112 protein-coding genes, 1 pseudogene and 1 riboswitch (1 of these 114 only partly in view) are annotated in these 113493 nt (G+C 66.8%); of the genes and pseudogenes, 50 read left to right on the top strand and 63 right to left on the bottom strand.

The features are described 5' to 3' along the window. Positions 1-16: 16 nt before the first annotated feature. From IC40_RS0107400 to IC40_RS0107445, 10 genes are all read right to left on the bottom strand, one after another. Positions 17-1288 (bottom strand): IS481 family transposase, encoded by a 1272-nt coding sequence (locus tag IC40_RS0107400; protein ID WP_030134102.1) that lies wholly within the window; start codon positions 1286-1288, stop codon positions 17-19. Between the two features lie 146 nt (positions 1289-1434). Then, entirely contained in the window at positions 1435-2556 is a 1122-nt protein-coding gene (locus tag IC40_RS0107405) for an aminotransferase class V-fold PLP-dependent enzyme (RefSeq protein WP_030134103.1), read from the bottom strand. After that, positions 2553-2957 carry a RidA family protein gene (locus IC40_RS0107410; RefSeq protein WP_030134104.1) on the bottom strand — a complete coding sequence of 135 codons (405 nt, stop codon included), beginning with the start codon at positions 2955-2957 and terminating at the stop codon, positions 2553-2555. Before IC40_RS0107410 ends, IC40_RS0107405 begins: the two co-directional genes overlap by 4 nt. Continuing rightward, the gene (locus IC40_RS0107415; RefSeq protein ID WP_234411516.1) at positions 2954-3991 is read right to left on the bottom strand and encodes a quinone oxidoreductase family protein; all 1038 of its coding nucleotides are present in this window, start codon (positions 3989-3991) and stop codon (positions 2954-2956) included. Before IC40_RS0107415 ends, IC40_RS0107410 begins: the two co-directional genes overlap by 4 nt. A gap of 59 nt (positions 3992-4050) precedes the next feature. Next, positions 4051-5370: an aspartate aminotransferase family protein gene (locus tag IC40_RS0107420; protein ID WP_030134106.1), complete on the bottom strand. Its 1320-nt coding sequence runs from the start codon at positions 5368-5370 to the stop codon at positions 4051-4053. A gap of 24 nt (positions 5371-5394) precedes the next feature. Further along, entirely contained in the window at positions 5395-6246 is an 852-nt protein-coding gene (locus tag IC40_RS0107425) for a hypothetical protein (protein ID WP_030134107.1), read from the bottom strand. Continuing rightward, entirely contained in the window at positions 6243-7256 is a 1014-nt protein-coding gene (locus IC40_RS0107430) for an alpha-ketoacid dehydrogenase subunit beta (RefSeq protein WP_030134108.1), read from the bottom strand. Before IC40_RS0107430 ends, IC40_RS0107425 begins: the two co-directional genes overlap by 4 nt. Further along, on the bottom strand, positions 7249-8232 hold the full coding sequence (locus IC40_RS0107435; RefSeq protein WP_042509524.1) for a thiamine pyrophosphate-dependent dehydrogenase E1 component subunit alpha: 984 nt from the start codon (positions 8230-8232) through the stop codon (positions 7249-7251). The genes IC40_RS0107430 and IC40_RS0107435 overlap by 8 nt, the downstream gene beginning before the upstream one ends. 44 nt (positions 8233-8276) lie before the next feature. Next, positions 8277-9137 carry an IclR family transcriptional regulator gene (locus IC40_RS0107440; protein ID WP_042509525.1) on the bottom strand — a complete coding sequence of 287 codons (861 nt, stop codon included), beginning with the start codon at positions 9135-9137 and terminating at the stop codon, positions 8277-8279. Then, complete coding sequence (locus IC40_RS0107445; RefSeq protein ID WP_030134111.1) at positions 9134-10423, bottom strand: M20 family metallopeptidase; 1290 nt, start codon at positions 10421-10423, stop codon at positions 9134-9136. Before IC40_RS0107445 ends, IC40_RS0107440 begins: the two co-directional genes overlap by 4 nt. A 369-nt stretch (positions 10424-10792) precedes the next feature. Here IC40_RS0107445 and IC40_RS0107450 point away from each other — a divergent pair, with 369 nt between their 5' ends. The 8 genes from IC40_RS0107450 (at position 10793) to IC40_RS0107485 (ending at position 19159) form a co-directional block, all read left to right on the top strand. Continuing rightward, on the top strand, positions 10793-11572 hold the full coding sequence (locus IC40_RS0107450; RefSeq protein ID WP_030134112.1) for an acetoacetate decarboxylase family protein: 780 nt from the start codon (positions 10793-10795) through the stop codon (positions 11570-11572). Then, positions 11569-12939: an MFS transporter gene (locus IC40_RS0107455; RefSeq protein ID WP_234411518.1), complete on the top strand. Its 1371-nt coding sequence runs from the start codon at positions 11569-11571 to the stop codon at positions 12937-12939. The genes IC40_RS0107450 and IC40_RS0107455 overlap by 4 nt, the downstream gene beginning before the upstream one ends. A 64-nt stretch (positions 12940-13003) precedes the next feature. Continuing rightward, the gene (locus tag IC40_RS26825) at positions 13004-13531 is read left to right on the top strand and encodes a nuclear transport factor 2 family protein (RefSeq protein ID WP_051644289.1); all 528 of its coding nucleotides are present in this window, start codon (positions 13004-13006) and stop codon (positions 13529-13531) included. Next, positions 13528-14646, top strand: a complete 1119-nt coding sequence (locus IC40_RS0107465; protein ID WP_030134115.1) for a sugar ABC transporter substrate-binding protein — start codon at positions 13528-13530, stop codon at positions 14644-14646. Before IC40_RS26825 ends, IC40_RS0107465 begins: the two co-directional genes overlap by 4 nt. After that, the gene (locus tag IC40_RS27785; RefSeq protein ID WP_036469597.1) at positions 14643-16154 is read left to right on the top strand and encodes a sugar ABC transporter ATP-binding protein; all 1512 of its coding nucleotides are present in this window, start codon (positions 14643-14645) and stop codon (positions 16152-16154) included. Before IC40_RS0107465 ends, IC40_RS27785 begins: the two co-directional genes overlap by 4 nt. Before the next feature lie 103 nt (positions 16155-16257). Further along, entirely contained in the window at positions 16258-17202 is a 945-nt protein-coding gene (locus IC40_RS0107475) for an ABC transporter permease (RefSeq protein ID WP_042509527.1), read from the top strand. Then, positions 17199-17696 (top strand): nuclear transport factor 2 family protein, encoded by a 498-nt coding sequence (locus IC40_RS0107480; protein ID WP_030134118.1) that lies wholly within the window; start codon positions 17199-17201, stop codon positions 17694-17696. Before IC40_RS0107475 ends, IC40_RS0107480 begins: the two co-directional genes overlap by 4 nt. Positions 17697-17707: 11 nt before the next feature. Next, on the top strand, positions 17708-19159 hold the full coding sequence (locus IC40_RS0107485) for an amidase family protein (protein ID WP_030134119.1): 1452 nt from the start codon (positions 17708-17710) through the stop codon (positions 19157-19159). Between the two features lie 18 nt (positions 19160-19177). Here the strand turns inward: IC40_RS0107485 and IC40_RS28545 are convergent, their stop codons facing one another. The 6 genes and pseudogenes from IC40_RS28545 to IC40_RS0107510 form a co-directional block, all read right to left on the bottom strand. Then, a complete protein-coding gene (locus IC40_RS28545; protein ID WP_411431653.1) occupies positions 19178-19516 on the bottom strand; it encodes a DUF3887 domain-containing protein in 339 nt (112 codons plus the stop codon). A 30-nt stretch (positions 19517-19546) separates the two neighbouring features. Further along, positions 19547-19666, bottom strand: a pseudogene (locus IC40_RS28550) (DUF3887 domain-containing protein); the annotation flags it as partial. 178 nt (positions 19667-19844) lie between these two features. Next, the gene (locus tag IC40_RS0107495) at positions 19845-20036 is read right to left on the bottom strand and encodes a ferredoxin (RefSeq protein ID WP_030134121.1); all 192 of its coding nucleotides are present in this window, start codon (positions 20034-20036) and stop codon (positions 19845-19847) included. Positions 20037-20041: 5 nt separating this feature from the next. Further along, complete coding sequence (locus IC40_RS0107500) at positions 20042-21247, bottom strand: cytochrome P450 (RefSeq protein WP_030134122.1); 1206 nt, start codon at positions 21245-21247, stop codon at positions 20042-20044. A 9-nt stretch (positions 21248-21256) separates the two neighbouring features. Further along, complete coding sequence (locus IC40_RS0107505) at positions 21257-22063, bottom strand: alpha/beta fold hydrolase (protein ID WP_030134123.1); 807 nt, start codon at positions 22061-22063, stop codon at positions 21257-21259. 10 nt (positions 22064-22073) lie between these two features. Further along, positions 22074-24050 (bottom strand): MMPL family transporter, encoded by a 1977-nt coding sequence (locus tag IC40_RS0107510; RefSeq protein ID WP_030134124.1) that lies wholly within the window; start codon positions 24048-24050, stop codon positions 22074-22076. A 58-nt stretch (positions 24051-24108) separates the two neighbouring features. On the opposite strand from IC40_RS0107510, the gene IC40_RS0107515 reads away from it, so the two are divergent. Continuing rightward, the gene (locus IC40_RS0107515; RefSeq protein ID WP_030134125.1) at positions 24109-24573 is read left to right on the top strand and encodes a MarR family winged helix-turn-helix transcriptional regulator; all 465 of its coding nucleotides are present in this window, start codon (positions 24109-24111) and stop codon (positions 24571-24573) included. On the opposite strand, the gene IC40_RS0107520 is transcribed toward IC40_RS0107515, so the two are convergent. Continuing rightward, positions 24560-26128 (bottom strand): Na+/H+ antiporter, encoded by a 1569-nt coding sequence (locus tag IC40_RS0107520; protein WP_030134126.1) that lies wholly within the window; start codon positions 26126-26128, stop codon positions 24560-24562. The genes IC40_RS0107515 and IC40_RS0107520 overlap by 14 nt on opposite strands. Positions 26129-26152: 24 nt before the next feature. Here IC40_RS0107520 and IC40_RS27190 point away from each other — a divergent pair, with 24 nt between their 5' ends. From IC40_RS27190 to IC40_RS0107560, 9 genes are all read left to right on the top strand, one after another. Next, entirely contained in the window at positions 26153-26452 is a 300-nt protein-coding gene (locus tag IC40_RS27190; RefSeq protein ID WP_081843359.1) for a UBP-type zinc finger domain-containing protein, read from the top strand. Between the two features lie 24 nt (positions 26453-26476). Then, positions 26477-27505 carry an ATP-grasp domain-containing protein gene (locus IC40_RS0107525; RefSeq protein ID WP_030134127.1) on the top strand — a complete coding sequence of 343 codons (1029 nt, stop codon included), beginning with the start codon at positions 26477-26479 and terminating at the stop codon, positions 27503-27505. After that, on the top strand, positions 27502-27945 hold the full coding sequence (locus IC40_RS0107530; protein ID WP_030134128.1) for an Rv0361 family membrane protein: 444 nt from the start codon (positions 27502-27504) through the stop codon (positions 27943-27945). Before IC40_RS0107525 ends, IC40_RS0107530 begins: the two co-directional genes overlap by 4 nt. Before the next feature lie 16 nt (positions 27946-27961). Further along, on the top strand, positions 27962-28393 hold the full coding sequence (locus IC40_RS0107535) for a rhodanese-like domain-containing protein (protein ID WP_030134129.1): 432 nt from the start codon (positions 27962-27964) through the stop codon (positions 28391-28393). Between the two features lie 8 nt (positions 28394-28401). Further along, the gene (locus IC40_RS0107540) at positions 28402-29610 is read left to right on the top strand and encodes an O-succinylhomoserine sulfhydrylase (RefSeq protein WP_030134130.1); all 1209 of its coding nucleotides are present in this window, start codon (positions 28402-28404) and stop codon (positions 29608-29610) included. 3 nt (positions 29611-29613) lie between these two features. Continuing rightward, positions 29614-30018 carry a hypothetical protein gene (locus IC40_RS0107545; RefSeq protein ID WP_030134131.1) on the top strand — a complete coding sequence of 135 codons (405 nt, stop codon included), beginning with the start codon at positions 29614-29616 and terminating at the stop codon, positions 30016-30018. Further along, positions 30015-30932 (top strand): LysR family transcriptional regulator, encoded by a 918-nt coding sequence (locus IC40_RS0107550; protein WP_030134132.1) that lies wholly within the window; start codon positions 30015-30017, stop codon positions 30930-30932. The genes IC40_RS0107545 and IC40_RS0107550 overlap by 4 nt, the downstream gene beginning before the upstream one ends. Positions 30933-31038: 106 nt before the next feature. Next, positions 31039-32571 (top strand): APC family permease, encoded by a 1533-nt coding sequence (locus tag IC40_RS0107555; protein WP_030134133.1) that lies wholly within the window; start codon positions 31039-31041, stop codon positions 32569-32571. 16 nt (positions 32572-32587) lie between these two features. Further along, positions 32588-33595 (top strand): aminotransferase class IV, encoded by a 1008-nt coding sequence (locus tag IC40_RS0107560; RefSeq protein WP_030134134.1) that lies wholly within the window; start codon positions 32588-32590, stop codon positions 33593-33595. Between the two features lie 24 nt (positions 33596-33619). On the opposite strand, the gene IC40_RS0107565 is transcribed toward IC40_RS0107560, so the two are convergent. Beyond that, the gene (locus IC40_RS0107565) at positions 33620-34480 is read right to left on the bottom strand and encodes an SDR family oxidoreductase (protein WP_030134135.1); all 861 of its coding nucleotides are present in this window, start codon (positions 34478-34480) and stop codon (positions 33620-33622) included. 138 nt (positions 34481-34618) lie between these two features. Between IC40_RS0107565 and IC40_RS0107570 the strand changes: the two genes are divergently transcribed. Genes IC40_RS0107570 through IC40_RS0107580 form a run of 3 tightly spaced genes read left to right on the top strand, consistent with a single transcriptional unit; the run spans position 34619 to position 36434 of the window. Next, on the top strand, positions 34619-35101 hold the full coding sequence (locus IC40_RS0107570; RefSeq protein ID WP_036459328.1) for a GNAT family N-acetyltransferase: 483 nt from the start codon (positions 34619-34621) through the stop codon (positions 35099-35101). Then, positions 35098-36207, top strand: coding sequence for an LLM class flavin-dependent oxidoreductase (locus IC40_RS0107575; RefSeq protein WP_030134137.1), 1110 nt, complete (start codon positions 35098-35100; stop codon positions 36205-36207). The genes IC40_RS0107570 and IC40_RS0107575 overlap by 4 nt, the downstream gene beginning before the upstream one ends. A 17-nt stretch (positions 36208-36224) precedes the next feature. Beyond that, the gene (locus IC40_RS0107580) at positions 36225-36434 is read left to right on the top strand and encodes a hypothetical protein (RefSeq protein WP_042509529.1); all 210 of its coding nucleotides are present in this window, start codon (positions 36225-36227) and stop codon (positions 36432-36434) included. 19 nt (positions 36435-36453) lie between these two features. On the opposite strand, the gene IC40_RS0107585 is transcribed toward IC40_RS0107580, so the two are convergent. Both IC40_RS0107585 and IC40_RS0107590 read right to left on the bottom strand, forming a co-directional pair. Further along, entirely contained in the window at positions 36454-37194 is a 741-nt protein-coding gene (locus IC40_RS0107585) for a class I SAM-dependent methyltransferase (protein WP_030134139.1), read from the bottom strand. Positions 37195-37205: 11 nt separating this feature from the next. After that, entirely contained in the window at positions 37206-37937 is a 732-nt protein-coding gene (locus tag IC40_RS0107590) for an MBL fold metallo-hydrolase (protein WP_030134140.1), read from the bottom strand. A gap of 23 nt (positions 37938-37960) precedes the next feature. Here IC40_RS0107590 and fgd point away from each other — a divergent pair, with 23 nt between their 5' ends. Beyond that, positions 37961-38971 (top strand): glucose-6-phosphate dehydrogenase (coenzyme-F420), encoded by a 1011-nt coding sequence (gene fgd, locus IC40_RS0107595; protein ID WP_030134141.1) that lies wholly within the window; start codon positions 37961-37963, stop codon positions 38969-38971. On the opposite strand, the gene IC40_RS0107600 is transcribed toward fgd, so the two are convergent. Genes IC40_RS0107600 through IC40_RS0107610 form a run of 3 tightly spaced genes read right to left on the bottom strand, consistent with a single transcriptional unit; the run spans position 38931 to position 41475 of the window. Beyond that, entirely contained in the window at positions 38931-39698 is a 768-nt protein-coding gene (locus IC40_RS0107600) for a GntR family transcriptional regulator (RefSeq protein WP_030134142.1), read from the bottom strand. The two genes, fgd and IC40_RS0107600, sit on opposite strands and share 41 nt — an antisense overlap. Positions 39699-39700: 2 nt before the next feature. Then, entirely contained in the window at positions 39701-40477 is a 777-nt protein-coding gene (gene fabG, locus IC40_RS0107605; protein WP_030134143.1) for a 3-oxoacyl-ACP reductase FabG, read from the bottom strand. A gap of 8 nt (positions 40478-40485) precedes the next feature. Then, on the bottom strand, positions 40486-41475 hold the full coding sequence (locus tag IC40_RS0107610; RefSeq protein WP_030134144.1) for a phosphotransferase enzyme family protein: 990 nt from the start codon (positions 41473-41475) through the stop codon (positions 40486-40488). A 218-nt stretch (positions 41476-41693) separates the two neighbouring features. Here IC40_RS0107610 and IC40_RS0107615 point away from each other — a divergent pair, with 218 nt between their 5' ends. Genes IC40_RS0107615 through IC40_RS0107630 form a run of 4 tightly spaced genes read left to right on the top strand, consistent with a single transcriptional unit; the run spans position 41694 to position 47696 of the window. Beyond that, on the top strand, positions 41694-43253 hold the full coding sequence (locus tag IC40_RS0107615; RefSeq protein ID WP_042509530.1) for an APC family permease: 1560 nt from the start codon (positions 41694-41696) through the stop codon (positions 43251-43253). Positions 43254-43261: 8 nt separating this feature from the next. Then, a complete protein-coding gene (locus IC40_RS0107620; RefSeq protein WP_030134146.1) occupies positions 43262-44518 on the top strand; it encodes an aspartate aminotransferase family protein in 1257 nt (418 codons plus the stop codon). Continuing rightward, positions 44515-46584: a phosphate acetyltransferase gene (gene pta, locus IC40_RS0107625; RefSeq protein ID WP_030134147.1), complete on the top strand. Its 2070-nt coding sequence runs from the start codon at positions 44515-44517 to the stop codon at positions 46582-46584. The genes IC40_RS0107620 and pta overlap by 4 nt, the downstream gene beginning before the upstream one ends. After that, positions 46581-47696: an acetate kinase gene (locus IC40_RS0107630; protein ID WP_030134148.1), complete on the top strand. Its 1116-nt coding sequence runs from the start codon at positions 46581-46583 to the stop codon at positions 47694-47696. Before pta ends, IC40_RS0107630 begins: the two co-directional genes overlap by 4 nt. Here the strand turns inward: IC40_RS0107630 and IC40_RS27195 are convergent. The 4 genes from IC40_RS27195 to glnX are packed head-to-tail and all read right to left on the bottom strand — an operon-like array spanning position 47632 to position 52458. Further along, positions 47632-47913, bottom strand: a complete 282-nt coding sequence (locus IC40_RS27195) for a hypothetical protein (protein ID WP_234411519.1) — start codon at positions 47911-47913, stop codon at positions 47632-47634. The genes IC40_RS0107630 and IC40_RS27195 overlap by 65 nt on opposite strands. A 12-nt stretch (positions 47914-47925) precedes the next feature. Then, positions 47926-50166, bottom strand: coding sequence for a serine/threonine-protein kinase PknG (locus tag IC40_RS0107635; protein ID WP_030134149.1), 2241 nt, complete (start codon positions 50164-50166; stop codon positions 47926-47928). A 16-nt stretch (positions 50167-50182) separates the two neighbouring features. Beyond that, positions 50183-51142, bottom strand: a complete 960-nt coding sequence (locus tag IC40_RS0107640; RefSeq protein WP_372493984.1) for a glutamate ABC transporter substrate-binding protein — start codon at positions 51140-51142, stop codon at positions 50183-50185. After that, positions 51139-52458, bottom strand: coding sequence for a protein kinase G-activating protein GlnX (gene glnX, locus IC40_RS0107645; protein WP_030134151.1), 1320 nt, complete (start codon positions 52456-52458; stop codon positions 51139-51141). Before glnX ends, IC40_RS0107640 begins: the two co-directional genes overlap by 4 nt. An 87-nt stretch (positions 52459-52545) precedes the next feature. Here glnX and IC40_RS0107650 point away from each other — a divergent pair, with 87 nt between their 5' ends. After that, positions 52546-53025 carry an NUDIX domain-containing protein gene (locus IC40_RS0107650; protein ID WP_030134152.1) on the top strand — a complete coding sequence of 160 codons (480 nt, stop codon included), beginning with the start codon at positions 52546-52548 and terminating at the stop codon, positions 53023-53025. Here IC40_RS0107650 and thiE read toward each other — a convergent pair. Next, the gene (gene thiE / locus IC40_RS0107655) at positions 53015-53650 is read right to left on the bottom strand and encodes a thiamine phosphate synthase (RefSeq protein ID WP_030134153.1); all 636 of its coding nucleotides are present in this window, start codon (positions 53648-53650) and stop codon (positions 53015-53017) included. The genes IC40_RS0107650 and thiE overlap by 11 nt on opposite strands. A gap of 114 nt (positions 53651-53764) precedes the next feature. Here thiE and thiO point away from each other — a divergent pair, with 114 nt between their 5' ends. The 8 genes from thiO to IC40_RS0107695 are packed head-to-tail and all read left to right on the top strand — an operon-like array spanning position 53765 to position 62379. Then, positions 53765-54784: a glycine oxidase ThiO gene (gene thiO / locus IC40_RS0107660; RefSeq protein ID WP_030134154.1), complete on the top strand. Its 1020-nt coding sequence runs from the start codon at positions 53765-53767 to the stop codon at positions 54782-54784. After that, complete coding sequence (gene thiS, locus IC40_RS0107665; RefSeq protein ID WP_030134155.1) at positions 54781-54978, top strand: sulfur carrier protein ThiS; 198 nt, start codon at positions 54781-54783, stop codon at positions 54976-54978. Before thiO ends, thiS begins: the two co-directional genes overlap by 4 nt. Next, positions 54971-55729, top strand: coding sequence for a thiazole synthase (thiG, locus tag IC40_RS0107670; protein WP_030134156.1), 759 nt, complete (start codon positions 54971-54973; stop codon positions 55727-55729). Before thiS ends, thiG begins: the two co-directional genes overlap by 8 nt. Further along, positions 55726-56613 carry an ATP-binding cassette domain-containing protein gene (locus IC40_RS0107675; RefSeq protein ID WP_030134157.1) on the top strand — a complete coding sequence of 296 codons (888 nt, stop codon included), beginning with the start codon at positions 55726-55728 and terminating at the stop codon, positions 56611-56613. Before thiG ends, IC40_RS0107675 begins: the two co-directional genes overlap by 4 nt. Beyond that, complete coding sequence (locus IC40_RS0107680; protein ID WP_030134158.1) at positions 56610-57287, top strand: ABC transporter permease; 678 nt, start codon at positions 56610-56612, stop codon at positions 57285-57287. The genes IC40_RS0107675 and IC40_RS0107680 overlap by 4 nt, the downstream gene beginning before the upstream one ends. Before the next feature lie 15 nt (positions 57288-57302). Further along, on the top strand, positions 57303-58802 hold the full coding sequence (locus IC40_RS0107685; RefSeq protein WP_030134159.1) for a M28 family metallopeptidase: 1500 nt from the start codon (positions 57303-57305) through the stop codon (positions 58800-58802). Beyond that, positions 58799-60220, top strand: a complete 1422-nt coding sequence (locus IC40_RS0107690) for a M28 family peptidase (RefSeq protein WP_030134160.1) — start codon at positions 58799-58801, stop codon at positions 60218-60220. Before IC40_RS0107685 ends, IC40_RS0107690 begins: the two co-directional genes overlap by 4 nt. 35 nt (positions 60221-60255) lie before the next feature. Continuing rightward, positions 60256-62379, top strand: coding sequence for an MMPL family transporter (locus IC40_RS0107695; protein ID WP_030134161.1), 2124 nt, complete (start codon positions 60256-60258; stop codon positions 62377-62379). A gap of 21 nt (positions 62380-62400) precedes the next feature. Here the strand turns inward: IC40_RS0107695 and IC40_RS0107700 are convergent, their stop codons facing one another. The 11 genes from IC40_RS0107700 to thiC all read right to left on the bottom strand — a co-directional run bounded on the left by IC40_RS0107700 (position 62401) and on the right by thiC (position 74370). Beyond that, positions 62401-63657 (bottom strand): uracil-xanthine permease family protein, encoded by a 1257-nt coding sequence (locus tag IC40_RS0107700; protein ID WP_030134162.1) that lies wholly within the window; start codon positions 63655-63657, stop codon positions 62401-62403. A gap of 26 nt (positions 63658-63683) precedes the next feature. Further along, entirely contained in the window at positions 63684-65039 is a 1356-nt protein-coding gene (locus IC40_RS0107705; RefSeq protein ID WP_030134163.1) for an aldehyde dehydrogenase family protein, read from the bottom strand. 9 nt (positions 65040-65048) lie between these two features. Next, positions 65049-65843, bottom strand: coding sequence for a coniferyl-alcohol dehydrogenase (locus IC40_RS0107710; RefSeq protein WP_030134164.1), 795 nt, complete (start codon positions 65841-65843; stop codon positions 65049-65051). After that, positions 65840-67387: an acyl-CoA synthetase gene (locus IC40_RS0107715; RefSeq protein WP_030134165.1), complete on the bottom strand. Its 1548-nt coding sequence runs from the start codon at positions 67385-67387 to the stop codon at positions 65840-65842. Before IC40_RS0107715 ends, IC40_RS0107710 begins: the two co-directional genes overlap by 4 nt. Before the next feature lie 138 nt (positions 67388-67525). Then, complete coding sequence (locus IC40_RS0107720) at positions 67526-68731, bottom strand: APC family permease (protein WP_030134166.1); 1206 nt, start codon at positions 68729-68731, stop codon at positions 67526-67528. 24 nt (positions 68732-68755) lie between these two features. Next, positions 68756-69025, bottom strand: a complete 270-nt coding sequence (locus IC40_RS0107725) for a DoxX-related protein (protein ID WP_030134167.1) — start codon at positions 69023-69025, stop codon at positions 68756-68758. 50 nt (positions 69026-69075) lie between these two features. Then, entirely contained in the window at positions 69076-70563 is a 1488-nt protein-coding gene (locus IC40_RS0107730; protein WP_030134168.1) for a flavin-containing monooxygenase, read from the bottom strand. An 18-nt stretch (positions 70564-70581) separates the two neighbouring features. Continuing rightward, positions 70582-71331 (bottom strand): DUF4190 domain-containing protein, encoded by a 750-nt coding sequence (locus IC40_RS0107735; protein ID WP_030134169.1) that lies wholly within the window; start codon positions 71329-71331, stop codon positions 70582-70584. After that, entirely contained in the window at positions 71328-71972 is a 645-nt protein-coding gene (locus IC40_RS0107740) for an alpha/beta hydrolase family protein (protein ID WP_030134170.1), read from the bottom strand. Before IC40_RS0107740 ends, IC40_RS0107735 begins: the two co-directional genes overlap by 4 nt. Next, positions 71969-72805 (bottom strand): bifunctional hydroxymethylpyrimidine kinase/phosphomethylpyrimidine kinase, encoded by an 837-nt coding sequence (thiD, locus tag IC40_RS0107745; RefSeq protein ID WP_030134171.1) that lies wholly within the window; start codon positions 72803-72805, stop codon positions 71969-71971. The genes IC40_RS0107740 and thiD overlap by 4 nt, the downstream gene beginning before the upstream one ends. Continuing rightward, complete coding sequence (gene thiC, locus IC40_RS0107750) at positions 72802-74370, bottom strand: phosphomethylpyrimidine synthase ThiC (protein ID WP_030134172.1); 1569 nt, start codon at positions 74368-74370, stop codon at positions 72802-72804. Before thiC ends, thiD begins: the two co-directional genes overlap by 4 nt. After that, a riboswitch (TPP riboswitch) is annotated at positions 74362-74470 on the bottom strand. (Overlaps the previous gene by 9 nt.) Positions 74471-74557: 87 nt before the next feature. On the opposite strand from thiC, the gene IC40_RS0107755 reads away from it, so the two are divergent. Further along, positions 74558-76267, top strand: coding sequence for an MFS transporter (locus IC40_RS0107755; protein ID WP_030134173.1), 1710 nt, complete (start codon positions 74558-74560; stop codon positions 76265-76267). Here IC40_RS0107755 and IC40_RS0107760 read toward each other — a convergent pair. From IC40_RS0107760 to IC40_RS0107770, 3 genes are read right to left on the bottom strand one after another with little or no spacing between them, the layout of a single operon-like run. After that, entirely contained in the window at positions 76253-77293 is a 1041-nt protein-coding gene (locus IC40_RS0107760) for a phosphotransferase family protein (protein WP_030134174.1), read from the bottom strand. The two genes, IC40_RS0107755 and IC40_RS0107760, sit on opposite strands and share 15 nt — an antisense overlap. Beyond that, entirely contained in the window at positions 77290-77952 is a 663-nt protein-coding gene (locus tag IC40_RS0107765; RefSeq protein WP_030134175.1) for a TetR family transcriptional regulator, read from the bottom strand. The genes IC40_RS0107760 and IC40_RS0107765 overlap by 4 nt, the downstream gene beginning before the upstream one ends. Further along, complete coding sequence (locus IC40_RS0107770; RefSeq protein WP_030134176.1) at positions 77949-78695, bottom strand: SDR family NAD(P)-dependent oxidoreductase; 747 nt, start codon at positions 78693-78695, stop codon at positions 77949-77951. Before IC40_RS0107770 ends, IC40_RS0107765 begins: the two co-directional genes overlap by 4 nt. 70 nt (positions 78696-78765) lie before the next feature. Between IC40_RS0107770 and IC40_RS0107775 the strand changes: the two genes are divergently transcribed. The 3 genes from IC40_RS0107775 (at position 78766) to IC40_RS0107785 (ending at position 81803) form a co-directional block, all read left to right on the top strand. Continuing rightward, complete coding sequence (locus tag IC40_RS0107775) at positions 78766-80061, top strand: acyl-CoA dehydrogenase family protein (protein WP_030134177.1); 1296 nt, start codon at positions 78766-78768, stop codon at positions 80059-80061. Further along, entirely contained in the window at positions 80061-81098 is a 1038-nt protein-coding gene (locus IC40_RS0107780) for a zinc-dependent alcohol dehydrogenase (protein WP_030134178.1), read from the top strand. Before IC40_RS0107775 ends, IC40_RS0107780 begins: the two co-directional genes overlap by 1 nt. A gap of 63 nt (positions 81099-81161) precedes the next feature. Then, positions 81162-81803 (top strand): class I SAM-dependent methyltransferase, encoded by a 642-nt coding sequence (locus IC40_RS0107785; protein WP_030134179.1) that lies wholly within the window; start codon positions 81162-81164, stop codon positions 81801-81803. On the opposite strand, the gene IC40_RS0107790 is transcribed toward IC40_RS0107785, so the two are convergent. Genes IC40_RS0107790 through IC40_RS0107820 form a run of 7 tightly spaced genes read right to left on the bottom strand, consistent with a single transcriptional unit; the run spans position 81778 to position 90128 of the window. Further along, a complete protein-coding gene (locus IC40_RS0107790; protein WP_030134180.1) occupies positions 81778-82437 on the bottom strand; it encodes a hypothetical protein in 660 nt (219 codons plus the stop codon). The two genes, IC40_RS0107785 and IC40_RS0107790, sit on opposite strands and share 26 nt — an antisense overlap. Then, entirely contained in the window at positions 82437-83204 is a 768-nt protein-coding gene (locus IC40_RS0107795; RefSeq protein ID WP_030134181.1) for an exodeoxyribonuclease III, read from the bottom strand. The genes IC40_RS0107790 and IC40_RS0107795 overlap by 1 nt, the downstream gene beginning before the upstream one ends. Continuing rightward, on the bottom strand, positions 83204-86575 hold the full coding sequence (locus IC40_RS0107800) for an ATP-binding protein (RefSeq protein WP_030134182.1): 3372 nt from the start codon (positions 86573-86575) through the stop codon (positions 83204-83206). The genes IC40_RS0107795 and IC40_RS0107800 overlap by 1 nt, the downstream gene beginning before the upstream one ends. Then, positions 86572-87243, bottom strand: a complete 672-nt coding sequence (locus tag IC40_RS0107805) for a DUF4194 domain-containing protein (RefSeq protein ID WP_030134183.1) — start codon at positions 87241-87243, stop codon at positions 86572-86574. Before IC40_RS0107805 ends, IC40_RS0107800 begins: the two co-directional genes overlap by 4 nt. Continuing rightward, positions 87240-88652, bottom strand: a complete 1413-nt coding sequence (locus tag IC40_RS0107810; protein WP_030134184.1) for a DUF3375 domain-containing protein — start codon at positions 88650-88652, stop codon at positions 87240-87242. The genes IC40_RS0107805 and IC40_RS0107810 overlap by 4 nt, the downstream gene beginning before the upstream one ends. Next, positions 88645-89532, bottom strand: a complete 888-nt coding sequence (locus IC40_RS0107815) for an N-acetylglutamate synthase, CG3035 family (RefSeq protein ID WP_030134185.1) — start codon at positions 89530-89532, stop codon at positions 88645-88647. The genes IC40_RS0107810 and IC40_RS0107815 overlap by 8 nt, the downstream gene beginning before the upstream one ends. Before the next feature lie 2 nt (positions 89533-89534). After that, on the bottom strand, positions 89535-90128 hold the full coding sequence (locus tag IC40_RS0107820) for a peptide deformylase (RefSeq protein WP_030134186.1): 594 nt from the start codon (positions 90126-90128) through the stop codon (positions 89535-89537). A 127-nt stretch (positions 90129-90255) separates the two neighbouring features. Between IC40_RS0107820 and IC40_RS0107825 the strand changes: the two genes are divergently transcribed. Genes IC40_RS0107825 through IC40_RS0107845 form a run of 5 tightly spaced genes read left to right on the top strand, consistent with a single transcriptional unit; the run spans position 90256 to position 93490 of the window. Then, positions 90256-90564, top strand: a complete 309-nt coding sequence (locus IC40_RS0107825; protein ID WP_019513723.1) for a nucleoid-associated protein NapA — start codon at positions 90256-90258, stop codon at positions 90562-90564. 18 nt (positions 90565-90582) lie between these two features. Continuing rightward, positions 90583-91050 (top strand): LytR C-terminal domain-containing protein, encoded by a 468-nt coding sequence (locus tag IC40_RS0107830; protein WP_030134187.1) that lies wholly within the window; start codon positions 90583-90585, stop codon positions 91048-91050. A 10-nt stretch (positions 91051-91060) separates the two neighbouring features. After that, positions 91061-91741, top strand: a complete 681-nt coding sequence (gene sodC, locus IC40_RS0107835; RefSeq protein ID WP_030134188.1) for a superoxide dismutase[Cu-Zn] — start codon at positions 91061-91063, stop codon at positions 91739-91741. Next, a complete protein-coding gene (locus IC40_RS0107840) occupies positions 91722-92852 on the top strand; it encodes a glutamate--cysteine ligase (protein ID WP_030134189.1) in 1131 nt (376 codons plus the stop codon). Before sodC ends, IC40_RS0107840 begins: the two co-directional genes overlap by 20 nt. A gap of 20 nt (positions 92853-92872) precedes the next feature. Continuing rightward, positions 92873-93490: an LON peptidase substrate-binding domain-containing protein gene (locus IC40_RS0107845; protein WP_030134190.1), complete on the top strand. Its 618-nt coding sequence runs from the start codon at positions 92873-92875 to the stop codon at positions 93488-93490. Here IC40_RS0107845 and mnhG read toward each other — a convergent pair whose 3' ends face one another. The 11 genes from mnhG to IC40_RS0107900 form a co-directional block, all read right to left on the bottom strand. Next, complete coding sequence (gene mnhG, locus IC40_RS0107850; RefSeq protein ID WP_019513729.1) at positions 93491-93832, bottom strand: monovalent cation/H(+) antiporter subunit G; 342 nt, start codon at positions 93830-93832, stop codon at positions 93491-93493. Then, positions 93829-94110 (bottom strand): monovalent cation/H+ antiporter complex subunit F, encoded by a 282-nt coding sequence (locus tag IC40_RS0107855; protein WP_030134191.1) that lies wholly within the window; start codon positions 94108-94110, stop codon positions 93829-93831. The genes mnhG and IC40_RS0107855 overlap by 4 nt, the downstream gene beginning before the upstream one ends. Next, positions 94110-94643 carry a Na+/H+ antiporter subunit E gene (locus IC40_RS0107860; RefSeq protein ID WP_030134192.1) on the bottom strand — a complete coding sequence of 178 codons (534 nt, stop codon included), beginning with the start codon at positions 94641-94643 and terminating at the stop codon, positions 94110-94112. Before IC40_RS0107860 ends, IC40_RS0107855 begins: the two co-directional genes overlap by 1 nt. Beyond that, positions 94640-96229 (bottom strand): Na+/H+ antiporter subunit D, encoded by a 1590-nt coding sequence (locus IC40_RS0107865; RefSeq protein WP_030134193.1) that lies wholly within the window; start codon positions 96227-96229, stop codon positions 94640-94642. Before IC40_RS0107865 ends, IC40_RS0107860 begins: the two co-directional genes overlap by 4 nt. Then, positions 96229-96693, bottom strand: coding sequence for a Na(+)/H(+) antiporter subunit C (locus IC40_RS0107870; protein WP_030134194.1), 465 nt, complete (start codon positions 96691-96693; stop codon positions 96229-96231). Before IC40_RS0107870 ends, IC40_RS0107865 begins: the two co-directional genes overlap by 1 nt. Beyond that, entirely contained in the window at positions 96690-99557 is a 2868-nt protein-coding gene (locus IC40_RS0107875; protein ID WP_030134195.1) for a Na+/H+ antiporter subunit A, read from the bottom strand. Before IC40_RS0107875 ends, IC40_RS0107870 begins: the two co-directional genes overlap by 4 nt. Positions 99558-99691: 134 nt before the next feature. Continuing rightward, positions 99692-101833: an AAA family ATPase gene (locus IC40_RS0107880; RefSeq protein WP_030134196.1), complete on the bottom strand. Its 2142-nt coding sequence runs from the start codon at positions 101831-101833 to the stop codon at positions 99692-99694. Then, positions 101830-102681, bottom strand: a complete 852-nt coding sequence (locus IC40_RS0107885) for a CDP-alcohol phosphatidyltransferase family protein (protein WP_030134197.1) — start codon at positions 102679-102681, stop codon at positions 101830-101832. The genes IC40_RS0107880 and IC40_RS0107885 overlap by 4 nt, the downstream gene beginning before the upstream one ends. Further along, the gene (locus tag IC40_RS0107890; protein WP_030134198.1) at positions 102681-103391 is read right to left on the bottom strand and encodes a phosphatidylserine decarboxylase; all 711 of its coding nucleotides are present in this window, start codon (positions 103389-103391) and stop codon (positions 102681-102683) included. Before IC40_RS0107890 ends, IC40_RS0107885 begins: the two co-directional genes overlap by 1 nt. Before the next feature lie 35 nt (positions 103392-103426). Continuing rightward, positions 103427-104629, bottom strand: coding sequence for a molybdopterin molybdotransferase MoeA (moeA, locus tag IC40_RS0107895; protein ID WP_030134199.1), 1203 nt, complete (start codon positions 104627-104629; stop codon positions 103427-103429). Next, the gene (locus IC40_RS0107900; RefSeq protein ID WP_030134200.1) at positions 104629-105552 is read right to left on the bottom strand and encodes an SDR family NAD(P)-dependent oxidoreductase; all 924 of its coding nucleotides are present in this window, start codon (positions 105550-105552) and stop codon (positions 104629-104631) included. Before IC40_RS0107900 ends, moeA begins: the two co-directional genes overlap by 1 nt. A 39-nt stretch (positions 105553-105591) precedes the next feature. Between IC40_RS0107900 and IC40_RS0107905 the strand changes: the two genes are divergently transcribed. The 3 genes from IC40_RS0107905 to IC40_RS0107915 are packed head-to-tail and all read left to right on the top strand — an operon-like array spanning position 105592 to position 108257. Then, a complete protein-coding gene (locus IC40_RS0107905) occupies positions 105592-106086 on the top strand; it encodes a PH domain-containing protein (protein ID WP_030134201.1) in 495 nt (164 codons plus the stop codon). Continuing rightward, positions 106083-107432, top strand: a complete 1350-nt coding sequence (locus IC40_RS0107910; RefSeq protein WP_030134202.1) for a PH domain-containing protein — start codon at positions 106083-106085, stop codon at positions 107430-107432. Before IC40_RS0107905 ends, IC40_RS0107910 begins: the two co-directional genes overlap by 4 nt. Before the next feature lie 9 nt (positions 107433-107441). Next, positions 107442-108257: an HAD-IIA family hydrolase gene (locus IC40_RS0107915; RefSeq protein ID WP_030134203.1), complete on the top strand. Its 816-nt coding sequence runs from the start codon at positions 107442-107444 to the stop codon at positions 108255-108257. Here the strand turns inward: IC40_RS0107915 and IC40_RS0107920 are convergent. The 3 genes from IC40_RS0107920 to IC40_RS0107930 form a co-directional block, all read right to left on the bottom strand. Further along, on the bottom strand, positions 108254-109972 hold the full coding sequence (locus tag IC40_RS0107920; RefSeq protein ID WP_030134204.1) for a DEAD/DEAH box helicase: 1719 nt from the start codon (positions 109970-109972) through the stop codon (positions 108254-108256). The genes IC40_RS0107915 and IC40_RS0107920 overlap by 4 nt on opposite strands. Positions 109973-110061: 89 nt before the next feature. Beyond that, complete coding sequence (locus IC40_RS0107925; RefSeq protein WP_030134205.1) at positions 110062-110556, bottom strand: cupin domain-containing protein; 495 nt, start codon at positions 110554-110556, stop codon at positions 110062-110064. A 10-nt stretch (positions 110557-110566) separates the two neighbouring features. Further along, entirely contained in the window at positions 110567-111463 is an 897-nt protein-coding gene (locus IC40_RS0107930) for an SDR family NAD(P)-dependent oxidoreductase (RefSeq protein ID WP_030134206.1), read from the bottom strand. 85 nt (positions 111464-111548) lie between these two features. Here IC40_RS0107930 and IC40_RS0107935 point away from each other — a divergent pair, with 85 nt between their 5' ends. The 3 genes in view from IC40_RS0107935 to IC40_RS0107945 are tightly spaced (at most 34 nt apart) and all read left to right on the top strand, a layout consistent with a single transcriptional unit that may run on beyond the window. Then, on the top strand, positions 111549-112112 hold the full coding sequence (locus tag IC40_RS0107935; protein WP_030134207.1) for a TetR/AcrR family transcriptional regulator: 564 nt from the start codon (positions 111549-111551) through the stop codon (positions 112110-112112). Between the two features lie 34 nt (positions 112113-112146). After that, the gene (locus tag IC40_RS0107940) at positions 112147-112956 is read left to right on the top strand and encodes an ABC transporter permease (RefSeq protein WP_030134208.1); all 810 of its coding nucleotides are present in this window, start codon (positions 112147-112149) and stop codon (positions 112954-112956) included. Then, a protein-coding gene (locus IC40_RS0107945; RefSeq protein ID WP_030134209.1) for an ABC transporter ATP-binding protein crosses the window boundary here: on the top strand, positions 112953-113493 show its 5' portion. 176 nt of this gene lie beyond the right edge of the window; 541 of the gene's 717 nt are visible here — the first part of the coding sequence; it begins with the start codon at positions 112953-112955; the stop codon falls past the right edge of the window. Before IC40_RS0107940 ends, IC40_RS0107945 begins: the two co-directional genes overlap by 4 nt.

Here is a 113493-nt window from a genome sequence, read left to right on the forward strand (position 1 = left end):
GGTGACAGTTGGTGTATCAGGACATCGGTGACGGTTTCCCGGTTTTGGGGCGTGGTCCTCTGGGGCGTCCGTTGCCGACGTACTTCACGCCAGGTGCGGGTCTGGTGTGTTCGATGAGGACTTCGCCATCGAGGTCGGCCACGGTGAGCTTCTCACCGTCGATGACGACTAGGACCTGCTCGAAACCGAGCCCGCCGTCGACTTGATAGCGAACTCCGCCGAGGACGTACGCGCCGGCGCTGGTCAGGGTGGCGACGGTGACGCCGGCAGGCAGGTCGGTGGGTGTAGATCGGCGCGGCGTGGTGACCGCGGGAAGGACCGGAGTCTCGGGTCGGGGTCGCGGAGGGTCAGCTTTGGGGATTGCCTCCCACGCCGTCAGGGGTGTGACGCGTCCGGGCAGCCCTTGGTCGGGGCGTTCGGTGTTGAAGATGACGTCAAACGCGTCGACCTGGGCCTGCAACTCGGCCAGCGTGCTGGCCAGCGGTTGCTTGTCGAGGTAGCGGAACAAGGTCTGATGGAAGCGTTCATTCTTGCCCTGGGTGGTGGGTTTGTGAGGTTTGCCGGTGATCGCCTGCACCCCTAGTCGTGTGAGGTGTTTGACGAGTCGGCCGAGGTAGCCACGCCGCGTTGGGTTGAGCGCAATTCCGTTGTCTGACAACAGCCGTTGAGGAACGCCGCAAGCGGCCACGCCCTTGTCAAAGACTGCGATGGCCGCCTCGGCGGTCTCGCTGAAGGCCACGTGGGAGGCGACCGCGTAACGAGAGTGGTCGTCGATGAGTTGGAAGATCACACACGTGCGTCCCCCGGTGAGCACGTATCCGGTGGCATCGAGTTGCCAGCACGCATTCGGGGCCGGGTAGACGAACCGTCGCCATGCCGAGCGGGGCTTCTTCTTTGGCTCAAGACGGGCCACACCGGCCTCGCGGAAGATCCGCGCCAACACTGCGATGGAAGGGACCTGGGGCAAGCCCATCGCGCGCATCTTGTCGTACACACTGATCGGGCCGTGGTCGATACCGGAGGCCTCCAGGGCCGCGCGCACGGCCATAGCCTGCTGCCTCACCTCCTCAGTTAACTTCGACGGGCTCGACTTCGGCCGCCGAGATTTGGGTTCGAGCACTGCGGCCTGCCCATCGGCCTTCGCGCGCTGGCGCAACGCGTAGAACGACTTTCTGGAGATGCCGTGCTCGGCGCAGAACGTAGTGACTGCTCCGCGCGGCGCGTCGTCAGGCCACCGGGAGATCTCCAGGCGGACTCGAGGATCGATGGGTTCATTGGCAGCCACCACCCGAGCTTCGAGGCAGAAGTGTCACCACCAAGAACGCTCAAAGTGTCACCGATGTCCTGATGCAGAACTGTCACCGATGTCCTGAGACATAACACCCCGACAAGTGAAATCGAGTAATGAAACCGCAGTTCAAGGCATATTTCGGCCTACCCACACGGGATGATTCCGGCGCATGCCGCGGCGGTCGCGGCGTCGACGTCGGAGAACACGTTGAAGTAGTGGAATCCCACCCGAAGCGCACCGCCCTCGGTGGTGGTGGCCCGGATGCGGTTGCGCCGCAGGGTGGCCGCATCGACGCGATGACGTGGTGGTGGGGAAGCGACCACAACATGTGACGGACGCCCGAGGTTGAGGATGCGGAACCCCGCCTCGACCAAGACTTCCGAATAGGCGTTCGCAAGATCCAGAACATGCTCTCGGCAACGCTTCTCATCCAACCGGCCGAGAAGATCCAGGGCGGCGCGAGCGCCGATCCAGGACAACCAGGCAGGCGAGGCATTGCACCGACTCATCGTTGCCGATTCGCTATACGGACCTCCGAAGTAATGCGGCGGTGAAGAGGCGGTCTTCCAGCTGGGCGTATGGGCGCGCATGAGTTTCAGATCGGGATCGGCGACCAGCCATGTCGTGCCACGTGGACACAGCATCCACTTGTAGCCATGTGTGGCGATGATATCGGCGGGATGGCCCGAGAGATCTGAGACCAGTACGCCCAGCGTCTGGGTGAGGTTGGCGAACACCAGCGCGCCATGCCGATGGGCGGTAGCGCAGATGGCATCGAGGTCGACGAGTTCGCCGTCGTTAGTCAATACTTCGCTCACGAGGACGAGCCCGGTGGTCTTGTCGATCGCGTCTAGGAGTTCGGTGCTGCGGCTATGTCCTGGTTTGCGTTTCACCACTCTCACTGACGTGCCGGTGGACGCGGCGTAAGCAAGGGCCGGGAACAACACACTTCGGAACTCGTCGCCCGAGACCAGGATGGACTTTCCGGGTGGTGTGCAACGGACGGCGGTCGCCGCTGCCTCGGCGAGTGACCCCTGGGAGGCGACATGGCTCGGGGCAATTCCGGTGTAACGGGCAAACTCGCCGCGCGCGTGGTCGGCCGCTGAGTCCCATTCGGTCCACTCGAATGATCCCGAAAGCCAATCGTCCAAACTGCTTGTGAGGCTGTCCACGACGCGGCGGGCTCCCGGTGGAGCCCCTGGGGTATCCAGCCATATCCAGTCTGTCAGGGACGGAAACTGGGCCCGAAACTCTTCAGGTGTCATCGTGGCAGCGCGACGACCGCTTCGATCTCGACCTTGAGGCCAGGGGCCGCCAACTCCGAGACGGTCGCCGCGGAATGCGCGGGGTACCGGCCAGTCGGATACCACCGTCGGAAGACCTCGTCACGCGCTCGGGCGAACTCGGTGAATCCGTCGGTACCGACCACGAGTGTGAGGAGTTTGACGATGGCACTGGGATCCACGTCGAGGTGTGAAACAATCGCTTCGATGTTCGCGAACGCTTGTAGCGTTTGCTCGTAACAGTTTTCGCTCACGAGCTCACCCGTCACGTCCGCGCCGATCTGTCCGGAAATGTACGCGGCAGTGGATGTGTGGGGCAGGATGGCGACGTGGCTGAAGGCGCCCATCGGGGGTGCGATTGCGGCGGGATTGACGGTGGTCATCGGGCCTCCGCCACAGGTGATTCCCACGTTGTGATGCCGCCAAGCGTGAAGACGGTCTTGCCGAACGCGACTCCCGACGCCATCTCGCGCAGTGCGTCCGCGGCCTCGGAGAGAGGGCGCACGGTGTGCACGGTCGGTCTGATCTGGTTCTCGGTGACGAAGCGGAGCATCTGGTCGAACTCGGGCGCACTTCCCATGGATGTGCCTTCCAGTGTTACCTGTCGAAAGAACAATTCCCGCAGCGAAAGACTGATGTCGGGTGCGGTCGTCGCTCCGAAGGAGATGACGCGACCTCCGGGGCGCAGTGCCTTCAAGGCGGCGGGGAAGGCCGATGCGCCTACGCTGTCGATGACCAAGTCTGCTGGAGTGTGGAGCTTTTCATCGAAGCCGTCGATTCCGACGACGACGTGTGATGCTCCCAGCGCGATGGCCTGTGCAACTTTGCTCGAATGCCGCGTCACCACGGTGACATGCGCCCCAGCGGCCGCGGCCATCGAGACGGCCAGGGTGCCTGCTCCGCCAGTCGCGCCGGTGATCACGACATGCTGGCCTGCCTCGAGTCGGCCCTTGGTGAAAAGTGCTCGGTAGGCGGTCAATCCAGCCAGCCCGAGTGCAGCCGCTTCGATTTCGGAGAGGTGCGGCGGAACGGGGTGAACGTTGACGCTGGGGACCGTGATGAACTCGGCGAACGTGCCCGGGATCGGTCCTCCGATGATGGTCGGCACTTCAGGCACATCTTCGGTACGCGTCCATCCGATACACGGATTGATCAGCACGATATCGCCGATCCGTTGTTCCGCGGTGTCACCGGTGGCGACGATCGTTCCGACGGCGTCGGCGCCGACGATCTTCGGCTCGTTGTCGGTGTGTGCGTCGATGACGAAGAGCTCGTGTCGATTGAGGCCGGCCGCGGCGATCCTGACGAGAACGTCGTTGTCCCGGGCTTCGGGACGAGGCACCTGTGCCAACCGCAGTCCAGCGGGTCCTGCACAGCCTGCGTGCACCAATGCCTGCATGGTGAGATTTTCTGACATCTAGTTCTCCGTCGAAATATCTTGGTGATCAGTGGGGTCGACCTGCGCGCAAGTAGGTGTCAATGGCCGACCGCTGCGGTGGCGTAGACCTTGGACAACACGTCTCGCAGGATCTCCAGAGCGGTCTGTGCCTCGGATTCGGTCACCGTCATCGGTGGTGTCACTCGCAGAACATTGCCGGCAAGCCCACCCTTGCCGATCAGCAGCCCGGCGGCCCTCGCCTCGGCGAGTGCGGCATTGGTGTGCCCGACCGCGGGTGTGCGGGTGTTCGGTTCGACGAGCTCGACGCCGATCATCAAACCTGATCCGCGAACCTCCCCGATGAGTGGGCACGTCGAAGCGATCTCCTCGAGCCCGGCACGCAGGATCGCTCCGACCCGGTCGGCATTGTCCTGGAGGTCGTGCGACTCGATGTAGTCCAGTACGGCATTGGCAGCCGACATCGCGATGGGGTTGCCGCCCGCGGTGGAAATGGAATTCGCTGTGAGACAGTTCATCAGGTCGGCCTCGGCCACCACTCCGCCGATGCTGATGCCGTTGGCCAGCCCTTTCGCGAAGGTGATTGCCTGCGGACGTATCCCGTAGTGCTCGATACCGAAGTAGGACCGCCCGGTGCGGCCCCAGCCTGACTGTACTTCGTCGGAGACGAAGGGGATGTCGTAGCGGTCGAGCACCGACTTCATCGCGGTGAAGAAATCGTCTGGCGGCGTGGCGAATCCACCGGCGCCCTGGATGGGTTCGGCGATGTAGCAGGCGATGTCACCGGAGGTCGATGTGTCGATCATGGTTTGTAGCTCGTCACGACAGGCGGCGGTGAACGCTGCATCGTCGAGATGGGCGAACGGACTTCGGTATTTGTAGCCGGAGTGGCTGTAGGTGACCTGGAGTGGGCTGAGGGCGGTGGCCGACCAGCCTCGGATGCCGGTGGCGGCGACGGTTCCGAAGGAGCGACCGTGGTAGCTGCCCCGCAAGGCGATGACCTGATTGGAGCGGCGTGCCGTCGTGGTGAGCAGGAAGGCGGTTTCCACAGCTTCGGAGCCGGAGTTGACGAAGAACACTCTCGGGTTGTCGACCGGGGCGCGGCGGGCGATCTTCTCGGCGAGTTCGATCTGGCTGCGGATCAAATACAGCGTGCTCGAATGGAGTAGCCGTCCGGCCTGACGCCGGATGGCCTCGGTGATCTCCGGGATATCGTGGCCGACCATTGTGGCCAGCAGCCCCCCGAAGAAGTCGAGGTATGTCCGACCGTCACCACCGGTGACGTGTCGGCCTGAACCCTCCACCAATTCCAGTGGATCGTCATAGTAGGTGGTCAGCCAACCCGGCATGACGGAGCGATGCCGCTGGTGCAGGGAGGCTTCGGCGTTGTCGACGGTCATATGAGTGATCCTTGTGGTTGGAGTTCAGTGCGGGCGGCCACTGAGATACGCGGCGACTTCGGCGCCGAACGTGGTGACCTTCTCGGCGGTGGTTGACGATGGTCGGTATGCGACCACGAGCTTTGCGCAGGCGCGCACTGCGACGGTCGGGTTACCGAAGCAGTCTCGTTCGGCGACAACCTCATCGGTGGGTGGGCCGACGGTCAGGCGGGCCACCGCATCGGGGTGCGGAGGCGTGTAGAACATTGCTCGGCTAGCGCAGAGGTGCACCTCGAGCCGAAGTGGGTGGGCAGTAATCTCCGGGCTGTTCGACGGGTCCGTTGCGCCGTCGAGAATCCGGGCGATGCCTGATGCGGAAAGCCGTCGTGCATCCTCGATCACCACACCGGGCCGACCGGTCGAAATGCCGTACACCACCACGTCCACCCGATCCGCGCACCCGAGACCGCACATCCCACCGGCGGCCTCAGCGGCCGCGGCGACGAGCGCTCCGACTCGGGTGTGCTCTCGACTGGCCCACTCCGATCCGGGACCGAGGACCGCCCTCGTCACGAGATAGCCTACTTCGCAGCCGATTACGGATACCTCTGCCTGCTCGTCATTGACCGACTGGCGGAAATCGGATACGGGGCGTGACGTGATCCAGCCGGCCAGTCCGGTCCTGGCATAGGTGGATTCAGGTGGTGCCTGGGTGAGATATCCGTCGGTAGTGGCGACCACATCGGTCTCCGTGCCGAGAGAATCGGACATTTCGGCGACGACGTCGAAGCGGTGCACGCGCTCACCGTCGGCAACGAACCACTTGGTGACCGAAGCGGTGTCCTGGTGTAGGTGTGCAGAGGCGCACAGCTCGTGGTTGTCGATGGAGGCTGTCATCGAATGGATACCGGTGAGCGGAACATCGCACGTATCCGATCGACGATGGTGTCGACGCCGGGTATGACGGCCTTCAGTAGTTCGGGGGCCGCCGGAATCCGGGTGTCCGGCGTCGCGATTCTGACCGGCGACCGGGTCCCGAGCAGACCCCGTTCCGCGACGGCGGTGACGAGTTCGGCTCCGAGACCGGCGAACTGGTGTGCTTCGTGAACTACGACCAGAGCCCCGGTCCGCTCGACGCTGGAGGCAACGGAGTCCACGTCGAGGGGTCGCAGCCAGCGCATGTCGAGCACCTCCGCCGAGATGCCGTGCTCTACCTCCAGGATGTGTGCCGCGTCGAGAACCTTGTGCTGGATAGCACCCCACGTCGCGATGGTCACGTCGCTTCCCTGTCGGCGCGTGGCCGCGCCGTCAGGCCCGAGTATCGGCCCGTCGAGCGCAACGGGCTGTTTCGCTCCGTGGTAGAGGTTGCGGTTCTCGATGACGACGGTGGGATCGTCGCGTTGGATGCTTGTCAGGAGCAGATCGTAGGCATCCTGATGAGTCGTCGGCATACACACCTCGATGCCCGGTATGTGGGCGAAGAGCGCCTCCAGGCTCTGCGAATGCTGGGCACACGCGCCAGGTCCGCTTCCTTGTTGCGTACGGATCGTCAGCGGTGCGGTCAACCTGCCACGGTTGAGATACCGGACGTTGGCGGCTTGGTTGACGATCTGGTCGAAGGCGACCAGCGCGAAATCCGCCCACATGATTTCGACGATGGGTCGTCTGCCCACCAGGGCGGCACCAACCGCACCACCCAGGATCGCCGATTCGGAGATGGGGGTGTCGAACACCCTGTCCCCGAACGATTTCTGGAGTCCCTTGGTCACACCGAACACCCCACCGGGCAGGGCGACGTCCTCACCGAACAGAAGTGTGCTGGGATCTTCGGCCAGTGCTCGACGCAGGGCACGGTTGACGGTTTCGGCGTAGGTGAGGTCTTTGTGCTTGCTGGTTGGGTCAGGCATAGAGATGCTCCAATGCGGTCGCAGGGTCGGCAAGCGGCATTGCCTGCGCCCGTTTGCTCGCGGCCAGGACGTCGGCCGTGGCGCGAGCCACGGTCGAGTCGATGCGCGCCTGGTCGACTCCCTTTTCGGTCAGCTTCGTGATCAGACGGGTGATCGGTTCGGCCGATGTGATCCGATCGAGCTCACCGTCGGCGCGGTATTGCTGCGCATCTCCGATGTAGTGGCCGACGATCCGGTCGGTCATGGCTTCGACAAGGGTCGGACCTCGACCTTCGCGTGCGTGTCGCACCGCGTGTGTCATCACGTGCCGGACCGCCGCGGGGTCGTTGCCGTCCACGCGCACACCCGGCATGCCGTAGGCTGCCGCGCGTTTGAAGAGTCGGTCCGAGGTGGTGGTCGCGGTGATCGGGGTCAGTTCGGACCAATGGTTGTTCTCCACGACAAAGATCACCGGAATGGCCATCACAGCCGCGAAGTTGAAGGCTTCATGGACCGAGCCCTGATTGACCGCACCATCGCCGAAAGCGGCGACGCATACTCGACCGGAGCCGTCGAAGCGGGCGGCCAGAGCGGCACCGGCGGCGATGGGCGCACCGGCTCCCACGATGGAGTTCTCACCCATCATCCCTACTTCGGGAACCGAGAGGTACGCCGATCCCCCTCGGCCACCGTTCACGCCCGACTCGCGGCCCATGAGTTCGGCGAACATCCCGTCCAGCGAAGCGCCGCAGGCCAGCGCCCACCCGTGCCCGCGGTACGTGGGGAACACCAGGTCTCGTTGCGGGTCGAGCGCGGCGGTGGCGCCGGTGTAGATCGCTTCCTGGCCACTGCAGAGGTGCACCGACCCGACAATCGTCCCGTCGCCTCGTAGCCGGGCGACTTCTGTCTCGAACTCTCGGATGCGGACCATGGAGCTCAGGTATGTGAGCAGGGTGCCGGAGTCGACCGATTCAGACGGGGGTGGGTGTGTGGTCATGTTTCCTCGGAATATGGTTGTGGAACAGCGGGTTCGAGCGATGACTACAACGAGCGGGACTCGGGTGAATTCGGTGCTGCGGTTATCACCAGCCGACCGGTCTTCAGCAGATTGGTGGCCAAGGCGCCTGCCTCACGCACTTCGGTGGACAGGGCCGTACGGGTCTGCTGGAAGCGGGACACCGGTACCGAGACGCTGAACGAACCGGCAGGTGTACCCGACGGGTCGAAGAACGGGGCGGACACACAGCAGACGTCCTCGGCGAATGCCTCGATATCCAGTGCGTAGCCGCGGCGCCTGATGGTTTCGAGTTCGTTGGTCAGCTCGTTGAAATCCGAGATCGTGTTGGCGGTCAGCTTCGTCAGCGGCGTTCCGTCGAACATCGTGGCGACCTGGCTCGCCGGAAGGTGCGCCAGCACGGCCAGACAGGATGCGCGGGCATGCATGTTGCCGACGTAGCCGACATCGAGGTTCTTGACGGTGAGGGAATGCAGGCCGTGAAGGACCTGTTGCATCAGGATCGTGCCGTGATACCAGCCGCAGACATACGAGGTTTCCCGCGTCTTGTTGTGCAGTCGGGTGAGTATTGCCGAGATTTCGGGTGCCGGCCCGGTGCGCGCCGAGAGGTGCTTGCCCAGTGTCGACCCGCGTGGACCGATATCGAAGTTCCCGCCGGGCAGCCTCACCACGTAGCCATCCGCGCGCAGCGTCCGCAACAGGTGGTAACAGGTGCTCTGTTTGATGCCTAGCTGACGTGCCAGTGTTTTCGGTGTCGCGGTGCCGTTACCTTCTGCCACCGCTTCGAGTACTCCGAGTCCCCGGGCAAGGGTCTGGAGGACCGTCGCTTCGCCTGAGACCGGTTCGGCGGATGGGTCTTCGGTGCCACCGGGCTTGCTGACGGTCATGAGATCGTCCCGCGCAGATGATGTTCGGCCCACGCCGCCAATGCGTTGGCGAGGATGAGCGCGGCGTCGACGACGTCGCGCTCTGCGATCCTCTCGTCGGGGCTGTGGGCGTAGCGCATCTCTCCTGGGCCGAACACGGCAGTGGAAACTCCTGCAGCCGTGAGGATCCCGGCATCGCAACCAGCCGTCATGCCTTCTATCTTGGGAGCGAGTCCGGTGCGCCGTCGACCCTCGTCCAACGCGCGGACCACAGGGTCGGACTCGGGAGTCTCCCAACTCCGCAAGCCCTCGTTGTCCCATCTGATAACCGGTGGGTTGTTTCGTAGCCATTCGTCACGGGCCACCACACCCTGGACACAGTCGGTGAGTGCGGCTCGGACATCGCTGACATCTTCACCGGGCATCACTCCGATGCGGCCCGACAGGCTGCCCCTGGCGGGCACGGCGGCCCGCCACCCACCGATGTCCACAGTGCCGATGGCGAGTGGGACAGCGCTCGGGAACGGCATGCGCGGATCGGTGAGCCGAGCGGCTCGCTCTGCACCCAGATCCTGCAGTGCACGGTAGATGTCGATCAGCTTGGGTCCCACGTCGATGCCATGCCAGGGAACGGAGGTGTGTGCGGCCCGGCCGGTCACTTCCACCGTGAAGAACAGCAGTCCGGAGGCCACGGTGACCACAGCGCCTGCCGTGGGCTCCAAGACGATGGTGCCGAGTCGTTCGGGCATACGCTCCAACGCCGCGGATGTTCCCACGCCCGTGGTCTCTTCACCCACCACGAGCTCGACGGCCACATTGAACGGCAACTGCACGCCAGCCCGATCCAGTGCATCCAACGCCCACAGCGCTGCGGCGATCCCGCCCTTGGTGTCCACCGACCCGCGACCGTGCACGCAACCTTCCACGCGTGCTCCGGAGAACGGGTCACGCGACCATTGATCGCCGTCGAGGACGGGCACCACGTCGATGTGCCCGTTGATGACAACGGTGGGTATGTCCGCGCGGCATCGTTGGTAGTAGCCCACGACGTTGGCGCGTTCCTGCGTCCTGGCCTCGCTGCTACTGCGTTCGCCGCGGACGACCCGGGACTCGGCGAGCGGGTGCTTCTCGACCGACCACCCGCGGGATGCGAAGAATGCCGCGTAGAGCTCGGCAACGGTGTCTTCGTGGCCGGTCACACTCGGCCTTTGCACTGTTCTCGACAGGAAGTCGAGCATGGCGTCCGTCGATTCGCGGATCGAGTCCGAGATTGCTTGCTCGTTAGTAGATTTCACGAAATCCGTCATTGCCGATCTTCTCCGTGGTCGCACCGCGCGACATCCCTTGCATCTTGGGGAGCGCACGCCAGATTGATCCAGCATATGAGCAGAAGTTTCGACTATTTGAAAGATTGCTACACGCAACCGGTTGAACTGGGTGTTTCCGGTATCGATACCTCGGTGTGAACCAGGTCATAACAAATTTTTCAGATAGTTGACATCGACTTCCATCTGCTGGTGTTCGCCGCGATGTTGATTCATCTTGAAACGGCCGACGCACGGATCCCCTGCACAAGGGTGAAACCGTCGGCGTCTGAACTTGACCTGTGTCGAACACCGAGGAAGAAGGACCCTGTGTCGTCCATCCCGTCGCCACACCGCTCAAACGCTGATTCCATGACCGCGAGTGCGATGCCGGCCTTCGCGCCGCTTTTCGTCCCCGGCGTGGAAACTGTTTCGGTCCGCTGGATCTCGGTCGTGTACCGCACGAGCGCGGCGGTCGTCGACGCGGTGCTCCCGCGTCCGTTGGTCGCCGGAGCCGCGCCCGAGGTCATCATCTGGATCGCCGAGTTCCGCGGTGCGCGTTTCACCGGGGCTGGTGGTGCCGTGGAATGTCGCCCCGACTACATGCAGGGTGGGATCAATCTGCGCTGTCGCCGCGGAGTGGTCGAGGGTGCCTACGCCGTCGAGACGTTCGTGGAAGGAATCAACCACGGGATTCTCGGGCGTGAGATGTTCGGCCTTCCCAAGAAGCAGGTCCGCAGCGTCACCCTCGTGGACACGCCGACCGGAGCCGAGTTCGCGTTTGTCGATGCGCACGGGCAACAGCTACTCCGCGGATCGGCGAGTGCAGGACGAACCGGTGCCGATCGCATCGTCCCCGCGTGGTTCGACACGCAGTACACCGCAAAGTTGATACCCAGCGCCGAAGGACCGCACTACGACATCAGCCGGCTGGTCCAGATTCCCTTCCGGCTCGAGGCAGCTGGTCCGCTCCGCACCGGAGATGCCACCGTCGAGTGGCTCGAATCATCGAGTGACCCTTTGTATCTACTCACACAGTGTGCTGCACCGATCGCCGTGTGGGGGGTGGCGCAGCTCGATATCGACTATGGCACCTATGTGGCTGAACTGGCCCCGTCCGACATCCCTGTCATGGGTTCACCGCGATGGTGAGCAGGCGCAGATCCGATACCGGCACCCACGCGGTGGACGCTGTGCAGCCAGGCCTCACGCCCGGACGGCGCAAGGCGATCATCGCGGCCTGCATCGGCAATTTCCTGGAATGGTACGAGTTCGTCCTCTACGGCTACTTCGCAGGCATCTTCTCGGTGCTGTTCTTCGTCGACGAGGATCCCGCGGTGGCCATGATGCTGACCTTCCTGGTCTTCGGTATCAGCTTTGTCGTTCGCCCGCTGGGGGGAATCCTCTTCGGGTACATCGGCGACAGGTACGGCCGCAAGGTCACGCTCTCGGCGATCATCCTGACAATCTCGCTGGCGACGGCGCTCATGGCAGCGGTACCTCCGTACGCCAGTATCGGGATCGCGGCACCGGCGCTGATCCTGCTGCTGCGGTGCCTGCAGGGCCTCTCGGCCGGCGGCGAGTGGATGGGTGCCGCCGCCTACGTCGTGGAGTCGGCACCTGCGCACCGTCGCGCGTTCTACGGGAGTTGGCAGACGATCACCATCACCCTCGGCATGTTCACCGCCGCACTCACATCCCTGATCCTGTCCGCAATGCTCGACGGTGAACAGCTCCTATCCTGGGGCTGGCGAATCCCATTCCTTGCCGCATTACCGCTGGGCCTGATAGGTCTCTACATGCGGCTACGACTCGAAGAGTCCGCCGAGTTCGGAGAGATGAGCCAGAGTGCGCGGCGCGAGAAATCCCCGTTGCGGCGAGCCGTCACCGAGAACTGGCGTTCGATCCTGTTGGTGTGCGGCCTGGTGTGCTCACCCACGATGTGCACCTATGTGTTGCTGGTGTTCGGTCCCACCTTTCTGTCCGGTGAGATCGGCATGGATGCGACAGCGGCAAGCGGAGCTTGTCTCATCGCGATGCTGGCCCTCGCCGTACTCGTCGTGCTGTTTGCTCGGCTCTGCGATCGCGTCGGTCGCAAACCTTTCGTTCTGTGGGGTGCGGTGCTGGTCGCCGTCACCGCTCCGCTCGGTTTCCTACTGATCCACCAGCGCTCCTTCGTGGCGGTGATCGCCGGCATGATCCTGATACTCATCGGAGATGCGATGATGCTGGCTCCGCAGCCGGCGCTGTTCTCCGAGCTGTTCCCCACATCGCGCAGATACAGCGGTCTGGCCCTGGGATACAACCTCGGCGTCGTGCTCTTCGGTGGCGCTGGCCCGTTGATCGCCACCGCACTCATCGCGGCCACCGACACCACGTATGCACCCGCCATCTATCTGACCGGCGGGGCATTGGTGAGCCTCGTCGCAGCTGTGCTGGTCCCGGAGACGCTCGGCGTATCGCTGCGGACAGGACGGATCGAATCCGCTAGCGCCCCTCAACCGAAAACACCGGTCTAGTGCCGCCGCAGCCACTTTCGATCCCGAAGTTCGGCACCGAGTGACATTCATACCCACCGAAGAAATGGACGACGCATTGGACTCCGAGAAATGCACAGCGGCACTCCGAGAGCTGTTGGCGGAACGTGAGATCGCACGACTACACGCGCGGTACGCGCACCTGTGCGACTCGGGCTATCCTGCCGACGAGATCGCCGACCTCTTCGTCGAACAAGGACTCTGGCAATCAGACCCCGGAGGCCGGGTGTTTCGGGGCCGCGATCAGATCCGCGACCACTTCAGCACCGCTTCCGCCGGCTACCCATGGGCCTTACACGTCAACGCCCTCTTGCACATCGATGTCTCACCTGACGGGTTGAGCGCACGAGGCGCGTGGTACCTGCTGATGCCCTGTGTCGACGCGACAGTCGCGGCACCCACCGCCGCCTGGCTGGCGGGACGCTATGACAACACCTTCGTCAAGACCGACGCCGGATGGCGATATGAACACCTGCACATCAGATTCGGGTTGATGAGCCCCCATTCCGCCGACTGGGCGCAGGAAAGACACGCACTTGCCGGGACCGCTGCAAGAACTGAGGAGATCGGATGAACGTCACGCACATGTTGAGGACTGTCACCGCGGGCATCTTGTGCGCACTGCTGGTGGGTGGGTGTCAGTCACCGCCGCCCACCCAGGCGGGAAATGAGCAGGCCGCGGCGGCTTTGGCCGCGGAGGCTCGGGCCCGGGTGGACGCGGCAAAGGCCTCCGTCGCCGGGGGCGTCCCAGTCAGCAGTCCGCCTGTGCAATCCGGCAAGTTCGTGATCCTCATTCCGTGTTCGCAGGCATCCGAGGGATGTGCGCAACCGGTGAAGGGTGCGGCGGAGGCAGCTCGGGAAATCGGCTGGCGAACCCAGATCATCGATGGAAAGGACACCGCCAGCACCCAGAACGCCGCAATACGCCAGGCAATCGCACTCAAGCCCGATGGCATCATCACCTTTGCCATCAACCCGAGCAGCGTTCAGGGTGCACTCGCCGAAGCCCGAAACCAGGGTATCCCCGTGGTGGCGTCCTCGGCCACCGCGTCGAACATGGTGGCGTTCTCGGACAATCCCACGCCTGAGGCCTGGCGGCAGAGCGGTTCGCTGCTCGCGGACTACGCCATTTCCGAGACCCGAGGACAGGTGAAGGCATTGGTTCTGCACGACACGGGATTCGACGTGTTGGACAACCGCCATGCCGGTTTCGTGGAGCAGCTACAAACGTGTTCGACCTGCCAGATTCTGGAAGATCAGACGTTCACGTTCTCGGATCTGGCCAACTCCGTACCTCGACTGGTGCAGCAGATGGCCCAGCGGCATCCGGATTTCAACACCATCTACATCGACTACGACTACGCGGTGCCGACTCTTCTCCAAGGTCTGCGATCGGTGAATGCGCAGGACAAGATCGTGCTGGGGTCCGACGGTACCTCAGCGGCCATCAAGTTGATCCGCGACAGCGGTGGCCAGACCGCCACAACCGCTTTCGCGCTGGACTGGTTGGGGTGGTCGAGTGTCGATGCACTGAACCGAGTTTTCGCCGGTGGCGACCCGCAGGAGGCGGCCGGTGCGATTTCGGTCAAGCTGATAGACCACGAAGTGGCACAGGGGATTTCGGGGCTGTGGACCGGGGATATGGATTTCCGCGACGGGTATCGGACGATGTGGGGCGCCGAATCGTGAGCTCGTCGGATGCGGTGGTAAGCCTGCGGGGCATCACGAAGACCTTCGCCGCGCAGGTGGCGCTCGAGCACATCGGCGTCGACTTCGCGCCGGGTACGGTGCATGCGTTGGCGGGTATGAACGGATCCGGTAAGTCCACGCTGGTCAAAGTCCTTGCCGGGGTGCACGCCCCCGATGCCGGCACGATCGAGGTGGCTGGCCGGCGGTTCCCAGCACTGACTCCGAAGCTGGCGCACGAGTTGGGTTTCCGTTTCATCCACCAAGACCCGGGATTGTTCTCCGATCGGTCGGTGGCAGACAACATCGCGGCGGGTGCTCGCTTCCGACACAGTTCGCGGCTGCGAGTCCGTGACGGTGCTGAACGCTCGGCGGCTCGTCGGGCCCTGGAAGAACTCGGCGTCACCCATATCGACCCGCGGACGATCATGCGCGACCTCTCGCCGACTGAACGGACGATGGTGGCCGTCGCTCGCGCAGTCCAGGACCTCTGGGACAGAATCGACCTCAGGTTGCTCGTGCTCGACGAGCCGACGGCGTCGCTGCCGGAGAAGGAAGCCACTCGCGTCCAAGAGGTCGTGACCTCGATCGCAGCGAAGGGTGTTGCCGTCGTGTACATCACCCACGATCTGACGACACTGGTCGGTCTTGCCCAGTACGTCACGGTACTGCGTGACGGGTGCAAGGTCGGTACCGTCGAATCTCGGTCAATCGACGACCGACAACTGGCCACGATGATGGCCGGCGCCGAACAGGAACTGCGTCCGGTGGTCCGTGGCCCCCGATCGACCGAGGTGGTGCTCGACTGTGTCGGATTGTCCGGTGGCCGTGTCGGCGGTATCGACATACAACTCCATCGGGGCGAGATTCTGGGCCTGGCGGGGCTGCTCGGTTCGGGCCGCAGCACCACATTGCGGCTGATCGCCGGGGTTCAGGAACGCAGCACCGGCACCGTCGAATTGGAGGGTGCCGCGGTCGTGGCCGGGCGACCGCGGGCCGCTGTCGAGCGGGGTATCGCGTTGGTTCCCGAGGACCGTCGTGCGCACGCGGCATTCAACGGGATGTCGATGGCGGACAACCTGATGATGGCATCGCTGCCGACAGTGGCCTCACCTTTTCGTATCGATCGGCGCGCCGAACGCGACGCTGCAGTGCGCTTGTTGGCCGACTATGACGTGCGGCCCGCAGACCCGGACAAGCGCTTCTCCTTGTTCAGCGGTGGCAATCAACAGAAGGCGATCATCGCTCGCTGGTCTCGCACCGCACCGAAGGTGCTGCTGCTCGACGAACCCACTCAAGGCGTCGATGTGCACGCCAGACACCAGATTCACGATGCGATTCGTGCGTTGTCCGACACCGGCATGAGTGTGATCGTCGTGTCGTCGGATTTCGCGGAACTCGCCGAGCTCAGTGACCGAATCCTGATCCTGCGCCAAGGCCTGGTGAAGTCCCAGATCGTCGGAGAACGGGTCGACGAAGAAACCATCCTGCACCTCGCCGGTACCGCCTGAAAGATTGGAACCAACTCCGATGTCCCTTGATCCCAACCCCACCGATGCACCCCCACAACGTCGTCGGCTCCCCGACGAACCCCCCAAGGCAGCGTCGCGACGAATGCATGCCGCACTGGCACCACGGTGGCTGGGGTTTTACGTTCTGGTCGGGCTCATCATCCTGTTCAGCACGTTGTTGCCCTACACGTTCCCGACGACCGCCAACGCCAGCGCGATTCTCGGCAATGAGTCAGTCGGGATGATGCTCGCCATCGCCCTGCTGATTCCGGTGGTAGCCGGACATTTCGATCTCTCGGTGGCCAGCATCCTGACACTGGCGATGATCGCATCCATCGGGCTGTTCCAGTTCTTCTCGGCTCCGGTCTGGGTGGCGTGTCTCGCGGGGCCTGTCATCGGCGCGGGTATCGGCTTGATCAACGGCTTTTGCGTGGCGTGGCTGAAGATCAACTCGCTGGTCGCCACGTTGGCCACCGGCAGTTGCGCGTTGGGCGCGGCATTGTGGTGGACCAATGGTTCGATCTTTGCGGAGAACGTACCTGCCTCATTCAGGGCATTGGGTGAACGCGTGCTCGGCATTCCCTTGCCGGTCGTCTACACGCTCGTCGTGTGCATGATCGCGTGGTGGACACTGGAGCGAACCCCGGTCGGTCGCTATCTGTACGCCATCGGTGACAATCCTGACGCGGCGCGGCTGGTCGGCCTACCCACAGCGGGACTGACGACCGCGTCCTTCGTGGCATCCGGCACCATCGCCGGAACGGCCGGTGTCATTCAGGCGGCGATACTGGGCTCGGGCAATCCGCAAGTGGGCGCCAGCTTCCTGTTGCCGGCGTTCGCAGCGGTTTTCCTGGGAGCAACCGTCTTCCATATCGGACGCTACAACGTCGTCGGCACCGTGGTGGCCGTTCTGCTGCTGGCGGTGATGGTCGCCGGTTTGCAGCAGTTCGGCTTGCCGTTCTATATCGAACCCTTGCTCAAGGGCGCCATCCTGTTGGCGGCAGTGGCATTCACAACCGGTCGATTCTCGGGAAAGGCGCAACAATGACCGACCCCATGGCCGCCGTGCGTCAACGCCTGGACCTACTGGAGGCCCGTGAAGACATCCGTCGTCTCAAACACCGCTACGCCTACATCTGCGATACCGGTTACGACGGTGAGGCCTTCGCCAATCTGTTCACACCAGAGGGTATTTGGGAATCGAACACGTTTGGTCTCGTCCGCGGACACCGGGAGATCCGCGATTTCATCAACAGGATCGGTGATACCGAATACTCCTGGGCAATCCACTATATGACCTGCCTGGAGGTCGATCTCGACGAGAGTGCGACCGTCGCTACGGGAACCTGGCAGCTGCTTCAACTGTGTACGCGGATCTCCTCACTCGAGCCCGAACCGGTGCTCGCGACAGCGATCTACCACGACGACCTCGTCAAAACCGACGACGGATGGCGATTCCGAAAGGTGTCGGCCACCTTCCAACACGTGACCGACATGCGGAGCGGCTGGGGGCCAAACCTGCTTCCCGGGCTGGTGAAGTGAGACCCTCGGTTATGGCCGACGAGCACTTGGAGTTGACGACGTTCGCGGATGCCATCGCATCCATGCTGGATTCCCTGGCCGACGTCGCGCCGCTTCCGTCCGCGGCCACGACGCACCGAAAGGATCTCGGTCCTGCGCGTCATCACGAAGATCCCTGTAATGCGTTGGTGCGCCGAACGCACGTGGTCGGGACGGCTCCAGGGCCATTGAGCGATATGCGCGTGAGCGTGAAGGACTCCATCGCGATGGCGGGCATACCGTTGACCTGTGGCTCAGCGGTATTGCGGGATTTCACGCCTACCGGCGATGCAACAGTCGTACGCAGATTGCTCGACGGGGGCGCGACAATCACCGCCGTCACCAACATGGACGACCTTGCCTTCGCAGGCTCAGGCGACACCAGCGTCTACGGTCCGACCCTCAACCCCCACGACCGGTCATTGTTGGCAGGCGGTTCCTCGGGAGGGGCCGCCGCCAGTCTGCTCTACGAGGACGATGATCTGGCCGTAGGTACGGATCAAGGAGGATCCGTCAGGGTCCCCGCCTCCTGGTGCGGAACTCTCGGGTTCAAACCGACACACGGCCTGATCCCGTACACGGGTGTCGCTCCGATGGAGCCGACATTGGACCACGTCGGGCTGTTGTCCCGGTCGGTCGAGCCCTTGACCCGGGCGCTGACAGTCGTAGCGGGACCCGACGGACAGGACCTGCGCCAGCATCGGTGTCCCCGCTCAGTGCCGTCGGCGCTGACCGACCGTTCATCTGTCGACCTCGGCAACACCCGGCTACGGATCGTCACCGTGACCCGCAACGCGGCAGATGCGCCCGTCCGCGCTGCCTTCGATGACGTCGTCGAGCGGCTGCGCTCCGCGGGAGCCAAAATCGGGACAACCGAACTCGATCCGGCAGAACTCGGTCCGGTGGGCACCGGGCTCTTTGTCGAAGGTATGCGGCACACCATCGAGGGCGTCCACCCGGCTTACGGGGGATCCGAATACCAGTGGGTCGAGTACACCGAGGCCCTGCGCAAGGGCATCCGCGATCGTCACGATGAGCTGAGCCCCCAGATCAAGGCGACGCTGTTGGCAGCCGGGACCTTGCAAGGTTCCAGTCCGAACCGTGCCTACAGTCGCGCGGTGATGGCGGCTGAGCGTCTGCGGACGAGCTATCGCGCCGCACTCGAGGAGGCCGATTTCCTGATCGAGCCCACGGTGCCCTCGCTGCCGGTGGCAGTTTCGGGCGGACCGACTTCAGTGGCAGGCCTGGCAGACCGAGCGTGGGCACCGCTGGCGAACACCGTTGGCGCCAACATCGCCGGACTACCGTCCATCTCCTTGCCGCTGGGAACGAGTCACGGTCTTCCCGTCGGAATCATGGTCACAGGTAAGCCGTGGCACGACTGGGCCCTGCTTGAGTTTGCCGCGTCCTGTGAGCAACAGCTCGGTTGGGTGAAGCCTGCGTGACACGGAACCGGCGCGGTGTCAGACCGCCGCGACGTCCGGCGTCAGCAGAAACAGCCCGGCGACCGTCTGGTCGTCGCGGAAGGTGATGCGCGCAATGTAATCACCGGCTTCGAACTGGAGAGGCGTGTTCGTCGTGGTGAAGTCGCCGGCGCGCATCATGTCGACATCGCCGTGGCCCTCGTAGGCCCCGGCCAACCCGACGATGTGCACCCATGCTTCGGCGAGCCCGGCGTCGGTGAGCCGATCGCGCATGGTCTCGTCGAAGCGTGCGCTGACATCGGCCCACCGGGCGTTCGCGAGATCATCGATGATGGCCAGTGCCAGCTCCGCGGCCTGTGGAAGTGGCGTCGTGGTCATGGCTTCTCCTGTGCGCGGATCGATCGGCTTACCGAACCGCTGGAACGCGGCCTGACGGGTGATACCGAGTACTTCGCCGATCTGCTGCCAGGTGTGGCCGGCCGCGCGCGCCTGATGCACGGCAGCAGCCAGCAGGCTCTCGGCGTCCTCCTTGACCTCGCGCGCGACACTTACCGTCGCGAGTGGGTCTTGGTCGGCGCTGAGAATCGGCGCAGCGACCAGTTGGCCGAGTCTGCTGTGCAGTACTTGGGCGGCGGCGAACGGCGAATCCGACATGTTGTCAATGAGTAATTGACAAATGCCCACCTGTCAAGAAAATCTTGACGCTCTACTCGACCACCGTGATCGCGCCCGCCGGGCACAACTGCGCGGCACGACGGGCGCGCGTTTCCTCGTCGGCGGGAACATCGGCGGCGAGCACCACGACGATGCCGTCGTCGTCCTGATCGAACAGGGCATCGGCGGTCATCACGCAATTGCCGGCCCCTATGCAGCACTCCCGGTCAGCTTCGATACGCATCGTTGTCACCACCGCACCGATAGCGACCGCAGGCCGTAGATGAAGTGGAACGACCGGTAGTCGATATCGTCGGCAGACTCGGCCACGGCCAGCCCGGGGAAGCGGCGGAACAGCGCGGGGAAGGCGATGCGCATCTCCATCCGCGCCAGCGGGGCGCCCAGGCAGTGGTGGATCCCGTGTCCGAAGGCCAGATGCCCCGCGGCGCCGCGACGGATATCCATATCGTCGGGGGAATCGACGAAGGCGGGATCACGATTGCCGGCGGGCAGCGAGGCGAACACCAGCATGCCCGCCGGTATCGTCACCCCCGCGACCTCCACCTCGGCGGTGGTGAACCGCGGAATCGCATGGTGTACCACCGAAAGCCAGCGCAGCAACTCTTCGATCGCCGGGCCGATCGCATCCGGGTCGTCACGCATTATGGCCAACTGCTCCGGCGCGCGCAGCAGCGCCAATGTGCCCAAGCCCAACATGTTCGACGTCGTCTCGTGCCCGGCCAGCAGCAAAAGCCCTGCGATGCCCACCAATTCGTCGTCGGTGAGTTCCGCGCCGTGCTCGCGGATCAGCATCCCGAGGATGTCCTCACCCGGCGTGCGACGCGCCCGGCTCACCAGGCTGTGCATGTACTCGCGGCTTTGGCGCTGCAGTTCCATCCGCTCGGCTATCGGCAACGCCAGGTCGAGCTGACGCGCCGAGCGTTGCTCGAAGTCGGGCCGGTCCTCGACGGGGACACCGAGTAGCTCGCAGATCACCAAAGACGGTACCGGCAAGGCGAATTGGGATATCAGATCGGCGGGAGGGCCGGCGGCCGCCATCGCGTCGAGGCGATCGTCGACGATTTCGGCGATCCTGGGCTCTAGCCGTTTCATCCGCCGGATGGTGAACTCCGGGGTAAGCATCCGGCGCAACCGCTGATGCTCGGGCGGATCGAGCCCGAGCAGATTCCCGGCGCGGGCGCGGGCCAGCTCCTCGTCGGACATCGGCGGCGCGCCGGGAAGGGCGAACCCCGGCGGGCGGGAATTGGAGAAATGCTCGTGATCGGCGAGCACCGCCTTGACGTCCTCGTAGCGGGTGACCAGATAGACCGGATTACCCAACGCGCTGACCACCGACTGGACGCCGGCACCGTCGCGGATCTCGCCGAGTTCGGGGACCGGATCGAAACCGTTGCGCCGCATGTGGACCGGTGGCAGCATTTGGCTGGCTGTCATGTCCACACGCTACGCGCCGAGCACAAAATCCGAGATCAGGGCGTTGACGAGCGTCGGATTCTCCAATGCGGCCAGATGGGCGACCCCGTCGAGGACCACGCCCGACGCCCCGGGGATCGCCGCGGCCATCGCGAGCGTCTCGGCCACCGGGAACGTCGCATCCTCCGCCCCGGCGACCACCAGCACCGGTGTGCGCACGCGACCCAGCACCTCCCGTTGGTCCGGACGGTCCGGCACCACGCTGGTGACCGCCCACGAACAAGATTCGACGTCCACCGACCGGACCGCCGCGCGCACATACCCGGCCACCTCGGGACGCTCCCGCATGGTCGTCGGACCGAGAAAGGCCTTGAGTACCTCACGGGTCAAGGGTCCGCGGATGCCGCCGAGCGCTCTGGCCACCCGCAACAACGCGCCGTACTCAAGGCGCTGCCGCCATCCGGCGGCCGAGGCGGTGCAGTTCATCAATACCGAGAACCCGGCCCGCTCGGGGTGTAACGCGGCGAACGTGCCGCCGATCATGCCTCCCCACGAGTTCCCCACGAAATGTCCCTGGTTGGCGCCCAGCGCGTCCAACACATCCACCACACACTGTGCGCAGTCCTCGAAAGTGAACGGTGCGGAGAGCTTTTCGCTCGCACCGTGACCCGGCGGGTCGACCAGCACGACCTTGAGGTGATCGCGGAACGCCGCTGCCTGCGCCGACCACATATCACCGGTCATCAACAGGCTCGGCCAGAACACCATTGCGTCGCCGGCCCCGTCCACCTGGATCCGCAGCCGCCCCAACCGCGTCGCGACGGTTCGTGACTCCACGGATCACACGCTAGCGTTCCGGACGCAGCGCGGGCCACCAGATGCGCGGACCGATCAGCGTGAACAGTGCCGGGATGATGACGGTGCGCACCACGAAGGTGTCCAGCACGATCCCCAACCCGACGATGATGCCGATCTGGGTGAGCACGATCAGCGGTAGGACGCCCAGCACACAGAACACCGCGGCCAGCACGATTCCTGCGCTGGTGATCACCGCACCCGTCGCCGACACGGCGCGGACGATGCCCTGTCGGTTGCCGTACTCAGGGGTCTCCTCCTTGGCGCGCGTCACCAGGAAGATCGTGTAGTCCACCCCGAGGGCGACCAGGAAGAGAAACGCGAACAGCGGAGTTCCGTTGTCCAGCGCGGGGAAACCGAACAGGTGCACGCTCGCCCACCCGCCCAGGCCCAGTGCAGCCAGCGCGCTCAGCACGGTGACCGACACCAGGATCAGCGGTGCCAGCAGTGAACGCAGCAGCACGAACAGCACCACCAGCACCACCGCGAGGATCGCGGGGATCACCACCATGCGGTCGTGGCGGGCCGCGGCGGCCGCGTCCCTGGCCTTGGCATCGGAACCGCCGACGAGGGCGTCCGGACTGACCGCGTGCACCGAACTGCGCAGGGCGTCAACGGTATCGAAGGCGGCATCGGAGGCGGGCTCGGCTTGCAGTACCGCCGACCACTGGGTCAGCCCGGTGTCGGATTCGGCGGTCGGCCGAGCCGACACCACCCCGGGTGTCTGGCCGATTGCCTGGGTGACCGCGGCGGCATCCGAACTCGGGGCGATCACCAAGGTCGGGTCGGTCAGGCCACTCGGGAAGTGCTGCGACAGCGTCTCGAACCCCGCCACTGACTCGGCCTGGACGCGGAATTGTTCGGTCTGGGTCAACCCGACCGGAGTTCCGACCAGGCCCAAGCACAGCGCCGCCAGCGCTGCCAGCGCACCGCCGGAGACCCAACCGGGCCGCGCCGCGACCCAGGATGCGATCCGATGCCAGACCCCGTTGTCGGTGAGTGACTTGGCGCCCACCTGTGGGATGAACGGCCAGAACAGCTTTCGGCCGAACAGGCCGAGGAACGGCGGCAACACCAACAGGACGAAGACGGCGGCGACCACCAGGCCTGCAGCGGCTTGCACACCGAGACTGCGATTGCTCGGGGCGGTCGCGAAGGCTAGCGTCAGCAATGCCAACACGACCGTGGCATTGCTGGCCAGGATGGCCGGAGCCGCCGCCCGCACCGCGACTCGCAGTGCCTCGCGGTGATCCACGCGTGCGCCGAGTTCCTCGCGATAGCGCGAGATGAGTAGCAGCGCATAGTTCGTGCCGGCACCGAAGACGAGCACGCTGGTGATACCACCGGTGGAACCGTCCGGACTCAGGCCCAGGCCTGCGGCCACCGCGGTCCCGACCACCGAGCCGACCCGATCGGCGAAGGCGATCACCAGCAGCGGCACCAGCCACAGGATGGGGGAGCGGTAGGTGACGATCAGCAGCACGGCCACCACTGCGGCCGTCACCGCGAGCAGGGTGAAGTTTGCTCCGGCAAAGGAATTCGCGATATCGGCGCCGAAGGCGGGCCCGCCGGTCACCTCGGCCTGCAGGCCGTCGGGCAGGCGTTGCGCCGTCGAGGTCCGCAGCTCCTGCACGGCATCGTCGAGGGCGAACCCGGAGAGGTCGGCGGGAAGCGGGGCCACCGACAACGCCGCCTTGCCGTCCTTGGATACCTGTGCGCCCGGCCCGGCAGCGGCGATATCGGCCGCGCCCAGTGGTGCTCCGTCGGTCCGGCTGAACACGATGATCGCCGGGGCCTGATCGCCCCCGGGGAATTGGGCGCGCAGGGCATCTACGCGTGCCGATTCCGCGCCGGCCGGCACGGACACCGGGGATTGCGATGCGGAATCCCCGCCGCTCAGCAGTGCCATTCCAGCACCCGACGCCAGGATCACGAGCAGGGCCACAAGCCAGGAAAGTCGACCGGACATGATTCCAAATATTTCAGATACTTAACTAATAATCAACCCTGGCCGATATGATCGACGGGTGACACGTGAGGACCTGGAGCGGCTGATCGCCGGCGACGTCCGTGCCTTGACCGCCGAGTCCGACCAGATCGGTCATGAGTTCGCGCGTCGGCATGACGTGAGCGCCAACGACTTCCGGGCGCTGCTGCATGTGATGGTCGCCGACGCGGCGGGGGAGCCGCTGACGGCCGGCGAGCTGAGCAAGCTGATCGGCACCTCCGCCGCCGCGGTCACCTATCTGGTGGAGCGGATGATCGCCTCGGGGCATCTGCGTCGGGAAACCCACCCGAAGGACCGGCGCAAGGTCATCCTGCGGTACGACGATCACGGGCTCGCCGTCGCGACAGACTTTTTCACCCCGCTGGCGAGAATCAACTCCGCTGCGCTGGCGGACCTGCCGGACAGCGATCTGGAGGCGGCGCACCGGGTGTTCACCGCGCTGGTCGGTGCCATGCACCGGTTCCGCACGGTCAACGACGGTTGAGAGTGGCCTCTTCGAGATCGAGGCCGCGCAGCACCTCGCGCAGAACCTCGTCATCGATATTGCCCGCGTCGCGTTCGGCGATGAACACCGCTCGTTCGGCGGCCAGCATCTCCAGCCGAAGGCTGCGGAACGCCGAGGCCGGGCTCTGCCCGATCTCCTCCTCGCTGCGCCCCAACCGCTCCCATGCCGCGTTGCGCCGGGCGGTGTTCCAGCGGCGCAACACATCGGCTGCGCTGTCCTGGATGGCGGTGCCGTCGGCGCGCTGCTGCTCAAGCAGTTCATCGAGCCGGTGGGCCGCCGCGCGGGCCGCCTTGTCCTGTGCTGCGGCCTGCGCCAACGCATCCGAACGCGCGTCATCGCCCTCGACACCGAACCGCCGGATCACCCACGGCAGCGTCAGACCGTGCAGCAACAACGTCCCCACCACCACGACAAAGGTCAGGAACACCAGCTGATCCCGACCGGGGAAGGCGTCCCCCGCCAACGTCGTCATCGGCACACCGAAGGCGGCGGCCAGCGATACCACCCCGCGCATCCCGGCCCACGCCACCACGAACGTCTCTCCGACAGTTGGCCGAGGTGAACGCAGGTAGGCGAAGGCGTACACCCACACCAGACGGACGGCGATCGTGGTGGCGAGCACGGCGAGCGCCGACATCGCGATCCTGGCCGGCGAGAATCCTGCGAGCTGGTCCACCACGCTCGGCAGCTGCAGCCCGATCAGCAGGAAGGCGAACGATTCGAGGATGAATTGCAGCGCCCGCCACACCGCATCGTCCTGCAACCGGGTGGCATACCCGGCGTGGGTGGTGGTGCGCCCACCGATCATCACCGCTGCGGTGACGACGGCCAGCACGCCGGAGGTGTGCGCCTCCTCGGCCAGCAGGTAGACGACGAACGGCGCCAGCAGGCCGATGGCGCTTTCGACGACGGGGTCGTCCAGGCGGGCACGCACGAACGTGATGGCCGAACCCCCGAGCGCCCCGACCACCACACCACCGGCCGCGGCCAGCACGAAGGTGCCCAGTCCGGCGGCCCACCCCGTCGACGCGCCCACCGCGGCCGCCAACGCGACCTTGTATGCCGTCAGCGCAGTCGCGTCGTTGAGCAGGCTCTCGCCGCCGATCAGCGTCATCACCCGGCGTGGCAGTCCCAGTCGACGGCCCACCGCGCTCGCCGACACCGCGTCCGGCGGGGCGACGATGGCGCCCAGCGTCAACGCCGCGGCGATGGTGAGTTCCGGGACCACGCGGAACGCCACCAATCCCACCGCCAGCGTGGTGACCAGCGGGAGTCCGACGGCCAGCGAGCCGATCGAGCCCGCGTTCCTGCGCATGTTGAGATAGCTGCTCTCCAGACCGGCCGACCACAGCAGCGGCGGCAGGATCACGAACAGCACCAGGTCGGGGTCCAGTTCGACACCGTCGAAACCGGGGATGTACGAGGCGGCCAAACCAACCACCACCAGCGCCAATGGCGCCGACACGTCGAGGCGGCGGCTCACCGCGGCCAACAACACGGCGGCTACCGATACCGCCAGCAGTGTCACTCCCACCGCATCCACCTATCCTCGTTCACCATGCTCAAGCGTTCACGACGGCAGTCACCGACTCCGCAGTGTGAGCATCTCCGGGCGATACCCCACAGCGCAGAACCGGCCCCGGTTACTCCCGGCCGGTGTCAGGAATGCGCCGAGCACGGCGAGAACACCTGGGCCCACCTGCGGATGTGCCTGTCCTGTGGTCACGTCGGATGCTGTGATTCCAGTCCGCACCAACATGCCACCGCGCATTTCCGCGAGACCGGCCACCCGGTGATGTGCAGCATCGAACCGGGGGAGTCGTGGCGGTGGTGCTATGTCGACATCCGGCTCGGCTGAAAAATCTGGCAGGCTGGTCTGGCGATGACAAGGCACGCCGAAAACGCTGACACCTACGCCGACCCACGGGCGCCCGTGGTGCTGCTGCGCGAACCCGGGGAGACCGGCCGCGAGCAGGCGCTGGCCTTCGAACGGCTGGGTGCCGTGGTCACCACGAACCCGGCCGACGACGCCGATTTCGTGGTCGCACCCGATCTCGATCTGGATCGCGAGGGTTTGCGCAGGCTGGCGGCCGACGAGCTGGGCCTGCCCACCGCGCCGTTCTGGTTCGCCGGAACGGCCGCGGAGTTGGCCGCGATCGCCGAGCACGCGGGCTACCCGCTGGCCGTCACGCCGGTATCCGATGATGCGGACACCGGGCGGTCGGTCCTGCTGCGGACCGAGGATGTCGGTCCGGCCTGGGATCGTGCAGCGGCCGCGGGACACCAACGGGTGATGGCCGAGACCGTCGTCGAGGTCGACGACGAGGTCACGCTGTTGACCGTCCGCACCGCCAGCGCGGCAGGACCGGTCGTGCACTTCTGCGAACCGATCGGGCACCGAGTCGCAGGCGACGGCACCGTGTCGGCCTGGCAGCCGCACCGGTTGGCCCCTGCCGCGTTGGATGCCGCCAAGTCGATCGGCGCGCGCATCGTGAACTCGCTGGACGGGCGCGGCGCCTACGCGGTGGAACTGTTGGTGCGCGGTGACGAGGTGTACTTCGCCGATGTGCGTCCTCGTCCCGTCGACGCCACCCTGCTGACCTTGCGCACGCATCGGTTGTCGGTGTTCGACCTGCATGCGCGCGCGGTGCTCGGACTTCCGGTCGACACCATCATGGTGTCCCCGGGAGCCGCCGTGGTGGGACGCGCAGGCGACGCCGTGTTCGACGCGACCGCGGACAAGGCCACGGCGCTGGCGGTGCTGGCGCAGGCCCACGAGGTGGCGGAAAGCGATGTCTGGCTTTTAGGTGACGGGCTCGGCGCGGCCTTCGCGACCGCTCAGGACGTCACCATCGCGCGTGACCGTGCGCAACGCACCGCGGTGTCGCTGCGTAGACTCTGGCAGTCGTGAGCGGCGACGAAGCAGACCGGGACAGGCCGACGGCGACGCCGTTCCTGCTGGCCCTCGTCATCATCGTGGTTGTGATCACCGCGATTCTTGTCATCAATCGCGGCGAGGGCGACGGTGATCCCCAGCAGATCGGGCGGGCGGTGGTCGCCCAGAACGACGCCCTGCAGCGGCAGGACTATGAGGCGTTCAAGGCCAACACGTGTGCGGCCAAGCACGGCACCGAAAAAGAGGTTCTTGACCGGCAGCGGGATTCGGTGGCCAAGCACGGCGATCGCTATGTCGACGGAGCGGGAAACATCGCCGTCGTCGGCGATACCGCCACCGCCACCGTCAAGTACCACTTCGGCACTGCCGACGAAACGGACACCCAGGTCAGCGCCGACATGATGTTCACGCGCGAGGACGGTCAGTGGAAGGTTTGTTCGCAGGGTCCGGCCTAGCCGTTACGGTAGTGCTGTGTCCACATCCGATAGTCCGGGTTACGCCGGTGACATCACGCCCGAGCAGGCATGGGAGCTGCTGTCCGACAATCCCGAAGCCGTCCTGGTCGACTGTCGCACCGAGGCGGAGTGGCGGTTCGTCGGTGTTCCCGATCTCGCCCCGCTGCGGCGCGAGGCGGTGTTCGTGGAGTGGAACAGGGCCGACGGCACGCACAACGACGCCTTCATCGACGACCTCGGTAGGTCGGGTATCGCCCCTGGGACGCGTCCGGTGGTGTTCCTGTGCCGCTCGGGTAACCGATCCATCGGCTCGGCGCAGGCCGCGACGGCCGCCGGTATCGGCCCGTCCTACAACGTGCTCGACGGGTTCGAGGGCAACCTCGACGAGAACGGTCATCGCGGCGGCACCGGTTGGAAAGCCGTCGGACTTCCCTGGAAGCAGAGCTGAGAGCAGCCATGAGTGATGTTCCCTCCGTGCGGATTCCCGCACCGCTGCCCGACGGGGTCAGCCAGGCCACCATCGGCGTGCGCGGCGGACTGCTGCGCTCGGGTTTCGAGGAGACCGCCGAGGCCCTGTACCTGACCTCGGGTTACGTATACGAGTCCGCCGCCGATGCCGAGCGCGCGTTCACCGGGGAGATCGACCGGTACGTCTACTCGCGCTATGGCAACCCGACCATCTCGATGTTCGAGGAGCGGTTACGTCTCATCGAGGGCGCGCCGGCGGCGTTCGCCACCGCCACCGGTATGGCGGCGGTGTTCACCGCCCTGGGTGCACTGTTGGGCGCAGGTGACCGACTGGTCGCCGCGCGCAGCCTGTTCGGCTCGTGTTTCGTGGTGTGCAACGAGATCCTGCCACGTTGGGGGGTGGAGACCGTCTTCGTCGACGGTGACGACCTGTCCCAATGGGAGGAAGCGCTCAGCGTGCCGACCCAGGCGGTGTTCTTCGAGACCCCGTCGAATCCGATGCAGTCGCTGGTCGATATCGCCGCGGTCGCCGAGCTGGCGCACGCGGCGGGTGCAAAGGTGGTGCTGGACAACGTATTCGCCACCCCGTTGTTGCAGCAGGGGATCCCGTTGGGTGCCGACGTCGTGGTGTACTCGGGTACCAAGCACATCGACGGTCAGGGCCGCGTCCTCGGCGGAGCCATCCTGGGCGACAAGGAATACATCGACGGCCCGGTGCAGAAGCTGATGCGCCACACCGGCCCGGCGATCAGCGCCTTCAACGCCTGGACGCTGCTCAAAGGCCTCGAAACGCTGGCGGTCCGGGTCGACTACGCGAACCGCTCCGCGCAGCGCGTTGCCGAATTTCTGGAACAGCAGTCCGGCGTGAATTGGGTGAAATATCCGTTCCTGCAGTCACATCCGCAGTACGAGCTGGCGCAGCGCCAGATGCGCGGCGGCGGAACGGTGGTCACCTTCGAGGTGGACGGTGGCAAGGACGCGGCCTTCAAGCTGCTGGACAAGCTGCGCGTCATCGATATCTCCAACAACCTCGGCGATGCGAAATCGTTGATCACGCACCCGGCCACCACCACCCACCGGGCGATGGGACCGGAGGGGCGGGCGGCGATAGGCCTGGGCGACGGCGTGGTGCGCATCTCGGTGGGCCTAGAGGGCACCGAGGATCTGCTCGCCGATCTGGACCAGGCGCTGAGCTGAGCCGTGTCGAAGTCCTCGGATGCGAAGAAGGCGCGTCGCAAGAAGCGCAAGACGGCCGGTGACGCGCGCTGGGTCCCCGACGCGGTGATCGACCAGTTGTCGGCCATCCAGGACGCGGTGGTCGCCGACCTGGCCGAGTTCGACGAGCGGATCACCGAGCGCGGCTGGACCTTCGACGAGGAGGAATCCGATGACGACTACGCGATCTGGTTCTACGAGCCGTCCGGCGCGCAGGTGGACGACGGTATCCCGGTCACCTCGCTGTGGCTGGACGCGGCCGAGGACGGCGCCCTGGTGCACGTGACATTCGTCGGCACCACCGAGAAACACACCTTCACCCATGAGGAACTGTCCGCGCGGCTCGACGCCATCGAGTCCTACCGCAACGGTGACCCGACACCGGAGTGAGTGACGTCACGCTGCGGCAGCTCCGCTACTTCGCCGTGCTGGGTGAAGAGCTGAACTACCGCCGCGCCGCGGAACGGCTGTTCATCACCCAGCCCGCGCTGTCCACCGCGATCAAGCAGCTCGAGCACCAGTTCGGTGTGGTGCTCTTCCACCGCAACACCCGTGAGGTCGCGCTGACCGACCTGGGTGCGGCGTGGCTGCCGCAGGTGCACCAGGCGTTGTCGGGGGTGGAGGCCGTTGTCGACAACCTGCTCCTGCTCTCGGGCACCCGGCGCGGGGTGCTGCGCGTCGGCTATCTGATCGGCACCGGCGCCGATCTGCTGTTCCGCCTGGTCCGCCACTTCGAGTCCGCCTACCCCGAGGTCACCGTCGAACCGATCGAGTTCGATTTCGCCGATCCGACGGCGGGCCTCGCCGACGGCAGCACCGAGGTCGCGATCATCCGCCCGCCGGTCGACCTGCCCGAGCACCGCATGCTCATCCTGGATTCCGAGTCGTGGGTGGCCTGCTTGCCGCGTGATCACCGGCTCGCCGACCGCACCGAGGTGGGTATCGCCGAGCTGCTCGACGATCCCATCGTGTGCGCCCCGCTCACGGCCGGCACGTGGCGGGACTACTGGCTGGCGATGGACGTCCGGGGCAACCGGCCACCGACCATCGCCGCCGTCGCCGCGACCTACGAGGCCGAGACGACGGCGATCGCGCGGGGACTCGGGATCAGCTTCACCACCTCCTCGGTCGCGCGCTTCTACGACCGGCCGGGGATCGTCTACGTGCCGATCTCCGACCGTCCGCTCAGTCATACCGCCCTGGCATGGAACCCCGCGGATCTCACGCCGCAGGCAGATGCCCTGGTGAGGCTGGTGCAGGCGCGCTGGGGAGTCGGCGGCGCCGACGATTCTGTCCAGGACTGATAAACCCTGCTTATAAGCAGATCAAAACAACAAACTTCCGATGTCCGTCGGATGACGGTTGTCTGTCCTGGAGGAGTTCGTCCCCACGTCCTGACCTGGAGTGACCATGACCGACGCAATAGCTCCACCGACTCATTCAGATAAACCTGCCGCCCACAACTCCGGCAACACTGTCGCCGCGCCCGGCTCCGAAGACGCCAAGCTGGCCGAACTCGGCTACACCCAGAAGCTCGATCGCTCGGTCGGCACCCTGGCCTCCTTTGCCATCGGCTTCGCGACCATCAGTGCCACCACTGCGGTGTTCACCGGGTTCGGTGCGGGCTACTTCACCGCAGGCGCGCCGTTCGTGTGGACGCTGCTGCTGGCCGGTGCGGTGTTCGCGCTGTGGACGTTCATCGCCGCCGATCTGACCGCCAAGCTGCCGCTTGCCGGCTACTCCTATCAGTGGATCAGCCGGATCAACGGGCCCAATCTGGCCTGGTTCACCGGCTTCATCGCCCTGATGGGCTGGGTGTGCGGGATGACCGGTGTCGGGTTCATCCTGTCCGGCTATCTCGGCGGACTGCTGGGCTGGAGCATGACGCAGACCACCCAGATCCTGCTGGCCATCGCCGTGGTGTTCCTCTGCGTGCTGATCAACATCTACGGCGTCCGGTTCGCCACCATGGTCAACAACATCGGCGTCAGTCTCGAACTCGTCATCACCGTCGGCGCCACCGCGCTGATCGCCGGCATCGCCTTCTCCGCCCCCGAGAACCACCAGCCCATCTCCACCCTGTTCACCGGCGGCGAATCCGGCGACAAGGACTCCTACATGTTGGCCTGGTTGGCCGCCGCGCTCGGCCCGTTCTTCGGTCTGATCGGCGTCGAGTCCGGCGCCGATGTGGCCGAGGAGACCAAGAATGCGCGCCGGGTGGTCCCCAAGACGATGTTCTATGCCTTGATCACCTCGATCGTCATCGAGTTCCTGATGTACGTCGTGTACGTGCTGGCCATCAAGGATCCCGCTGCGGTGGAGGCGAATTCGGCCGCACCGATCGAGGAGATCATCACCCAGCAGGCCGGACCCGTCGTCACCAAGATCGTCGTCGCCATCGCGCTGACCAACATCCTGGCCTGCCTGCTCGCCAACATCCTGGTGGCCACCCGGCTGACCTACTCGATGGCCCGGGACAACATGCTGCCGTTCTCGCACGTCTGGCGCCACGTGTCGCCGAAGAGCAAGGCACCCACCTACGCAGTCCTCGGATTGGGTTTCCTGTCAACGGTTTTGCTGCTATCGGCGCTGGTCAACGAGAAGGCCTTCAACTACATCATCGGTATCGCCTCGCTGCTGTTCTTCTTCGTCTATATCCTGCAGACCATCGGCCTGCTCGTCGGCTACAAGCGGGGCACGATTCCCGCACCCGAGCCGGGCACCTTCGATCTGGGCCGGTTCCGCCTTCCCCTCTATGTCACCGCGCTGGTGGTGTTCCTCGGTGTCGCCGTCGCGCTGCTCTTCTTGCCCCAGTTCACCACCAACAAGTGGGTCTTCCTTGGCATCGTCGTGATCGCCGCCATCTGGTGGGCCACCGGTCTGAAGTCACGGCTGAGCCGTGGCGATGCCGGTGCCGATTACGCCAAGACCCACAACCTCTAGAAAGGACCGCATCATCATGAGCACAGGAACCTCCAACCTCGTGGCCGTCGAACCGGGAGCCATCCGGGAGGACACCCCGCCGGGTTCGGTGATCCAGTACAGCGATTACGAGCTGGACCACAGCAGTCCGTTCGCCGGCGGCGTCGCCTGGATCGAAGGAGAGTTCCTGCCCGCCGAGGACGCCAAGATCTCCATCTTCGACACCGGCTTCGGGCATTCCGATCTCACCTACACCGTCGCACATGTATGGCACGGCAACATCTTCCGGCTGGGAGATCACCTGGACCGGTTGCTCGACGGGGCCCGCAAGTTGCGTCTGGACGCCGGTTACACCAAGGACGAGCTGGCAGATATCACCAAACAGTGCGTCTCGATGTCGCAACTGCGGGAGTCCTTTGTCAATCTCACCGTCACCCGGGGCTACGGAAAGCGAAGGGGCGAGAAGGATCTGTCGAAGCTGACCCACCAGGTGTACATCTACGCCATCCCGTATCTGTGGGCGTTCCCGCCGGCCGAGCAGATCTTCGGGACCACCGCCATCGTGCCGCGCCATGTGCGCCGGGCCGGTCGCAACACGGTGGATCCGACCATCAAGAACTATCAGTGGGGCGACCTGACCGCGGCCAGCTTCGAGGCAAAGGACCGCGGAGCACGCACCGCGATCCTGCTCGATTCGGACAACTGTGTGGCAGAGGGGCCTGGCTTCAACGTCTGCATCGTCAAGGATGGCAAGCTGGCCTCGCCGTCGCGGAATGCGTTGCCGGGCATCACCCGCAAGACGGTCTTCGAGATCGCCGACCAGATGGGCATCGAGGCCACGCTGCGTGACGTCACCAGCCATGAACTCTACGACGCCGACGAACTGATGGCCGTCACCACCGCCGGCGGTGTCACTCCGATCAATTCCCTTGACGGAGAAGCGATCGGCAACGGTGCGCCCGGTCCGATGACGGTCGCCATCCGAGACCGTTTCTGGGCGTTGATGGACGAGCCCGGCCCGCTGATCGAAGCGATCGAATACTGAGATCGGGCCGGGCCGTCCGCGCTGTTACTTGCCGTCGGATTCGATGACGCCCTGGGCGGCCCTGGCCCGATCTTCGTAAGCCTGTCGCTTGGCCCGGTCGAACTCCAGGAACACGGTGTCCAGTCCGAGCGCCTTGTTCATCGCGCGCCGGCCCTTGGGTGGCAGCATCTGCGCGGCCTGTGCGGTGAAGCGCAGCGGCGGCGGCACCGAGACGTGGGTCTTGGGCTTGTCGAGCGTCTTGACGATCGCGGCCGCGATCTCCTCGGGCTCGACGGGCTTGATGGCGCCGCCGGACTTGGTGCCCGAGATCAGGTCGGTGTTGGTGAACGGTGGCATGATCACCGAGACGTTGACACCGTGCGGCGCCATCTCGTCGGCCAGCGCGGTGGTCAGGCCCACCACGGCGTACTTGGCGCCCACGTAGACCACCTGTCCCGGCAGCGGGATCAGGCCGGACAGCGAGGCGATGTTGATGATGTGACCGCTGCGGCGGCGCACCATGTCCGGCAGCGCGAGCTGGCAGCCGGTGAGCACGCCGTAGACGTTGACCTCCAGCGAGGACCGTACCGACTGCTCGGTCTCCTCGAGGAACGGGCCGACGGGCATGACCCCGGCGTTGTTGATCAGCACGTCGATATGGCCGCCACCGTCGGTGCGGGCCTTGTCGAGGAAGGTCTCGAACGATTCGCGGTCGGTGACGTCGAGCGGGTAGCCGGAGACCTGGCCGAGCTTGGTGAGCTCGACGACGGCAGATTCCTGCAGTGCGACGTCCCGGTCGCCGATGACTACGCGTGCCCCGCGTGCCAGCAAAGCCTTGGCGGTGGCATAACCGATACCGCGAGCGGCACCGGTGATCGCGATGGTCTTGCCCCTGATGTTGTCCATGGCGGCGAACTTTACACCTGTCAAGTTTTTGGTGGAAGAGGGGTTCGCCAGCCGGTATTTACGATCAGGACGAGCTGATGGCGGCTCCGGAATGCGCGGAGCCGCGCCGCGTTGGACATTCGTGTGATGGCAGGAGCAATGGTGAACACTCTGCGTTTCGTCCCGGTGTTGCAGACCGACCCGCTGGCCGAACCGCTACTGGCCGAACTCGCCGTCGAGTACTCCCGCCGCTATGGCGGCACCGAGGCCGGCGTGGCCCGCTGGTTGCGGGCACACCCGGCCGAGGAGTTCGCCGCCCCGCACGGCGCGCTGCTGATCGGGCTCGACGACGGTGTCCCGGTCACCGGCGGGGCGTTCCAGCGCTTCGATGCCGATACCGCCGAGCTGAAGCGGATCTGGACCGCCGGAGAACACCGTCGGCGCGGCCATGCCAAGGCACTGCTGATCGAACTGGAGACGCTGATCGCCCAGCGCGGGTATCGACGGATCTATCTGACCACTGGCGACCGCCAACCCGAGGCCGAGGCGCTCTATGCGGCCAGTGGCTACACGCGACTGAGCGAGCCGCTGCCGAAACAGGGTGACAGTTATCCGATCGCATTCGAGAAGGTGTTGGGGTGACCGCCGCACTCTCGGTGCTCGACCTGGCCCCGGTCTCGGCGGGCGACACCGCGGCGGGTGCGCTGCGCAAGACGGTCGATCTGGCCCGGCACGCCGAGCGATGGGGATATCGGCGGTACTGGGTGGCCGAGCATCACTACTCCGCTGTGGCCAGCGCCTCGCCTGCGGTGCTGATCGGCCAGATCGCCGCCGCCACCACGACCATCCAGGTCGGCGCTGCCGCTGTGCAGCTCGGCCACACCACCGCGATCGCCGTCGTGGAGAGCTTCGCGACGCTGGACGCCTTCCATCCGGGCCGCATCGACCTCGGTGTCGGGCGATCCGGCCAGCGCCGCGCCGAGGCCATTCGGCAGACGCCACGCGCGCCGCGCCCGCCGCGGGTGCGGCACGAGGTGGACGGCGTCGTCGTGCCCGCGCCATTCGACCTCTCGGTCCAGTTGCGCAATCCGCGGCTCCGGGCGACCCTGGGGACGCTGCAGCAGCCGGAGGCCGTCGCCCCGGATTTCGGTGATCAGGTCGAGGACATCCTTGCGCTGCTGAACGGCACCTATCACGTCGATGGTGTTGCCGCGCATGCCAGCCCGGGTGAGGGCACGGCATTGCGGCCGTGGGTCTTCGGCACCAGCAGAGGGCAGAGTGCGCGGGTGGCGGGCAGCCTCGGGCTGCCGTTCGTGGCCGCGTATCACATCGTCCCGGCCACCGCGCTGGAGGCAGTCGAGGCCTACCGCAACGCTTTTCGGCCATCGGATGTGCTCGCCGAACCCTATGTGGTGGTCTCGGCAGACGTGTTGGCCGCCGACGACAGTGCCCGGGCCCACCGACTGGCCAGGGGCTTCGACCACTGGGTGTACTCGATCCGGGCCGGTGGCGGTGCGGTCCCGTATCCCGATCCGGACACCCTCGGCCCGTTGACCGACGAGCAGCTGGCCGTGGTGGCGGACCGTCTGGACACCCGCTTCGTCGGGTCCGCCGACGAGGTCACCGAGCGGCTTGCCGCGCTGGCGCGGGTCACCGGCGCCGACGAGCTCGTGATCACCTCGGTGGCATTCGACCACGCCGACCGATTGCGTTCCCATGAGTTGATCGCCGCGGCGTGGGGGAGCTGATTTCGTAAGCTGATGCGGTGTCACTGCTCATCGTCGGACTGCTGATGGTGGTCGGCGCCGTCGTGGTGCTGCTGCTGGGGCTGGGCGTACGCACCCTGATCGGTCGCCGGGCCGACGCGGCGGACAGTGCCGAACTCGACGAGAAGATCCTGATGCCCACCATCGTGGTGGCCTGTGGTCTGGTGGTCACCGCGGCCTTCGTCGTCGGCTATGACCTGATCGTGTGAGACCTGATCGTGTGAGACCTCACGGTTCGGGTGACGGCGTGCACAGCACAGCCAGCGCGTCATTGGTCGCCTGGACGCCGCCGGTACCGATCAGCGCGGTGAGCCGGGTCCGCAGACGCTCCTGATCGGCCGCGGGCAGCCGCAGCACATTGGAGTAGGTGGTGACCATCTCCACCCACTCGGCGCAGGAGTAGCGCGGATTCTCCACGTAGCGTCGACGATCCTGGCTCAGCCCGGCAGCTGCCAGCAAGGGGTCCAGGTCATCGCCCTCGATATCGGCAGAGGGCCTGCTCGGTTGGTCCACCAGACCGGCATAGGCACCCGCGAGGATCTCGGGGGACGGCGCGACGGCCACGATCCGATTCCAGACCAGCGCCAGCCGGCCGCCGGGGGCCAGCAGGGTCCGCACCTTGTGCAGCGCCGGCAGCGGATCCACCCAGTGGAACGACTGCGCGAACACCACCAGATCGAAGGTGCGGCCGCGGGGTTCCCACTCCTGGAACGTCGCCAACTCGACGGCCAGCCCCTTACGTCCTGCCACCTCGGCCATCTGCGGATCGGGTTCGACAGCCAGCACATCGGCGCCGACCGCGCGTAACTGCGCGCTGGCAATACCGGTGCCGGCGCCCACGTCCAGCACTCGGATCCCCTGGTGGACAACGAGATCGGCGATCAGCGCGGCGGGATAGCCGGGCCGGTGGCGGTCGTAGCGGGCCGCGGCCGAACCAAAGGATTCGGCCCGTTGCCGATCGGCGTGCAGCGGGGTATCCCTCATCGGGCCGCGATCTCGGCGGCCTTGCGGATCGAGCCACGCCACAGCGGGCCGTGCCCCGGCACCAAGACCTCGGTGTCCAGCAGGCCGAGCGCGGCCAGGCTGCGCAGGCACCCGTCCTGGTCGTGGTTGAAGATCGTCGGCAGCAGCTGCGGGCCGTGTCTGCTGCTCAACGGATGCCCGGTGATCAAGGCATCGCCCGCGATCAGGACACCGTCGACGACATAGGAACAGTGCCCGCCGGTGTGCCCGGGGGAGGGGATCGCCGCCGGTGCGCCCGGTAGCGACGCCGCGATGTCCTCGTCGAGGGCCAGCGCGGAGGGAATGCCCTCGTGGGTCAGCCCACCCTTGCGGGCCAGCGCCAGCGTCCAGGCCAGATAACGCGGTTGCCACGCGCGGGTCAGCACGTCGATCGGGGACACCTGCTCCAGGTACTGACGCTGCGCGTGCCCTACCTCGGCGGCATGTGTATACACCGGCGTCCCATGGGTTTTGGCAAACCAGATGGCCGAACCCAGGTGATCGACGTGCGCGTGGGTCAGCAGGATCGCCCGGACATCATCGGGACCGAAACCGAGCTCGCGCAGCGAATAGAGGACCTCCTCACGCTGTCCCGGATAGCCTGCGTCGATCAGCAGCACCCCGGATTCGTCGGTCACCAGGGTCCAGTTCACCAGGTCGGTCTGGGCGAGGTGGACGCGTTCGGTGACGGCCGTCAGAACCGGAGCCATGTTGTGAGTGTAGAAACATAGATATGGCTGAACTGAAACTGGGCTACAAGGCGTCGGCGGAGCAGTTCGCGCCCCGTGAACTCGTCGAACTCGCCGTCGCGGCCGAAGAGCACGGCATGGACAGTGCCACCGTCAGCGACCACTTCCAGCCGTGGCGGCACGAGGGCGGCCACGCCCCGTTCTCGCTGGCCTGGATGACCGCCGTCGGCGAGCGTACCCAGCGCCTGCAGCTGGGCACCTCGGTGTTGACCCCGACCTTCCGCTACAACCCCGCCGTCATCGCCCAGGCGTTCGCGACCATGGGCTGCCTCTACCCGGGGCGCATCTTCCTCGGTGTCGGCACCGGTGAGGCACTCAATGAGATCGCCACCGGGTACGAGGGCGAATGGCCCGAGTTCAAGGAGCGCTACGCCCGGCTGCGTGAATCGGTGCGGCTGATGCGCGAACTCTGGCTCGGCGATCGCGTCGACTTCGAGGGCGAGTACTACAAGACCAAGGGCGCCTCGATCTACGACGTGCCCGAAGGCGGTATCCCGATCTACATCGCCGCGGGCGGCCCGCAGGTCGCCAAGTACGCCGGTCGCGCCGGGGATGGTTTCATCTGCACCTCCGGTAAGGGCGAGGAGCTCTATAAGGAGAAGCTGATCCCGGCCATGCGCGAGGGCGCCGAGGCCGCGGACAAGAACCCGGACGATGTCGACCGGATGATCGAGATCAAGATCTCCTACGACACCGATCCCGAACTCGCGCTGGAGAACACCCGGTTCTGGGCACCGTTGTCGCTGACCGCCGAGCAGAAGCACTCCATCGACGACCCGATCGAGATGGAGAAGGCCGCCGATGCACTGCCGATCGAGCAGGTGGCCAAGCGCTGGATCGTCGCCTCCGATCCGGACGAGGCCGTCGCCAAGGTCAAAGATTATGTCGATTGGGGCCTGAACCATCTGGTGTTCCATGCGCCCGGCCACGACCAGCGGCGCTTCCTGGAGCTGTTCAAGCGGGATCTGGAACCGCGGCTGCGCAAGCTAGCGTGAGCCCGGTGCTGCTGGTCGCGGTCAGTCGGACCCGGTCGGCGCGGAACAGGTCGTAGGCGTACTCGAACGGCACGCCCGAGGTGGCCCTGGTCACCCGGGTGATGGCCAGCAGTGGTTTGCGGCTTCCGATATCGAGGCACTGCGCCTCGCGGGGGCTGGCGCTGACGACCTCGATGGTTTCGGTGGTGCTGGCCGGCGCCAACCCGTAACGGGTCCGGAACAGTTCGTAGAGCGATCCCCCCAATGGCTGTTCCAACAGATCCGCGGCATGCGCCGCGACGAAACAGGACTGGTCCACCGACAGCGGAACTCCGTCGGCGTAGCGCAATCTGCGGATGACGACGACCGGCTCGCCGTCGGGGATCTCCAGCGCGACGGACTCGGCGTCGGTTGCCGGTCTGCTGTCGGTCGCCAGCACCTTGGTGTAGCTGCTGTGCCCGCCGCTGTGCAGCAGCGCGGGCAGACCGGCCTGCTCGGCCGCGTGTCGTTGGACGATATCGGCACGCACGAAGGTTCCGCCGGCCCGGCCGGTGCGTCGTTCCAGCACCCCGGCCTGGCTCAGCGGAAGCAGTGCGCTGCGCAGCGTCGCGCGGGAGACGCCGAATCGCTCGGCCATCTCACGCTCGGTGCCCAGCCGCGAACCGGGGCGCAGCGCGCCGCTGGACAGCATGGACAGAATTCGGCGGCGCACATCCTCGGCGACCGCTCCCCCCACGGTTTCCTCCACGATCAGGTGGCGATCGCGTCCAGCGATTCGGGGAGCACCTGCCCCCCGTCGACGGCGATGGCCTGCCCGGTGATGTAGGCCGCTTCCCTGGTGGCCAGGAACGCGGCGAGATGCCCGATGTCCTCCGGGGTGCCGAGCGCGCCGGCCGGGATGGATCGCGCCATGCTCGCCAGGTACTCCTCACCGTTGTCGAGCAGCCCCTCGGTGAGGATGTTGCCGGGCAGGATCGCGTTGACGGTGATCCCCTTGGGTGCCAATTCGATTGCCGCGGTGCGCATGAAGCCCAGCTGAGCGGCCTTGGTGGCACCGTAGTGCGACCAGCCCGGGTAACCGGTGATGGGTCCGGTGATCGAGGAGGTGAGGATGATCCGGCCCGCGCCCGAGGCGGTCAGCGCATCCAGACAGGCCTGCACGGCGTAGAACGTGCCGTGGACGTTGACGCCCATGATCTCGGTGAGCTGTTCTTCGGTCATGGTGGCCAGTGGGGCGTCCGGGAAGATTCCGGCGTTGGCGCACAACACATCGAGGCCGCCGAACGCATCGACGGCGGCCGCGGCCATCTCGGTGCAGGATTGCCGGTCGCTGACATCGACGCGCACACCGAGCACCTTGCCCGCGCCGAGCCCGTCCAGCGCGGCGACGGCCTCGTCCAGACCGGAGGCTGTGCGCGCTGCGATCGCCACATTGGCTCCGGCCTTGGCGAACACCGACGCAATACCGCGGCCTATGCCCTTACTACCGCCGGTGACCAACACCGAGCGGGACTGCAGGTCGAACATTTCTCTCCTCACCGTAACCAGCTGTGGTCGATCAGGTAGCGCTCGGCGAGCCGGGCGGTACCGAGTGCATAACCGGGGCCGATCGCGATCGCGGCGTCGGCATCGGCGTGCGAGGCGATCCAGGCGGTGAGCTGGATGCGTCGCAGCATCACGAATGTCGGGATGAGTGCCAGGTGTTCGTCGGCGAGCGTGCGCACCTTCGTGTAACCGCGCAGCCATTCGGCGATGATGCGTTCGGCTTCCGGGGTGTCCTCGATCCAGGAGACCACTGCGCCGAGGTCGGCAAGGTTCCAGCCCCAGCCGGCATCGTCGAAATCGATCACGGTGATACCCGCCGATGGCGCCGCCGGATCGACCATCAGATTGGACAACCGCAGATCGGCGTGGATGAGCCCGAATCTGTCTGCGCCGGTGCCGTATTCGGCAAGTCGTTCGGTGATCTGGTGGGCCGCGCGCTGAATGCCGGCTCGGTCCTGTTCGGACAGGCCAGGGGCCGCGCGCCAGTCGCCCCAGCGTGCGCCGGGGCCGAGGATATCGTCGAGGTCCCAGCGGAAACGGGTGAAATCGGGCGGGGCCGCCCAGTTCAGCACATGCTCGTGCATGATGGCCGTCAGTTCACCGAGCTGGGCGAAGCCGACCGCGTGCGGGACCTCCTCGGCGGTGCATCCCGAGATCAGCGATACGGCGTCGACATGCAGTTCGCGTTCGCCGACCGAGGCGGTGACGACATCCTCGCCGCCGGTCGAGCACACCAGCTCCGGGGTCTGTACCGCGGTGTCGCGGCGCAGCGCGGCCATCCAGGCCAGCTCGGAGCGGATGCCCTGCACGGAGTGGTAGCCGGGCCGGTGCACGCGCAGCACGATCGGGTCGTCGTCACACACCAGGTAGGTCGCATTTTCGGACAGGCTCAACAGGCGCAGTGCGGTATCGGGTGCACGGCCGTAGGCGGGTAACGCCGCCCTGGCGAAGAGCTCATGGTCGGCAGGCAGTCCCGGCATGGCGACCAGTGTGGCGCAATGGTCGGGTCCAAGCAGACCAAATCGGTGTTTTTAACGCAGTCGTTGCACCATTCCCAGGTTGGAAACCTGCTCGAAACACGGCTGGTGGATGCCCGAATCCACCAGTTGACCAAGCGATCTGGGGAGGGTAACAATTGCCGGCGTCGTTCTTGTCGAAGACATCGGTGCCTTCGACACTTCAAAGACCAGACCAAATAATGGTCTGGGATATGCCCTCAGATTGGGATCCAATGAGTGAGACTATCCAGCGACTCAAGCCGAATGCGGTCGGCTTGGTCGGTGTGCTGTTCATGGCGGTCGCCACGGCAGCCCCCATCACCGCCATGGTTGGCAACGTTCCGATCGCGGTCGGCTTCGGCAATGGTGCCTACGCGCCCGCCGGCTATTTCGTCGCCACCATCGTCTTGACGCTGTTCGCCATCGGCTACGCCGCGATGAGCAAACACATCACCGCCACCGGTGCGTTCTACGGTTACATCTCACATGGCCTCGGGCGCATCGTCGGCCTCGGTGCGGGATTTCTGACCGCACTGGCCTACATGGTGTTCGAGGCGTCGTTGATCGGCATCTTCAGCTTCTTCGGCACCGACCTGTTCTCCTCGCTGTTCGGGGTGGACGTGCCCTGGCTGGTGTTCGCGCTGGTGATGCTCGCGGTCAACGCGTTGCTCACCTACTTCGACATCAACCTGGCGGCCAAGGTGCTCGGTGTCTTCCTGGTGACCGAGATCGTGATGCTGGCCGCGATGGCGCTGTCGGTGCTGTTCACCGGCGGCGGACCGCAGGGATGGTCGTGGGGATCGCTGAACCCGCTCAACGGTTTTCAGAGTCTGTCCGGCGTCGTCGAGGGTGCTGACGGGTCCACCATGGCCGTCATCGGGTCCGCGGGCGTTGGGCTGTTCTTCGCGTTCTGGTCCTGGGTCGGTTTCGAGTCCAGCGCCATGTACGGCGAGGAGTCGCGGAATCCCAAGAAGATCATCCCGATTGCGGTCGTGAGCTCGGTGATCGGCATCGGTGCGTTCTACGTCATCGTGTCCTGGCTCGCGATCGTGGGTACCGGTCCGGAGAATGCCATTGCGCTGGCGCAGGATTCGGCCACCGCGGGCAACATCTTCTTCAACCCGGTGCATGACAACCTGGGCCAATGGGCGGTCGACCTTTTCAAGATCCTGCTGATGACCGGCTCATTCGCCTGCGGTATGGCATTCCACAACTGTGCCGCCCGCTACCTGTACGCCCTGGGTCGTGAGGATGTCATCCCCGGGATGCGCAAGACGCTCGGCGCCACCCATCGCGTCCACGGCTCACCGCATATCGCCGGTTTCGTGCAAACCGGCTTCGCGTTCCTGGTCGTCCTCTTCTTCGACCTGACCCATCGCGACCCCTACACCGGTCTGTACGGTCTGATGGCCCTGCTGGGAACCACCGCCATCATGATCGTCCAGGCGCTAGCGGCCTTCTCGGTGATCTCGTACTTCCATGTGCACAAGCGGCATCCGGAGACGGCCAACTGGTTCACCACCTTCCTCGCGCCACTGCTCGGCGGCCTCGGGATGGTGTACGTGGTCTACCTGCTCGCCAAGAACGCGTCCTTCGCGGCGGGAGCTGCGGCCACCGACTGGATCTTCGCCGCCATCCCGTGGGTGGTCGGTATCGTGGGTATCGGTGGGGTGCTGCTGGCGCTCTTCCTTAAGTACAAGGATCCACAGCGCTATGCCGAACTGGGCCGTACGGTGCTGGAAGAAGCCCACGAACGCTGACGGGAATCATGTCTTTCTCCAACATCATGGACTCGAACAGCTATCGGGGTGGTCACCTCGGTGACCCCCTGATAGCTGCTCGCGACCGGGTGCTCGGGCCCGCCTACCGGTTGTTCTATGACAACCCGGTGCACCTGGTCCGGGGCCAGGGCACCCGGCTCTATGACGCCGACGGAAACTGCTATCTGGACGCCTACAACAACGTGGCCAGTGTCGGGCATTGCCATCCGCACGTGATCGATGCCGTGACAAGGCAATTGGGTACGCTGAACACCCATACGCGGTATCTCCACGAAGGTATCGTCGACTATTCGCAGCGGTTGTTGGCGACGTTTCCCGGCGCGGGATCGGACGGTAGCTATCAGGTGATGTACGCCTGCACCGGATCCGAGGTCAACGATCTGGCTCTGCGGGTGGCCGCCGCGTACACCGGAGCGCGCGGCGTGATCGTCACGACCGAGGCCTACCACGGCAACACCGAGGCGGTGACCGCCGTCTCGCCGTCACTCGGCGGCATCGCCTCCCTCGGCGCCCATGTGCGTGCCGTCGATCCGCACCTCGACGGCGTGGCCGAGGCGATCGCCGACCTCAAGGCATCCGGATACGGAGTGAGTGCGCTGATCGTGGACACCATCTTCTCCTCCGACGGGATCTACCCCGATCCCACCGTTCTGGGGCCTGCAGTCGAGTTGGTGCACGCGGCCGGTGGCGTGCTGATCGCCGACGAGGTGCAGCCCGGGTTCGGCCGCACCGGTGCCGGTATGTGGGGCTTCGATCGGCACGATGTGGTGCCCGATCTGGTCACCATGGGAAAGCCGATGGCCAACGGCATGCCGGTGGCCGCGATGGCTGCCCGCGGTGAGGTGCTCGCACCGTTCGCCGAGAGCGTGCCGTACTTCAACACATTCGGCGGCAATCCGGTGTCCATGGCGGCCGCATCGGCGGTGCTCGACATCATCGAGGACGAGAAGCTGATCGCCAACGCCGCCACGGTCGGTGAGACCCTGTACTCAGCGGTCGCCGCACTGGCGGATCCGCGGATCACCGAGGTACGCGGTGCCGGGCTGTACGTAGGTGTCGAGTTGGTGGACCGCGAGACCGCACGCCGGGTGGTCAACGGTATGCGCGACCGGCGCGTGCTCATCTCGGTCTGCGGGGCCGGCGGAAACGTCCTCAAGATACGGCCGCCGATGGTGTTCTCGCCGGCCGACGTGGACTGGCTCGTTGCCGAACTCGAGCAGGTACTGGCAAGCTTGGCGGAGTGACCGCGCCCGCTGCTTCGGCCATCTATATCGCCTCTCCGGAGGGTGACACCGGAAAATCGACGATCGCGCTGGGGATTCTGCACCGACTGGCGGCCACGGTGGCGCGGGTGGCGGTGTTCCGCCCGATCACGCGTCAGGGCGACCGCGACTACATCCTCGAGTTGCTGCTGGCGCACACCACGGCCGGGCTGAGCTATGAGGAGTGTGTCGGCGTCGGCTATCAGCAGATCCACGAGGATCCGGATGCGGCGATCGCCGATATCGTCGAGCGGTTCCACGCCGTCGCCGAGCGCGCCGACGCGGTGGTGATCGTCGGCAGCGACTACACCGATGTCGCGACGCCCAGCGAACTGAGCATGAACGCCCGCATCGCGGTGAATCTCGGTGCATCGGTGGTGCTCGCGGTCAAGGCACAGGATCGCACGCCTGCCGAGGTCGCCCAGGTGGTCGAGTTGTGTCTGGGCGAGTTGGCCGCCCAGCATGCCCATACCGCGGCGGTGGTGGCCAATCGTTGCGATCCGGGGCAGCTGGTTGCCGTATCCGAAGCGCTCAACGCACTGGAGCCCAAGAGTTATGTGCTGCCGGAGGAACCGCTGCTGGTCGCACCGTCGGTGGCCGAACTGTGTGCGGCCGTGCACGGCCGGCTCACCGGAGGCGACGAGGAGCTGCTCGGCCGCGAGGCGATGGGTGTCCTGGTCGCCGGGATGACCGCCGAGCACGTGTTGGAACGGTTGCGCGACGGGATGGCGGTGATCACCCCCGGCGATCGCTCGGATGTGGTGATGGCGGTGATGGGGGCACATGCGGCGGCGGGTTTTCCGTCACTGTCCTGTGTGGTGCTCAACGGCGGTCTTGCGTTGCATCCCGAGGTGGCCCGATTGGTGGATGGTCTCGGCTCACGACTGCCCATCATCAGTACCGAGCTGGGCACCTACGACACCGCGCGTGCGGTGGCCTACACCCGAGGTCGCGTCACGGTGAACACGCAGCGAAAGATCGACACCGCGCTGTCGCTGATGGAAGAGCATGTCGACGTCGCCGATCTGATTGCGCGCTTGTCGATCCCGATTCCCAGCGTGGTGACACCGCAGATGTTCACCTACCAGCTGATCGATCAGGCCCGTGCTGATACCAGGCGGATCGTACTGCCCGAAGGTGACGACGACCGGATCCTGCGGGCTGCGGGTCGGTTGCTGGCGCACCGGGTGGCCGAGCTGACCATTCTCGGCGACGAAGCGGCGGTGCGGGCCAGGGCGGCCGAGCTCGGGGTGGACATCTCGGCGGCCACCGTGCTCGACCCCAAGACCAGTGCACTGTGTGACCAGTTCGCCGAACAGTACGCCGAGATGCGCAAGCACAAGGGCGTGACGGTGGACCAGGCCCGTGAAATCATCCACGACGTCTCGTATTTCGGCACCATGCTGGTGCACAACGACATGGTGGACGGGATGGTCTCCGGTGCGCGGCACACCACCGCGCACACCGTGCGACCGGCATTCGAGATCATCAAGACCCTGCCCGGGGTGTCGACGGTGTCCAGCATCTTCCTGATGTGTCTGGAGGATCGGGTGCTCGCCTACGGCGACTGTGCCATCGTGCCGGATCCGACTGCCGAACAGCTGGCGGATATCGCCGTCTCCTCGGCCCGCACGGCGGCCCAGTTCGGTATCGACCCGCGGGTGGCCATGCTGTCCTACTCGACCGGCACCTCAGGTACCGGTGCCGATGTCGACAAGGTCCGGGCGGCAACCGAACTGGTGCGTGGACGCGAGCCAGAGCTGCTGGTCGAGGGACCGATCCAGTACGACGCCGCGGTGGACCCGGCCACCGCGGCCACCAAGATGCCCGATTCGGAGGTGGCAGGCCGGGCCACCGTGCTGATCTTCCCGGATCTCAACACTGGCAACAACACCTACAAGGCCGTGCAACGCAGTGCCGGGGCCATCGCGATAGGTCCGGTCCTGCAGGGGCTCAACAAGCCGGTCAACGACCTGTCCCGGGGTGCGCTGGTCGAAGATATCGTCAACACCGTGGCGATCACCGCGATCCAGGCGGCACACCGGTGACCGCCCGTTCGGTGCTCGTCCTCAACAGTGGGTCGTCATCGGTGAAATACGAACTGGTGGAGCCTGACTCGGGTGTCTCGCTGGCACACGGCATCGTCGAGCGGGTGGTGGATTACGGCCAGGCGCTCACACAGGTGTTCGCTGAGCTGCCGGACCTCGACGGGCTGGTGGCCGTCGGGCATCGGGTGGTGCACGGTGGGGACAGGCTGCACCGGCCGACGCTGCTCGATGACGACACGATCGCCATCATCGAAGAGCTGGCACCGCTTGCCCCGCTGCACAATCCGCCCGCACTGCTCGGTATCACCGAGGCGCGCAAGGCGTTACCCGACCTGCCGCACATCGCGGTGTTCGACACCGCGTTCTTCCACGATCTGCCCGCCGCCGCGGCCGACTATGCCATCGACCGCGATATCGCCGAGCGTTGGCGGATCCGTCGCTACGGATTCCACGGCACATCGCATCGCTATGTCAGCGAGCAGGCGGCCGCATTCCTGGATCGGCCGGTCGACGACCTGAATCAGATTGTCCTGCATCTGGGTAACGGAGCCTCGGCATCGGCTATCCGGGGCGGGCGGGCCGTGGACACCTCCATGGGCCTGACCCCGATGGAGGGCCTGGTGATGGGTACCCGCTCGGGCGATCTCGACCCGGGCATCATGTTCTATCTGTGGCGGACGGCGCAGATGAGCGTGGAGGACATCGAGACGATGCTCAACCGTCGCTCGGGCGTGTACGGACTCGGCGGTGAGACCGACTTCCGCGAACTCCACAAACGCATCGACGGCGGGGACGAGCAGGCGCGGTTGGCATATGAGGTCTATATCCACCGGTTGCGCAAGTACGTCGGCGGCTATCTCGCGGTGTTGGGGAGCACCGATGTCATCACCTTCACCGCCGGAGTCGGGGAGAACGATGCCGCGGTGCGCCGTGACGCCCTGGCCGGGCTGCAGGGCCTGGGGATCCAACTCGACGAGAGCCGCAACACCGCGAAAAGCCATGATGCGCGCCGCATCTCGGCCGACGGTTCACCGGTACAGGTGCTGGTCATCCCGACGAATGAAGAGCTTGCGATCGCCCGATCCTGTCTTGCCGTGCTCGACGATCGGTGATCTCCAGGGCGATCAGCACATCGGCGGTGGTGATCAACAAGCCCCACCAGTACATCCACTTCATATCGTGATTGGGCGTCGCGCCGAAGTAGATCAACAGGAAGATCGGTCCGACGATGCCGTAGACGAAAAGCTGGCCCTGGATCTTCAGATACGTCGTCAGGGTGGACGTCTTACGGGTGGGCGTCTTGAGGGTGGACGTCTCAAGGGTGGGCATTGTCAGGCATCGTCAGAAGGTACTCATCGGACGCACGCTGTTGGCCAGATCGACCAGCGCGTAGCGGTGCTCCTGGGTGGGGGCGACGCGGGCGAGCTGCCGCAGTGCTGCCTCCACCCCCAGCTGCAGGCCGTGCTGGGTGAACGGGAAACCGAGGATGTGGTTGGTGCTCGCGGAGTTGTCGGCCAGCCAGTCCATGGCCGTGCCGAGCACCAGCGCGCGGATCTGCAATACCCGGGGCTCGCTGTCCGGCAGTGCCTCGACTCGCCGTGCGGCACTGCGGATCTGTTGCTCGGTGACCTCGCTGGTGGACCGGCCGGAAAGCAAGGTCACCGAACTGGTCAACCGCGCGGTGGTGAAGTGCCGAGAGGTCGGCGGCACCTGGTCGAGTGTGCGCACCGCATCGTCACGTTCCCCGGCGGCAGACTGGGCGCGGGCCAAGCCGAATCCAGCCGAGATCACCCCGTTGTCGGTGCGCCACACGGTCTGATAGAACCGGCGTTCGTCTGAGGTGCCCGCCAACTCTGCCGTCGCTGCCAGCGCCAGCTTCGGCGCCAGCTCTCCGGGCAGGGTGTCCAGAACCTCGCTGAAATGCTTTGTGGCCGTGTCATAGTCGGCGGTCAACATGGCCGCCACGCCACGGAACCAGGACAGCCGCCACCGCCAGCCCACCCGCTCGGTCAGCTCGTCGAGTTTGCGGGTGGCCTTGGCGACATCGCCGAGATCGAGCAGGGCGCGGGCCTCCATCAGGGGGAGCTCCACCGAGTCCGACAGATCCACCCCCTCGGAGTCCAGCGCACCGTGCCGGGCCGCCCGCAGTGAATCCAGGGTCTGCACAGGCTCACTGAGCACGGTCGCGGACAGGATGGGGGCGCCGACATCGGCCGGATCGACGAGCGGAACCTGCAGTGCCTTGACGATCTCGGCGGCGGTCAACTTCTCCGAGTGCACCTGCCCGTCGAGATAGACGTCGGTGTGTGCGACCAGCAGATCCACCCCGAACGTCGAGCGCGGCGGGCTGAACACCGTGGACAGACCCGGACGGGGCACCCCGGTGTCCTGGGCGACCACTTCGCGCAACACGCCCATCAGCTGACCGGACATCTCCTCGGCGCTGGCGAACCGTCGGCGCGGATCCGGATCGATGGCGCGGCGCAGCAACCGTCCGAACGAGTCGTACTTGGCCAGTACCGGATCATCCTCGGGAAGCCCGTCGACATAGCGTCCCTTGCGGGTGCGCAGGTTCAGGGTGAGTGCGGCCAGCGTGCGACCCACCGTGTAGATGTCGGTCTGCACCGTCGGGCCGGTACGGACGATCTCGGGGGCCTGGTAACCGGGTGTGCCGTAGAGGTATCCGAACGAGTTGATCCGCGACACCGCACCGAGGTCGATCAGCTTGAGCTGCTCCTCGGTGACCATGATGTTCTCCGGCTTGAGGTCGTTGTAGACCAGGCCGAGGGAATGCAGATAGCCGAGCGCGGGCAGGATCTCCAGCATGTACGCGATGGCCTGGGCGACCGGGAGTTTGACGCCCTTGGCCTGTTTGAGCGAGGTACCCCCGACATACTCCATCACGATGTAGCCGACCGGCTCACCGTGCTTGTCGTCATGCTCGACGAAGTTGAAGATCTTGACGATGGCCGGATGGGTCACCTCGGCCAGGAACTGCCGCTCAGCCATCGCAGTGGCCTGAGCCTCGGCATCCCCGGAATGTACGAGGCCCTTGAGCACCACCGGCCGTTCGTTGACGTTGGTATCGAAGGCGAGGTACACCCAACCCAGTCCGCCGTGGGCGATGCAACCCTTGATCTGGTACTGCCCGACCACCATGTCACCGGGACTCAGTTGTGGCAGGAACGAATACGGGCTCCCGCAATGCGGGCAGGTGCCCTCGGAGCGGCCAGGCCCCTCGCGGGTGGCCCGGCCGACCCGTTTACCGCAGTTCCAGCAGAATCGCTTGGATTCGGCGACCACCGGATTGCTCATCAGGGCCGTCAACGGGTCGCGCTCGTAGACCCGCGGCACCTCCACAAGTCCGCCGCCCAACTTGCGGATCGGTGAGCGCGGTCTGGTCAGCACGCCCATCGTGGTCGCCGACGGCTCGGTTGCCGCGGTGGTCGAGCGGTCGGTGTCGTCGAAATCCGGTCGGTAGACGGCCTGGGTGGCCATCGGGCGCACGGTGGCCACCGACTCGTCGTCCAGCTCATCGAGGTCGGCCAGACTGGCCGGCTGGGTGCCAGGGTCTTCGCTCATCGGCCGATGTCGTCCATCAGTTGTAATACCTTGCCACCGGCGGGGCCGGCGTCGGGCCGAGCACCGTCAACCACTTGCGGTAGAGCGTGTTCCAGGTGCCGTCGCGGCGGATCCGTTCCAGGGTCCCGTTGACGAACCGCACCAACCCGTCGTTGTTCTTGTTGATCCCGATGCCGTAGGGCTCGGAGTTCATGCTGGGCCCGACGATGTGCAGATACGGGTCCTGGCTGACCAGGCCCGCCAGGATGGAGTCGTCGGTGCTGACCGCGTCGACCTGACGTTGCTGCAGCGCGACAAGGCAATCGGCCCAGGTGATCACGTCCACCAGGTCCACCGGTGGCTGGATCTGCTGGACGCGCGTACGCGAGGTGGTGCCCTTCACGGCGCACACGCGCTTACCGGACAGATCGGCGGCCTGCCGGATGCGCGAATCGCGGGCGGCCAGGATGCGCTGGTTCGCCGAGAGGTACTCGGTGGAGAACGCCACCCGCTCCCTGCGCTCGCAGGTCATGCTCATCGTCTTCACCACGATGTCGACCTGGTTGTTCTCCAGTGCCTCGATACGGTCGGCCGAGGACAGGATGCGGTACTCCATCTGCGATGGCGTGCCGAAGATGTCGCGCGCCACCTCACCGGCGATGTCGACGTCGAAGCCGGTGATCTCGCCGGTGATCGGATCACGGAACGAGAAGAGGTTGCTGCCGATGTCCAATCCGACGATCAACCTGCCGCGGTTGCGGATGTTCTCGACGGCCGCCTCGGCATCGGCGCGGTCGGCGAACGGCCGCAGGCTCGCGGTGCGATCGCAATCGTCGTTGTCGGGCAATTCGGGCACCGGCTCCGGTGGGGCGGTCTCCATCCCGGCCGGCGTCGGCGGCGCCAACGTCAGCTCGGGGATGGGTTCGACCTGGGTGTTCTGCTGGCAGCCCGCCAGCAGCGTCGCGGTGACCAGCACGCCGGCCAGACGGGCGATCACCGGTACTCACTCAGCCGCGGCCACAACCCGAGGGTCACCGCGAACGCGGCGATGATCGACAGGGCGGCGGCGCCGACGGTGGTGCCCGAGAGCACCCGGCGGGCGTTGACGATATCGGTGCGCAGCTGGCTGCGGCTCTGCTCGATGGAGCGCGAGAGCGCTTCGTCGAGGGTGCTGAAAGCCGGGCTGGAATCATCCTCGCCGGTGCCCAGCGCGACCTGGGTGGCGGCCTGATAGTTGCCCACCGAGATGTAGGCGTTGATCCGGTCGTTGGAGGCCCGCCACTTGCGCAGCAGGTCATCGGCATCGGCGAGGTCGGCCTTGTCGATGTCGTTGTCCGCGGCCAGATACGCCTTCAGCTGTTCCTGGATCGTCTCGATGCGCTGGTAGTACGACTGCTTGCGGACGTCCTCGTCACCGCGGCGGACCAGCGCCAGGGTTTCGTCGGCGCGGGCCTGCTGGGCGGTGATGGCCATCGTGGTGACGGTCTTCAGCGACTGCGCCGCAGTGTTTTTGGCGCTGCGGCTGTCCGCCGTCGAGATGACAAGAGCGGTGCCCACCCAGACCACCATAATCAGTACCGCCAACCCACCGGCGACGAAACCCATGTTGATCCGGCGCCGGGTCCGCTTGCTGAGCCACCGGTTGGCGAACAGCCCGAACAGGATGGTGGCGAGCACCACCAGGATGACCGGGGCGGGAATGCGCGTGGACGCGGTCGTCTCGGTGTCCACCCGGGCCGAGGTCTCCTCGTACAGTCGCTGGGCCTGCGGCAGGATCTCCGACTGCATCAGTGCCGATGCCTCGGACAGGTAGGACGAGCCGACCGGATTGCCCGCGCGGTTGTTGGTCCGGGCCGTCTCGACCAGACCCGTGTAGACCGCCAGTTCGGCGTTGACCCTGCCGAGCAGTTCGACCATCGGCTCGGTGGTCAGCCCCGCCGAGGCGCGGGTCACCGCGACGGAGGCATCGGTGATCGCCTGTTCGTAGCGCTCCCGTACATCCTGAGGCTCGGCACCGGCGATGAAGGCGGTCGCCGCGGCGGCGTCGGCGACCGAGAGCTTGGTGTAGAGCTGCCCGGCCGCGAAGGCCAGCGGCTCGCTGTGGTCGAGGACTGTGGTCAGTGCTTCCTGCCGGTCGGTGATCGTCGTCGAGGTGGCGAAGGCGCACGCCATCACCAACGCCGACAGCACGATGCCGATGGTCAGGATCCGCCCCGGCGTGGTCCACAGGAACCACCAGCGGGGGTGTACGGGGCTCGTCGGCGAACGGGATGCCAGCGGCTCGGTCGACGGGTGCGCCAACTCCACGGTCACGTGTCCGCCAACCTCCTCGGTATTTCTAAGAAGTCTAAGAGACATTGGTGTGACGTGTGGGAATTCGCGAACCCCTATTCTGAACGTGTGCGCGGTGACGGTGACGGTTGGGTGTTGTCGGACGGCGGTGCGCACTTCTGGGGCCGCCACGGCGCCGCGGGACTGCTGCTGCGCGCACCGGACACCGACGGCGGATTCGCCGTCCTGCTCCAGCATCGCGCACCGTGGAGCCATCAGGGCGGGACCTGGGGATTGCCCGGCGGCGCGCGCGACAGCCACGAGACGGTCGAGGAGGCCGCGGTGCGCGAAGCGGCCGAGGAGGCCGGTCTGCAGGCGGGGCAGTTGACCGTTCGGGCCACCGTGGTCACCCACGAGGTTCCTGGCTGGAGCTACACCACCGTGATCGCCGACGCGGCCGAGCAGCTCCCGACGATCGCCAATCGGGAGAGCGCCGAGCTGCGCTGGGTGGCCGAGGCGCAGGTCGCCGCGCTCCCGCTACATCCCGGCTTCGCGGCCAGTTGGCAGCGGTTGCGCGAGGTCACCGCCGAACTGCCGCTCAAGCCCTGAGCGCGGCCTTGAGCGCCGCCTTGAGTGTCAAGGCCGCCGCCTGCGGATCCTCTGCCTCGGTGATCGCCCGCACCACCACGATGCGTGTCGCACCCGCGTCGAGGACCTCCGGCAGCCGTTCGGCGTCGATCCCCCCGATGGCGAACCATGGTTTTGTCGGTGCCAGCGAGGCAGTGTGGCGCACCAGGTCCAGACCGGGCGCGGGACGGCCGGGTTTGGTCGGCGTCGGCCAGCACGGGCCCACGCAGAAGTAGTCGACGTCCTCGTCGAGGGCCCGGGCCACCTGCTCGGCATCGTGGGTGGACCGGCCGATCAGCGCGTCCGGCGCGATCTCGTGCGCGACCGGCAGCGGCAGATCGTCCTGTCCGAGGTGCAGCACATCGCTGGCCGCCGCGCGTGCGATATCGGCGCGATCGTTGACCGCCAGCAGCGCGCCGTGGCGGCGGGCCGCGTCGGCGAGCACCGCAAGGGCATCGAGCTCCTGGCGGGCCTCCAGCCCCTTGTCCCGCAGCTGGATGATGTCCACCCCGCCGGCCAGCGCCGCGTCGGCGAACTCGGCGAGATCACCGCGTTCGGCGCGGGCGTCGGTGCACAGGTACAGCGAGGCGGAATCGAGTCGGGACACCCGAGTATCCTTTCAGCAGACACGGGAGTCCCGGGAGCGGGGACTGAGAGTGGGCGCGCACCGGCCTTGACCGTCGTACCTGATCCGGGTCATGCCGGCGAAGGGAGAGGAAGAATGGGCAGTACGTCGAGGGTCCGCTCGTTGGGCATCGTGGGCGGTGGCGTCATCGGTCTTGCGGTCGCGCGCCGGGCCGCCGCGGACGGCTGGGACGTACGCGTGCACCGCACCGAGCAGCGCGGCGCCTCCTGGGTCGCCGGGGGCATGCTCGCCCCGCACAGCGAGGGCTGGCCCGGTGAAGAGGCCCAGCTCGCCATCGGGCTGGAATCGCTGAAACTGTGGCAGAACGGGTTCCTGGCGGGACTACCCGACGATATCGTCACCGCGCGGCGGTCATTGGTGGTCGCGGTCGACCGTGCCGATGTCGCCGATCTGCGGACGGTCGCGGACTGGCTGTCCGCCCAGGGGCACCCGGTGACTCCGACCACCACCGCGCGGGACGTCGAACCCCTGCTGGCCCAAGGTATCCGGCACGGGTTCGTCGCCGATACCGAACTGGCGGTGGATAATCGGGCGCTGGTGGCGGCGCTCGAGACGGCCTGCGTCGATGCCGGTGTGCGCTGGGCGCCCCCGGTTTCCGACCTCGACGAGGTCGACACCGACGTCCGGGTGATCGCCAACGGTATCGACGCGCCGACACTGTGGCCGGGCCTCGCCGTCCGTCCGGTCAAGGGTGAGGTACTGCGACTGCGCTGGCGCAAGGGCTGTATGCCGCTGCCGCAGAGTGTGATTCGTGCCCGTGTGCACGGCAGGCAGGTCTACCTGGTGCCGCGCGGCGACGGCGTGGTGGTGGGTGCCACCCAGTACGAACACGGTCGCGACACCACCGTGGTGGTGACCGGGGTGCGTGACCTGCTCGACGACGCGTGCGCGGTGCTGCCTGCCCTCGGCGAGTACGAGCTCGCCGAATGCGCGGCAGGTTTGCGTCCCATGACCCCGGACGGTCTCCCGTTGGTGGGTAGGCTCGACGAGCGGACGCTGGTGGCCACCGGCCACGGGCGCAACGGATTTCTGCTGGCACCGTGGACTGCCGAGCAGATCGCCAGGGAACTCGCGGCACTCGGAGGGACACAATGATTTTGCTGGTCAACGGCGAAGACGCCGATGTTCCAGACGGCACCACCATCGAGGAGCTGATGGCGCGGCTGGGTTTCCCGGACAAGGGCATCGCCGTGGCGGTCGACTGGGAGGTGCTGCCGCGCTCGTCATGGCACACCGTGCTGGCCGACGGCGCCAGGGTCGAGGTCGTGACGGCGGTGCAGGGTGGCTGATTCGACACTCAAGATTGCCGGCCGCGAGTTCGGCTCGAGGCTGATCATGGGCACCGGCGGCGCGGCGAATCTGGCGGTGCTCGAGGAAGCGTTGATCGCCTCGGGAACCGAACTGACCACGGTGGCGATGCGCCGCGTGGACGCCGAGACCGGCACCGGTGTGCTGGACCTGCTCAATCGGCTCGGCATCGCGACGCTGCCCAACACCGCGGGATGCCGCGGTGCCGCCGAGGCGGTGCTGACCGCGCAGCTCGCCCGCGAGGCCCTCGGCACCGACTGGGTGAAGCTGGAGGTCATCGCCGACGAACGCACTCTGCTGCCCGATGCCATCGAATTGGTCAGGGCCGCCGAGCAACTGGTCGACGACGGTTTCATCGTGCTGCCCTACACGAACGACGACCCGGTGCTGGCCCGCAGGCTGGAGGACACCGGGTGCGCGGCCGTCATGCCACTGGGCTCACCGATCGGCACCGGGCTGGGCATCTCCAACCCGCACCACATCGAGATGATCGTCGATGCGGCGAATGTTCCGGTGATCCTGGACGCCGGAATCGGCACGGCCAGCGATGCCGCGCTGGCGATGGAACTCGGCTGTGATGCCGTGCTGCTGGCGACCGCGGTGACCAGGGCGGCCGACCCCGCCACCATGGCGTCGGCGATGGCCTCGGCCGTCACCGCCGGGTATCTGGCCAGGCAGGCCGGCCGTATCCCGAAACGGTTCTGGGCCCAGGCGTCCAGTCCGGCACTGTGATCGAACTGGTCGGACTCACCAAGACCTACGGGCGCAGCCGGGCGGTCGACGGGCTGAGTTGCACCATCAAACCGGGTGTGGTGACCGGTTTTCTCGGTCCGAACGGCGCGGGCAAGTCCACGACCATGCGGATGATCGTCGGGCTGGACCGGCCGACGGCGGGGACCGTAACCATCGGCGGACGCCGGTACCGGGATCTGAAGCAGCCGCTGCGCACCGTCGGCGCCCTGCTGGATGCCCGTCAGGTCTACCCGAACCGCACGGCGCGTGCCCACCTCAGCTGGCTCGCGGCGACCAACCGGATCCCGCAGGCGCGGGTCGGCGATGTGCTCGAGCAGGTGGGCCTGACCGCGGCGGCCGGCAAGGCCGCCGGGTCGTTCTCCCTCGGCATGCTGCAACGCCTGGGCATCGCCGGGGCGCTGCTCGGCGATCCGCAGGTGCTGCTGTTCGACGAACCGGTCAACGGTCTGGACCCGGAGGGGATCCGGTGGATCAGGACGTTGATGCGTGACTTGGCCGCCGAGGGGCGCACGGTGCTGGTGTCGAGTCATCTGCTGGCCGAGATGGCCAACACCGCCGACGAGCTGGTGGTGATCGGTCGCGGGCGGTTGATCACCGCGACCACGATGGCCGATTTCCTGCGCAGGGACGCCGCGGTGCGGGTGCGTAGCCCGCAGCTGGACCGGCTGGCCGCGCTGCTACCCGACGCCCGCCGGGAGGGCGATGCGCTGCTGGTGCCCGGTAGCACCGAGCGCATCGGTGAACTGGCGGCCGAACACGGGATCGTGCTGCACGAACTGAGTGCCCGGCAAACCTCCCTCGAGGAGGCCTACCTCGGGTTGACCGATGATGCGGTGCAGTATCGCGGTGGGGGAGCGTCGTGATCGGCGCGCTGGAGGCGGAGGTCCGCAAACTGGCGACCACCCGCTCGGCGCTGTGGTTGACGCTGCCCGTGGCGGTACTGGCCCTGGGGCTCGCCGCGATGTCGAAGGACCCGTTGCTCGGGGTCGCCAACTTCGGGGTTCCGGTGCTGATGATCCTTTCGGCACTGACCGTCACCGGCGAGTACCGCACGGCCATGATCCGCACCACGTTCCTGGCCACCCCGCGCCGCCATCGCGTGCTCGCAGCCAAAGCCCTTGTCACCGCGGCGTTCTCTGCGGTGGTGGCGGCCGCCATGACGGCCGGGTCGATCGTGATCGCAGGGTCGGGGCGGTGGGCCTCGGTGGGCGCGATCGCGTTCTACGCCGCCACCGGTGCCCTCCTCGCGATCGGGGTGGGGGCGTTGTTGCGATACACCGCCGCCGCGGTCGCCATGCTGCTGCTGGTGCCCTTCGTGGTCGAGCCCATGCTCAGTGTCAACACCGACATCGGGGACACCGTGGGTCCGCTACTGCCCTTCGTCAACGCCGCCGCATTCACCGGCGCATCGATTTTCGGCTTTTTACACAGCTTTTCGATGTGGTGGGGTCCGGAGGGTTCGGCGCTGTACTTCGGCGGCGTCGCCCTGGTGGTCTTCGCGGCGGCCGTCGTCGTGGTCGATCGCCGGGACCCCTGAGCTACCGTGGGGTCCATGCAGCGCAGATCACGGTCCCTGGGGGCTCTGTTGGCCCTGACCGCCCTCGTCGCCGGTTGCGGATCGCCGAGTGCGCCCGAGTCGTCGCCGACGGCCGATGCCGACGCCGCCGGCTACGCCGACGAGATCAGCAAGCGGGTTCAGACCGACGCCATGATGGCGCATCTGACCCGGCTGCAGGAGATCGCCGATCAGCATGACGGTAACCGCGCGCTGGGCACACCCGGGTACCAGGCCAGCCTCGACTATGTGGTCGACGCACTGCGCGACAAGGGTTTCCAGGTGCAGACCCCGGAGTTCGAAGTGCGCATCCCGTTCGCCGAGGACCCCACCGTCGAGGTGTCGGGTACCGCGGTGGCGGCCCTGCCGATGAGCTTCACCATCGGCACGCCCGCCGACGGGGTGCGCGGACCGCTGGTCGCCGCACCCGTCGACGACACCCCCGGTTGCGCCGATGCCGACTATCAGGGCCTGCCGGTGCAGGGTGCGGTGGTGCTCGTCGACCGCGGCTCGTGCCCGTTCAGCGACAAGCAGGCCGTCGCCGCGAAACGGGGAGCGCTGGCCCTGTTGGTGGCCGATAACGAGGACCGTCCCGTCGAGGACTTCGGCGGCACGTTGGGCAGCGGAACGGACGTCAAGATCCCGGTGCTCGGCATCACCAAGAGTGAGGGCGCGCGACTGCGGGCGAATCCGGGCCAGACATCGATCCGGCTGGAGGCCGGGGTGAACGTCAAGCGCTCCAACAACATCATCGCCCAGACCAGCACCGGCGCGACGGACAACGTCGTGATGCTCGGCGCGCATCTGGACAGCGTGCCGGAGGGCCCCGGTATCAACGACAACGGATCCGGGGTGGCCGCTGTGCTGGAGACCGCACTACAGATGGGCGATGCCCCCGATATCCGCAACGCCGTGCGCTTCGGATTCTGGGGTGCCGAGGAGGTCGGTCTGGTCGGGTCCGACCGCTATATCTCCTCACTGAATGCCGAAGAGCTGAAAGATATTGCGCTGTACCTGAATTTCGACATGCTCGGGTCCCCGAATCCTGGATACTTCACCTATGACGGTAACCAGTCGGCACCGCCGGCCGCCGACGGTAGCGTGCCCCGGGTCCCGGAGGGGTCGGCGGGTATCGAACGGATGCTGGTCGATTATCTCGACGGTGCGGGTAAGCCGGCGCAGGACACCAACTTCGACGGCCGTTCCGACTACGACGCGTTCACCCGGGCCGGAATCCCCTCGGGTGGGCTGTTTTCCGGAGCGGAAGAGAATATGACAGCCGAGCAGGCAGAGCTCTGGGGCGGGCGGGCCGACGAGCCCTTCGACCCGAACTACCACAAGGACACCGACACCCTGGACAAGATCGACACCACCTCCCTTGAGATCCAGGGTCGCGGCGTCGCATACGCCGCCGCGCTGTACGCCCAGGACATCAGCGGACGCAATGGCGTTCCGGTCCGCGAGGATCGGACGCGTCACGTGCTCGCCGAATCATGAGGCGCCTGTGTGTGGCGGCGGCGGCCACCGCGCTGCTGCTGACATCCGCCTGCAGCACACCCGAGCCGGCTGCACTGCAGGCCGACGAGCTCGCCGCCCGGGTCAGTGCTGATGCAATCTTCGCCCACCTGGAGCGGCTCGCCGCCATCGCCGATGACAATGCCAACAGCCGGGCCGTCGGTACCGCGGGCTACGACGCCACCGTCGAGTACATCTCGGAGGTACTCCGCGATAACGGGTTCGAGATCAGCACACCGGAATTCGAGTGGCTGAAGATGGGCGATCCCGGCAACCCGACCCTGGAGGTGGCCGGGCGCAGCTACCCCGTCACACAAGCCTCCCCGCTGGCGTCCACCCCGCGCGGGGGGCTGAGCGGGCTGTCGCTGCGTCCGCGCACCAGCGACGGGTGTGAGCGCGCCGACTACGGCAACGTCCGGGGCGCACTGGCGATCGTCGACGACACGGGTTGCTCGGTTGTCGTCAAACAGAACGCCGCGGCAGCCAATGGTGCGGTCGGTCTGCTGGTGATCAGCGCCGGCGGCACCAAGGGGCTCTTCGAACCCGGGTACTACCAGAAGCTGACCATGCCCGTCGCCGTGATCGATCGCACCACCGACGCGGCGCTGCGCCGGACCAACGACCCGGTGCGCCTCGTGCTCGACGGTCAGGCCAGTGTGGCCAGATCCAAGAGCGTCATCGCCCAGACCTCCACCGGGGACACCGGCAACGTCGTGCTGGCCGGTGCGCATCTGGACAGCGCGCCGCGCAGTCCGGGCATCAACGACAACGGCAGCGGGGTGGCGGCGTTGCTCGCCATCGCCGATGCGATGGGCTCCGCGCCGCGGATCGACAATGCGGTGCGATTCACCTTCTGGGGGTCCCAGCGGCTGGGGGCCGCGGGCAAGTACCTGGCCGGCCTGGATGACGGCGGTCGCGCGGATATCGCCGCGTACCTGGATGCCACGATGATCGGCTCCCCGAACCCGGGGTACTTCACGCTCGACGGTGATCAGTCGGGGCAGGCCAATCCGGCGATCCCCGCCGATACCGTGCCGGAGGGCTCGGCAGGTATCGAACGCACCTTGGCCGGTTACCTCAACCAGGCCGGTGTGCGCCCTGCCGATATGCCGTTGGACACCGCCGGTGACTACGCGGCGTTCCTCAACGCGGGAGTGCCCGTCGGCGGCCTGACCACCGGTGCCAACCAACAGAAGACGCCGGTGCAGGCCCGGCTGTGGGGTGGTCGCGCCGGGGCGCCGTTCGACCCGAACGCCGGCGGACCGCGAGACGGGATGGACAACGTCGACCACCGGGCGCTGTCGATCACCGGTCCGGCGATGGCCTTCACCATCGCCACCTACGCCCGCTCCATCGAGGGCGTCAACGGCGTACCTCCCAGAGACCGCCGAAATCGGTAGGCATCGGGCACCATGTTCGGGTGGACAACCCCGGCGTGCTCGAACGCCTCGCCCGCTACGCCATGGCGGCACCCAGGCGCATCCTGGCGATCGCCGCGCTGTGTGCGATGGCCGCGGCGATCTTCGGGGTGCCGGTCACCCAGGAGTTGAGGGCGGGCGGATTCACCGATCCTGACGCCGAGTCCTCGCACGCTGCGCGGTTGCTGACCGACAAGTTCGGGCAGGGTGACATGCAGTTGCTGATCATCGTCTCCGATCCCACCGGCGCGATGAGCCCGGCCGCGCGCCGGGTGGGCACCGAGATAGCCACGGCGTTGGGCGAATCCGAGCATGTGGCCCAGGTGAGTTCGGCATGGAGTGCCCCGGCGGCGGCGTCGGCGGCACTGCTCAGCAGGGACGGTACCGCCGGCCTGATCGTCGCCGGTATCACCGGCGGTGAACAGCACGCCCAGGACCACGCCAAGGAGCTCACCGACCGTCTGGTCCACGACCGCGACGGCGTGCGGGTGCAGGCCGGTGGTGTCGCCATGGTCAACACCCAGATCACCGAGCAATCCCAGCGCGACCTGTTGGTCATGGAATCCATCGCCATCCCGTTCAGCTTCCTGGTACTGGTGTGGGTGTTCGGCGGGCTGTTGGTCGCGGCGGTGCCCGTCATGGTCGGCGTGCTGGCCATCCTGGGTTCGCTTGCGGTGCTGCGGCTGATCACGTTCGGCACCGACGTGTCGGTCTTCGCGCTGAATCTGTGCATGGCGATGGGGCTGGCCCTGGCCATCGACTACACGCTGCTGATGGTCAGTCGCTACCGCGACGAACTGACCGAGGGGGCCACCGCCGAGGACGCCCTGGTGCGCACCATGGTGACGGCCGGTCGCACGGTCGTGTTCTCGGCGACGACGGTGGCGCTGCCGATGTCGACGCTGGTGTTGTTCCCGATGTACTTCCTGAAATCGTTCGCCTACGCCGGGGTGGCGACCGTGGTGTTCGCCGCCATCGCCGCACTGGTGCTCACGCCGGCCGCGTTGGTGCTGCTCGGCGATCGTGTCAACGGCCGCCGGTCGGGCCCACCCAAGCCGGTTGAGCGGCAGTTCTGGTATCGGTCAACAAAATTCGTGTTGCGTCGGGCACTGCCGATCGGCCTGGCCGTGGTGGCGCTCCTGGTCCTGCTCGGGCTGCCCTTCACCGGCGTGAGATGGGGCTTTCCCGATGATCGTGTGTTGCCGTCGTCGGCATCGGCGCATCAGGTCGGAGACCGGTTGCGGACGGACTTCGTCGACAACTCGGCCACCGAGGTGAGCATCGTGATCCCGGAGTCCGACGGGCTGACGCGCGAGCAGTGGGACCGCTACCTCACCGATGTGGCCGGCGCACCGGACGTCCTGGCGGTGGCCGCGCCGATCCAACGCGAGGACAGCGCGTTCATCCGGGTGTCCAGTTCGGCCGACCTGTTCTCGGCTGGTTCGGCGGCACAACTTGACCGGCTGCATGCGATTCCCGGCCCCGGCGACCGGCAGGTGCTGCTCGGCGGGGTGGCCCAGACCGATCGCGACAGCGTGGCTGCCATCGGTGCGAAACTGCCGGTCGTGCTCGGCCTGATCGCGGTGATCACCTTCTGTCTGCTGTTCCTGCTGACCGGCAGCGTGGTCTTACCCGCAAAAGCCTTGGTGCTCAACATCCTTTCGCTGTCAGCCGCGTTCGGCGCCATGGTGTGGATCTTCCAGGACGGGCACCTCGGCGCCTTCGGCACGACGGCCACCGGCACGCTGGTGGCCAACATCCCGGTGTTGCTCTTCTGTATCGCGTTCGGTCTCTCGATGGATTACGAGGTCTTCCTGCTCGCGCGGGTCCGCGAGTATTGGTTGGCCTCCGGCCGCACCTCCGCCGATGTCGGTGAGAGCGTGGCGCTAGGCCTGGCACGCACTGGCCGGGTGGTCACCGCCGCGGCGCTGGTGATGTCGATCTCGTTCGCAGCACTCATCGCGGCGAACGTGTCGTTCATGCGGATGTTCGGTCTGGGTCTGACGTTGGCGGTGCTGATGGACGCCACCCTCGTCCGGATGGTCCTGGTGCCTGCCTTCATGCAGGTGATGGGCCGATGGAACTGGTGGGCGCCCGCCCCACTGGCGCGCCTGCACGACCGGATCGGGCTGCACCACTGAGAATGTCGCACCGGCCGGTGCTCAATGAACTCGGCGTCCGGCCCCCAGCAGCGTCATGCCGTGGTAGACGACGAGTGCGGCGATGGACCCCAGTGCGATACCGGTGAACGTCAACGAGCCTGCCTGCCAGGTGAAGTCGGCGATGCCGATGATCAGCGGGATGGCAGCCGTCATCTGGTTGACCGGCTTGGAGAAGTCGACGTGGTTGGTCAGCCAGATCCGGACACCCAGCACCCCGACCAGGCCGTAGAGCACGATCGTCGCACCACCGAGCACGCCGGGCGGGATGGCCGAGATCGTCGCACCGACCTTGGGGCACAGGGCCAGCACGATGGCCACCACGGCGGCCACCCAATAGGCGGCGGTCGAATAGATGCGCGTCGCTGCCATCACGCCGATGTTCTCGGCGTACGTCGTGGTGGCCGAGCCGCCACCCGCGCCGGCCAGCACGGTGGCCACACCATCGGCGGCCAACGCCCGGCCCATCAGCGGATCCAGGTCCCTGCCGGTCATCTGGCTCACCGACTTCACATGCCCGATGTTCTCGGCGACCAGGGCGATCACGGCCGGCAGGAACATCGGCAGGACCGCGAGGCTGACGGTCGGCGTCTGGAACTCCGGTAGGCCGAACCACGCCGCCTGCGCGATCCCGGAGGTGTCGACCTGACCCAGTACCAGTGCCAGCACGTAGCCCAGCACTACGGCCAGGAAGATGGCCAACCTCCCGAGCAGGCCCTTGAAGAAGGCCAGCGCGCCGACCAGCAACACCAGGGTGACCATCCCGACCACGGGACCCTGCTCGAAGTTGTTCTTGGCCGCCGGCGCCAGGTTGAACCCGATGAGCGCCACCACCGCTCCGGTGACCACCGGAGGCAGCACCACATCCAGCCAGTGCGTGCCGACCAGGTGGACCACCGCGCCGATGATGATCAGCAGCAGACCCACCGCGATCAGCCCGCCGAGTGCGCTGCCGGTGCCCTGTGCGGTGACGGCCGCGGTCACCGGAGCGATCACCGCGAAGCTGGACCCCAGATAGCTCGGCAGCCGGTTACCGGTGATGAGCAGGAAGGCGATGGTGCCGACACCCGAGAACAACAGCGTCGTCGCCGGCGGAAAACCGGTCAGCACGGGCACCAGGAAGGTCGCACCGAACATCGCCACCACATGCTGGGCGCCGATGCCGAGGGTGCGCGGCCAGCTCAATCGTTCGTCGGGGGCGACGATATCGGCATCGGGGCCCACGGGCTTCCAACGCGGCGTCACAGACAGCTTTGCCATCAGGACAAGGTAGCCGGGCTCGATTGCTATTGCAGCAGACGGATGATCTTCCGGGACAGCGCGGTGTAGGGCGGATACACCAGCCGCGGATCGGGGCGCGTGGACTTGGCCAGTACCGCGCGCCGATGCGACAGTGCCTCGAAACCCCACCACCCGTGATAGGCGCCCATGCCGCTGGGGCCGATCCCGCCGAACGGCAACTGCGGCACCAGACAATGCATGATCGCGTGATTGACCACCGCACCACCGGATTGGGTCCGATCGATCACGTCCTCGGCCAGCTCCGGCGTCTCGGTGAACACGTAGAGGGCCAGTGGCCGTGGCCGGTGCCGGACGAAGTCGACGGCCTCGGAAACCGAGTCGACCGTGATGATCGGCAGGATGGGACCGAAGATCTCGTCGGACATCACCGCATCACTGGGCCCCGGATCGAGGATCACGGTCGGTTCGATGCGCAGGGACACCTCATCGGAGCCGCCACCGGTGACCACCTGACCACTGGTGTCCGCGATCAGTGCCGTCAACCGATCGAACTGGCGTCGGTTGACGATGGGCAGGTCGGGCGTGCTACTGAACTCGGCGATCGTCGCGCACAGCGCGGTCACCAGCTCCGCGGCGACGGACCGCTCGACGAGGATGTAGTCCGGCGCGATGCAGGTCTGCCCCGAGTTCACCAATTTGGTGTGCGCCAACCGACGGGCCGTGACCGCGATATCGGCGTCGGCTGCCACGATCGCCGGGCTCTTGCCGCCCAGCTCAAGGGTGACCGGTGTCAGGGTGGGTGCGGCACCGGCCATGATCTTCCGCCCGACCTCGGTGCCGCCCGTGAACAGGACATGATCGAAACCCTGTGCCAGCAGGTCCTGGGTAACCCGGGCGTCGCCCTCGACGACGGTGATCGCCTCGGTGTCCAGATAACGCGGCACCAGCCGGGCTATCAGCGCGGAGGTCGCCGGGGCGAGCTCCGATGGTTTGATCACCACGGTGTTGCCGGCCGCCACCGCCGATACCACCGGCGCCATCGCCAGGTAGAACGGGTAGTTCCAGGGACCGATCACCAGGACCGCACCCTTGGGGTCGTACTGCACCCAGGCGCGAGCCGGATGCTGGCTGATCGGAACCGATACCCGCCGCCTGCGCATCCACCTGCGAATTCTCTTGCGCGCGAACGCCGCCTCGGCCTTGGTGGGTTGCACATCACCCATCCACGCCTCCATGGCCGGGCGGCCGAGGTCGGAGAGCAGGGCCGCGGCGATGGCCTGCTCCTGCTCGTCGCACATGCGCTCGATGGCGCGCAATTGCTCGATGCGCCATTCCGCAGGGCGGGTGCGCCCGGTGTCGAAGACCGTGCGCGCGTGCGGGGTTCGAAGCTGTGTGCTCATGGGCATGCCCTAGCGCATTTCCGGTGCGGGGATGACGCCGGCGGCAACCGCCGCCATGCCGCCACCGTCGACGGCCAGTGTCTGACCGTTGACCCAACCGGCGTCGGCGGAGATCAGATAGGCGACCGCCCCGGCGATGTCCTCGGGTGTGGCATGCCTGCCGAGCAGCGCCTTGGCACCGTCGAGGGTGTCCTTGCCCATCGTCTCCTCGAAATCGGCGAGGATCGGCGTTTCCACCGGACCGGGCAGGACCGCGTTGATACGCAACCCCCGTTGCGCGAACTCCAGGGCCTTGGCCATCGTGTAGACGGTGGCGACCTCCTTGGAGAAGTTGTAGGCATTGCCCGTCTGCGGGTTCTCGGCGAACCAACGTGCACCCTCGACGAAGCCGTCGGTGGCCAGCAGCGCCTGGATTGCGGGCATCCTTGCCGGCCAGCCGAATCCGGCGATCGAGGACACCACCACCACGGAACCGCCGTCGCGGAGCCGGTCGATCAGGGATTCGGTGAGGTGGCGCACCGCCAGCACGTTCACCGCGATCACCGTGGCCGCGGGTGCGGTGCCGGGGACGCCTGCGACGTTGATCAGCGCGTCGAACGAACCGTCCAGCTGGGCCACTGCGGCATCGATGCTCTGCGGGTCCGCCAGATCGACCGCGATATGGTGCTTGACCGCCGCCGACGGGGTGTTGCGGTCGAGGCTGATCACCTCTGCGCCGCCGGCGACCAACCGTTCGGCGACGGCCTGCCCGATACCGGATGCGGCGCCGGTGACGATGTAGCGCTTGTGGGATGTGGCGGTCATGCCGGGCTCCTCGTGGTGTCGGTGTAGCGGGCTTTGAGCTTGCCCTTGATCAGTTTTCCGGTGGGTGTACGTGGCAACGAGTCGACGAAGTCGACCGTGCGGGGTGCCTTGTAGTGGGCGACGCGGTCGCGGACGTAGTCGATGAGATCCGCGGCGAGGTCGTCGCCCGCGCTGAATCCGGGCCGGAGTGCGACGACGGCCTTGACCTGTTCCCCCATCTCGGGATCGGGGACACCGATCACTGCGACGTCGAATACCGCCGGGTGCATGGTCAAAACGTTCTCGGTTTCCTGCGGATAGATGTTCACCCCGCCGGAGATGATCATGAACGACTTGCGGTCGGTCAGGAAGAGATAACCGTCCTCGTCGACGTAGCCGAGATCGCCCACGGTGGTCCAGTTCTCGTGCCTCGGGTGCTGGGCCTCGCGGGTCTTGTCCGCGTCGTTGTGGTAGACGAAGGGCATGGCTTCGCGCTCGAAGTAGACGGTGCCGACCTCGCCCGCCGGGAGTTCGGCACCGGCGTCATCGCAGATGTGGATGGTGCCCAGTACCGCACGTCCCACCGACCCGCGCTTGGTGCCCCATTCCGCGGAGTTCATCATCGTCATCCCGTGCGCCTCGGTGGCGCTGTAGTACTCCACCAGGATCGGGCCCCACCAGTCGAGCACGGCGTCCTTGACTTCGGGTGGGCATGGGGCGCCGGCGTGGACGACGGTGCGCAGCGAGGACAGGTCATACCGCGACCGGATCTCGTTCGGCAGTTGCAGCAAGCGGACGAACATCGTGGGCACCATCTGCGTCATGGTCACCCGATGGGTCTCGATGGCCGCCAGGATCTTCTCGGCGTCGAACTTCTCCATCAGGATCACCGTCGCGCCGAGCGCCTGCATGCCTGCGCAGTATTTCAGCGGTGCGGCGTGATAGATCGGGGCGGGGGAAAGGTAGACGGCGTCCGGCCCGATATCGAAGACGTTCTGCAGCACCGCCAGGACCGGGTCGCCCGGCTCGTCGACCTGGATGGGCAGCAGGTGCGGTTTGATGCCCTTCGGGCGGCCGGTGGTCCCCGACGAATACAGCATGTCCGCACCGCGCGGTTGATCGGTCAGCGGGGGAACCGCCGCGTCCAGCAGTTCGCGGTAGGGCCGGTAGCCGTCGATATCACCGCCGAAGGCATAACGCGCCACGTCGCCCGGTATCTCGTCGAGCACCAGTGCACCGAGCTCTGCCAGTGCACCCGAGACGAAGAATGCCTTCGCTCCGCTGTCGGTGACGATGTATCCGGCCTCGGGCGCGGTCAGGTGGTGGTTGACCGCCGTCGCATACAGACCCGAACGCAATGCGGCCCAATAGATGACGAACACCTCGGCGGTGTTGTCGGCCAGGATGGCGATGACATCGCCGCGGCGCAGGCCCGCGGCATGCAATGCGGCGGCGATCTGGGCCGAGCGGGTGTCCAGGTCGCCGTAGGTCAGGGTGTCGCCGCTGCCGGCCATGACGACCGCGGGTCGGTGCGGATCGGCGGCGGCGTGAGTTCCGGGAAACACATATCTCCTTGCGGTGCGGGCGCGAGCGGTGCCCGCTCATCGTGATCGGCGCCACAGCCCGCGACGCTAGGACGGTAAACGCTGGCGAGACAGTATGTCAAGACACACTGTCTAATTTTGGTGCCGGACGGCCGGTGGCTATGCCCTGGAGCGGCGGACCAGGTACAGGGTGACGCCGAGCGCGATCACCGCGGACCCGATGAGGACCGAATCGGTGGGCAGGGTGCATGCCAGCACCGCACATCCGGTCAGCCCGATCGCCGGGATCACCCGCCGGGACGGCTGCAACGTCCAGGCGCTGGCATTGGCGATGGCGTAGTACACCAGCACCGCGAACGACGAGAACCCGATCGCCCCACGAAGATCGACAACCGCCGCCAGGACCGCGACGACGACTCCGACCGCGATCTCGGCGCGATGCGGTCCGCCGAACCGCGGATGCACCGCGGACAGCGCACCGGGCAGGTGCCGGTCACGTGCCATTGCCAGCGTGGTGCGAGAGACGCCGAGGATCAACGCGAGCAGCGATCCGAGGGCGGCCACCGCGGCTCCGACGCGGACGACCGCAGCCAGTTCGGGATGTCCGGCCACCGATACGGCCTGGGCCAATGGCGCTGTCGCCATGGCCAGGCCGGTACCGCCGAGCACCGAGAGCACGGCGACGGCGACCACTGCGTACACCAGCAGCGCGATGCCCAGTGCGATGGGTATGGCGCGGGGAATGGTGCGGGCCGGATCGCGAACCTCCTCACCGAGGGTGGCGATGCGGGCATAACCGGCGAACGCGAAGAACAGCAACCCGGCGGCCTGCAGGACACCCCATGAGCCGGTGTCGGTGTCGAGCGCCAGATTCGCGGGAGCTCCGGCGCCGCTCAGTACGATCGCCACGACGGCCAGCACCGCGAGCACCATGGCGACGATCACCCGGGTCAGCAAAGCCGACTTCTGCACGCCCGCATAGTTCACTGCCGTCAGCGCGACCACCGCGGCGACCGCCACGGCATGCGCATACTGCGGCCACGCGTAGACGCCGACCGTCAGGGCCATCGCGGCACACGAGGCCGTCTTCCCCACGATGAAACACCAGCCCGCGGTGTGACCCCAGAACGCGCCGAGGCGTTCCCGGCCGTAGACATAACTGCCACCGGACTGGGGATAGATCGCGGCGAGCCGTGCCGTGGACGTCGCGTTGCAGTAGGCCACCACCGCGGCGACGGCCAGCCCGATCAGCAGCCCGGAGCCGGCGGCTGCGGCGGCGGGCCCGAGTGCGACGAAGATGCCGGCCCCAACCATCGATCCCAGGCCGATGACGACGGCGTCGAACGTGCCGAGCCGGCGCTGCATGTGCACGCGGAAAGTGTAGAGCCGCTACCTGTTCCGTGCAGCGTTGAAGCCCAGGTACCCGACGTAGCCCACCGCGCCGAGGAGCGCCAGCTTGCGCGTCTTGGGCACCAGCAGGCCCACGCCGAGGGCGGTCTCGATGGTGCCGTTGGTCTTGATGTGGCGCGCGGTGTCGGTCGGGAAAGCAGGCTTGGTGATCGATTCGAACAGTTGCGGTGCGACGAAGTGGGCCAGACCGGCGCCGACCAGTGACACCCCGGCGAACGTGACGCCCGGCGAACTCTTCTTCTCGGTCAACGGATTTCCTCTCGGCAGTTGGTTGGTGGCTCGTTCAGCTGATGGCTTGTTCAGTTGATTGCGTAGTCGCTAAGGGGGAACTCGGAGGCTTCCCGGATGGCGGTGTCGGTGGTGGTGGGCCGCAACAGCGTGGGCTCACCGGCGGGGTTGTAGTAGTAGGACCGCGCGCTGGCGCAGTTGCCCAGGGTGAACAGCGAATTGCCCAGCAGATCGGTCATCCGGTCCAGGTAGCGGCTGTTCGCCTCCTCGGTGACCTCGAAGGTGGTCGCGCCGCGGCGCTGCACCTCGGAGAACAGCCGGTCCATCAACCGCATCTGGTACTCCATGGTGTTGAAGAAGTTCAGCCCGAGGAAGGCGTACGGGCTGGCCAGACTCAGGTAGTTCGGGAAGTACGGCATGGACACGCCCTGGTAGGCCTGGAAACGCGTTTCGCGCCACCACTTCCCGAGGTTGCGGCCCTCGCGACCGATGACCTCGATTGCCGGGAAGTTGGCCTCCCACAGATCGAACCCGGTTGCCAGCACCAGGGTATCGACCTCGTTCTTGGTGCCGTCCTTGGCGACGATGCCGTCGGTTTGGATGTGATCGATCCCGGCATCCTGCAGGTGGACGTTGTCCCTGGTGAATGCGCGGTAGTAACCGTTGCTGAATGTCGGTCGTTTGCAACCGAAGTCGTAGTCCGGGGTGAGCCGCCGCCGCAGATCCTTGTCCCTGATGGTGAGGAAGCGGTGCAGCTTGGACAGGTCGGCGGCCGAGATGTTGCCGCGTCCGCGGAAGGTCTTGTAGTAGACGACGCCGATTGTCACCATCCACTCGTAGATCGAGTCGGTGAGCCAGCGCAGCGCCCGCTGGGTGGCCGGGATACGGGCGAACAGCTTCTTGGTCCGCGGGCCGAAGCGCAGATCGATCTTGGGCACCACCCAGATGGGGGTTCGCTGGTACACCGTGAGGTCGGCCGCGGCTTTCGCCAGCTCCGGGATGAGCTGGACTGCCGTGGCACCCGTGCCGATGATCGCGATACGCCGGCCGGCCGGGTCGAAATCGTCATCCCACTGCGCGGTGTGGATGACGTTGCCCGCGAAGCTGTCGATGCCCGAGATATCGGGCAGCTTGGGCTGGGACAGGAAACCGGTCGCTGTGATGAGATACCGGGTCGTCAGCGTCTCGCTCGTCGACCCATCGGAGACGACGCTCACCTGCCACGCCTTGGCATCCTCATCCCAACGGGCACCGTGGACCACGGTGTTGAACCGGATGTGGCGGCGGACGTCGTACTTGTCGGCCACATCGTCGGCATACTTCTTGATCTCCGGACCGGTCGAGAACAACCGCGACCAGTTCGGGTTCGGCTCGAAGTAATAGGAGTAGGTGGTGGTCGGGACGTCGACGGCCAGACCGGGATAGTGGTTCACATACCAGGTGCCGCCGAGATCGTCTTCTCTGTCGAGCAGGACGATGTTGTCGATCCCCAGCCGTTTGAGCTGGATGGCGGCACCTATACCGGCGAAACCGGCGCCCACGATGACGGCGTCAAACATGGTTGAAACGGTACCTCGCTACTGCTGCAGCGATCCGGTGCGTGGGACGTCGGTGGTGGCGATGCAGGTCACGGCGCGATCGCCGCGCTTCCAGGAGTCCTCGGTCGGGTAGAGCACGAACATGCCCACCTCGGGATCTTCCATCGCGGCCGGAGCGAAGTCCTGCAGTGCGGGCGCGCAACGATCCTGGTAGTCGATGATCGCGGACTGGCCGGGGAAGCTGCCGCCCGGCACATCGATGACGAAGTAGACCTCACCCTTGTGCGGTTCGGCACAGCTGACCGTCTTGACCGAGGCCACCAGGCTGGCGTCCGACGGGATCTCCGAGAGGCAGTCGCCCAGCCCGATATCGGCGGCGTTCACCGAGTTCGGATCGAAGAGATCGGCGAACTCACTGTCGGCGATCTTGTCCTTGTTGGCCGCCACCAGCGCGAACACGGCGATCAATCCGACAATCCACAGCGCCGAGAGGACCAGGCCCGCAATGGCCATCCCGCGGCCGCCCTGGCCCTTCTTGGCCTTGTTCAAGCCGACGATGCCGGCGACGACGCTGATCAGCACGCCACCGATCACGCCGAAGATCAGCGAGACGACGGCCCACCAGTTCGTCCCTGGCGCCTGCTGCGGCGGGTAGGGCTGGCCGTACTGATCGGTGTAGGGCAGCGGCGGTGGGGGCGGCGGGTACTGGCCACCGGGTGGGGGCGGCGGATACTGGCCACCGGGCGGGGGTGGGGGGTATCCCTGGGGCTGCTCCGGCGGCTGCGTCATGAGAGAAAGATAGCCGCGGCGGCGACCGCAAGCGCGGGCACGTCCAAAGTCTTGGAACCGAGATCATGGCGGGCGCCGGTGACCTCGACGATTCGGGTAGGTCCGGCAATCAGCTCCGCGGCCGCGCGCAACTCCTCGATGGTGCCGAACGGATCGGCGGTGCCGTGGGTGAACACGGTCGGCACGGTGATATCGGGCAGGTGTTCGGTGCGGGACCGCTCCGGCTTGCCCGGCGGGTGCAGCGGGTAGGAGGACAGCGCCAGCACATCGGGCCGCTCGCTGCGGTTCGCGGTGACCATCGATGTCATCCGGCCACCGTAGGAGTGCCCGCCGGCGATGACCGGTCCATCGGTCTGGGTGCGCGCCCAGGCGATGGCCTCGGCGATACCGGCCTGGTCACTGGCGGCGGAGTTCGACGGCGGGCCCTTGGGCCTACGACGCCGGTAGGGCAGGTTGTAGCGGATGGCCAGATAGCCCCGTCGTGCCCACTCGTCGCACAGGTCGACCAGCAGCGCAGCGTCCCGGTTGCCGCCGGCGCCGTGGGTCAGCAGCACTATGCCCGCCGGGATGGTTGCCGGTTCGTGGGCTATCCCCCCGATGTCTTCGACGCACTTGATGCCTTCCGGCCCCTGCAGCGTCATGCCTGCAGCCGGAACAGCGGGTTCACCGGGCCGTGGCCGTGCCCCAAGGGGTACGCCGCGCGGATGCATTCGGTGATCCACGACTTGCCGAAGGCGACCGCGTCGGGCACCGAGAAGCCATGTGCCAGAGCGGATGCGGTGGCCGCGGCCAGCGTGTCACCGGCGCCGTGGTCGTGTCCGGTGTCGACGCGGGGTTCGCTGAACTCGTGGAACTCGGTGCCGTCGAACAGCAGGTCGGGACTGAGTTCGGAGGATCGTAGGTGCCCACCCTTGACCAGGGCCCACTGTGGGCCGAGGTCGTGCAGCGCCCGCGCGGCATCCCGCTGGGTGTCGGTGTCCACCACGTCGATACCGGTAATCAGGCGGACCTCATCGAGGTTCGGGGTGACCAGGGTGGCCAGCGGGAACAGTTCGGTACGCACCGAATTCAGCGCCGACGGATGCAACAGCGGGTCGCCGTGCATGGAGGCGCACACCGGGTCGACGACCAGGGGCACGGTGCCGGCCAGGCCCTCGGCCCGCCAGGTCTCGGCGACCACACCGATGATCTCCGCGGAGGCCAACATGCCGGTCTTGGCGGCCTGGATCCCGATATCGGAGGCCACCGCGCTGATCTGACCGGCGATGATGTCCAGCGGGATCTCGTGAAAGCCCTTGACGCCTACCGAGTTCTGCACGGTCACCGCGGTCATGGCCACCGTGCCGTGGATGCCGAGCATCGCGAAGGTGCGCATATCGGCCTGGATGCCCGCGCCGCCGCCGGAATCGGACCCGGCGATCGTCATCACCCGCAGCGGGGTTGCCCCTGGCCGGGGCAGCGGTAGAAAGTTCATGGCACCAAGGGTAGATAGACGCGATTTCCGTGTTCGGCGAACTCCACCGATTTGTCCGCCATGGCGTCGCGAATGTCCTGTGTGATCCGCATGGAGCAGAACTTCGGGCCGCACATCGAGCAGAAATGCGCGGTCTTGGCCGGCTCGGCGGGCAATGTCTCGTCGTGGAACTCGCGTGCGGTATCGGGGTCCAGCGATAACGCGAACTGATCGGCCCAGCGGAACTCGAACCGGGCGGTGCTCAGGGCGTCATCGCGTTGCTGGGCGCGCGGATGGCCCTTGGCCAGGTCTGCGGCGTGCGCGGCGATACGGTAGGCGATGACCCCGTCCTTGACGTCCTTGCGGTTGGGCAGGCCCAGGTGCTCCTTTGGGGTGACGTAGCAGAGCATGGCGGTGCCGGCCTGGGCGATGATGGCCGCGCCGATGGCGCTGGTGATGTGGTCGTAGGCCGGGGCGATATCGGTGGCCAGCGGGCCGAGGGTGTAGAACGGCGCCTCTTCGCAGAGTTCCTCCTCCAGGCGGACGTTCTCCACGATCTTGTGCATCGGCACGTGCCCGGGTCCTTCGATCATCACCTGTACACCATGAGATTTCGCGATCTTGGTGAGCTCGCCGAGGGTTTCCAGTTCGGCGAACTGGGCGGCGTCGTTGGCATCGGCGATGGAGCCGGGGCGCAGGCCGTCGCCGAGGGAGAAGGTGACGTCATAGCGGGCGAGGATCTCGCAGAGCTCCTCGAAGTGGGTGTACAGGAACGATTCCTGGTGGTGGGCGAGCATCCAGGCGGCCATGATGGAACCGCCGCGGCTGACGATGCCGGTGACACGGTCGGCGGTCAGCGGGATGTAGCGCAGCAGGACCCCGGCATGCACCGTCATGTAATCGACGCCCTGCTCGCACTGTTCGATGACGGTGTCGCGGTAGGACTCCCAGGTCATCTTGGTGGGATCACCGTTGACCTTCTCCAGCGCCTGGTACATCGGGACCGTCCCGACCGGGACGGGGGAGTTGCGCAGGATCCACTCCCGGGTCAGGTGGATGTCCTTACCGGTCGAGAGGTCCATGATGGTGTCCGCGCCCCACCGGGTGGCCCACACCATCTTGTCGACCTCTTCGGCGATGGAGCTGGTGACCGCCGAATTGCCGATATTGGCATTGACTTTCACCCCGAACGCCTTGCCGATGATCATCGGCTCGCTCTCGGGGTGGTTGTGGTTGGCGGGGATGACCGCGCGGCCGCGGGCGACCTCGTCGCGCACCAGCTCCGGTGACACCGCCTCGCGTTCGGCGATGAACGCCATCTCCGCGGTGATCTCACCCTTGCGGGCGCGCTGCAACTGGGTGCCGCGATCGCGGATGACGTTGGCGCGCTTGGGAAGTCCGCGCTGCAGGTCGATGACGGCGTTGTCGTCGGTGTACGGGCCGGAGGTGTCGTACAGGTCGAAGTGCTCACCGGTGCTCAGGTGCACCCGGCGCGACGGCACTCCGTTGGGTGAGTAGACCTTGGAGCTGCCGGCGATGGGGCCGGTGGTGACATCGGAGGTACGAGGGTCGACAACAGCACTCATTACACATCTCCCTACGCCGGCATTATCCGGTCAGGTTCGTACGGTCGACGGCCCTAGCCGTCCTCTCAGCGCGCTGGTGCGTGCTCCCGTGTGGACCCGTTCACGGTAGCGCATGCTCGACCGATTGCCGAGCAATCGTTTGTATAGCTAATATATGTTTTTGCCGATCGTAGGGATTTGAGTGCCGATGACCCTTGAGCTGGAAAAGATCCACCAGCACCCCCGCTACAAGTGGGTCGTGCTGTCCAACACGACGATGGGCATCCTGCTGGCGTCGATCAACGCCTCCATCGTGCTGATCTCGTTGCCGGCGATCTTCCGCGGTATCGGGCTCAACCCGCTGGACCCCGGCAATATCAGTTACCTGCTGTGGATGCTGATGGGTTATCTGGTGGTCACCGCCGTGCTGGTGGTGCCGTTCGGACGGCTCGGTGACATGTTCGGCCGGGTGCGGATCTACAACCTGGGCTTCGTCGTCTTCACCGTGGCGGCGGTGGCACTGTCCTTCGACCCGTTCCAGCTCGACGGCGGGGCGATCTGGTTGATCGGGTGGCGGGTGATCCAGGGCGTCGGCGGCGCGATGCTGATGGCCTCGTCCTCGGCGATCCTCACCGATGCGTTCCCGGCCAATCAGCGCGGCATGGCGCTCGGGGTGAACATGGTGGCCGCCGTCGCGGGCTCCTTCCTGGGACTGCTGATCGGCGGGGTGCTCTCCGAATGGCACTGGCAGGCCATCTTCTGGGTGGGCGTGCCGATCGGTGTGCTCGGAACCGTGTGGAGCCTGCGGTCCCTGGTCGAGCTGGGGGTGCGCACGCCGGGCCGGCTGGATTGGGCGGGGACGCTGACCTTCGGTGTCGGCCTGACGGTCTTGCTCATCGGTATCACCTATGGCATTCAGCCGCATGGCGATTCGAGCACCGGCTGGACCAATCCGTGGGTGCTCGGGTCGATCATCACCGGTTTGGTGGTGCTGGTGGTGTTCTGTGTGATCGAGTTGCGGGTGGACCAGCCGATGGTCGATATTCGGTTGTTCCGGTCGGCGGCCTTCGGCATGGGGAACCTGGCCGGGTTGATGTCCTCGGTGGGACGCGGCGGTCTGCAGTTCATGCTCATCATCTGGCTACAGGGCATCTGGCTCCCGTTGCACGGGTACAGCTTCGAATCGACACCGCTGTGGGCCGGCATCTACCTGCTGCCGGTCACCATCGGCTTCCTGATCGCGGCCCCGCTGGCCGGGTCGCTGGCCGACCGGTTCGGCGCACGACCGCTGACGGTGGGCGGCATGCTGCTGATGGCGGTGTCTTTCGTTGCGCTGTTGCTGATCCCGGTGAACTTCGACTACTGGGTGTTCGCCATGCTGGTGTTCCTCAACGGACTGGGCGGCGGCATCTTCACCGCACCCAACACCGCGGCCATCATGTCCAGCGTGCCCGCGTCGCAGCGCGGCGCCGCCTCTGGTGTGCGCGCCACCTTCTTCAACGCCGGATCGTCACTGTCGATCGGAATCTTCTTCTCGCTGATGATCGTCGGGTTGGCCAATGCGCTGCCCTCGGCGATGAGCAGCGGGCTGCAGGCCCAAGGGGTGCCGGCCTCGGTGGCCCACGAGGTGGCCAACACGCCCCCGGTCGGCAGCCTCTTCGCGGCATTCCTAGGCTACAACCCGATCGACGAACTGCTCGGTCCCTCGGGTGCGCTGTCGGATCCCGGGGTGAACGCCGAGGTGCTCACGGGTAAGACCTTCTTCCCCGAACTGATCACCGGTCCCTTCCATGCCGGGCTGACGGTGGTGTTCCTGGCTGCGGCGGCGATGATGCTGATCGGTGCGGTGGCGTCGATGTTCAGCGCGGGACGGTACAGCGCGGATGTTGGCGGCGACGGCGATTCATCGGCTCGGTGACCAGTCACCCGCGGCGATACGGGCCGACAGTTCGAAGAGCCCGATGGCGCATCGGTGCAGATGTTCGCCGACCTCACGCGGGGCTCGACCGGATAGTGCGCGTACCCAGGTTCCCTCCAATACCACGGCCATCTTGAAGCCGGCCAGCGCTGTGTACCAATCGATCTCGTCGGCGCTTCTGCTGCTGGTGGCCGCGTAGGCCTCGATGACCTGGCGCCGCGACGGTAGCCCACCCGCGGCCGCCAATCGTTCCCCGGTGGCGACCGGCGCCGGGTCCTGCGGCCAGCAGGCAAGCAGCCAGCCCAGGTCCAGCATTGGATCGCCCACGGTACACATCTCCCAGTCCACGATCGCGGCGACCTCGGGGCGGTGTGCGTCGAGCAGCACGTTGTTGAGGTGGAAATCGCCGTGCATGATGCCCGGTCGAGGATCGGCGGGTTGGTTGGCGCGCAACCACTGCACGGTCCGCCCGACATCGGGTAGATCACCGGCTCCGGCACGGCCGTAGTCGTACCCGGTGAGCACGCCGACCCACTGGTCCACCTGGCGGTCGAGGAAGCTGCCCGGTTTGGCGAACCCGGCCATCGGGGTGCCGGTCGGATCGAGATCGCCGAGTACGGCCAGCGCGCGTGCCACCGCCAGCCCGGATTCGTGCCGGGTCGCCGCGTCCGCGCTGTAGTGCTCGCTGATGCTGTCGCCGGGGTTGAACCCGTCGACCTCTTCCATCAGATAGAACACCATGTCCATGACGGCGAGGTCCTCGCAGCACACGACCAGCCGAGGATGCGGAACCCGCGAGCCCGCCAGCGATGTCAGCGCCGCGACCTCGCGCAGCATCGTGCGGTTGCTCGACGGTCGGGGGTGTACCGGCGGGCAGCGCAGGACCAGCCTGCGGCCATCCACCTCGAGCGCGATCACCCTGTTCTGGGTCCCACCGGTCAGCGCACGGGCATCGGTGATCGAGTCACCGATGCCGCGTTCACGGAGCCAGGCCTGCACCGGGGCGAGGTCGATACCGAGATTCATTGTGGTGGTGTGCCTTTCGTGCTGTCGACCCGAAGGGATCGCAGTCGGCGCGTCTCGGCGGATACCGGGGCCAGCAGCTGCCCGGCCGCGACGTCGATCAGGTGGCTCAGGAACAACGCGTGTTCGGTGCGATCGGTACGGGCCCGCAGGGCGAGTTCGACGACGACGAACCGGGTGGTGAGGAAGCGGCGGTGCAGCAGTACGGCTTCGGGTTCCAGCAGCGGTTCGAGCATTGCGCGCCAACGCTGCATGCTGCTGGTGGGGGAACCCACGCCGAGCGGTTCGACCGAGGGGTCCGGTCTGGTCAGCAGATCCGACATGGTCCGCAGGAAGCCGGCACCGGCGATGCCCTGATCCAACTTGGCGCCCAGCGGCCGGACCAGCGCGCCGGCCAGCAGGGCGACGTCGTCGGTTCCGGCTGCCTCATACGCGTCCAGCAGGGCGTGCCGACGGCTCTCGATCTCGGGATTGTGCTTGTCCAACAACGCTTTGACCAGACCGTCGCGATCCCCGAACCAGTACTGGCCGGCGACGACGTTCTTCGATCCCGCTTCGCGACTGATCTCCCGCATGGGCACCGCGTCGACACCGCGTTCGGCGAACAGCCGTTCCGCGGCCTCCAGCAACCGTTCGCGGGTCTCCTTGTTCGGGGCGCTCATCCCAGTCCGCTGGCCATGCCGCCATCGACCTTGAGGATGGCGCCGGTGGTGAACGAGGCGTCCGGACCGGCCAGGTAGGCGACGGCGCCGACGATCTCTTCGGGTCGGCCGATGCGTCCGAGTGGTACCGACTGCTCGATCCGGTGCACCGTGTCATCGTTCCAGGCCGCGGTGACGTCGGTGTCGAACGGACCGGCCATCACGGCGTTGACTCGCACGGTGGGCCCGAATGCGCGGGCCAACCCGCCGGTGACGGTGTTCAGCGCGGCCTTGGCGGCCGCATACGGCAGGTCGTACGGCGCGGGGTGCACCGCGGCGATGCTGGTGATGTTGATGATGGACCCGCCGTCGCCCCGGCGCATCAGGTCGCCGGCGCGTACCGCCAGCCGGAACGGGCCGCCGAAGTTCACCCCGACCACCTTGGTGAAGAGTTCCTCGCTGAGCTCGGGCAGTGACGGATAGTGCGGGGACATCCCGGCATTGTTGACCAGGACGTCGATTCGGCCGAATCGCTGCTCGACGAAATCGATCAGCGCGTCGCACTGGTCCCAGGACGCGACGTGGCAGCCGAAGCCGACGGCGTCCACCCCGTGCGCATCGCGTAGTTCGCGGGCGAGCGCGTCGCAGGCATCGGCCTTGCGACTGGAGACCACCACGTGGTCGCCCGCGGCGGCGAAATGGCGACACATCGCCCTGCCGAGACCGCGGCTTCCCCCGGTCACCACGACAACTCGTCCGGCCATCTGGCGGGCACCTTCCTCGAGCCGATACAGTCGCATCGAAGTTTAATGCAATTGTATTGGAGTGTAGCTGATGTGGGACTTCTCGACGGAGCCGGAGTTTCAGGCGAAACTCGACTGGGCGGATGCCTTCGTGCGCTCGGAGGTGGAGCCGCTGGACCATGTGCTCGGCGATCCGTATGACAAGAGCGACGCACGGGCGATGCGGTTGATCGCACCGTTGAAGGAAGAGGTTCGGGCTCAACGGCTCTGGGCCTGCCATCTGACCCCCGAACACGGCGGACAGGGCTACGGCCAGGTCAAGCTGGCGCTGCTCAACGAGATCCTGGGGCGCTCGCGCTGGGCGCCGTCGGTCTTCGGTTGCCAGGCGCCGGATTCGGGCAACGCCGAGATCCTGGCCAAGTACGGCACCGCCGAGCAGAAGGCCCGCTATCTGCAGCCCTTGCTCGATGGCGAGATCTCGTCCTGCTACTCGATGACCGAACCGCTGGCCGGCGCCGATCCGACCCTGTTCACCACCCGCGCGGTTCTCGACGGTGACCATTGGGTGATCAACGGCGAGAAGTGGTTCTCCTCCAACGCGCGGTACGCCAGCTTCCTGTTGGTGATGGCGGTGACCGATGACGGTCCCGACCGGCACCACACGATGTCGATGTTCATCGTGCCCGCCGATACCCCCGGGGTGGAAATCATCCGTGACGCCGGGGTCGGTACCGAGGACGCGGACCGTTCCAGCCACGCCTACCTGCGGTATCGCGATGTGCGGGTGCCCGCCGATCACCTGCTCGGCGCGCGGGGTGCCGCCTTCGAGATCGCCCAGACACGGTTGGGCGGCGGACGCATCCACCACGGCATGCGCACGATCGCGCAGGTCCGCAAGGCGTTCGATCTGATGTTGGAACGTGCCGCGTCACGCACCACTCGGCACGGTCGGCTGGCCGACCTGCAGGCCACCCAGGAGAAGATCGCCGACAGCTGGATCGACATCGAACAGTTCCGGCTACTGCTGCTACGGACCGCGTGGTTGATCGACAAGCACGACGACTACCGGGCCGTCCGCAAGGACATCGCCGCGGTGAAGGTCGCCATGCCGCGGGTTTTCCACGATGTGGTCCAACGGGCCATGCAGTTGCACGGCGCACTCGGGATCTCCAACGAGATGCCGTTCTCGGCCATGATGGTCGAAGCGCAGGTCATGGCGGTGGCCGACGGGCCGACCGAGGTACACAAGTGGACCCTGGCCAAGAGCTTGTTACGCGACGCGGTCCCGGGGGAGCCGAAGTTCGGCTCGGGTCACCTGCCGACCCTGCGCGATGCCGCACGCGAGCACCTCGCCGAGCGGCTCGAGGCGGCGGCGGCCGACCTGTGATGCGTGCGGCGGTGCTGGCCGGGGTGGGAGCCCCGCACCTTGTCGATATCGCGGTTCCCGAACCGGGGCCCGGTGAGGTGCGGGTGGCGGTGCGTGCCTGCGGGGTCTGCGGTTCGGACCTGCACCTGATCGACGGGGATATTCCGGTGCCCGAGATCCCGCTGATCCTCGGACACGAGGCGTCCGGCGTCATCGACAAGGTCGGTCCAGGGGTGTCCGCCCCGGTGGCAGCCGGGGACCGTGTGCTGGTCAATCCCATCGTGGTCTGCGGGACATGCCGGGCCTGCCGCGCGGGCCGGACCAACCAGTGCCCCGACAACATCGTGCTCGGGGTGGCGCGCGCCGGCGCGGCGGCCGACTACGTGGTGGTACCGGCGGGCAACGTCCACCGGATACCGGAGTCGATCGACTTCGCCACCGCGGCGATCATGGCCGATGCGGTGGCCGGGCCGTTCCATGCCATCCGGACCGCCGGGGTGCGCTCGGGTGACACGGTGGCGGTGTTCGGACTCGGCGGACTCGGCATCCACGCGGTCATGATCCTCAAGCAGGTGGTGGGTGCCCGGGTGGTCGGCGTCGATACCTACGACGCTGCGCTGCAGCGGGCGGCCGGGTTCGGGGTGGATATCGTCGTCGATGCCCGGGCGGGCCTGCCGAGTCGGCAGATTCACGCCGAAACCGGCGGTGTCGACGCCAGTTTCGAGTTCGTCGGCCGGGCCGACACGGTCGAGCAGGCAGTCCGCAGCCTACGGCCGGGCGGGCTGTGTTCGGTGATGGGAATCGGAACCGACAAGCTGGGCGGCAGCATGTCGGTCTCGACGTTCGTCGCCAACGAATGGACGCTGCGCGGATCCTACGGTTATGTCCCCGCCGACCTCGATGACCTGATCGAGCTGGTGGGCAGTGGCACGCTGCGCATCGCGGGGACCATCAGTCACCGCATGCCACTGCGCGACTACCAGGAGGGGCTGGCCACCCTGCGCGATCGCAGCCGTAACCCGATCCGGGTGGTGATCGATATCGACGACAAGCGCTGAAGCGCGGCCACCACCCCGGCTGGCGAACGTGGTGCGGCGCGATCCGCGCCTACACTCGGGCCGATGACCACCATCCAGCGCCGCGCCTTCAACGATGCGATCACCAAGTTCTGGAGCTTCGCCGCGCCGGCCTATGACACGGCCTGCCTGCAGCGGTTCGTCTACAAGCCCGCCCAGGACGAGGTCATCGAGCAGTTGCGGCAGCGTGGCGCTACCCAGATCGCCGATATCGCGTGCGGAACCGGAATCCTGGCCGACCGCATCCAGCGCGAACTGCGCCCCGACGAGGTCTACGGACTGGACATGTCCGACGGCATGCTGGCCCAGGCCCGCAAACGCTCCGACCGCATCCGCTGGAAGACCGCTCCCGCCGAGCAACTGCCCTTCGAGGACGAATTCCTCGACGCCGTCGTCACCACCTCGGCCTTCCACTTCTTCGACCAGCCCGCCGCACTGCGGGAGTTCCACCGGGTGCTGCGCGCCGGCGGCATGGTGGCCGTCACCACCATGAGCCCGCGGCAGTCCTTCCCGCCGCTGCACGCATTGTCGGCAGGACTCGGCGCACCTGCGCACGCGCCGACCCCGGAGGCGATGCGCGCCCTGTTCACCGATGCCGGATTCGAGATCGCCGATCAGCACCGCGTGCGGCGACCGGTGTGGACACCGATCTCGGATCTGATCACCGTGGGCGTGAAGCCTTCGTGAGCCACTTCTGGCCGGCCTTTGCCGCGCGGTGCAGGGCCCCGTACTCGCCGAGATAAGCGGCAACCGCACCCACCACCGGCAGCATCCCGACATAGCGGAACACCGCCCGCGGATGCGGCCGCTTACCCAACTCGCCACCGATGGCGTTGAGAATGCCCGCCAGATGCCACACCTTGGCCACCACATTGTCCGGCCACGGCTCGTCGGTGTCGGGCATCGGCGGGTCCGGGATCTCACGGCCGCACAGCACCGAGGCCAGCATGCGCACCGTGTCCCGCCGGTCGGTAACCCCGTACTCGCGGGCCACCGCGCACAGGATCAGCGTCTGCGAGGCGAACCCGAGCATGTCCTGGATCGGCAGCCGGCTGGCCAACGCCCCCAACGCTCCCGGCCATGCGACCGCGACGGTGTCCAGTGCGCCGACCCGCCAGATCCACCAGCCGATCCGCTCGTCGCGGTTCTTCTGCTGCCAAGCCTCGGTCCCTGGCAGCCCCAGGAACTCCAGATGCCGACGCACACCGAGCGGATCGAACCCGGCGAGCACATCGAGGATCAGATCCGACAGCGCCACCGCCCGCGCGAGCGCATCGGCGACATCGTTGTCGGAAAGCTCGACCTTCGGTAACAGCTCCATCACGTCAACTCCACGAGTACGGGCGCATGATCACTGGGTGCCTTGCCTTTTCGTTCGTCACGGACGATCTCGGCGTGCGTCACCCGCTGCGCGAATTCGGGTGAACCGAGAATGAAATCGATCCGCATGCCCTGACGCTTCGGGAAACGCAGCTGTGTGTAATCCCAGTAGGTGTACACGCCCGGGCCGGGGGCGAAGGGTCGCACCACGTCGGAGTAGCCGGCGTCCAGGATGGCCTGGAAGGCCGCGCGTTCGGGTGCGGACACATGGGTGGAACCCTCGAACACCGCCGGATCCCAGACATCCTCGTCGGTGGGTGCGATGTTCCAATCACCCACCAGCGCCACCGGTCCGGTCCACGACGTCGCGACATCGCGAAGGGCGGCAAGCCATTCCAACTTGTACGGATAATGCGGGTCGGCCAGCGTTCTGCCGTTGGGCACATACAGGCTCCACACCCGCACCCCGCCGCAGGTTGCTCCGATGGCGCGTGCCTCGGCTACGTCCTGCCAAGACGGTGCACCGTCGAACCCGATCTGGACATCCTCCAGACCCACGCGGGAGGCGATCGCCACCCCATTCCACTGGTTGAGCCCCACATGCGCGATCTCGTATCCCAGCGCGGCGAACGGCATCGTCGGGAACTGGGAGTCCTTGCATTTGGTCTCCTGCATGGCCAGCACGTCGACATCGGCGCGCGCCAGCCAATCGGTGACCCGGTCCACCCGCGTGCGGATCGAGTTGACGTTCCAGGTGGCGATGCGCATTAGACAGGCTCCGGGACCTTGAGTTCGCGCTTGAGCGCGGTGAAATCAGAGATGGTCTTGGTGGTCACGTGCGCGACCGGCCGGGCATTGCGACCGCTGGCCTCGGTCTTGGACACCATCACCACACCGTCGATATAGGGCTGGATGGTCGTGGCGTTCTGCACGGTGGCCACGATGACGAGCTGGAAACCGAACTTGCGGAACGCCTGCAGCGCCTGCTGGGCGAACTGAGGATCGGACTTGGAGAACGCCTCGTCGAGCATCAACTGGGCGAACACCGGCTTGTTGTCCCCGCTGTCGGGGTTGGCCAGGTTGAAGCTCAGTGCTCCGGCGAGGCAGAACGCCATCAGCTTCTCCTGCTCACCACCGGAGTTGTCGCCGGCGTTGCTGTGCGTGCGGATCAACTCCTCGGTGCGCATATCCCACTCCGCGCAGTCGAAGGTGAACCGGTTGCGCACGTCGAGCGCATCGCGGGTCCACACCCGGTCCTCGGGGGTGTTGCCCGCCAACCGGTTCCGCAACCGCAGGATGTCCGCGTACTGCTCCAGGATCGCCTTCTTGTCACCGAGGCCGACCTCGGCGATGCGCCGCGAGATGGCCTTGACGATGTCGGTCAGCTCGGTCACCGCGGTCAGACTGCGGGGCGTGGCCCGCAGTGTCAGCCGGGTACCCCGGTTGAACTCCACCGCACCCAGGCCGGTGTTCACCCGCTCGATCTGCTCGGCGATGCGGCGGGCCTCTTGCTCGGCGATCCGGTGCAACGTCAGGATCGCATCGGGGGCCTGCTCGGTGATCAGCCGCATCATCCGCTCGTAGGCATCGGGGAGTTCGCGCTCGTCGATGTGGCGGCACACCGCGACATAGTCGTGCACCCGCTCGTCGAGATCATCGGAATCATTGGGTATGGCATCGGGGAACGACGAGTCGTAGGTGGCGATGATGCGAGCCAGCTCATCGTGAGATCGCCTGCGGCTCTCAGTGAGTCGGTCCCTCTCCCGCCGGATCGCGTTGAACAGCGCCTCTCGGTAGGGCTCGGGGTTGAGCAGCTCCAGGCTCACCGGGATCTGCGCCGCGTAGCGGTTGAGCAACTCGGTGGCCTGCTCGGACACCGCCGCCGGATCGAGGCGGTCCTGTAGATCCAGCAGCCGGGTACGACGCGAATCGAGATCGTCACGGCGGGTCTGGATGGCGCCTCGCCGGGTCATCAGAACCTGAATATCGTTCCAGCACTCCTCGGCCCGCGCGCTCAGCGCCTCGACATCGGGATTGTCGGCGAGCAGCAACTCGTACTGTTCACGCAGCCGGTCGGCGTGCCCGTCCGCGGTCTCGGTGTCGATATGGCTCCACTGGGGGAACTGTTCACAGATGGCCTTGCAGGCCGCGGCCTGATCACGCCAGTGTTGCCTGCCCGCGGCGATCTCGTCGGCGGCCGTCCGCGCCGCGGCGAACACCTCTTCGGCCTCGGTCAGTTCGGCGGTCAGGGCGTCCAGCTTGGCGGTGATATCACCCTGGTAGATGTACTCCGAGGGTTTCAGCGGGCGGCGGTCGTCCTTGATGGCCAACCGGTCGGAGTCCTTGTACAGACCGGTATCGGTGACCGCGCGGCGGAACCTGGCGAACAGATCCGGGCTGTCCACGCAGATGTGATCACCGGCCGCGGCCAACACATCCAGCGCCTCGGCGGCACACGGGTGGCTCGGGTTCACCACGAACAGCTTGCCCGCCAACGTGTTCGGCTCGGGACGCCGATCGGGGGCATTGACCCGAACCTGGTGCAGCGCCAGCCTGCCCCGCATGTTGTTCTCGTTGACGAAGCGCAACACCTTGGCATAGTGCTGATCGGGAACCAGCAGGCGCAATCCGACCGAGCGCAGCACCTTCTCGACAGCGGCGCGCCAGCGGTTCTCCTCGGGCCGCAGGTCCATCAGTTCGGCGACATAGGGCAGCGCCGAGGGGTCGATACCCAATGTGGTGCAGATGTGTTCGCGCATGGCGACGGCGAACTCGGGAAGCGCCGACCCGACGTGTTCGACGCGTTTGAGTTCCTTGGCCGCGTGATCGCGGGCCATCCGGGCGGCCTTCTGGGCGTACTCGGCATCGGTGGAGGACTCCCGTCCGCGGTCGAGCTGGACAGCCAGACCGGCGGCCTGTTTGGACAGCTCCTCACGCAGATTCCAGAACTCGTCCGCGGTCTCGGGCACCTCGACACCGTGCGCGCGGACCATCTCCGCGTAGGCGGCGTACCGGCGGGTGACCTCCTCGGCCTGCGCCTCGGCGGCCGCGACCTGGGACTGCAGCGGACCGATGCTGGCGCTGGCCCCGCTGATCTGCGCGTTGAGGGCGTCGCCCTCGGCCTTGGCGAGATTGAGCTGACGGGTGATGTCGCCGTACTCGTTCTCCAACTGGTCGATGGTGCCGTCCAACGACTCGATCTGGGCCGGGCACTGCTGTAGGCGCTGGTGATCGGTGTGCGCGCGGACCATCGGCATGTCGACCAGATCGATGATGCCCAGGTCCGAGGATTCGGAGGCATAGCGCAGTTGGATCGCCTCGATATCACCGAGCACCTTGCGCTTGCGCTGGGCAACCGCCAGCAGCTCGCGCGCCTCGACCAGGGGGTCGATCTGCTTGAGTGCCTCGGGAAGTCGGCTCAGGCTGTCCGGTTCGTCGAGCATGAAATCGCGGACGAACTGTTCCAGGCCGCCGACGCTCTTGAGTGACTTGGCCTTGCCCAGCAGCTGCTGGGCCGCCTCAGAGGCCCGGATGCCGATGGCGGCGTAGAGCTGGGCCAGGTACTGCGATTCGACCTTGGTGGAGAACCGCCAACCGTACGATGCCCCGTCGCTTCGCTCGCCCCGGGAGTCGGTGAACACCTTGCTGTCGAAACGTCCCGCCGCCCACCGATTGCAGACACCCTCGATGTCCAGATCGCCGTCGCCGAGCACGAACCGGCTCGACGAATCCGAACGAGACTCTCCGGTAAGCCATTTGAGTACCAGGCCGGTGATGGTGCGCCCGGTGTTGGAGGTGTAGGTGACCGCGACGGCCGACCAGGTGGTGCCGTCACCGCGCAGATACATCACCTGGCTGGTGCCACCGTCGCTGCGCTGCCCCCACGCACCGCGGACGTACTTGTCCACGGTGCGCCGCCCGGCGCTGGAGCCCGCGGCGGTGTTATCGCCCGAGGCGTTGAAGTTACGCCGGTTGAACGGCAGGAATCCGAGTGAGATCGCATCCAGCAGAGAGGATTTACCGCTACCTGAGGATCCGGCGATCAACGAGCCGCCGGCGTTGATGGGGATGGAGTGGTAACCGTCGAAGACGCCCCAGTTGATCACCTGCAGGCGGGACAGATGGAACTGCTCGCTCATTCGGCACCGCCTTTCAACAATTGCTCGAACTGCTGCTGCAGCTCGGTGATCACCGAGGCCGTCATGATCGCGGTGATGACGGGGCTGACGGTGTAGGAATCCTCGTCATCGCGGGTGCGGCGCAGGATGTCCAGTCCGGCCAGCCGGGCGATCGCGGCATCGATGCGCGCGGTGAACGTGACGGTGTCGCGGTCGGTGTCATTGAGTACCCCGGCGAACAGGCCGTGCACCTCGTCACGGGTGATCAGAAAGCTGACATCGCCGCCGGCGCGCATCATCTGCGCCAGGTGCAGCGCCAGGATGGAGTCGTAGGTGCCCAGCGGCTCGCGGCGCAGAAGCTTTGCGCCCCTTGTCGGTTCATAGCGAGCCTGTTCGATGTAGGCGATGTCGACCTGCGCAGAGATCTGCAGTTGCAGATCCAGTTCGGAGAGCCGGACGGCCAGATCGTTGCGGTACTCCAGGATCCAGCTGTAGATGTCCGGATCGGCCTCGCCGCTGACGTAGCGCCGGGTCAGCAGATGCTGCAGCGCCCAGCAGGCGCGATCGGGCAACGCGCTGACATCACCGTCGAACCGTGGCTTGCGTGTGCCGGTACTGCGGCCGGAGCGGTCGACCTCGGGCAGGGAGGCGAAATCGACTTCTGGAGTGGAGGTCGTGGCGTCGGTCATGAAGCAACCTCGGTGACGGGTTCGGTGAACATCAGGTGCGGGACCTCCATCTCGCGGTCATGCCCGTCCAGCGAGTGGAAGCGCACGGTCACCGACTCGGTGACCGCGGGGGCCGGTTGTTTGAGCGCCCAGGACCACAGCACGATGACATGACCGAGGTAGGGCGCGTCGAGCATCGCGCACGCGTCCGGAAGGGACACCGGCAGAGCGGAATTGAGCATTTTGGTCAGTGCGGGTGCGTCCACCTGGGTGGTGAGCGAGGAGAACGTGGTCAGGTCGACTTCGCCCTGGGCGATCTCGGCCGGCTTCGGCGAGGACAGGTCGTTGATACGGAAGCTCAGCGCGCCGATCGAACTGATCGCATGCCGGGCCAGCGGCACCTCGATGTCCAGGCGGGAGTCGGTCAGCGACTCCTTGAGCAGCGTGCGCGCGGCACCGATGGCCTCGTTGAGCTGGCGGGCCACGCCACGGCTCTGCTCAAGGGTGCCGAAGGCGGTGAACCGCTTGACCCGCTGAGCGCAGCGCTGCTGGATGCGTTCCACCTCGTCGATCTGGTGGCCGACGAGTTCGAAGAAGTTGGCCATCACCTTGCGCAGGGCCGGGTCGAGCTCGGGCAGTTGCGATGCCACGGTGGCGATATCGGCCTCGAACTCGGCGCGCTGCTGCGGATCGTTGATCATGTGCAGGAACGCGCGGTGCGAGTCGCGGCCCGCGGAATCCCAGGCGGCTTGATAGTCGGCGTACATCTGACGCTGCCGGTCGCGGTATTCGAGGTTGGTGTCGATCGGGTCGTCGAGCGCGGCGGTGGCCTGCTCGATCATGTTGCCGTACAGGCCGATATCGGTGATCAGCCGTTCCATCTGCATGGCAATCGCGCGGGCCTCGTCGTACATGGCGACGGTATCGGGCTCCGGGCGGGTTCCCGCGTCGAGTTCGTCGAGCTCGGCGTGCAGGGCGGCGATCTCGGCCTCGATACCGGCCCGGATCCGATCGGGATCATCGCCGGCGCGGGTGGCGACCTGCTTGAGCCGGGCGGCGATCCCGTGGATGGACCCACCGGTGGCGATGGTGTCGTTGCGGCGCACGCCGCGCACGAAGTCCAGCGCCCGGCGGGCATCCTGGGTCAGATAACAGACGTTGCGCTCGACACCCGCGTGTTGGCTGGCGACCCGGTGCAGCCAGCCCTGGCTGGCCCACGACTTGATCAGGGCGAGGCCGGACTGTTCGCCCACCTCGTGCAAGGTCTCCAGATCGCGCTCGAGGCGGACGACAAGCTCGGTTTCGCCGACCAGTCCGTCGAAGAGATGGCGTTCCATCAGCGTGGCGTAGACCGCGAGATTCGACGTGGCCAGCAGGCGCAGCGCGCGGGACGCCTGCACCTCGCGATTGGCATCGAGTAACTCACGCATGGAGCACGAGGCTATCTGCGCGCACGTAGCGATGCCGGTGGTGGAGTGCGAACCCCAGCGACTCATACAGTGCCTGGGCGGGCGCGTTGTCCCCGAGCACCTGCACATATGCCCGGGTCGCACCCTGTTCGGCGCCCCAGGTCGACAGGGCGGCGAAGACCCCGCGGGCCAAGCCCTGCCTGCGGGCGGACTCGGCGACACGCACGCACGACACGCCGAGCCAGCGGGTGCCGTCCGGTGCGGTGGTCACCGCGCCCCGCCCGACAGCCTCACCGACGGTCGCGAAGACCACCGTTCCGTCGACCACGGCGGTGAGGATGTCCGGCGGTACGTCACGTTCGTAGACCCGCAGCCACTCCTCGTCGGGAGCCGCTGCCAACGCGACGCCGGGCGGGAGCGGCGCGGGGAACAGATCGCGGACGAGCACGCGGGTCTGCTTCACACCCGGGGACTTGATCGGCAGCAGCCGTTCGGGCAGCGTCAGCCACGGGGGCAGGCCGCGCCCGGCATACCAGGAGACGATCTGCGACAACGCCTCCGTCGACGACGAGAACAGCAGTGGGACAGCCGAGTTGGCCCGGCTGGTGTGACCGGATCCGGCCCGCAACAGCCAGCCGTCCTGCCAATGCTGCTCGGTGCCGGGCCAGGCCAGCGCCGCGGCGTGCTCCAGGGCGCGGATCTCGGAGTTGCGCACCGGGCGGTGGGACAGCTCGCGCACCGACACCACGTCGGCGGGATCGATCTCGACGTCGTCACCGGATTTCGGCCGGACGATCACGGTGGGGGTGAGTGCCTCCAGATGGCCGACCACATCGGTCAGGCCCTCGGAGGTCCGGTAGCGCAGGGAGACCCTACTGCCGCGGGATGCCGCGAAAGGCACGGCTAGTGGCCGAAGGGGTCGGGATCCTCGCCGGGCAACCAGCTCAACCCCGGAACCCCCCACTTGTTGGACTTCACCATCCGCTTCGCCGCCCGGGCATGCCTGCCGATCAGCCGGTCCAGATAGGTGAACCCGTCCAGGTGTCCCGTCTCGTGCTGGAGCATCCTGGCGAACAGCCCGGTTCCCTCCAGGGTGATCTCGGTGCCGTCGGCGTCCAGACCGGTGACCCGCGACCAGGACGCCCGCCCGGTGGGGAAGGACTCGCCAGGCACCGACAGGCAACCCTCGTCGTCATCGTCGGGATCGGGCATCGTCTCGGGGACCTCGGAGGTCTCCAGCACCGGGTTGATCACGACGCCGCGCCGGCGGGTGGTCTTACCGCGATCATCGGCACAGTCATAGACGAACACCCGTTCGGTGCGCCCGATCTGGTTGGCCGCCAGGCCAACCCCGTTGGCGGCGTCCATCGTGTCGAACATGTCGGCGATGAGCGCCGCCAGGTCGGCGGGTAAGGTCCCGTCGGCGCCAACGGGCACCGGCGTGGTCGGAGTGTGCAGGACGGGATCTCCCACGATGCGGATCGGTACGACAGCCACGATTGGCAAGCTTAAGTCAGCCGACTCGCGGGTAACGATCACGCCTCAATCTCCGGCGCCGTGATTGAATGAGCGCCGAACAACACCATTGTCATTTGCGAGTGATCGGAAGGGTCCAAACAGCGATATGGATGGCGCCATCGCGCGGACCGGCCAATCCGGGGACGACTCCGAACCTGCGGACGGGCTGACCCGCCGCGAACACGACATTCTGGCGTTCGAACGCCAGTGGTGGAAGTACGCAGGGTCCAAAGAAGACGCCATCAAGGAGCTCTTCTCGATGTCGGCGACCCGGTACTACCAGGTACTCAACGCGCTCGTCGATCGGCCCGAGGCATTGGCCGCCGACCCGATGCTGGTCAAGCGGCTGCGCCGGGTGCGCGCGAGCCGGCAGAAGGCCAAGGCCGCCCGGCGGCTCGGTTTCGACATCACGTGAGCCGTTAGGCTGGCCCCGATGAACCAGCGAGACTCTTCCGGGCTGCCCCTGCGCGCCATGGTGATGGTGCTGCTTTTCCTGGGTGTCGCGTTTCTGCTGATCGCATTCCAGTACATGGGATCCGATGACGACGACGCCTCGGATGAATCGGTCGCCATCAGCGCCACGACGACCAGCAGTCCCACCTCCAGTGCCGAACCGACGCCCGCGGCCCGCGATGCCGAGGTGCGCGTCTTCAACACCTCCGAGGTCGCCGGCGCCGCCGAGGGAGCAGCCGACCGGCTGCGCAGGGACGGCTGGAACGTGACCGAGACCGGCAACCTCGTGCTGGAGGGTCTACCTGCGACGACGGTGTTCTTCGGCAGCGAGCCGGGGGAGAAGGAAGCCGCCGAGGAGGTCGGCCGTCTGCTGCAGGCCCCCGTCGAACCGCGGCGCCCCGAACTGACTGAACAACCGCCGGGCGTCATCGTGGCGGTCACCGGCTAGGCTCTCGGACATGCCGATCTCAGCTCCGATCCGTCTTCTTGCCGCCGCCGCTCTGACCGTGCCGATTGCCGCCGCCTGCGCACCGTACGAGCCGGAGGCCACCTCGCCGGGAACCACACCGCCGGTGTGGACCGGATCGCCGTCGCCGAGTGCGCCGGCGGCCGGCGGACACGGTGAGGGTGAGGCGCACGGATCGGCGGCCGGCGCCGAGACGCTGACCGCGGAGCTGAAGACCGCCGACGGCACCGACGTCGCCAAGGCCACCATCGACTTCGCCGGTGGATTCGCCACCGTGACCGTCGAGACCACCACGGCCGGTGAGCTGACCCCCGGCTTCCACGGTCTGCACATCCATCAGGTCGGCTCCTGTGAGGGCGATTTCACCAGCGCCGGTGGGCACTTCCAGGCCGAAGGCCACTCCGGGCATCCCTCCAGCGGCGATCTGAGCTCGCTGCAGGTGCGCAGCGACGGTTCGGCCAAGCTGGTCACCACCACCGACGCCTTCACCGCCGAGGAACTGCTGGCCGGTACCAAGACCGCGATCGTGATCCACGAGAAGGCCGACAATTTCGGCAACATCCCGCCCGAGAAGTACCAGCAGATCAATGGAACTCCCGGCCCCGACCAGCAGACGCTGGCCACCGGTGACGCGGGCGGTCGAGTGGCCTGCGGTGTCTTCTCCGCGGAGTAAGAACCGCATCGACTTCGCCGGGTCACCCCGGCCGACCGTCGGTGTCGAATGGGAGTTCGCGCTCGTCGATCCGGTGACCCGTGACCTGTCCAACGAGGCAGCCGCGGTGATCGCCGAGATCGGCGAGACCCCGCACGTGCACAAGGAGTTGCTGCGCAACACCGTCGAGGTCGTCACCGGCATCTGCGAGACCGTCCCTGAGGCGATGACCGATCTGCACGACACCCTGGTCCCGGTGCGGCGTATCGCCCGCCAGCGCGGGATGGAGTTGTTCTGCGCCGGAACGCACCCGTTCGCCGAGTGGGAGATGCAGCAGCTCACCGAGGGACCGCGATACGCCGAGTTGATCAAGCGCACCCAGTGGTGGGGCCGACAGATGCTCATCTGGGGCGTGCATGTGCACGTCGGGATCTCCTCCGGGCACAAGGTGATGCCCATCATCACTTCACTGCTCAACCACTACCCGCACCTGCTGGCGTTGTCGGCCTCCTCGCCCTTCTGGGACGGTGAGGACACCGGGTATGCGAGCAACCGGGCGATGATGTTCCAGCAGTTGCCGACCGCGGGTCTGCCGTTCCACTTCCAGAAGTGGTCGCACTTCGAACGGTTCGTCCACGACCAGAAGAAGACCGGCATCATCGATCACATGAACGAGATCCGTTGGGACATTCGGCCGTCCCCGCATCTCGGCACCATCGAGGTGCGGATCTTCGATGGGGTGTCCAACCTGGCCGAACTCGGTGCACTGGTGGCACTGACGCACTGCCTGATCGTGGACCTGGACCGCCGGCTGGATGCCGGTGACCAGCTGCCCACCATGCCGCCCTGGCATGTGCAGGAGAACAAGTGGCGCGCAGCGCGTTACGGGCTTGATGCGGTGATCATCCTGGACGCCGACAGCAACGAGCGGCTGGTCACCGAGGATCTCGACGACCTGCTGAACCGACTGGAGCCGGTGGCCGACTCGCTGGGCTGTGCCGACGATCTGCGGCGCGTCGAGCGGATCTACCGCGACGGCGCCTCATATCAGCGCCAGCGCCGGGTGGCCGAGGAGCACGACGGTGACCTGCGCGCCGTGGTCGATTCATTGATCGGTGAGTTGGAACTGTGAACAGCCCGCCGCCGACAGCCATGTTCCCGCTGGAGGCGGCGATGCTTCCCGGCGAGGAACTGCCGTTGCGGATCTTCGAACCGCGGTATTCGGCAATGATTTCGGACTGCCTGGCCGGGACCGGTGAGTTCGGGGTGGTGCTCATCCAGGCCGGCCGTGAAGTCGGCGGCGGCGACGTGCGCAGTGACGTCGGTGCGCTGGCGCGCATCGTCGAGCACACCGACCTGGGCGGCGGGAAGTACCGCCTGCGCGCTGTTCTCGGGGAGCGCATCCGGGTCACCCAGTGGCTCGATGATGACCCGTATCCCCGTGCGCGCACCGAGACATGGCCCGACGAGGACGGCCCGACGGTCACCGGTGGAGACATCTCCGATGTCGAAGACACCGTGATGGCGCTTTTCGAGAGAATCGCCGCCGCCCGGGATGCGGTGCTGCCGCCGCGTGAGGTACTGCTCGGTGGCCCGGAGCCCGGACAGAGACCAGGAGATCGGTTGTACGCGTTGCCCGCCCGGATACCGATCGGTCAGGCCGACCGGTACGCCGTGCTGGCCGCCCCGCACGCCTCTGCGCGGCTGGCGGCGCTGCGCGAAGCCGTCGAGACGGTGGCGGCACTGGTGGAGTTCCAGCTGTCGGAGTGACTACTCAGGGTCGGGCAACGGGTTGTGCTTCAACTCGTCGGCAACCAGGCTCTCCTGCACATTCTGTTCGCGGTAGGCGAGCTGGCCGACCCGATTGGCGACCACGGGCGCGGTGAAGAGGGTGAACAGCCCCGCCAGGATGATCATGCCGACATCGGGATGTCCCCGCAGCTGCACCGCCGCACCGGCCAGCACCAGCAGTAGACCGAGCACCTGTGGCTTGCTCGCGGCGTGCATGCGGGTCAACGTGTCCGGGAAGCGCACCACCCCGATTGCGGCGGTCAACGCCAGCCCAGACCCGCTGAGGATGAGAACCGCGGTGATGACATCGGCGATGGTCATAAAGCCCTCCGCTCGTCCGGATCGCGGTCGGGCACGCGGAAACGGGCCACACTCACCGAACCGACAAAACTGATCAGTGCCAACGCCGTCAGACTGTAGGTGACGGTGCTGTCCAGACTGAACGCCGCCCAAGTGCCGATGCCGCACATCGACACCGCCACAAAGGCATCCAACGCCACCAGCCGGTCCAGGGTGGTGGGCCCGGCGAGCAACCGGTAGACGGTGATCGCTGCGGCGGCCGAGAGCATGACCGCCGCAGCGATCCATACGATGTGCATCAGCCGTCCTCCTTCGACGCGGAAGGTTGCCAGTCCGTGTCCCGTTCGAATGCCGCCACCATGAGTCGCTGCAGGGTCTCGGCCTGCCGGTAGAAGGCCGAGACCGCCTTCTCCGACCCGACATCCAGGACGTGCAGGTACACCAGTCGACGCTTCTGGTCGATCTCCAGGACCACCGAACCAGGGATCAGGGTGAGGATGCCCGCCGCGAGAGCAAGCACCAGATCGGACTTGACGGCAAGGTGGACGCGCAACACCGCGGTCGCCGGAGGTGGTCCCGGTCGGATGGCCAGCCAGGCCACCTGGAACGAGGACACCACCAATTTGACGATGACATAGAGGATCAGGCGCACCAAGGACAGTGGCCGGACCCGGCCCTCGACGGGCACCCGCGGCAGCGGCAGCAGCAGGGTGATCACCAGGGCGACCGTCAAGCCACCCAGGATGTTCGCGGCGGAGAAGGTGCCCCACAGCAGCACCCACACCAGCGTCAGCCAGCACAGCGTCCAGATACGTAAGGTGATCTTCCTCATTGCAACACCGCCGAGATGTATTGCTCGCGATCGAGTATCTGTTCACCGGCTCGCTCGCTGTAGGCGTAGATGGGTCCGGCGAACACCGTGAGCGCGAGCCCCACCGCGATCAATGCCCCGGTGGGCAACAGCATTCCCAGCGGCATCTTGCCGACATCGTTGCGGTCGGCGAAGGCGATATCGTCGTCGTCGTCGATCAACGCCGCGGGCACCGTGTTGGACAGGTCGCCCTCGGGGGCGTCGGCGCGGGCCCGCCAGAACGCCTTGGTCCACACCCGTGTCACCGCGTAGAGCGTCAGCAGGCTGGTGGCCACACTGCCGCCGACCAGGACCCAGGCCAGCGTCGTGCCGGACTGGGCGCCGGCCTCCAGCAGGGCCACCTTCCCGATGAACCCGGAAAACGGCGGAATACCACCCAGATTCAGGGCCGGGACCACGAAGATGAACGCCAGTAGGGGACTGGCCGCCGCCAATCCGCCGAGGCGCTGCAGCGTCGACGCGCCGGCCTGGCGTTCGATCAGGCCGACCACCAGGAACAGGGTGGTCTGCACGACGATGTGGTGCGCGACGTAATAGACGGCGCCCGACATGCCGAGGGCGTTACCGAGCGCGACGCCGAAGATCATGTACCCGATGTGGCTGACCAGGGTGAACGACAACAACCGCTTGATGTCGTTCTGCGCGATCGCACCGAGGATGCCGACCACCATGGTCAGCAGCGCCGCGACGAGCAGGACATCGTCGAGGCCGCCGTCGGGGAACAGCAGGGAATGCGCCCGGATGATGGCGTAGACACCGACCTTGGTGAGCAGGCCCGCGAACACCGCGGTGACCGGCGCGGGTGCGGTCGGATAGGAGTCGGGCAACCAGGCCGACAGCGGGAAGACCGCCGCCTTGATGCCGAACGCGACCAACAGCACGGCGAACAACGCCGTGCGGGTGCCGGCGGGCACATCGGTCAGCCGGACCGCGACCTCGGCCATGTTCAGGGTGCCGGTCGCTGCGTACACCAACGCGATGCCGGTCAGGAAGATCAGCGACGACACCATCGACACCATCACGTAGGCGATACCGGCGCGCACGCGTTCGGCACTGCCGCCGATGGTCAGCAGCACGAAGCTGGCGGCCAGCAACACCTCGAAACCGACGAACAGGTTGAACAGGTCACCGGCGAGGAAGGCCGTGCACACACCCGCCGAGAGGATCAGGTAGGTGGGCTGGAAGATCGAAACCGGTTGACGTTCATCGCCGTCGCTGATGCCCTGTCCGATGGCGTAGAACACGACCGCCAGCAGCACGATCGAGGACACCACGAGCATCAGCACCGAGAGACGGTCGGCCACCAGCGTGATGCCCAACGGGCCCATGCCCGGTTCGCTCTGGCCCCACCCGCCGACCTGTACGGCGACGGTGCCGTCACGGTCGACGAGGTAGAGCAGCAGGGCGCACACCGCCACGACGGCCGAGAGCGCGGTCAGCGAAATCAGTTGCTGGATACGGGGACTGCGGCCGGCGACCATGGCGATGGCCGCGGCGATGGTGGGAATCAGCACCGGCAGGGGAGTGAGGATCTGCGCGAGGGCCATCAGCGGGACCCCTCCGCACCCGGCAGGGCGTCCAGTTCGTCGGGGGCGTCGGTGTCCCGCGAGGGCACCACATCCGGGATGTCGCGGTCCACGACATCTTCGTCGGCGCGCTCGGCGACCCTGGTGTCCTCGGGATCGTTGCTGACCTCTTCGACGGTGGTGAGCTGATACGAGCGGTAGGCGAGAGCCAACACGAAGGCCGCGACACCCATGGCGATGACGATTGCCGTCAGGATCATGCCCTGGGCCAGCGGATCGGCATCGGTCTGGGCGCCGTTGCTGGTGCGCCCGTACACCGGCGGATTGCCCGACGGACCACCGACATTGAGGATCAGCAGGTTGACGGCGTTGCCGATCAGCAGCAGCCCCAACAACATCCGGGTCAGCGTGCGTTCCAGCAGCAGGTAGACACCGGTGCTGGTGAGCCCGCCGATCAGGATCAGAGGAACGACGTAGGTGGTCATTTCTGCACCCTTTCCGCATCGACCCGGGCGCCGAGGCTGCGCAGGATGTCCAGAACCAGACCCACCACGATCAGGTAGACGCCGATGTCGAAGAACAACGCGGTGACGAGCTTGATGTCACCGAGCACCGGAATCTCCAGATACAACACCGCCGAGGAGAGCACCGGGGCGCCGAGCGCCAGTGAAGTGATCGCCGTGCCCGCCGACATCAGCAGCCCGGCGCCGAGGATCTTGCCGGCATCCAGCGGCAGGGTCTCGCCGAGTTCGTATCGGCCACCGGCCAGATAGCGCAGTACCAGCGCCAGCCCGGCGGTCAGGCCGCCGGCGAAACCACCGCCGGGAGTGTTGTGCCCGGCGAAGAACAGATACACCGAGAGCACCATGATCAACGGGAAGATGATCCGGGTGGCGACCTCCAGTACCAGCGACCGATGTCGCGGGTCGCGCAACTCGCTACCGCGCAGCCAGGTGACATCGCCGGCGGCCGGACTGTAGGCGGTCACCAAGCCGATATCCGGCTGGCCCGCGACGCTGGGTTTGGCCTGCGATACCCGCGGGGCCGCACCGAAGCGCCGGTTGCGGAACACCATCGACGCCACCCCGGTCGCCGCGACGACCAGCACCGAGATCTCGCCCATGGTGTCCCAGGCGCGGATGTCGACCAGCAACACGTTGACCGTGTTGGCGCCGTGCCCGCGGTAGTAGGCGGCGTCGGGTAGCAGCGCCGCGATCGGCCTCGTGTCACGGGCGGCCATGGCGAACACCGCCAGCGTCGTCACCGCCGCGCCGACCGCCGCCGACAACACCGCCCGCGGGGCGCGGCTGCGGGTGACGTTGGACCGATCGGCCTCCGCGGGCAGGGTGCGCAGCACCAGCACGAAGATCACCAACAGCAGCGTCTCGACCAGGAATTGCGTCAGCGCCAGATCGGGTGCGCCGTGCAGGGCGAAGATGGCACCGCAGCCGTAACCGGTGACGCCGACCAGCAGCACCGCGGCCAACCGGTTGCGCATCACCGTCGCACCCAGGGCGGCCGCCAGGATGACCGCGCCGATCACCACCTGCAACGGCGAGTCCCACAAGGCCATCTCGGGTCGGTTGCGGGCGCCCAGGCCAAGCATGACCAGCGGCAACACCACAAGGGTGCACAGGATGACCGACTGGGTGGCGGGCAACGAACCGCGCTGGGTCTGCGCGGTCACCCGCACCGCGAGCAGGTCGAGCCCGCGCATCACCTCGTCGTAGATGCGGTCGGCGTTGCCCAGCGGGGTGAACCCGGTGCGCGCGCGAGGCAGGCGCTGTCGGCCGAAGAACACCACCGCACCTGTGACCAGGATGAACACCGACAGCAACAGCGGAATCCCGAACCCATGCCACAGCGCAAGGTAGTAGTCCGAACCGCCGGGGATGGTCTCGGCGTAATCGTCGAGCACCGCGTCGATGCCCGAGGGCCACAACCCGAACACCAGGCCGGCGGCGGCGAGGATCGCCGGCGGCAGCAGGAACGTCAGCGGAGGCCGGTGCATCTCGGCAACGCGGACGCTGGGCTCCGCGGCACCCTTGTCGGCGAACGCGCCCCACAGGAAGCGCAGGGTGTACATGGTGGTGAAGACCGAACCGAACACGATGCCCGCGAGCACGAAGGGAGCGGCGCCGCCGAGGACCTCGCTGTGCAGCACGGTCTCGAGGTCGGCCTCTTTGGCGATGAAACCGAAGAACGGAGGCAGCGCGGCCATGCTCGCGCTGGCACCGGCCGCGATGATCAGCAAGGGGCGATGTGCCCGGCCCAGCCCCGAGAGCTTGCGGATATCGCGGGTTCCGGTCGCATGATCGATGATGCCGACCACCATGAACAGCGCCGCCTTGAACATCGCGTGCGCGCACAGCATGGCCAGCCCGGCCAGCATCATGTCGGGACCGCCGGTGCCGACCATGATGGTGATCAGACCGAGCTGGCTGACGGTGCCGAAGGCCAGGATGAGCTTGAGGTCGTACTCGCGGATGGCGCGCCAGCCGGCCAACAGCATGGTCAGCAGTCCCAGCCCGACCACCATGGGTCGCCAGAAGGCGGTGTCGGCGAAACCGGGGGTGAGCCGGGCAACCAGATAGACACCGGCCTTGACCATGGCCGCCGCGTGCAGGTAGGCGCTCACCGGTGTCGGCGCCGCCATGGCGCCGGGCAACCAGAAGTGCAACGGCACGATCGCCGATTTCGACAGTGCGCCGACGAGGATGAGTGCGATGCCGACGCTGGCGGCGAGGCCCGTCGGCGGGGCGGCGATCAGCTCGGAGAGCAGGTAGGTCCCCGACATCTCGCCGAGAACGACGATGCCGACCAGCATGGCCAGGCCACCGAACGTCGTGACCAGCAGCGCCTGGGTGGCGGCACGACGGCTGGTGGCGCGTTCGGCGTAGTGCCCGACCAACAGGAAGGACAGCACCGTCGTGGTTTCCCAGAAGATGTAGAGCAGCAGCATGTTGTCGCTGACCACCAGACCGAACATCGCGCCGGAGAAGGCGACGAGCTCGGCGGCGAAACTTGGCAGCCGCTTCTCGATGCGGCCCCCGTGATGATGGAAGTACTCCGCGCAGTAGAAGAGCACCAGCGCGCCGATGCCGAGTACCAGCACGCTCATGATCGCGGCAAGCGAGTCGAACCGCAGCGTGATGTCCATCGACAGCATCGGAAGCCACGGGATGTGCACGGTCGGCACGTGCTCATCGGTGGGCCAGTTCAGGCCGACCCAGAGGAGTGAGAACAGCGGGACCAAGGCCAGCGGATAGAACGCGAGGCGTCCCCAGCGGGCCACCAGAAGGGGCGCCACCGCGGTGGCGATGACGTGGGCGAGCAAAACGACGAGCATGGCACTCCGATCGGGTTGGGTCGGGGTGTCAGTGACCGATGAGCACCCGAAGAGGGCGCAGCGGCGAGTATGACCGTTGGTACGAACTCATTCTACGTGCACGGTTTTGAGTTCATCGAACCCAGCCTGAACGGTCAGTGGCCGTCCGCGAAAGCCCGCAGCGAATCGACCTGTTCGGGATCGAGCGACGGTCGCACGTTCTCGCGGGCGGTGGCGACATCGGCGGCGGTGACGTCGGCGGCGTCGATCGATCGCCGCATGGCGGTCAGTGCGGCCTCGCGCAACAGGGCGACGCAGTCGGCCGCGCTGTAGCCCTCGAGATCATCGGCCAGGGTGTCCAGGTCGACCTCCGGGGACAGCGGTATCGACTTGCCCGCGGTCCGCAGGATGTCGCGGCGCGCGTCGGCATCCGGCGGCTCGACGAACACCAAGCGCTCGAGCCTGCCCGGTCGCAACAGGGCAGGGTCGATCAGGTCCGGTCGGTTGGTGGCACCGAGCACGACGACATCACGTAACGGCTCGATACCGTCCAACTCGGTCAGCAGCGCGGCGACCACTCGATCGGTCACCCCGGAGTCGTGGCTCTGCCCGCGCCGCGGCGCCAGCGCATCGACCTCGTCGAGGAAGACCAGCGACGGTGCCGAATCGCGGGCTCGGCGGAACAGTTCGCGCACCGCCTTCTCCGAAGACCCGACCCACTTGTCCATGAGTTCGGCACCCTTGACCGCGTGCACGGACAACCGTCCCGAACTGGCCAGCGCGCGCACCACGAACGTCTTGCCGCACCCGGGCGGACCGTAGAGCAACACACCGCGCGGGGGCTGCACGCCGAGGCGGGCAAAGGTGTCCGGATGCTGTAGTGGCCACAACACGGCCTCGGTGAGCGCCTGCTTGGTGGCGACCATATCGCCGACGTCCTCGAGGGTGACCGACCCGACTGCCACCTCCTCGGTGGCCGACCGTGACAGCGGGCGGATCACCGACAGAGCGCCGGCAATATCGTCCTGGGCCAGTGCGGGCGGCGCATCGTCGGCGCTGGCCCGTGCGGCGGCACGCAGCGCCGCCTCCCGCACCAGGGCGGCGAGATCGGCCACCACGAACCCAGGGGTGCGCTCGGCGATGGCGTCCAGATCCAGTTCTGCGGCAGGCACGCCGCGCAACAACACCTCCAGCAGCGCCTTGCGGGTCGCGGCGTCGGGCAGGCTCAGCCCGAGTTCGCGATCACAGAGATCCGGGGCGCGCAGCCGCGCGTCGACGTTGTCCGGGACCGCGGAGGTGGCGATGAAGGCGACATCCTTGGTGGCCACCGCTTTCCGTAATTCGGTGAGGATGAGCGTCGCGACCGGTTCCGGCGTGGCCGGTAACAGGGCATCGATATCGGTGATCAGCAGCACGCCGCCGGACTGCACGGCGGCCACCGCCGCGGTGACGCTGCCCAACCGGTCGTCGGCGGCCAGGGCGCCGACCTCCGGGCCGTCGAGTTCGACGAGCGTGCGCTCGGCGCACACCGCACGCACCAGGGTGGCCTTGCCGACACCGGCTGGTCCGGATACCAACACGCCGAGATGTGCTGTCGCGCCGAGCTTTTCGAGTAATTCAGGTTGGTCGAGGGCGAGCTTGAGCCACTCGGCGAGCTTGCCGGCCTGGGTGTGGGCGCCCTTGAGGTCATCACGCGGGACGGCAGGCTCGGCGGGCGCCTGACTGGGCGTCGGTGCGACCGACACGGTGCCGTCGCCCCAACTGACGTTCGAATTGGGTTGCACGCTTACGGTTCCGGCGGGATCGACACCGGTGACGGTAAGCAGTTCGGAGGTCCAGGTGATGCCGACCGAGGTGGTCAACGCGGTCGTCGCGGCCGAGGTCGAGGTGCCCGGACCCAGATCGCGGGGCAGCAGTGACACCGTGTCCCCGACGGTCAGCACCTTGCCGAGCAACGCCATCCGCAACGTAGAAGAGGTGACCGACTGCGTGGCCAGGCGGGAACCGGCCAACGTCACCGCGCGGGCGCCGTGCACCGTCACCGGCGCCACCACGACGCCGGTGTCCTCGCGCAGCCCCGCATTGGACAGCGTCACATCGTCGAGCAATGCCACCCCGGCAGGGGTGCCGGCAGGTGCGATCCCGACGACGGCGGCGGTGCTGCGCGACCCCAACAGCGATACCGCGTCCCATTCGCGGATCCCAAGCGCGGCGATGGCCTCGGGGTGCAGGCGCACCACGCCGCGGCGGCTGTCGGAGGCCGACGTGTTCAGCCGGGCGGTGAGCGTCAAGCTCATGGGCGGCCCGGCGGCTTGCGCAGGCCCAGCCGCGACATCGACCGCCGGTGGGGCTGCGCCCGACGGATCTCGCGGCGCTGGGCCCGACGCTCCTTCGGCATCGCGTCCCAGGCCTCCGGGCGGGCGGCCACCCAGCGTTGGCTGCGCACGGTGAACGGGATGATCAGCAGGTAACCGATGATGATCAGCAGCACCAGCACGTAGGGGAACAGCAGCAGCGCCGCGGCGGCCGCGGCGATCGCGATGAGCAGGATGGGAGCGGCGTTGGGCGGCATCGACACCGACTTGAGCGCCAGCGTCGGCACCCGGCTGACCAGCAGGGTGGCGTTGGCGGCGAACCATAGGCAGACGAACCACTGCGAGGTCCACCAGCCCTCACCGAACTGCAACATGGCCGCCAGCGGGCCGATCACACCGACCGCCCCGCACGGCGCGGGCATTCCCGTGAAGTACTGCCGGGTGTAGGCGGGTTTGGAGGTGTCGTCGAGCAAGGCGTTGAAGCGCGCCAGCCGCAGCACGATGCACACCGCATAGAGCAGCGCGAAGATCCAACCCACCGGCGAGGTCGGCAACAGCGTCACATAGACGACAAGCGCGGGCGCGACGCCGAAGTTCACCGCATCGGCCAGCGAGTCGATCTCGGCACCCATCCGCGACTGGGCATCCAGTGCGCGGGCGATCCCGCCGTCGATACCGTCGAGCACGGCGGCGGCACCGATCAGGGCCAGCGCGATATGCGGTTGGCCGTCGAGCGCGAACTTGATCGACGTCAGACCACAGCAGATCGCCAGGACCGTCGTGGCGCTGGGCAGGATCTTCATCGCCGCCGGCCGCTGCTTGGTGGGCATCAGGGCAGCTCGGCCAGGATCGTCTCGCCGCCGATGGCGCGCTGACCGGCCTCGACCAGGATCCGCGAGCCCTGCGGGAAGTACGTGTCCAGCCTGGAACCGAACCGGATCAGTCCGTACGTTTCACCCAACTCCAGCGCGTCCCCGGTCCTGGCGGTGCACACGATGCGGCGCGCCACCAGGCCGGCGATCTGCACGGCGACGATGTCGACATCTTCGGGGGTACGGATCCACAAGCTGTTGCGTTCGTTGTCCGCGCTCGCTTCGTCCTTGTCGGCCGAGAGGAACTTGCCGGGCCGATGCACCACGCCCATCACCCGACCGGCGACCGGCGCCCGCTGTACGTGGGCGTCGAAGATGGACAGGAAGATGCTGATCCGGGCCATCGGGGTGTCCCCGAGACCGAGTTCGGCCGGCGGAACGGCGGTGTCCAGCAGGGTCACCAGGCCGTCGGCGGGAGCCACGACGGCACCCGGTCTGCTCGGCGGCACCCGCGGCGGGTGCCGGAAAAACAGTGCGCAGAAGCCGGCCAGGCCGAGCCCGGTGTTGCGCAGCCAGCGGCGGTTCCTGCCGGCGGCCGCCACGCCGAGACCGCCGGCGATGAACGGGAGGCCGGCCGGATGCAGCGGCGGGACGGTGGAACGGACCAATTCGACGAAGCGTTGGGCTTCTGAGCTGTGGTCATCGGGTGAACGCGCAGGTCTGGCCATGTTGGCTCCCGATTCTACGTTGATTTTCGGGCGGGTCAGCAGCCGGACATGTCCCACACGTCCAACTGCGCGCCCGCGGCCAGTTGATCGACATCGGCCGGGATGTCGAGCAGGCAGTTCGCCGAGGCCAACCAGCGCAGATGATGGGAGGCCGGCGGTCCGTAGCTGGTGACGGTGGTCCCGGCGAGCACACCACGCCGGAACTGCCGCTTGCCGCGCGGTGAGGTCAACCCCTCGGTGAGCGTGGCGCTGATCCGCGGCCGGTCGGGCAGCAGCCCCATGGCCGCGCGCAACGGCGGACGCACGAACACCTCGAAGGACACCAAGGCACTGACCGGGTTACCGGGCAACGTGATGATCGGGACGTCCCCGACCCGCCCACACCCCTGGGGCATCCCGGGTTGCATCGCCACCTTGGTGAACTCGACCTGTCCGCCGAGGGCATCCTTGACCACCTCGTACGCGCCGGCGCTGACACCACCGGTGGTGATGATCAGGTCCGCGTCGGCGACGTGCTCGTCGAGAGCGGCGCGGAACGCGGCCGGATCGTCGCGCACCATCGGCGCGGTGACCGCCTCGGCACCGGCCTCGCGGACCGCGGCGGAGAGCATGACGGCGTTCGATTCGTAGATCTGACCGGGCTGCAGCGCGACGCCGGGAGCGACCAGTTCCGAACCGGTCGACATCACCACCACGCGCAGCCTCGGCAGGGTGTTCACCCGGTCCAATCCCAACGCGGCCACCAACCCCAGCGCGGCCGGGGTCAGCAGCTGACCGGTGCGCAACACCGCGGTTCCGGCCGCGACATCCTCCCCGGCGCGGCGGATGTGCTGGCCGGCGACGGTGGCCCGCCGGATCGCGACCTGGGTTGCAGTGGTGGTGAAATCGGCATCGGTGCCCTCCACCGGCACCACGGTGGTCGCACCCGCAGGAAGCGGGGCGCCAGTCATGATCCGCGCGGCAGTACCGGGTTGCAGTGGACGGGTATCGGTTCGGCCGGCCGGGATGTCGTCGACGACGGGCAAGGTCACCGGCGTCGAGTCCCCGGCGGTGGCGATATCGGTGTCGAGCACCGCGAAACCGTCCATCGCGGAGTTGTCGAATCCGGGCAGCGAGATCCCAGCCACCACGTCCTCGGCCAACACCAGACCCAGCGCCGCCGCGGTGGGCACAGCGGTGGCCGCCCGGGGGCGGATCAGCTCACCGACGATGTGCTGATGCTCCTGGACCGACCGCATCAGAGATCGATGTGCACGTCGGTCAGTTCCTCGGATACCTGCCACAGCCGCCGGGCGACCGCCACGTCGTGGGACTGCTCGCTGGAGGTCACCAGCTGGGGGTGCCCCACCAGCCCGAATGCGGCCACCGGGAAGGCCGGACCGTAATACTGGCCACCGCGCACCGCGGGGTCGGTGGCCGCGCGCAGCGTCGCCAGCGCACCGACCAGCGGCGAGTTGGTGACCAGGCCGGTGAGCGCGCCCACGCCCGGCAACGAGCTGCCCGGGGTATGCCGCATCAGTTCGGTGTTGGAGATGCCGGGGTGCGCGGCGACCGAGAGGGTCGGTTTGCCGGCCAGCCGCCGGTTGAGTTCATAGCTGAACATCAGGTTGGCAAGCTTGGACTGGCCGTAGGCCGCTACCCGGTTGTAGGGACGACGCTCCCACTGCAGATCCTCGAAGTCGATCTCGGCCTGGATCCGGTGGGCGATGCTGGCGACCACGACGATGCGTGAGTTATCCACGGCCAGAACGTTTTCCAGCAGCAGTCCGGTGAGGGCGAAGTGCCCGAGGTGGTTGGTGCCGAACTGCAACTCGAAACCGTCTGCGGTGGTCTGCTTGGGCGGGTACATCACGCCGGCGTTGTTGATCAGCAGATCGATGCGTGGATGGTCGGTCTTGATGCGCTCGGCGGCAGTGCGGACCGACTGCAGCGAGCCCAGATCCAATTCGAGCACCTGCAGGTCGGCCTTCGGGGTGGCCGCGCGGATTTTCGCGGCCGCCTGGTCGCCCTTGGCGGTATCGCGCACCGCGATGACGACGCGCGCTCCGCGGGCGGCCAGCACCCTGGCGGTTTCGTAGCCGAGCCCGGTGTTGGCGCCCGTGACGATCGCGGTGCGGCCGGACTGGTCGGGGACGTTCGATTCGGTCCATTTCTGGCTCATGACCTAGAACATACGGCGGCCGGCGACCATGCTCGAGGGATGGGTGCTCCCGTGATTATGGCCGATCCCACTCATCCGCCCAGCCGTAGTGCGCCGCTGGCTTGGGCGTTGGGGGCGGCGATTCCCTGGCTGATGGTGGCCACCGCGCAGGTGGTGTGGTTCGTTCTGGATGGCCGGATGCCGTGGTTGCACGCCGCGGTGGCGCTGGCAAGCGTGCTCGGCATGCTGGTCTCGGTGGTGGTGGTGCCGATCTGGCGGTACCGGGTGCACCGCTGGGAGATCAGCCCACAGGCGGTGTACACCCGAACCGGCTGGTTGGTGCAGGAGCGGCGGATCGCCCCGATCTCACGGGTGCAGACCGTCGATACCTACCGCGGTCCGGTGGATCGACTGTTCGGCCTGGCGAACGTGACGGTGACGACGGCGTCCTCGGCCGGCGCGGTGCGGATCGTCGCGCTGGATGCGGTGGTGGCCGATCAGGTGGTTGCCCAGCTGACCGACATCGCCGCGCTCGGTGGGCACGACGCCACATGAGTGATACCGGGTGGCAACGCCTTTCGCCACGCATGTTGCTGGTCCATCCCGTGCACGAGGTACTCAACCAACTTCCGCTGTTGATCGGGGCGATCGTGCTGGGGTCGACCACCCAGAATCCGCTGTGGTCGCTGCTGGGTGTAGGTCTGATCGTGGCACTGGGCCTGACCCGCTGGTTCACCACCAGCTACCGCATCGACGAGCAGGAACTCTCGCTGCGCAGCGGGGTACTGCATCGCAACGAACTATCCCTGCCGCGCAACAGGATCCGGTCGGTCAGCACCGAAGCCAGACTGTTGCACCGATTGCTCGGCTTGACCGTGCTGCGGGTCAGCACCGGCCAGGAAGCCAAGGGCGAGAGTGAGTTCAGGCTTGACGCGGTCCGGGCCGAGCAGGTGGCCCAGCTGCGCACCGTGCTGTTGGGTGTGCCCGACGAGATCGACCGGGGAGACGAGCTGGCCAGGTGGCGGCCGAGCTGGTTGCGCTACAGCCCGTTGAGCCTGTCGGGGTTGGTCGCCGTCGGTGCCGCGGTCGGGATGGCCTATCAGGCCGGATTCGGTGACCGGTTGCACGGTTGGCTGGTGGTGGCGCTGTTGGCGGGGTCGGTGCCACTCGCCGTCGGCCGATCGCTGCTGACCTTCGGCAACCTTGTGCTGACCCGTCGCGCCGACACACTGCATCTGGTGCACGGATTGGTCCGGATCCGTGAATACAGCTATGACCTGCGCCGGTTACGCGGCGCGACGCTGCGCGAACCGCTGCTGGTCCGGGCGCTGGGCGGTGCGCGGCTGGATGCGGTGATGACGGGCGTCTCCGGGGCGGGGGAGTCCTCGCTGCTGCTGCCACCGTGCCCCGCCGACACCGCCAGGGGCGTGCTGACGCAACTGGCCGGTCGTGCCGATGTGGTCACCGGCCCGCTGGTATCGCACGGGCCCGCGGCGGCCCGCAGGCGATGGGTGCGGGCGATGGCGGTGCCGGTGTTCGCCCTCGGTGCGCTGCCATTCCTACCGGCGTGGGGATGGGGGCTGTGGGCGGCAGGCACCGCCGCTGCGGTGTTCCTGGCCGCGGATCGGGTTCGGGCGCTGGGACACCGGGTGGACTCCGAATGGCTGGTTACCCGCGGGGGCAGCATCGAACGGCATCGCGACTGTGTGCAGACGGCCGGCATCATCGGCTGGACGGTGCGTCAGAGCTGGTTCCAGCGCCGCGCCGGCGTCGCCACCCTGGTGGCAGCCACGGCAGCGGGAACCAAACGCTATGTGCTGATCGACGTGCCCGCCGGTATCGCGTGGACCGTGGCGGCAACAGCCTCCCCGTGGGTGGCCGACCGACAGTGGTGCGCTTAGTCTCGCTGCATGGCTACCGGCGGAGTGCTGTTCGACATCGATGGTGTGCTCGTCACCTCGTGGCAGCCGATCGACGGCGCCCGGGAAACCCTGCGCGCGTTGGCGGCCAGTCAGATCGCTCGCGCGTACCTGACCAACACCACCACCCGGACCCGGGTGCAGATCGCCGATCAGCTGACCGAGGCCGGGATGGACGTCACGCCCGACGAGGTGATCACCGCGGCGGTGCTGACCGCCGATTTCGTCAGGGACCGTTATCCCGGGGCCCGCTGCTTCCTGGTCAATAGCGGGGATATCGCCGACGATATGCCGGGCATCGACCTGCAGGCCTCGGTGGATACCCACGACGGACCGATGCCCGACACCCCCGACGTGGTGCTGCTCGGTGGCGCGGGTCCGGAATACGACCATGTCACCCTGTCGTGGGTATATGACTGGATGGCCCAAGGTGTTCCGGTCGTGGCCATGCACCGCAGCATGTCGTGGACGACCACCGAGGGCCTGCGGATCGACACCGGCATGTACCTGGCCGGTATGGAGGAGGGCTCTGGTCGAAAGGCCACGGCCGTCGGAAAGCCGGCGCCGGAGGGCTTTTTGGCCTCCGCCGCACGCCTAGGTGTCGAGCCCGACGAGATGTTCATGGTCGGCGACGATCTGAACAACGATGTGTTGGCCGGGCAGGTGGTAGGGATGACCGGTGTGCTGGTGCGCACCGGAAAGTTCCGGCAGCAGACGTTGGATCGTTGGGCTGCAGACGAATTCGCGATGCAACCCAATCACGTGATCGACTCGGTGGCCGATCTTCCGGAGCTGCTGGGTCTTTAGCGCTGCGAGGACGAACGCAGGCTGCGCACCGCATCGATGCGCGCCTTGATCTGCTCGCCGGTGGCCGCGGCCAGCACGGGGCCGCCGCAGAGCTGACGCAATTCGTTGTGAATCTGCCCGTGGCTCTTGCCCGTGCGGTGATGGGCGATGGACACCAGCGCATTGAGTTCGCGGCGCAGTTCTTGCAATTGACCGTGGGTGGTGCGCGGCGGTGGCGGACCGCCGGCGGCGGCGGCCGCCGCGGTGCGCTTCTGGAGTTGCTCGTCCTGGCGCTTGCTGAGCAGATCGCGCATCTGCGTGGCGTCCAGCAGACCGGGGATGCCGAGATAGTCGGCCTCCTCCTCGCTACCCGCGGCCGCGGCGGTACCGAACGTGGAACCGTCGAAGATCACCTGGTCGAGCTCGGCGTCGGCGCCCAGTGACTCGAAACCGCGGTCCTGATCCGACTTCTCGTCCTTGGTCTTGTTGGCGTCGGCGATCAGTTCGTCGTCGAGGCCATCGGATTCGCGGTGCGGCTTGCCGAGCACGTGGTTGCGCTGCGCTTCCATCTCGCTGGCCAGCTGCAGCAGATTGGGCACCGAGGGAAGGAAGATGCTGGCCGTTTCGCCGGGGCGCCTGCTGCGCACGAAGCGGCCGATCGCCTGGGCAAAGAACAGTGGCGTCGAAGCACTGGTGGCGTAGACGCCGACGGCCAGCCTCGGCACGTCGACACCCTCGGACACCATCCGCACCGCCACCATCCAGGGCGTGGACGCCTCGGAGAATTGCGAGATCCTGCTCGACGCCGTCGGGTCGTCGGAGAGCACCACCGTCGGCTCCTGCCCGGTGATGGTGGTCAGCAGCTTCGCGTAGGCGCGGGCGGTGGTCTGATCGGAGGCGATGATCATGCCGCCGGCGTCGGGCACGTGCTCGCGCTTCTGCATCAACCGCTTGTGGGCCGCCGCGATCACGGCGGGCATCCACTGGCCCTCCGGGTTGAGCGCGGTGCGCCACGCGCGGGCGGTCTGCTCGGCGGTCAGCGGTTCCCCGAGCCGGGCGGCGTGCTCCTCACCGGCGCTGTCCCGCCAGCGGGCCTCCCCGGAGTAGGCCATGAACACCACCGGCCGCACGACGTTGTCGGCCAGCGCGTCGGCATAGCCGTAGACGTGGTCGGCCTTGGAACGCTGGAAACCCGCGGCGTCGGTCTCGTAGGTGACGAACGGGATGGGACTGTCATCGGAGCGGAACGGTGTTCCGGTCAGGGCGAGTCGACGGGTCGCATCGTCATAGGCCTCGCGGATGGCGTCGCCCCAGGACTTGGCATCGCCGCCGTGGTGGATCTCGTCGAAGATGACCAGCGTCTTGTAGTTCTCGGTGCGCACCCGGTGCCGCGTCGGGTGACTGGCCACCTGTGCGTAGGTGACCACGATGCCGTGATAGTCGCTGGAGGTGTGCGAGGCCGAGTTGCTGAACTTGGGATCCAGCGCCAGCCCGAATCGGGATGCGGACTGCGCCCACTGGGTCTTGAGATGCTCGGTGGGGACGACCACCACGACCTGGGTCACGGTGCCATCGGCCAGCAACTCCGAAGCGATCCGCAGAGCGAACGTCGTCTTACCGGCGCCAGGGGTGGCTACAGCCAGGAAGTCCCGCGGCTTGGCCGCCAGGTACTTCACCAACGCCCGACGCTGCCAGCTCCGCAAATCCTGGGTGCTGGGCGCTGCACTAGCCGACACCCGAGACTCCTATCTGGTCGAAGGGCAGTCTAGGGCAAGGGGTTCCGGGTTCGCATATCCGCTGCGCGAGTCCCGCTTCCGGCGGCGTGTCAGACGAAGAAGTTGTCGTTGTCGATGAACCACTGGGTGCGTTCGTCGTCGGTCAACTCGCCGAGGCGGGTCAGGTTCTCGAAGTAATGCTCGCGTGGCGCGCCTGGAGCAAACAGCATCAACATCGCCGCGGGCGCGTCGGCGGTGTTACGGAAGCCGTGTACCCCGCCGGGCGGGACGTACAGGAAATCGTTGGGGCCTGCCGTCGACCAATCGGCACCGTCATAGATCTCCACGTCACCGGATAGCACATAGAACGCCTCGCTCATGGCGCGGTGGAAGTGCGGTCCCGGTCCACCGGCCCGCGCGCTGAGCTCGATGCGGTAGAGCCCGTAGTCGCCACCGGTCTGCTGCTGGTTCGCCAGGTAGTGATAGCGGACCAGGCCGAGCGAATCGTGGTCGGCCGGAGTGTCAGCGCGGCGCACCCAGGCGCTGACCTCCGGCTCGTCGGCGGTGTAGCGCGGCGGGGGATAGGGCGGTACGACCAGGGACACGCCCTCCACGCTAGACCGCGAAGCTGACCCCGGTGAGCTCTTCGGACACCGACCACAGGCGTTGCTGCAGGGCGACGTCGTAGGACTGGTCGCTGGAGGCGACGACGACCGGCGCGCCGCGCCACTGCGCCAGGTTCGCGGGCCCGTAATACTGACCGCCCAGCACGCCGGGGTCGGTCGCGGCGCGCAATGTCGGCAGGGCTCCGTCGGCGGCAGGTTGCGCGGCGACCTTGGTGACCAGTTCGGTGACCGGCCGGGCCAGCGAGGGCAGATGGCGGGCCAGCTCGGTGCTCGAGGTGCCCGGATGTGCGGCGACGGCGATGGTGGTGCCACGTGGGGCGAGCCGGCGCTGCAGCTCATAGGTGAACAGCAGGTTGGCGAGCTTGGACTGGGCATAGGCGCCGATGCGGCTGTAGGAGCGTTCCCACTGCAGATCGTCGAAGTGGATGGCGCCACCCATCTTGTGACCGTTGCTGCTGACCGTGACGACGCGGGAGCCCGGCACGTCGAGCAGCCTGTCCAGCAGCAGGCCGGTCAGTGCGAAGTGACCCAGATGATTGGTGCCGAATTGCAGTTCGAAACCGTCGGCGGTTGTGCTCTTCGGCGGGGTCATCACACCCGCGTTGTTGATCAGCAGATCGATGCGCTCATGGGACCCGCGGAGCTCGGCAGCGGCGGCGCGCACCGATTCCAGCGACCCGAGATCGAGCTCCTGGACGCTGACATCACCGGTGAGCTGGGCGGCGGCGCGTTTGCCCTTGTCGGTATCGCGGACGGCGAGGACGACATGCGCTCCGTGTTCGGCGAGTGCCTTGGCGGTCTCGAACCCGAGTCCGGTGTTGGCTCCGGTGATGACGGCCGTGCGGCCGCTCTGGTCGGGAATATGGTGGGTGGTCCAGCGGGTCATGGGAAACTCCTGAGTCGGGCGGGTTTCGGTCATATACGGAACGTGCGCCCCGCTTATCTGGTTCCCGGGAGGTGGTGACGAATTCATGCGAGCCGATGCCGCTCGTAACCGCGCCCGGATCCTGCAGGTCGCCTACGAAACCTTCGCCGCCGACGGCCTCGGGGTTCCCATCGACGAGATAGCGCGTCGCGCAGGTGTCGGGGCGGGCACCGTGTACCGCCATTTCCCAGCCAAGGAGGACCTGTTCCGTGCGGTGGTCGCCGACCGGATCCGAACGCTGGTCGATCAGGGCCGGGAGTTGGCCGAGGCCGACCCCGCCGGCGGGCTGTACACCTTCCTGAAGTCGATGGTGCTGCACTGGGGCGCTGCCGACCGCGGCCTCGTCGACGCACTCGCCGGGATGGGCATCGACGCGAATGCGGCGATGCCCGAGGCCGAGGGTGACTTCCTTTCCATGCTGGCCGACCTCGTCGACGCCGGCCAGCGGGCCGGAACGGTCCGCCCGGACGTCACCGTGCCCGAGGTCAAGGCGTTGATGGTCGGCTGTCAGGCCGCCCAGGCCTACAACCCCGACGCGGCAGGGCACGTCACCGACATCGTGTTCGACGGACTCCGCCCGCATTTGCAGTCACGCCGATCGGAACCGTAGGCGGCGCAGGTCGGCCGCGGCATCATGGCCAGTCATGGTCACCCAGGTCGCGGCGATTCCGCACGCCCGGCACGTGTTGCCGTGGTGGCGACGCCCGGGGTTCCTGCGCTCGATGGCGCCGATCGCACTGCTCGTGCTGTGGCAGCTGGCCAGTCAGAGCGGGTTGCTCTCGGCCAAGATCCTGCCCGCGCCGTCGGCGGTGTTCGAGGCGGGCGTCTCGGTCATCGAGTCCGGTGCACTCGCCGATGCGCTGCTGGTGTCCGGTCAACGGGCGCTGCTGGGCTTCGTCCTCGGCGCGACGGCCGGGATCGGGTTCGGGATCCTGGCAGGCCTGTCGAAGATCGGTGAGTACGCCGTCGACCCGCCGTTGCAGATGCTGCGCACCATCCCGCTGTTCGGTCTGATCCCGCTGTTCATCATCTGGTTCGGCATCGGCGAGGAACCGAAGGTCTATCTGATCGCGCTGGGTGTCGCGTTCCCGCTGTATCTGAACACCTTCGCCGCCATCCGCCAGCTCGATCCCAAACTCGTCGAACTCGGCGAGGTGCTCGGGCTGAGACGTGCCGAGCGCCTGCGCCACCTGGTGATCCCCGGTGCCCTGCCACAGATCCTGGTCGGCATGCGGCAGAGCCTCGGCATCGCCTGGCTGTCGCTGATCGTGGCCGAACAGATCAACGCCAGCGCCGGACTGGGTTACATCATCAACAACGCCCGCGAATTCCTGCGCACCGACATCGTGATCTTCGGACTGCTCGTCTACGGGCTGCTGGGTCTGGTGACCGACGCGATCGTGCGCTGGCTGGAGCGGTGGGCGCTGCGCTGGCAGCCGGGTGGGTCGCGATGAGCGCCGTCGTACGTGGGCTGACTAAACGGTTCGACGGGCGCACGGTGCTCGACGGTATCGACCTGAGCGTGGGGCGCGGCGAGATCGTCGCGCTGGTGGGACGCAGTGGATCCGGTAAATCGACCCTGCTGCGGGTGCTGGCCGGGTTGTCCGACGACCACGACGGGCATGTCGACGTCCAGGGCACCCCGACAGTGGTGTTCCAGGAACCGCGGCTGGTGCCGTGGCTGTCGGTGACCCGCAATGTCGCGCTCGGTGATCCGCAGCGCCGCCGCAAGCGCGCGGCCGAGGAGAACGCGCGTCGGGTAATCGAAGAGGTCGGCCTGTCCCATCGCGTCGATGCCTGGCCGTTGACGCTGTCCGGCGGCGAGGCTCAGCGGGCCGCGCTGGCCAGGGCCTTGGTCGCCGAGCCCACCCTGCTGTTGCTCGACGAACCGTTCGGTGCGCTGGATGCCTTGACCCGGCTGGCGATGCACGACCTGTTGCTGGGGTTGTTCGCCGAGCACGGATTCGGGGTCCTGCTGGTGACCCACGATG

The organism is Mycolicibacterium neoaurum ATCC 25795 (assembly GCF_000691525.1).
In the GTDB taxonomy this organism is placed as follows: Bacteria; Actinomycetota; Actinomycetes; order Mycobacteriales; family Mycobacteriaceae; genus Mycobacterium; species Mycobacterium neoaurum.

What these genes read in the sequence shown, in the direction of transcription:
- IC40_RS0107440 (WP_042509525.1), bottom strand. Translation starts at nt 9,137, where the DNA reads ATGACCGTCAGCAAGCCCGGTGGCACCGAAGACCCATCCGCCGAACCG.
- IC40_RS0107445 (WP_030134111.1), bottom strand. Translation starts at nt 10,423, where the DNA reads ATGACGGATTTCGTGAAATCTACTAACGAGCAAGCAATCTCGGACTCG.
- IC40_RS0107465 (WP_030134115.1), top strand. Translation starts at nt 13,528, where the DNA reads ATGAACGTCACGCACATGTTGAGGACTGTCACCGCGGGCATCTTGTGC.
- IC40_RS27190 (WP_081843359.1), top strand. Translation starts at nt 26,153, where the DNA reads ATGCTCAAGCGTTCACGACGGCAGTCACCGACTCCGCAGTGTGAGCAT.
- IC40_RS0107760 (WP_030134174.1), bottom strand. Translation starts at nt 77,293, where the DNA reads ATGAATCTCGGTATCGACCTCGCCCCGGTGCAGGCCTGGCTCCGTGAA.
- IC40_RS0107860 (WP_030134192.1), bottom strand. Translation starts at nt 94,643, where the DNA reads ATGAGGAAGATCACCTTACGTATCTGGACGCTGTGCTGGCTGACGCTG.
- IC40_RS0107420 (WP_030134106.1), bottom strand. Translation starts at nt 5,370, where the DNA reads ATGACCGTCGACAACGCCGAAGCCTCCCTGCACCAGCGGCATCGCTCC.
- IC40_RS0107705 (WP_030134163.1), bottom strand. Translation starts at nt 65,039, where the DNA reads ATGAGCACACAGCTTCGAACCCCGCACGCGCGCACGGTCTTCGACACC.
- IC40_RS0107565 (WP_030134135.1), bottom strand. Translation starts at nt 34,480, where the DNA reads ATGGACAACATCAGGGGCAAGACCATCGCGATCACCGGTGCCGCTCGC.
- IC40_RS0107805 (WP_030134183.1), bottom strand. Translation starts at nt 87,243, where the DNA reads ATGACCGACGCCACGACCTCCACTCCAGAAGTCGATTTCGCCTCCCTG.
- IC40_RS0107785 (WP_030134179.1), top strand. Translation starts at nt 81,162, where the DNA reads ATGACCACCATCCAGCGCCGCGCCTTCAACGATGCGATCACCAAGTTC.
- IC40_RS0107450 (WP_030134112.1), top strand. Translation starts at nt 10,793, where the DNA reads ATGACCGCGAGTGCGATGCCGGCCTTCGCGCCGCTTTTCGTCCCCGGC.
- IC40_RS0107435 (WP_042509524.1), bottom strand. Translation starts at nt 8,232, where the DNA reads ATGACCACACACCCACCCCCGTCTGAATCGGTCGACTCCGGCACCCTG.
- IC40_RS0107830 (WP_030134187.1), top strand. Translation starts at nt 90,583, where the DNA reads ATGAACCAGCGAGACTCTTCCGGGCTGCCCCTGCGCGCCATGGTGATG.
- IC40_RS0107590 (WP_030134140.1), bottom strand. Translation starts at nt 37,937, where the DNA reads ATGGCTCCGGTTCTGACGGCCGTCACCGAACGCGTCCACCTCGCCCAG.
- IC40_RS0107910 (WP_030134202.1), top strand. Translation starts at nt 106,083, where the DNA reads ATGAGTGATACCGGGTGGCAACGCCTTTCGCCACGCATGTTGCTGGTC.
- IC40_RS0107410 (WP_030134104.1), bottom strand. Translation starts at nt 2,957, where the DNA reads ATGACCACCGTCAATCCCGCCGCAATCGCACCCCCGATGGGCGCCTTC.
- IC40_RS0107615 (WP_042509530.1), top strand. Translation starts at nt 41,694, where the DNA reads ATGGTCTGGGATATGCCCTCAGATTGGGATCCAATGAGTGAGACTATC.
- IC40_RS0107475 (WP_042509527.1), top strand. Translation starts at nt 16,258, where the DNA reads ATGCATGCCGCACTGGCACCACGGTGGCTGGGGTTTTACGTTCTGGTC.
- IC40_RS0107940 (WP_030134208.1), top strand. Translation starts at nt 112,147, where the DNA reads ATGGTCACCCAGGTCGCGGCGATTCCGCACGCCCGGCACGTGTTGCCG.
- IC40_RS0107480 (WP_030134118.1), top strand. Translation starts at nt 17,199, where the DNA reads ATGACCGACCCCATGGCCGCCGTGCGTCAACGCCTGGACCTACTGGAG.
- IC40_RS0107555 (WP_030134133.1), top strand. Translation starts at nt 31,039, where the DNA reads ATGACCGACGCAATAGCTCCACCGACTCATTCAGATAAACCTGCCGCC.
- IC40_RS0107500 (WP_030134122.1), bottom strand. Translation starts at nt 21,247, where the DNA reads ATGACAGCCAGCCAAATGCTGCCACCGGTCCACATGCGGCGCAACGGT.
- IC40_RS27195 (WP_234411519.1), bottom strand. Translation starts at nt 47,913, where the DNA reads ATGCCCACCCTTGAGACGTCCACCCTCAAGACGCCCACCCGTAAGACG.
- thiC (WP_030134172.1), bottom strand. Translation starts at nt 74,370, where the DNA reads ATGAGTGCTGTTGTCGACCCTCGTACCTCCGATGTCACCACCGGCCCC.
- IC40_RS0107915 (WP_030134203.1), top strand. Translation starts at nt 107,442, where the DNA reads ATGGCTACCGGCGGAGTGCTGTTCGACATCGATGGTGTGCTCGTCACC.
- IC40_RS0107935 (WP_030134207.1), top strand. Translation starts at nt 111,549, where the DNA reads ATGCGAGCCGATGCCGCTCGTAACCGCGCCCGGATCCTGCAGGTCGCC.
- mnhG (WP_019513729.1), bottom strand. Translation starts at nt 93,832, where the DNA reads ATGACCATCGCCGATGTCATCACCGCGGTTCTCATCCTCAGCGGGTCT.
- thiD (WP_030134171.1), bottom strand. Translation starts at nt 72,805, where the DNA reads ATGAACTTTCTACCGCTGCCCCGGCCAGGGGCAACCCCGCTGCGGGTG.
- IC40_RS0107825 (WP_019513723.1), top strand. Translation starts at nt 90,256, where the DNA reads ATGGATGGCGCCATCGCGCGGACCGGCCAATCCGGGGACGACTCCGAA.
- IC40_RS26825 (WP_051644289.1), top strand. Translation starts at nt 13,004, where the DNA reads ATGGACGACGCATTGGACTCCGAGAAATGCACAGCGGCACTCCGAGAG.
- IC40_RS0107690 (WP_030134160.1), top strand. Translation starts at nt 58,799, where the DNA reads ATGAGGCGCCTGTGTGTGGCGGCGGCGGCCACCGCGCTGCTGCTGACA.
- IC40_RS0107730 (WP_030134168.1), bottom strand. Translation starts at nt 70,563, where the DNA reads ATGTTTGACGCCGTCATCGTGGGCGCCGGTTTCGCCGGTATAGGTGCC.
- IC40_RS0107755 (WP_030134173.1), top strand. Translation starts at nt 74,558, where the DNA reads ATGACCCTTGAGCTGGAAAAGATCCACCAGCACCCCCGCTACAAGTGG.
- fgd (WP_030134141.1), top strand. Translation starts at nt 37,961, where the DNA reads ATGGCTGAACTGAAACTGGGCTACAAGGCGTCGGCGGAGCAGTTCGCG.
- IC40_RS0107800 (WP_030134182.1), bottom strand. Translation starts at nt 86,575, where the DNA reads ATGAGCGAGCAGTTCCATCTGTCCCGCCTGCAGGTGATCAACTGGGGC.
- thiS (WP_030134155.1), top strand. Translation starts at nt 54,781, where the DNA reads ATGATTTTGCTGGTCAACGGCGAAGACGCCGATGTTCCAGACGGCACC.
- IC40_RS0107405 (WP_030134103.1), bottom strand. Translation starts at nt 2,556, where the DNA reads ATGACACCTGAAGAGTTTCGGGCCCAGTTTCCGTCCCTGACAGACTGG.
- IC40_RS0107865 (WP_030134193.1), bottom strand. Translation starts at nt 96,229, where the DNA reads ATGGCCCTCGCGCAGATCCTCACTCCCCTGCCGGTGCTGATTCCCACC.
- IC40_RS0107775 (WP_030134177.1), top strand. Translation starts at nt 78,766, where the DNA reads ATGTGGGACTTCTCGACGGAGCCGGAGTTTCAGGCGAAACTCGACTGG.
- IC40_RS28545 (WP_411431653.1), bottom strand. Translation starts at nt 19,516, where the DNA reads ATGACCACGACGCCACTTCCACAGGCCGCGGAGCTGGCACTGGCCATC.
- IC40_RS0107780 (WP_030134178.1), top strand. Translation starts at nt 80,061, where the DNA reads ATGCGTGCGGCGGTGCTGGCCGGGGTGGGAGCCCCGCACCTTGTCGAT.
- IC40_RS0107610 (WP_030134144.1), bottom strand. Translation starts at nt 41,475, where the DNA reads ATGCCGGGACTGCCTGCCGACCATGAGCTCTTCGCCAGGGCGGCGTTA.
- IC40_RS0107700 (WP_030134162.1), bottom strand. Translation starts at nt 63,657, where the DNA reads ATGGCAAAGCTGTCTGTGACGCCGCGTTGGAAGCCCGTGGGCCCCGAT.
- IC40_RS0107790 (WP_030134180.1), bottom strand. Translation starts at nt 82,437, where the DNA reads ATGGAGCTGTTACCGAAGGTCGAGCTTTCCGACAACGATGTCGCCGAT.
- sodC (WP_030134188.1), top strand. Translation starts at nt 91,061, where the DNA reads ATGCCGATCTCAGCTCCGATCCGTCTTCTTGCCGCCGCCGCTCTGACC.
- IC40_RS0107620 (WP_030134146.1), top strand. Translation starts at nt 43,262, where the DNA reads ATGTCTTTCTCCAACATCATGGACTCGAACAGCTATCGGGGTGGTCAC.
- IC40_RS0107845 (WP_030134190.1), top strand. Translation starts at nt 92,873, where the DNA reads ATGTTCCCGCTGGAGGCGGCGATGCTTCCCGGCGAGGAACTGCCGTTG.
- IC40_RS0107720 (WP_030134166.1), bottom strand. Translation starts at nt 68,731, where the DNA reads ATGCAGCGCCGGCTCGGCACGTTCGACGCCGTCGTCATCGGCCTGGGA.
- IC40_RS0107425 (WP_030134107.1), bottom strand. Translation starts at nt 6,246, where the DNA reads ATGACAGCCTCCATCGACAACCACGAGCTGTGCGCCTCTGCACACCTA.
- fabG (WP_030134143.1), bottom strand. Translation starts at nt 40,477, where the DNA reads ATGTTCGACCTGCAGTCCCGCTCGGTGTTGGTCACCGGCGGTAGTAAG.
- IC40_RS0107570 (WP_036459328.1), top strand. Translation starts at nt 34,619, where the DNA reads ATGGTGAACACTCTGCGTTTCGTCCCGGTGTTGCAGACCGACCCGCTG.
- IC40_RS0107685 (WP_030134159.1), top strand. Translation starts at nt 57,303, where the DNA reads ATGCAGCGCAGATCACGGTCCCTGGGGGCTCTGTTGGCCCTGACCGCC.
- IC40_RS0107810 (WP_030134184.1), bottom strand. Translation starts at nt 88,652, where the DNA reads ATGCGTGAGTTACTCGATGCCAATCGCGAGGTGCAGGCGTCCCGCGCG.
- IC40_RS0107485 (WP_030134119.1), top strand. Translation starts at nt 17,708, where the DNA reads ATGGCCGACGAGCACTTGGAGTTGACGACGTTCGCGGATGCCATCGCA.
- IC40_RS0107930 (WP_030134206.1), bottom strand. Translation starts at nt 111,463, where the DNA reads ATGACCCGCTGGACCACCCACCATATTCCCGACCAGAGCGGCCGCACG.
- IC40_RS0107560 (WP_030134134.1), top strand. Translation starts at nt 32,588, where the DNA reads ATGAGCACAGGAACCTCCAACCTCGTGGCCGTCGAACCGGGAGCCATC.
- IC40_RS0107885 (WP_030134197.1), bottom strand. Translation starts at nt 102,681, where the DNA reads ATGCCCACCAAGCAGCGGCCGGCGGCGATGAAGATCCTGCCCAGCGCC.
- IC40_RS0107765 (WP_030134175.1), bottom strand. Translation starts at nt 77,952, where the DNA reads ATGAGCGCCCCGAACAAGGAGACCCGCGAACGGTTGCTGGAGGCCGCG.
- IC40_RS0107635 (WP_030134149.1), bottom strand. Translation starts at nt 50,166, where the DNA reads ATGAGCGAAGACCCTGGCACCCAGCCGGCCAGTCTGGCCGACCTCGAT.
- IC40_RS0107770 (WP_030134176.1), bottom strand. Translation starts at nt 78,695, where the DNA reads ATGGCCGGACGAGTTGTCGTGGTGACCGGGGGAAGCCGCGGTCTCGGC.
- IC40_RS0107905 (WP_030134201.1), top strand. Translation starts at nt 105,592, where the DNA reads ATGGGTGCTCCCGTGATTATGGCCGATCCCACTCATCCGCCCAGCCGT.
- IC40_RS0107880 (WP_030134196.1), bottom strand. Translation starts at nt 101,833, where the DNA reads ATGAGCTTGACGCTCACCGCCCGGCTGAACACGTCGGCCTCCGACAGC.
- IC40_RS0107540 (WP_030134130.1), top strand. Translation starts at nt 28,402, where the DNA reads ATGAGTGATGTTCCCTCCGTGCGGATTCCCGCACCGCTGCCCGACGGG.
- IC40_RS0107875 (WP_030134195.1), bottom strand. Translation starts at nt 99,557, where the DNA reads ATGCTCGTCGTTTTGCTCGCCCACGTCATCGCCACCGCGGTGGCGCCC.
- IC40_RS0107890 (WP_030134198.1), bottom strand. Translation starts at nt 103,391, where the DNA reads ATGGCCAGACCTGCGCGTTCACCCGATGACCACAGCTCAGAAGCCCAA.
- IC40_RS0107855 (WP_030134191.1), bottom strand. Translation starts at nt 94,110, where the DNA reads ATGCACATCGTATGGATCGCTGCGGCGGTCATGCTCTCGGCCGCCGCA.
- IC40_RS0107795 (WP_030134181.1), bottom strand. Translation starts at nt 83,204, where the DNA reads ATGCGCATCGCCACCTGGAACGTCAACTCGATCCGCACGCGGGTGGAC.
- moeA (WP_030134199.1), bottom strand. Translation starts at nt 104,629, where the DNA reads ATGCGGTCGGTCCAGGAGCATCAGCACATCGTCGGTGAGCTGATCCGC.
- IC40_RS0107735 (WP_030134169.1), bottom strand. Translation starts at nt 71,331, where the DNA reads ATGACGCAGCCGCCGGAGCAGCCCCAGGGATACCCCCCACCCCCGCCC.
- IC40_RS0107495 (WP_030134121.1), bottom strand. Translation starts at nt 20,036, where the DNA reads ATGCGTATCGAAGCTGACCGGGAGTGCTGCATAGGGGCCGGCAATTGC.
- IC40_RS0107510 (WP_030134124.1), bottom strand. Translation starts at nt 24,050, where the DNA reads ATGTCCGGTCGACTTTCCTGGCTTGTGGCCCTGCTCGTGATCCTGGCG.
- IC40_RS0107870 (WP_030134194.1), bottom strand. Translation starts at nt 96,693, where the DNA reads ATGACCACCTACGTCGTTCCTCTGATCCTGATCGGCGGGCTCACCAGC.
- IC40_RS0107740 (WP_030134170.1), bottom strand. Translation starts at nt 71,972, where the DNA reads ATGACGCTGCAGGGGCCGGAAGGCATCAAGTGCGTCGAAGACATCGGG.
- thiO (WP_030134154.1), top strand. Translation starts at nt 53,765, where the DNA reads ATGGGCAGTACGTCGAGGGTCCGCTCGTTGGGCATCGTGGGCGGTGGC.
- IC40_RS0107900 (WP_030134200.1), bottom strand. Translation starts at nt 105,552, where the DNA reads ATGAGCCAGAAATGGACCGAATCGAACGTCCCCGACCAGTCCGGCCGC.
- IC40_RS0107415 (WP_234411516.1), bottom strand. Translation starts at nt 3,991, where the DNA reads ATGTCAGAAAATCTCACCATGCAGGCATTGGTGCACGCAGGCTGTGCA.
- IC40_RS0107430 (WP_030134108.1), bottom strand. Translation starts at nt 7,256, where the DNA reads ATGCCTGACCCAACCAGCAAGCACAAAGACCTCACCTACGCCGAAACC.
- IC40_RS0107710 (WP_030134164.1), bottom strand. Translation starts at nt 65,843, where the DNA reads ATGACCGCCACATCCCACAAGCGCTACATCGTCACCGGCGCCGCATCC.
- IC40_RS0107525 (WP_030134127.1), top strand. Translation starts at nt 26,477, where the DNA reads ATGACAAGGCACGCCGAAAACGCTGACACCTACGCCGACCCACGGGCG.